We start from the raw sequence: 97343 nt of genomic DNA, 5'->3' as shown, positions 1-97343 counted from the left end.
CGCTTTGGATCAGGCCCATCGTGATCGCGGCGATCCAGATCGCCCACGCGGGCTGGCCGATCGTCGCGCATACGCCGCCGATCGTGAACAGCACGCCTGCCGGCACGCCGCTCGTTACCCAGAAGGCATCTTTCCAAGTCAGGCCACGATGCAGCGTGTGGCCCGTCGAATCATGTGAGATGGTTGCCTCAACATCACTGGTGCGATTCGCACGCAGTCCTGCCTGACTCATCCAATTCCTCCTCTCGATCAGAGTTAGCGCTTCAGCGCTTACTCTGGTCCGATGCAAAGCAGATGACTCCGCACAAGGGCGCTAGTGTAACAATTTACGCACCTTTTTGCAGAATCCGTAAAAGAAAACCGGGATATGCCTGCATGAATTCCTGATTACTTCGGATTCCTGCAAGACATTCCCGGCCTGTTTTTTTATGATTCTCGCGACGCTTCGCCGCGGTCGTTACTGCGCGCCTTCAGTCCACGAATTGACGCGATCCGCATGCGCTGCAATCCATGCATCGGCAGCGGCTTCCGGCTTCGAGCCGTTCTGGATCGCGAGCATCACGCTGTCGATCTCACCCGGCTTCCACTGGAATTTCTTCAGGAACGCGACGACCGGCTTCGCCTTCGTTTCGAGCTGCGGGTTCACGACGCTGTCGACGTGCTCCGCGCCGCCGAACACCTTCTTCGGATCGTCGAGGAAGCGCAGCTTCCACTTCGCGAACATCCAGTGCGGCGCCCAGCCGGTCACGATCACCGGCTTGCTCGCGCCGACGGAGCGCGACAGTTCGGCCGTCATCGCGCTGCCCGAGCTCGGCATCAGCGTGTAGTTCAGGCCGTAGCTCTTGATCGCTTCGTCGGTCTTGCGCATCACGCCCGCGCCCGCGTCGATGCCGACGATCCGGCCGCCGAAGCTGCCTTTCTCGGCGTTCAGATCGTCGATGCTCTTCGCCTTCACGTAGTCGGGCACGATCAGGCCGATCTTCGCGTCGGGAAAGTTCGCGCCAAGATCGACGACCTTCGACTTGTATTCGCCCCAGTAGGAGCCGTGCGTGACCGGCAGCCATGCGGAAAGCGTCGCGTCGAGGTCGCCGCGCGCCACGCCCTGCCACATGATCCCGGCAGCCACCGGCACGAGCTGGACCTGATAGCCGAGCTTCTTCTCGATCACGCGCGCCGCGACATTCGACGTCGCGACACTGTCGTCCCACCCTTCGACGTAACCGATCTTCAGCGTGGGCTTCGTATCGGCGAGCGCCGACGCGCTCAGTGCCACCATCGCCGACAGTGCGCCGGTCCACAACAGTTTTCCGAACAACTTCATGGTCGATCTCCTTGGAATGCGCACCGTGCGCGTTGTCTCTCTAGGTTCTTCAACCACAATTCCGCGGTATCGTTGTTTTCCGACGGATGCTTGTCCGAAGGCGACGCGATGCGTCGCACCCGGACCGGCGATGGCTCGTCTTGACTACTTGTCGATCACGAGGTCCGACAGCGGCTTGCTGCAGCACAGCAGCACCATTCCCTGATCGATCTCGCGCTGGCGGATCCCGCCGTTGTGCTTCATCTCGACCTGGCCCGACACGAGCTTCACCTTGCAGGTGCCGCACATGCCCTGCGTGCACGATGCCGGCAGCCGCACGCCCGACTGGCGCGCCGCATCGAGCACGTGCTGCGCCGAGCCGCACGAAATCTCGCGGTTGCTCTTCGCGAAGCTCACCGTGAATTGCTTCGTCGCGACATCGTCGCCGTCGGCGGCAGGCACGAGTTCGCCGAGCACGTCGTCGCTTGCGGTCTGCGCGAGCGTTTCGAACGAGAAGCTTTCCTCGTGATACTGCTTGCGATCGAAGCCGGCTTCGTCGAGCAGGTCGCGCACGGCTTTCATGTACGGCGCGGGGCCGCACGTGAAGATCTCGCGCTCCATGAAGTCCGGCGCGATCAGCTTCAGCAGCGGCAGCGTCAGGAAGCCCGTGACGCCCGGCCAGTTGGTGCGCGCACCGACGCGCTCGACGACGAACGACGTGCGGAAGTTCGTATGGTTCGAGGCGATCAGATCGAGTTCGCGCGCGAAGATGATGTCGTCCGGCGTGCGTGCGCTGTGCACGAACACGATGTCGCGATCCTCGGCGAGATCATGATGTGCGCGGCTCATCGACATCAGCGGCGTGACGCCCGAGCCGGCCGACAGGAACAGGTACTTGCGTGCCGGATGCCGCGCGCACGTGAATTCGCCGGCCGGGCCGAGCACGCGGATGGATGCGCCCGGCTGCAGGTTGTCGTGCAGCCAGTTCGACACCTTGCCGCCCGGCACGCGCTTGACCGTGATCGAGATCGTGTGCGGCCGCGCCGGCGACGACGAGATCGTGTAGCACCGGTTGATCGTCTCGCCGTCGATGTCGAGCTCGAGCGTGATGAACTGCCCGGGCTCGAACGAGAACGCGCGGCCCTGCGGCGAACGGAAGAAGAAGCTCTTCACGTCGTGGGTTTCCTGCCGCACGTGGCAGCACACCAGCGTTTCCTCGACGTCGCTCGTCCAGCGCTCGGGGAGCGCGCTCCAGAACGCCGGGTGCGTAACCCGGCTGTCCGCCGGCTCGAAATTGGCCGCATCTCGCATCATGTGTGACTCCGCTTGCTGTTCCGCTGACTACTACGCGCCGGTTTTTTCGGCGAGCCGGCCGATGTACCAGGCCGAGAATTTTTCGACGAGACCTTCCGTGTACGGCGAATACGGGCCCGGCTCGTACGCGCTGCTGGTTGCGCCGCGTTGCGAGAATTCGACGAGTGCGCGATCCTGGTCGTTGGTCGCGTTCCACACGGCCGTCAGGTTCTTCACGTCGTAGTCGATGCCTTCCTTCGCATCCTTGTGCACGAGCCACTTGGTGCGCACGAGCGTCTTGCCGGCCGACAGCGGAATCACCGAGAACGTCACGATGTGATCGCTCATGAAGTGGTGCCACGAGTTCGGCTGCGTCCAGAACGACAAGCCGCCGAGATCGGCCTGGTCGAACTTGCCGAGCAGCTTCTTCGATGCGACCTTCGCGTCGAGCGTCTGCGATTCGCCGCTGCGGTCCAGCGGCAGGCGCTGCGTGCGGAAGCCGGTCACGTCGAGCAACTTTTCGATTTCGGCGGACGGCAGGCCCATTTCGGCCCATTCCTTGCCACGGCGCACGCAGGTTTCAGCGAACGCGTCCATGCCTTCGGCGTTCGCGTCGGAGCGCTGGTAGCCGAAGCCGTATTCGTACAGCGAGATCGTCAGCTCCGGATGGTTCGCGACGCAGTGATAGCACTCGCGGTTGTTCTCCATCGTGAGCTTCCAGTTGCCTTCCTCGATGATGTCGATCTGCGCGGCGATCTTCGTGTTCGGCAGATCGTGCGGCAGCAGATACGGCTCCATCTGCGCGCGCAGCTGCGCGAAATCGGCCGGCGGCTCCTCGGCGAGGCAAACGAAGATCAGCCCCGCCAGATTCTGCACGTGCACCGACTTCAGGCTGTGCTTGCAGCGGTCGAACTTCTCGCCCATGTGCTCGGCGAACATCAGCTGGCCCGTCAGGTTGTAGGTCCAGCTGTGGTACGGGCACACGATGTTGCCGACCGAGCCCTTGTCCTCGTTGCACAGGCGCGCGCCGCGGTGGCGGCACACGTTGTGGAACGCGCGGATTTCCATGTCGTCGTCGCGCACGATCAGGATCGAGTCGCTGCCGAGCTCCACGGTCACGTAGTCGCCCGGCTCGGGAATGTCCGGTTCGACCGCGACCTGGATCCAGTGCTGGCGGAAAATCGCCTCCATGTCGAGGGCGAAGATTTCCTCGCTCGTGTAGAACGGCGCCTCGAGGCTGTAACCTTCCTTGCGTCGTTCGATCAGTGCGCGAATGTCTGCCGATACTTTCATCGTTTGCTCCGGATTCCTTGCGTTCCAGTGTGGTTGCCGACAGGCATCAAAATCAGTAGTCGATGAGCTGATGCTCGCGCAAATACGCGAGGATCACTTGTGCTTTTTCGACTGAACTCCCTTCATTTACGACGTTGCCGCCACGGCTTTCGGTCGTCGTCGCCGACAGCATCCGGGCATGCCCGGAGCGCTTCTCGGCCGCGACCAGCTTTACGGGTTTACGCTCGATCGGACCGACCTTCCATGCGGCGGCATCGGCATCCGGGCCGGTCGACGTCAGCGCCGGGCGGATCGTGCCGGCCCGCAGCCGCGCATACGCGTAGCGCGGCGCCACGTTGGCGAGCGGATGCACGGCGACGACGGCAGGCAACGCCGCGTCGACCCGCCGCCGCAACCCTTTCGGCAAGAATTGCCGGACCGCCGCGCGGCCGCCGTCGACCGACACGTCGACAGCCGAGCCGACGAGCGGATAGCCGAGATTGGCGGCGACGCGATACGGCAGCATTCCGGTGTCGTACGCGCCTTCGGCGCGGGTGCCGGTCAGCACCAGGTCGTAGCCTTCGACGCGCGCAGCGAGCGCGTGCGCGGCATCGTCGCCGTCATGGCAGGCCAGCACCTCGACCTGCCGCGCGCCGAGCGCAAGGTATTCAGCAAGCGCTTCATTGGCGGGATCGCCTGCATGGAGCACGTCGAGCTGCGCGCGATGCCGCTCCGCGAGCTGGCGGCCCACCTCGAGCGCGGCCGCATCGTTGCGGCTGTAGCGCGCGGTGCCGCTGACCGGGTGCCGGCCCACGGAGACGAGCACCGCGATGCGTTGCAACTGGCGGGGGGCGTTCATGCTGCGACTCCTTCGGATTCACGGGCGCCGACGGCGGTCGGCGATTGTCCGCGCGACGCGCGGGCGGCCTGCACCTGTTCGATCAGCGCGGCGATCGTCGCCTGCGCATCGCCGACCACCGTCAGGTTCGCGCGCTTCGCGATCGGCGCGCTGCCGTCGAGGTTGACCGCGATCACGTGACGGCAGTCCTTGATCCCCTGCAAGTGCTGCACCGCGCCCGAGATGCCGAACGCGATGTACACGCTGGCCTCGACCGTCTTGCCGGTCGCGCCGACCTGCTTGTCGCGCGTGAAGTGACCGTTGTCGACGGCGACACGGCTCGCGCCGATCGCCGCGCCGAACGCACCGGCAAGCCGCTCGAACGCGGCGATGTCGGACACGCCGTTGCCGGCCGACACGATGAAGTCGGCTTCCTCCAGCGCGACCTGTGCCGCGTCGATTTCCTCGAGACCGAGATCGCGATACGGCTGCGACGCGTCGCCGGCCGGGCGGATGAAGTCGGCGCCCAGACGCTCGCCGGCGCCGACGAACGGCAGCTTCGCTTCGACCGCGTTCTGCGCGAGCAGAATCACGTCGGGCAATCCGCGCGTCGCGAACGCACGGCCGGCCTGCGCATACGCGCCGACGTGCTTCGCGTCGATCTCGACCACGTGGGTCGCGACGCTTGCGCCGGCCGCCGCCGCGTAACGCCGGCCGAGGTCGCCGTCGCCGGTCGCGTTGTCGGGCACGAACACGTGCTTCGGCGCGAGCGCCGCGGCGCATGCCTGCAATGCTTGCAATTCGCTTTCGGGCGCAAAGGCGCGACGGTCGAAATCGGCCAGCTCGATCAGCTTGTCCACGCCGAGCGCCGCGGCGTCATCCTTCAGTTCGCCGAACGCCAGCAGCGCGACTTCCGTCTGCGCGTCGGCGAGCACCGCGGCCGCGGCGATCGCCTGCCGCGCATGGTCGTCGAGCGCGCCGCGTTCGGTGTGCGCCACCACCAGCATCACGTGCTTCGGGTCCTGCACCGCGCGGCGCGGCTTCGCGGCCACGGCGCCATGGCCGTGCGCGGACCATTGCGCGGCGCTCGCGTCGGCGCTGCCTTCCTCGCCGAGCGTGATGCGCTTCAGGCCGGCGGCCGTGATGATGAACGGCCGGCGCGGATCGATTCGTTTGATCGTGTTCATCGATTCACTCCAGCGAGGCGGCAACGAGTTCGGCCACGTCGAGCACGTCGGGGCGCGGGCCCACGACACCTTCGAGCATCGCCGTGCAGTTCGGGCATCCGACCGCAACCACCTCCGCGCCGATGGCGCGCGCGTCGGCGATGCGGATGTCGGGAATACGCTGCTTGCCCGGGATGTCGGTCAGCGGCGCACCGCCGCCACCGCCGCAGCAGCGGCCGCGCATGCCGTTGCGCTCCATCTCGACGACCTGGATGCCGATGCTCTTCAGCAGCTTGCGGGGCGACTCCGTCTCGCCGTTGTAGCGGCCGAGGTAGCACGGGTCGTGATACGTGGTGCGCTTCTCGCGCAGCGCCTCGACGGCCTTCGGCGCGATCTTGCCGCTGTCGGCCAGCTCCGCGAGATAGGTCGTGTGATGCTTGACCGTCACGCGCAGCCCGAGCGCGCGGTATTCGTTGCGCAAGCTGTGCATCACGTGCGGATCGGCCGTCACGATCTGCTTGTACGACAGCGAGCCGAGCGTGCCGATCAGGCGCTTCGCCATCTGCTGGAACGTCGCTTCGTCGCCGAGGCGGCGCGCGACGTCGCCGGTGTCGGTCTCGGTCCCGCCGAGCACCGCGTAGTCGACGCCCGCCTTGTTCAGCACTTTCACGAATGCGCGCAGCGTGCGCTGATAACGCATGTCGAACGCGCCTTCACCCGCGACGAACAGCACATCGACCGGCTTGCCGGGTTGCGCGACGGGTGCGTTCAGGTCGACCGACCAGTCGTAACGTGCGGCCGTGTCGTAGCCGCCCATCGTGCCGGTCTCGCGCAGGTTCGCGAGCACTTCCTGGCCCTTGCCCGGCACCGTGCCGTGCACCAGCGTGCGGTTGCGGCGCATGTCGACGATCGCGTCGACGTGCTCGATCAGCATCGGGCACTCCTGCACGCAGGCACGGCAGGTCGTGCACGACCAGAGCGTTTCTTCCTCGATCAGGCCGGACACGATCGGGCCGTTCGGCTCGCCGCGATGCTGGCCGACCGCGATACCGGGCGTCGGGCTGCCGGCGTATGCGGCATCGGTGCCGCCCGCCATCCCGACGACGAGATCCTGGATCAGTTTCTTCGGATTCAGCGGCTGGCCCGACGCGAACGCGGGGCACGCGGCTTCGCACTTGCCGCACTGCACGCACGCGTCGAAGCTCAGCAGCTGGTTCCAGCGGAACTCGACCGGCTTCGCGACGCCATACTCGTCGTGCTCGATGTCCGGCAGCTTCAGCGCGGTCGGCGGCGTGGCCGTGCCGTTGCCCGTGAACGATTCGCGGGTGGCCGCGAAACGTTCCTGGCGCGGGTGGAATGCGAGGTGCAGCAGGCCGGCGATCGCATGCTTCATCGGGCCGCCTTTCGCGGCGCCGATGGTCATCGTGAAAGCACCGGCGCCGATCAGCAGCGCGCAGAGCACCGCGAACGCGCCCGACATCGCGCCGGCCGGCACGACCATGAACAGCACGAGGCCGAGCGCGAACGAGCCGAGCAGCCACGGCAGCGCATTCCACGGGCCGCGCGACAGGCGGGCGGGCACGTCCTTCGCCGCGCGGCGACGCCAGACGAACACGACGCCGACGAGCATCGCGAGCGCCGCGAGGAAGATCAGCTTGTCGAGCCACGGCGAGTAGATCGCCAGCCCGTAGTTGACGAACACCAGCGCGAGCGCGGCGATCGCGCCGCCGGCGGTCGCGACGTGGGTCTTCGCGATGTACGGATCGCGGGCGACCACGTGGTGCAGGTCGACGAAGTAGCGCTTCGGGATCGCGAACAGGTTCGCGACGCCGAACGAGCCGGGCGCCGTCGCGCGCCCGAGACGCCAGTAGGACGAGCGCTTCGCGACCGCGAACGCGAGCCCCGCCACCGACAGCCACAGCAGTGCGGTAATGAGGAAAGCCGGATTCATCTTTAGAAATCCTTGACGAGACGCAGCGAGTCGTAGATCGCACCGTGGACGTTGTGCATCGAGATGCAGTCGCCGACACGGAACAGCAGGAAGCGGCCGTTGCCCAGCTCTTCCGACAGGCACGGCTGCGGCTCGGCCGCGAACAGCGTGTGCGGATCGATCTGGCCGCGGTTCACCGACTCCGGCTTGAGCTTCCAGTACAGTTCGTCATTCGGCGACGAACCGTTCTCGATCACCACCTGGTCGACCGCGCGTTCCTCCAGTTCCTCGGTGTACTCGTTGCGCAGCACGGCGATCTTCTTGCCGTCTTCTTCGTACACGCGATCGAGCATGGTGTTCGGCGTCTGGATCACGCCGAGCGCATACAGGCGCCGATAGAAGATCGGGAACGTCGTGCCGCCGCAATCGTCGGCCACCTTCACGTCGGGCGTCACCACCTCGACCTTCGAGCCGCGGCTCGCCATGAAGTCGGCCACGCCGGCGCCCGCGTGCGTGCTCACGCCGTCGAACAGCAGCACGTTCTGCTTCGGTTCGACCTTGCCGGTCAGGATGTCCCACGAGCTGACCGCGAGCCCTTCGGCGACGCCCCACGCCGGCACCTGCCACGTGAAGCTCGAACCGCCCGTGGCGAGCACGACGATGTCCGGCTTCTCGGCCATGATCATCTTCTCGTCGGCGGCGACGCCCAGGCGCCGGTCGACGCCCAGGCGCTTCGTTTCCATGTCGAACCAGCGGATGATCCCCGACATCTGCTCGCGCTGCGGCGCTTTCGCGGCGATCATGACCTGGCCGCCCACTTCGGGGTTCTTCTCGAACAGCACCACGTCGTGGCCGCGCAGCTTCGCGACGCGTGCGGCCTCGAGCCCCGCGGGGCCCGCGCCGACCACCACCACCTTGCGCTTCGGGCCGCGCGACTTCTCGATGATGTGCGGCATCGTCGCTTCGCGCGACGTCGCGGCGTTCTGGATGCACAGCACGTCGAGGCCGTTGTACTGGCGGTCGATGCAGTAGTTCGCGCCGACGCACTGCTTGATTTCGTCTTCGCGGCCATCGCGGATCTTGATCACCATGTGCGGATCGGCGATCTGCGCGCGCGTCATGCCGACCAGGTCGATCATGCCGTTCGCGAGCAGGCGCTCGGCCTGGCCCGCATCGCGGATGCTCTGCGCGTGCATCACCGGGATCTTCACGACCGACTTGATGCCGGCCGCGAGGTGCACGAACGGCTCCGGCGGCAGCGCCATCGGCGGCATGCAGTTGGCGATCGTGTTGTGCGTGTCGCCGCCCGAGCCGACCACGCTCAGGTAGTCGATCAGGCCCGTCTCCGACATCGCCTGCGCGATCTCCTTCAGCGCCTCGTGATCGAGGCCGTCCTCGTGGAATTCGTCGCCGCACATCCGCAGGCCGACGCAGAAGTCCTTGCCGACCGCTTCGCGCACGGCCGTCAGCACCTCGATGCCGAAGCGCAGACGGTTCTCGAGGCTGCCGCCCCATTCGTCGGTGCGATGGTTCGAACGCTTGCTCCAGAACTGGTCGATCAGGTGCTGGTGCGCGGCCGAGATTTCGATGCCGTCCATGCCGGCCGCCTTCACGCGCTTCGCGGCCGCCGCGAAGTCGCCGATGATGCGGCGGATTTCCTCGATCTCGATGATCTTCGCGTTACCGCGGTGCACCGGCTCGCGCACGCCCGACGGCGACATCAGATGCGGCCAGTGCTCGCCGTGGAACGACGAGCGGCGGCCCATGTGCGTCGCCTGGATCATGATCTTCGCGCCGTGCTTGTGCATCGTGTCGGCCAGGCGCGTGAGCGGGTCGATGATCTTGTCGTTCGACAGGTTCACCGACTTCCACCAGCCCTGCGGGCTGTCGATCGACACCGGGCTCGAGCCGCCGCAGATCGCGAGGCCGACGCCACCCTTCGCCTTCTCTTCGTAATAGCGGATGTAGCGGTCGCCCGGCAGGCCGCCCGGCTCGGCATACACCTCCGCGTGCGCGGTGCTGACGATCCGGTTGCGCAGCGTCAGCTGGTTCAGCTGCATGGGTTTGAACAGGTGGGGATAACGCATCGCAGGCGACCTCTGGCGTTCGAATGTCTCGTGTTGCGGGTGTTGTCGTATTGCTGTGTGTTGACGTCAGTGCATCAGTGCGCGATCGGCGACACTTCGAAGACGCAGTGGTCGTGATGCTCGGCCGCACACTGCACTTCCTTCGAATGCGCGCGCGGCGCGCCCTTGCCTTCCGGCGTCGTGTCGTTGACCCAGTCCATCGCGCCGGCGAACCAGCCCGCGAACATGTAGCAGAGCTTGCCTTCCTTGCCCGGCTGCTGGAGCACGAACGACGAGTGGCGCAGCTCGATCTTCGCGCGCGCGCTGGCCGGATCGGCTTCGATGATGGAGAACAGGCCCCAGCCGCGTTGCGACAGACGCTTCAGGTAGTGCTCGAACACGGCCATGCCGGTCAGCCCGTGCAGCTTCGCTTCCTTGTCGCACCAGTGGTAAGCGGACTTGTAGCCGGCCTTGTAGAGGATCTCGGCGTATGCCTCGACGCCGAGCGCTTCCTCGACGGCGACGTGGTTGTTCGTGAAGAAGTGGCGCGGCACGTACAGCATCGGCAGCGCGTCGGTAGTCCAGACGCCGGTATCGGGATCGACGTTGATCGGCAGTTGCGGTTGCATCGTGGTGACTCCGTGAGGAAAATTGGCCGCGCGGTTCGGGCGCAGGCGCGACATCGTCCGCGTGCCCGCGCGGCAAGCGCGGGCACGTCCCGATCGTTGTTGTATTGAATCGCGGGTCGCGGCTCGGGCTCGGCGGCGCTTACGCGCCCCACACGTCCTTGAACACGCGCACCCAGTTCTCGCCCATGATCTTGCGGATGCGGGACTCCTTCCAGCCGTGGCGTTCCATCGCCGCGGTCAGGTTCGGGAATTCGCCGATCGTGCGGATGCCGTCCGGGTTGATCACCTTGCCGAAGTTCGTCAGCTGGCGATAGCGGCCCTTGTCGTGCGTCAGCATGTCGAAGAATTCCTTCGCGAAATCCTGCGTGAAGTCCGTGCCGATGCCGACTGCGTCTTCGCCGATCAGGTTCACGACGTAGTCGATCGCCTCGATGTAGTCGTCGATGTTCGCCTCGATGCCGCGCTTCAGGAACGGCGCGAACATCGTCACGCCGACGAAGCCGCCGGCGTCGGCGATTTCCTTCAGCTGTGCATCGCTCTTGTTGCGCGGATGTTCCTTCAGGCCCGACGGCAGGCAGTGCGAGTAGCACACCGGCTTCTTCGAGAATGCAATCGCCTCCGACGACGTATTGCCGCCCACGTGCGACAGGTCGACCATGATGCCGACGCGGTTCATCTCTGTGATCACTTCGCGGCCGAAGTCCGACAGGCCGCCGTCACGCTCGTAGCAGCCCGTGCCGACCAGGTTCTGCGTGTTGTAGCAAAGCTGCACGACGCGCACGCCCATGTCGGCGAACGCCTCGATGTAGCCGAGGTTGTCCTCGAACGCGTGCGCATTCTGGAAGCCGAGGATGATCCCCGTCTTGCCTTCCTTCTTCGCGCGGAAGATGTCGTCCGTCGTGCGCACCAGCGTCAGCAGCTCGCTGTTGTCGCGGATCTTCTTCTTCATCACGCCGATGTTGTCGACGGTCTTGGTGAAGTTCTCCCACACCGACACCGTGCAGTTCGCGGCCGTGATGCCGCCACGGCGCATGTCCTCGAACACCGGCTTCTCGAACTTCGAGATGTTCAGTCCGTCGATGATGATGCTGTCCTGATGCAGCGTGCTCATATCTGCCTCTCGCTCCAGTCTCTGCTTTTGTGGGGTCGTCGATCAGTAAATCGGGAAGCGCTCGCAGAGCGCGAAAATCTCGCGGCGCACGCGCTGTTCGGTCGCGTGGTCGCCTTCCGGGTTCGCGCGCAGCGCGTCGAACACTTCGAGAATCAGGCGGCCGATCTCGCGGAACTCGGGGACGCCGAAGCCGCGCGTCGTCCCGGCCGGCGTGCCGAGGCGGATGCCCGACGTGACGGTCGGCTTCTCGGTGTCGAACGGAATGCCGTTCTTGTTGCAGGTGATGCCCGCGCGCTCCAGCGCCTGCTCGACCGGCGCGCCCTTCAGGCCCTTCGGGCGCAGGTCGACCAGCAGCAGATGGTTGTCGGTGCCGCCGGTGACGAGATCCACGCCGCCCGCCTTCAGCACATCGCCGAGCGCCTGCGCGTTCGCGAGCACATTGTCGATGTAGGTCTTGAAGTCCGCGTGCAGCACTTCGCCGAACGCGACGGCCTTGCCGGCGATCACGTGCATCAGCGGGCCGCCTTGCAGGCCGGGGAACACGGCCGAGTTGATCTTCTTCGCGATCTCTTCGTCGTTGGTCAGCACGAAGCCGCCGCGCGGGCCGCGCAGCGTCTTGTGCGTGGTCGACGTGACGACGTGCGCGTGCTCGACCGGGTTCGCATGGCGGCCGGCGGCGATCACGCCCGCGATGTGCGCCATGTCAACCATCAGCTTCGCGCCGACGCTGTCGGCGATCGCGCGGAAGCGCGCGAAGTCCAGCGCGCGCGGGTACGCCGAGAAGCCTGCGATGATCAGGCTCGGCTTGTGCTCGTGCGCGAGCGCTTCGACCTGGTCGTAATCGATCCGCATCGTGTCGCGGTTCACGCCGTATTGCACGGCGTTGAACCACTTGCCCGACAGCGCCGGCTTCGCGCCGTGCGTCAGATGGCCGCCGGCGTCCAGCGACATCCCGAGCACGGTGTCGCCCGGCTTCGCCAGCGCGAGCATCACCGACCCGTTCGCCTGCGCGCCCGAGTGCGGCTGCACGTTCGCGTAGCCGGCGTTGAAGATCTGCTTCACGCGCTCGATCGCCAGCGCTTCCACTTCATCCGCGAACTCGCAGCCGCCGTAGTAGCGCTTGCCCGGATAGCCTTCCGCATACTTGTTGGTGAGCACCGAGCCCTGTGCCTCCAGCACCGCGCGCGACACGATGTTTTCCGACGCGATCAGCTCGACTTGCGACTGCTGGCGCTCGAGCTCCTTCAGGATGGCGCTGCGCACCGGCGCGTCGCGCTCGGCAAGGGGCTGCGAGAAGAAAGGCTGGGTGTTCGACATAGTGCGTCCGTGACGAAGAATAGAGGGCGTGAAACCGAAGCGCGAGGCCCGCCGTACCTGGGTTTCCACCGCATCCAGTGCAAGGCTGCCGACGGCTCTATTCTTGTCGTTCGGATTTTCGGCGGATTGATGAATTTAGACGCGTTCTTTGCCTTTTCCGCCATGCGCGTCCGTTTTGTACAAGTGATCGATCGTGCTTTTTCGGATGGCCATGCAAACCGGCGTGCGCCGTTCATCGATGGACTGGCACTTCACCGGTGCTTGCGCTGCGCACCCGAAGTGCGCGAATCCCGCTTACGGTGCAGCGCAACATCCCGCCCACGCCCATACAACGTATGGAGCTAGGGTTTAGCCGTATGGCACGCTTGTTGCGCTCGCTCACACAATACGGCAGCCCGATCCGTGCCTCTCGGGCGAAAAGCTATTAGAGATTCAAGGAACGCTCCCCATGTCGCCCGACCGCACAGCGTCGCTGTCCCACTTCGCGTTCATGCCCTTACCGAACTTCACGATGATCGCGTTCACCAATGCGATCGAGGTGCTTCGGATGGCGAACTACCTGAGCGGGCAGCCGCTCTATCGCTGGTCGATCATCAGCCCGGACGGCGGCCCGGTCACGGCGAGCAACGGCCTCACGGTCGACACGGGGCCGGCCGAATGCGTGGGGCAGCCGGATATCGTGTTCGTGTGCGGCGGTGTCGACGTGCAACGCGCAACCACGCCCGCCCATCTGTCGACGCTGCGCCGCTTCGCGCGCATGGGCCTACCGCTCGGCAGCCTGTGCACGGGCACCTATGCGCTCGCGAAGTCGGGGCTGCTCGCCGGCTACGCATGCGCGATCCACTGGGAAAACATGTCGGCGCTGAAGGAAGAGTTTCCCGACACGCGCTTCCTGAAGGAACTGTTCGTGATCGACCGCGACCGCATCACGTGCACGGGCGGCGTTGCGCCGCTCGACATGATGCTGAACCTGATCGCCGCGCGCGTGGGCACCGCGCGCGTCACGCAGATCGCCGAGCAGTTCATCGTCGAACACGTGCGCGACACGAGCGCGCAACAGCGGATGCCGCTCGTCGCGCGGCTCGGCTCGGCGAACAAGTCGCTGTTCGAAGTGATCTCGCTGATGGAGAACAACATCGAGGAGCCGTTGTCGCGCGAGGAGCTCGCACGACTGGCGAACATGTCGCAGCGCCAGTTGCAGCGCCTGTTCCGCGAGCATCTCGGGATGACGCCCACCCACTATTACCTGACGCTGCGGTTGCGCCGCGCGCGCGAGTTGCTGCTGCAGACCGACATGTCGATCATGCACATCACGATGGCGTGCGGCTTCCAGTCAGCCTGCCACTTCAGCAAGAGCTATCGCGATGCGTTCGGCGTCGCCCCGACGCGCGAGCGCCGCAAGCAGGTCGCACCGCTCGCGCAGGGCGCGGCGGCGAGTGCGCCGGCGTTTCCGGCGCATTTGATTCATGCGTGACGCGGGGGTGGCGCGATAAAAAAGGCGGCCTCGAAGGCCGCCTTTTCGTTGGTGCTTACGATCCCCACACCTGCATCTCGTCGAGCGAGTAACCCCACTGCGTCGCCCGCTTCGTGCCCAGCATCCGCACGTAGCGGCCCTGCGCGTTCAGGTTCGGCAGCGTGACGTGACCGTACGACACGCCGTTGTTCGTCGAATAGACCGTCGTCCAGTTCGCGTTGTCGTTGGACGTCTGGATCTGATAGACGAGCGCGCCGGCGTCCCAGTAGAGATCGACGCTGCTGATCTTCTTCACCGCGCCGAGATCGACCGAAATCCATTGCGGATCGACGCCCGCACCTTCCGGCGAATCCCAGCGCGTGCTCGTCGTGTTGCCGTCGAACGCCTTGTCCGCCGTCAACGACGCGTTGTAGCTCGCCGACGCGGTAGCCGGGCGCCCCTGCGACAGCAGCGTCGGCTGCGCGGCGGCCGGGCCGCCGTAGTAGCTCGAGCCGAGCTTCGCCTTGGTGGTGTCGGCGTTCACGCCGAATTGCGACAGGCTCCAGCGCTGGCCGGTCGTCACGTCGCCCACGTAGAGCTGGTAGCCGCCCGCCGTCGTCGACGAGAAGAACACGTAGTTCGTGCCGCTCACCGGCGCCGGGTCCGAGTTGTTGCTCATGCAGTCGCTGATCGGCAGCGCGTTCGGCGTCGATGCCGGGTCTGCGGTCTTCGCATAGATCTGGTCGGCACCGCCCGTGTCCTTCCAGCGCGCGTAGAACACCATGCCGTCGCCGCGCACGATCGGGTAGTACGTCTGCAGCCCCGCCGGATGGTCGAACACCGCCGTCGCACCGGTCGCAATCGTGCGCTTCATCAGGCCCATGTTCGAGCCGCTGCCCGTCGCGTAATAGACGGCACTCGCGTCCGGCGCGAGGAACGGCATCGAGTATTCGGCGCCGGACGGTGCGTTGGTCAGGCTCACGACCGACGTGAACACCGGGCCCGCGCTCGTGTACGACAGCGTGCCCTGCTTCACGTCGCCGTTCTGCTTGAATACGAGCGTCTTGCCGTCGGCGCTGAATTTCGGATCCTCGTTGCGCGTCGCACCCGTGCTGTTCGTCAGGTTGACCGGCGGCGTGCCGGCGCCGAGCTGCAGCATGAACACGTTCCACGCGCCATTGCTGATGCCCATGAACGCAAGCCACTTGCCGTCGGGGCTGAACACGCCGTTCATCGGATCGGTGATGCCCCAGCTGCTTTTGCTCAACTGCGTGAGCGTGCGGGCCGAAAAGTCATACAGGAACAGCTGGCTCGTGCCGTCGCCGTACTTGACGTAGCTGTGATAGACGAGCTTGCCGGTCAGTGCGGCTGGAAACGACGCGTTGGATTGAGTCGGCGGATTGTTGATGCAGGCTGCTTCGGCGCCGCCGCCGTGCAGCAGGTTGAACGCGAGGCCGACCACGAGGCCCGCGACGAGGAACTTCGATTTCACGCTGGTTGATTCCGGGTAAGGTAAGGACGCAGCAGATCCGGTCCCGCACACGGTGCGCGAGCGTCACGGATCCGCCGTGGGGGAGCGTGAACACCGTATCGATCACGCGGCGGGAACAAAGCTTGCGAAGAATGCCGGTTTGCTGGTCTGACGAAAAGGCTCAGAGTCGCTCGAAAACGTGCGTATCAGCGCGTTGCGAACGAATCGATTGGGGGCGGGATTGAACGCGGCGGACGCCGTGCTACTCTTTTTTCAGCGACGGCCGTGATCGGCCGGAGGCCAGGCATGAAGCGATATGCGGTGCTCGCACAGACCATTGCCGATTCGATCCGGCGCGGCGACCTGCCGGCAGGCGCGCGCATCCCGACCGTGCGCTCGGCGTGCCGCGCCTACCGTGTAAGTCCTTCCACCGTGTTTCGCGCGTACTACACGCTCGAAAGCGAGGGCCTGATCGTCGCGCGCGCGCGCTCGGGCTATTTCGTCGCGAACGTCGACGACAAGCGCGTGCGCGCCGGTCACGACACACCGCGCAAACCCGCTGTGTCGCAGACCGCCGACGACGATGCGCTGTTCCGGCTGATCGACTCGCTCAAGCGCGACGACATCGTGCCGCTGGGTTCCGCGTTCGCCAGTTATTCGCTGTTTCCGATGAGCAGCCTGTGGCGATATGCGGCGACGGCGGCCCGCAACATGGATCGCGCGAAACTGCTGGCGGGCCTGCCGCCCGGCAACGAGGCGCTGCGTCGCCAGATTGCGCTGCGGTACCTGAACGCGGGCGCGTCGTTGCCGATGGAAGAAATCGTGATCACGACGGGCGCGGCGGAAGCGCTGACGCTGAGCCTGCAAGCGCTCACGCGCCCGGGCGACATCGTCGCGATCGAACGCCCGGCGTTCCCTGCGGTGCTGCAGGCGGTGCAGCGGCTGCATCTGAAGGCCATCGAGATTCCGGTCGACCCGCGCACCGGCCTCGATCTCGACGCGCTCGCCGAAGCGCTCGACACGCATCCGGTGCGTGCGTGCTGGTTCATGACCTCGTTCCACAACCCGACCGGCGCGACGCTGCCCGACGAACGCAAGCGCGCGCTGATCGAACTGCTCACGTCGCGCGAGGTGCCGTTGATCGAGGACGACGTGTTCGGCGAACTCCATTTCGGCCCGACGCCCACGCGCCCCGCGAAGCTGTATGACGACAACGGGCTCGTGCTCCATTGCGGTTCGTTCTCGAAGTGTCTCGCCCCCGGTTTCCGGGTCGGCTGGGTCGCGGCCGGACGTTACGTGAAGCAGATCAGGCAGGTGAAGAACGCGAGCGCGCCGGCGGCCGACGTGCCGGCGCAGATGGCCGTGTCCAGTTACCTGCGCGACGGTGCGTACGACCGCTTCCTGCGCAGGCTGCGGCGCAATCTGGCCGCCCACCAGGCGCAGATGCTCGCGGCCGTCCGCGCGTACTTCCCGGCCGACACGGAGGTCTATGCGCCGCGCGGCGGATATTTTCTGTGGATCGAATTGCCGCCGCACGTGGATGCGATGCAGTTGTTCGGCGACGCAATGGAGAACGGGGTCAGCCTCGCGCCCGGGCCGATCTTTTCGATGACGGGCGCCTTTCACCGCTATGTCCGGTTGAACTATGGCCGGCCGTGGACCCCTGCCGTCGAGGACGCGATGCAGACCATCGGAACGCTCGCCGGGCGGCAACAGCAGACGAGGTAGCAACGATCATGCAAGTCCTCCCTAACCGGAAAATCCGCCCGCGCGACACGCTGCGCGGCGCGCTGAACCTGCGTGCGGAGCCGCGCGATACCGTCAGCCAGCGCTGCCGGCAGTGCGGTTTCATGGCGTTCCGCGCCAGCGAGCAGTGCCCCGTCTGCGGACTGGGCGGCTGGCCGTTCGCGCCGCTGCGTCAAGCGCACGACGAAGCGCCCGCCACGCAGGCCGCGCCCCCGCACGACGCGCCACCCGTCCCGACGTGGTCGTCGCGTGTCGCGGCCGCGGTGCGAAGCGCGGCGGTCCAGCGGCCGCGCGCGTCGAGCGCGCCGCTGCTCAGCATCCTGACCCTCGTGATGCTGGTCGGCGGCTATGTGACGTATGACCGGACGTGCCGGGCGGATCCGGCCTGTCGCGGACCGGGCGCGCCGCGCACGGTGACGGCCGAGGCCAGCCCGCCCTCGGCCGCCCCGCTCACGATGACGCTGCCGGTCGGGCCCGCGCCCGTCCGGGCATTTCATCCGGCCGAGCGCGCGGCAGTCGACACCGCTCGGCTCGCGGACGCCGATGTCGACACCGCGACCGATCGACCGACCACGGCCGCTCAACGCGGCAATGCCGGCACGCCCCGACACGCGGCAGCACGCCCGACGACGACGCTCGCACGGCACGCACCGCCGGTTCACGAACCGAACAACGCGCGCGGCGGCGGCATTCGCGTCGCCGACTGGAAAGGCGGTGCCGCCGCGACGCGGCGCGGGCACGCGATACGCCGCGTAAGCGTGCATTCGCATCATCGGCACCGAGCCATGGCGAGCGGAGCCCAATTGGCGATGGTCTATCGCGGCCATTGAGCGCGGCACGTCGCGACTGCAGCCACGCGCACAACGAAAAACGGGCGGCACCGTCTCCGGTACCGCCCGCGTCATGCCGGTCGTTCGTGCGTCAGGCGGCCAGCAAGCCGTGCGGATCAATCACGAATTTGCGCGGCGCGCCGCCGTCGAACTTCTTGTAGCCTTCCGGCGCCTGGTCGAGCGAGATCACTTCGACGTTGACGATCTTCGCGATCGGCAGACGGTCGAACAGGATGGCCTGCATCAGGTTGCGGTTGTACTTGAGCACCGGCGTCTGGCCCGTGAAGAACGAGTGCGACTTCGCCCAGCCGAGACCGAATCGGATGCTCAGGCTGCCGTGCTGCGCGGCCTTGTCCTTCGCGCCCGGATCGTCCGTCACGTACAGGCCCGGGATACCGATCGCACCGGCCGGCCGCGTGATTTCCATCAGCGAGTTCAGCACCGTCGCGGGCGCCTCCTCGGCATGGCCCGACGACCCGTGGCCGTGCGCCTCGAAGCCGACGCAGTCGACCGCGCAGTCGATCTCCGGCACGCCGAGGATCTGCGCGATCTGCTCGCCGAGCGACGCGTCCTTCGACAGGTCGACCGTCTCGAAGCCCATCGCACGCGCGTGCGCGAGGCGTTCCGCGTTCATGTCGCCGACGATCGTCACCGCCGCGCCGAGCAGGCGCGCCGACGCCGCCGCCGCCATGCCGACCGGGCCCGCGCCCGCGATGTAGACCGTCGAGCCCGGCTTCACGCCCGCGCTCACCGCGCCGTGATAACCGGTCGGCAGAATGTCGGACAGGCAGGTCAGGTCGCGAATCTTCGCCATCGCCTGGTCGCGGTCCGGGAATTTCAGCAGGTTGAAGTCGGCGTACGGCACGAGCACGTACTCGGCCTGGCCGCCGATCCAGCCGCCCATGTCGACATAGCCGTAGGCACCGCCGGCGCGCGAAGGGTTCACGTTCAGGCACACGCCCGTATGCGTGTCCTTGCACATCGCGCAGCGGCCGCAGGCGACGTTGAACGGCACCGACACGAGATCGCCGATCTTCAGCGTTTCGACGTCCGGGCCCACTTCGACCACTTCGCCCGTGATCTCGTGACCGAGGACGAGGCCGATCGGCGCGGTCGTGCGGCCGCGCACCATGTGCTGGTCGGAGCCGCAGATGTTCGTGCTCACCACTTTCAGGATGACACCGTGGCCGATCGCGCGGCCGGTCGGATCGACCATTTTCGGATAATCGATCTTCTGAACTTCGACCTTGCCCGGCCCAAGATAGACGACACCTCGATTGCTGCTCATCGTATTGTCTCCATGTCTCGTTGGATCGCGCTGCCGCGCGCCGGCGGATGCGGCGCTACGCAACGTGCTGTTCGAGAGTAGTCCCGGAGGTGGGGGCGCCGTTGTCTCAAACGCGACACGCGTTTGAACGGTGCCGACATCGATGGCGCAAATGCGAAAGTCGGGCCGGCGGTGGCGACAGCAGCGCGCAATCGTGGAAGGCGCGGCGCACGTACGCGCGCGACCCGGCCGATCGGTGTGGTAGGCGCGATCGGCCGTTGCGGCCGTTGCGGCCGGTCGGGCGCGCGTTATGCGCCCTGGTTCTCGCGAATGATCGCGGCGGCAGCCGCTTCCGCGTCGCTCGCGACGCCGTCGTGCATGCGCGTGCTGACGGCCGGCGTCGGCGGCTCGCTGTCGAGCGCATGGCCGTCGCGGTTGCGCGTGTCGACCGTCGCACGCATCGACAGCCCGACCCGCAGCGGATGCGCGGCCAGATCGCGGGGATCGATCGCAATCACCACCGGCACCCGTTGCACGACCTTGATCCAGTTGCCGGCCGCGTTCTGCGAAGGCAGCATCGAAAACGCGCTGCCCGTGCCGGCCGAAAAGCCCTGCACGCGGCCGCGATAGGTCACGCGCGAGCCGTAGAGATCCGACACGACCTCGACCGGCTGGCCGACGCGCATGTGACGGATCTGCCCCTCCTTGAAGTTCGCCTCGATCCACAACCGGTTCAGCTGCACGATCGACATCAACGGCACGCCGGGCCCGACCTGCTGGCCGACCTGCACCGAACGCTGGCCGATCGTGCCGTCGACCGGCGCGACGATCGTCGTGCGCTTCAGGTTGCGGTAAGCGAGCTTGAATTGCGCGGCCGCCTGCACGACGGCCGGGTTTTCGTCGATGGGCAGCCTGGTGCCGAGCGCGCGCGCCGCATCGAGCTGCGCCCGTGCGGCCGCGAGGTTCGCCTGCGCGCCGGCGACCGCCGCGCGGGCCCGCGCGAGCTCTTCCGGCGCGACGATCTCGACCGATGCACCCGAGCGCGCGGCAAGCGCGCGCTGCGCGAGCGACAGGTCGGCCTGGCGCGCATTCACGGCCTCCACGTACATCGCGTTCGAGATCTTCGCGTTCGCGACCTGCCGCACGGCCTGCGCGAGTTGCGCCTTTGCCTGCGCGAACGCGACGGACGCCTCGGTATCGTCGAGACGCACCAGCGTCTGCCCGGCGCGCACGGCCTGCGTATCGGCGACCAGCACGTCGGTCACGGCGCCCGGAATCTGCGCGGCGACCTGCACGATGCTGCCCGCGACGTACGCGTCGTCGGTGTCCTCGTAATAGCGGTCGCGCAACAGCCAGAACGCGATCCAGACGAGCGCGGCCAGCAGCACGACCGCGAAGAACAGCGTGAAGCGCTTGCGGCGCGTCGCCCGGCGCGCATCGAGTGCGGGATCGCCCAGTGCGGCCGGCTGCGCCGCGGTATGAAGATTGTCGTGGTGCATCAGTCGCTTTGCGTAACGATCAGGCGGTCATGCTGGAACACGGGAATCGGCGCGGGATTCGCCACCGTGCGAAAGGGAACGGGAACGGAAACGGGAGCGCCGCGCGGCGGCGCGGCGGCGGCCGGCGTGCGTGCCGCGTCGTCGCGGCGTGCGGCCCCTGCATTCGATGCGGCGACGACCTGCGGCATGGTCGCGCCCTGCGCACGCATATCGGCCGACGGCTGCGCGATCGACTGGCTCGTGGTCGCGGCGGTGGTCGGTGCGGTCGCAGGTGCCGCGGCGGGCGCGGCAGCCGCCACGGGTGCGGCGCTCGAAGCGCCGCGCTTCGCCGCCCCGCTGCGCGCCCGATGCACGGCCGGCGCCTGTGCGAGCGTCGTGCCCGCGTCGAACCCGCCGCCCAGCGCGCCGATCAATCCGACACGCAGCGTCCGCTGCCGGCCGAGCAACGCGATCATCTGTACGCGCTCGTCGATCAGCGTGAGATCCGCGACATCGACGTCCTTCTGCATCAGCACGCCGCGCCGATGACGGTCGGCCGCAATCTCGACGATCTTTTGCGCGGCCGCGACCGCGTCCTGCTGCTGCGCGACGAGCGTCTGCGACGTACGCAGCGACGTGACGATCTGCGCGACCTGGCCGAGCGCGTCGTCGACGGTCTTGTTGTACAGACCGATCGCAACGTCGGCCTGCGCGACGTCCGCACCGAGCTTCGCTTTCAGCCGGCCGCGATCGAACACGGGCAGCGAGATCGCCGGGCCGACGGAACCGCCGAGCGCATCGCGCGAGAACAGCGACGCGGGCGTGAGCGCGAACACGCCGCCGAGCGCGACGAGATTCACGTCCGGATAGAACTGCGCGCGTGTCGAATCGGCATTCGCGAACGCGGCTTCGACACGCAGCCGCGCAGCGACGATGTCGGGCCGACGGCCCAGCAGATCAGCCGGCAGCCGCGCGGGCAGCGCGTCGCCGGTCAGCGCGCCGACGCGCGGCCGCTGCAGCGCGAGCCCGCGTTCCGGGCCGCGGCCCGACAGCACGCCGAGCTGCAGTTGCGCGAGCTTGATCTGCTCGTCGTTCAGCGCGATCTGCGCGAGCAGCTTGCTGCGCTTGATCGATGCATCGCTCGCGTCGTACGCGTTGTCGAGCCCGCGCGCGGTACGCTCGCGCAGCACGGTCGTCACGCGCTGGCTGACCTTCAGCTTCTGCTGCAGCAAATCCTGCGTCGCGTATGCCTGGTCGAGCTGGCAGTACACGGTCACGATCGCGACCGCCAGCGCGAGCCGCACCTGCTCCGCCTCGATCCGCGCGGCGTCCCGCAGCGACATCAGGCTCTTCGTGGCCGCGCGGTTCTTGCCCCACAGATCGAGCTGGTAGTTGAGCCCGACGAACACCGACGACGGCGATACGTTCGGATCCCCGAATATCTCCACCGGCACGCGATAGCCGCCGACCGACACATTCGCGACGTCGTCGCCGGGTTTCGGCATCCGCGCGCGGCTGACCGTTGCGCCGGCCGTGCCCGTGAGCCCCGTCAACGAATCGAACTGCTGAAGCTGCGCCTGCGCGATCCGCAGCCGTGCCTGCGCGACCTGCAGGTCGGGATTGTTTTGCGATGCCTCGGCGACCAGCGCGTCGAGCTGCGGATCCCGCAGTTGCCTGACCCAGTCGGGTGCGGGCCACGCGCCGTTCGCGCCAGGGCCGGTCGTTTGCACGAGCGCATCGTCGGCCGGTGCGCGCAACGACAGCGACGGCAGGAAGCCCGTCGGCACGCAGCCGCCCAATGCCATTGCCACGGCCGCCGCGCCGATCAATGCACCGCCCTTCACCCGGCGCGCCAGCGTTGCCGCATTGTCGTTCACACGCCGCATCGCTTCCCTCATCCCTGCTGGACGCGCTGCGCCCGTGCGGCCAGACGCGGCCGTGTGCGCTCGAGCGGACCGAGCCGGCCGAACAGGCCGTCCGCGATGCCGAACAGGATGCCGGCGAGCTTGTCTCGCTTGTCGCGCTCGACGAGCGCGATCTGCACGACCTGCCACACGGTCAGCAGGTTCGGCACGATCGCCACCGGAAAGCGCAGCCCGTACTGCATCCCGAGCTGCACCGCATTGCGCGCGCTGTAGTAGCGCCGTTGCCACGAGTGATTCATCGACGTCATTTCGAAAGGGCCGAACGCGTGACGCTGCTTCGTGCCGATCCGGTGCGGCAGCACCAGCGACGGCACGACGTAGAGCGGCACGTTGCGCGTGAGCGCGCGGAAGCTGTACTCGGTGTCGACGTGATCGATGAACAGCGTCTCGTCGAAGCGGCCGAGCACGTCGAATGCGGCGCGCGACACGACGCAGCCCGACGAGATCAGGAATGCACAGCGCTGCAATCGAGCATCGGGATCGACGCGCAGCCGTCGCAACGCGATTCCGTTGGTCGCCAGCTCGGGCAGGAAGCTGCGCGCGTTCTCGTCGAAGATGCGCGGGCCTGCGAGGAACGCGCGGCCCGCGAGGCCCGAGCACGCGTCGCGCATCGTCGCGAAGTAACCGGCCGGCACCGACGAGTCCTGGTCGAACAGCGCGACCGCGTCGACGCCGTCGCGAAACAGCGTCGCGAGCCCCGCGTTGTACGCGCCCGCGATGCCGCCGCGATTGCCGTGATGCAGCAGCGCGATGCCGTCGCGCGCGCACAGCTCGCGGGCGCGCGCATCGGGCTGCGGCGTGTTGTCGACGACGAGCAGCGCGTCGCACGCGTGCCGCCACGTGGCGAGCGCCGCGAGCTGCGCGTCGGTCGGGTGATACAGGATCACGAGTGCGCCGAGTGTCGTCATGCCGCTCTCCTCAATGTCCGAACGACGCTGCCGCGCCGCGCTTCGGCCGCGTGAGCCACATCATCGCGGCGAGCACGAGACACGTCATGCTTGCCATCCAGAACATGTCGCCCGTCGCCATCATGTACGCCTGCTGCATCACGACCTGGTGCAGCGTCGACAGCTCGCGCACACCGTCCACGCCCATCGCGTTGAGCGTGTGCACGAAGCGCTGCGTGTTCGCCGACGCGTGCGTGACCGATTGCGACACGACGTCGTAGTGATAGGTCGCGCGGTTGTCCCACAGTGTCACGCTCATCGCGGTGCCGAATGCGGCGGACAGCGTGCGCAGGAAGTTCGACAGGCTCGACGCGGCCGCGAGCCGGTCGTCCGGAATGCGCGACAGCGTCGCGGCGGTCAGCGGAATGAAGAAGCACGGCAGCCCGATTCCCTGGATCAGCCCGGGCGCGGCGATCTGCGCGAACGTCATCTTCAGCGTGAAATGCGCGTCCCATGCGAGCACGGCCGCGAACACGAGGAAGCCGAACGTCGCGAGCACACGCGCGTCGAAACGATGCGCGTGCAAACCGACGAGAATCGAGAACACCAGCGCGAGCACGCCGAGCGACGCGGTGGCGAGCCCCGCGTGAAACGCGTTGTAGCCCATCACCGCCTGCATCCATAGCGGAAACACGACGCCCACCACCGAGAAGCTCATCATGCCGAGCGAGATGATCAACACGCAGAACGAGAACGTACGGTCGCGAAACAGGCTCAGGTCGACGACCGGATGCGCTTCGCCCGCCTCCCAGATCAGCAGCGACACGATCGCGAGGGCCGCGACCACCGCGAGCGTGACGATCAGCGGCGAGTCGAACCAGCCCTTGTCGTGCCCGAGATCGAGCATCGCCTGCAGCGAACCGACGCCGATCACGAGCAGCACGATGCCCGGCACGTCGATCGGGCCGGCCGCGCCGCGCTGCGCATCGGGGCGCAGCATCGCGGTGCAGACCGCGAACGAGAACAGCCCGATCGGCAAATTGATCAGGAAGATCCACGGCCACGAGAAGCTGTCGACGATCCAGCCGCCGACCACCGGCCCGAAGATCGGCGCGAGCAGCACCGTCATCGCCCATAGCGCGAGCGCGACGGTACGCTTGTCCGGCGGGAACGTGCGCAACAGGATCGTCTGCGACAGCGGCACCATCGGCCCCGAGCACAGCCCCTGCAGCGCGCGACAGACCACCAGCACGTGCAGGTCGCGCGCGAGGCCGCAGAGCAGCGACGTCAGCGTGAACAGCAGCACCGCGCCGACGAACAACCGCAACTCGCCGACGCGCCGCGCGAGCCAGCCGGTCAGCGGCACGGCGATCGCGGCCGCGACCGAGTACGAGCTGATCACCCACGTGCCCTGGCTGTTCGAGACGCCGAGACTGCCCGAGATCGCTGGGACCGCGACGTTGGTGACGGTCGAGTCGAGCACTTCGATGAAGGTCGCGAGCGACAGCGCGAACGTCAGTAGCGCGAGCCGCGCGCCGCGCACCGGCCGCGCGACGGCTGCCGGTTCGCTCGCGTCGAAGGCGGCGGGCGTGTCCTGAAGCGGCGATGCCGTGCTCATGCGCCCGCCATCGCGACGCCGCGCGGCGTGATTGCGCGTCCGCGACTCGGCGCGAAGCGCTCGATGTAATCGGCGGCCGTCTCGCAGCCGTCCGGTGCCGCGTGGATCAGCGCACGCGTGCGTTCCGCGTGCACGGAGAATTCCGGTTCATCCAGCACGCGCGCGAGCGCCGCACCGAGACGCACGCCGTCGATCGCACCGTCGACGCGCACGCCGGCGCCGCTTGCCGCGACGCGCTGCGCGTTGTCGAACTGATCGTGAGCGAACGGCGTCACGACCTGCGGAATGCCCGCTTCGAACGCGAGTGCCGCCGTGCCGATCCCGCCGTGATGCACGAGCGCGCGGCAACGCGGCAGCAGCGTACGCATCGGCACGAAGCGGCGCACCAGAAGCCGTTCGCCCTCCGAAGCAACATCGTGCGGGCTCAGCAGGATGCCGCGCGCGCCGGTAGCGTGCAGCGCGCCCGCGACCGCGCGCGCATACGCGGCGTGATCGACCAGCGTCGACCCGGCGGTGAAGACCACCGGCGGCTCGCCGGCCGAGAGAAACGCATCGAGCGCACGATCTTCGTCGGCGGTCGCGATGTCGTTGAACAACGGAAAGCCGCTTTGCAGAACGCGCGCCGGCCAGTCGCGCTGTGCCGGGGCGAACCAGTCGGGAAACAGGCACAGCACGCCGTCCGTCGAATGCAGCCAGCGTCCGAGCACGCGCCGCGCGGGTGCGAGCCCGAGGTCGCGACGCACCGCGTCGAGCGCCGGCCCGCACACGCGGTCGAGCACCTGTCGCTCGATCAGCGTCATCAGCGCCGCCTTCACCGGCAGCGGCCAGCGCGCCGGAATCGTCAGGCGCGGATGCGTCGGCGGCACGTACGCGGACAGCAGCGTGGACGGCGACACCTGCACCGATACGTACGGCGTGCCGTGCAATTCCTGCATGAAGCGCGCCGAAAAGGCCCACAACGTGCCGACCAGCACGGTGTCGCGATCGGTCAGCGCGCGCAGCGTGTCGTAGTGCGGACGCAGCACCGGCGCGATCACCTGCCACAGCGTGCGGAACGACGTGCGCGGATTCCACAGCGCCGGGTTCCCCATTGCGGCCTCGTACTCGGCCGCGGTGCCGACCGGCACGAACGTGAAGCCGCAGCGGCGCACGGCGGCCTCGAACGGCGGATGCGTGCAGAACACGACGTCGTGGCCGCGCATCGCGAGCGCACGCGCGACGCCGAGCAGCGGATGCACGTCGCCCGCCGAGCCGATCGCGGTCACGATCACCTTCGCCATCGCGCGCCTCGCGGGAGTCAGTAGAAGCCGGGGATCAGCGCCGCGACTTCGCGGCGGTACTGCGTATACGCCTGCCCGAAATAGCCGGTGAGCCAGCTTTCCTCGACGCGCACCTTGTACGCGAGCGACGCGAACACGAGCGCGACGCCGAGCGCACCGCGCCATTCGCCGCCGATCAACGCGGCGCCGGCCAGCGCGATCAGGCAGCCGGTGTAGATCGGATGGCGCACGAGGCCGTACGGGCCGGTACGAACGAGTTCGTGGTTTTCCTTCAGCGTGACGGACACGCTCCAGTTCGTGCCGAGATGCAGCCGCGCCCACACGGAGAACAGCAGCCCCGCGACGAGCACCGCGAGCCCGCATTGCGCCTGCAGGCCGAAGCGCTGCCAGTCGGGTACGAGTGCCTGCCACGACGGATCGGGCAGGATGATGAGCGCGCCGCCGACGATCAGCGGAATCGACTGCAGCGTGCGCGAGCGCGACGCCTCCTTGCGCACGGTCGTCTTCACGGCCTGCGACGTCGCGATCCAGTAGACGAGCCACGCGGCCCAGGGAACGACGATGGCGATGGTCTGAACGATATTCACGGCTGGCCTGCCTCGTGTGGAAGAGAATTCGAATGTGCCCCGCGCGGATGTGCCCGGCGTGGACGCGCCCGGCGCGCGACGTGGCGGGTCATGACGACAGCGCCGCCATCGGCGCGGACACGCACGCGTGCGCGGCACCGAGCGCGATGCCGGTGGCGACGGGCGGCGTGTCGCAGAAGAAGTCGAGCAGCGTCGCGCGCGTGGATTCGCGCTGCGCGCGGCCTTCGATGTCGAGGAAATGGCCGGCGTCGGGAATCGTCGCGAAGCGCGCGCGCGACACGTGCGCGGCGAGCTGGCGGACGTCGGCCGGCGTCGTGTATTCGTCGCGCTCGCCGTTCACGAACAGCAGCTCGCAACCGATGTTCGAAAACTCGCTCAGGTAGCGCTCCGGCTGCAGTGCCAGGATCTGGTCGACGTGGAACGCGACCTGATCCTGCTCGTCGCGCGGCAGGCGCGTCAGATACCGGTAGTTGTACAGCTTCATGATGCGCGGCAAGTAACGGCCGACCGTATCGTTCAGCAGCTGCGCGGCCTTCAGGTTCTCGCCGGCCGCGATGTGGTCGCGGGCACGCGTCACGTAGTCGACCATCGCGTCGTTCAGGAACGGCGAGAACGAGCAGATCGCCGCGCGCCGCACGCTCGGGCACCCGCGCGCGAGCGCGAACAGCGACGCGACGCCGCCCCACGACACCGATACGAGGAACGCCGGTGCGAAGCGTTCGACCAGATACTGGAGGATCGCGGCCTCGTCGTCCTTGGTCAGGATGAAGCAGCCCGGGTTGTGCTGGCGCGACTGCCCCGCATACGGCAGGTCGAAGCAGATCGTGTTCATCCGCTCGCCGAGATACTGGACGGTCTGCCCGAACGACGCGGTCGTCGCGAGCGCGCCGTTGACGAGCATCGCCGTGTCGAAAGACGGATCGAACACGTTCCGTTCGACGTAGACCTTCAGACCATTCGGTAGCGGGACCACGTGTTTTTCGGTCGGCATCGTCGTTCTCCGGTGGATGCGGCGTCTCGGCGTCGCGGCATGCTGCAGGTGCGCAATGGCGGGCGCCGGCCCTGTCGCGATCATTCGCCGCGCCCATTGCCGACGCACCGCGGGAAAAATCCGCGGCGCCGATTAATTCCTGATGGTGCGGCGCCATACTAATACGGGCAATATTACTTACTCAAGTCATTCCAACGATTCCCTCTACTCCGCCGAGAATTCTTCCAATTCAAATATTTTTGGCCGTTTTTATGGTATGCGGAATCGACTTTCGGTCGCTGGCAATCGTTTGCGAGTCCGTCGCCACACATTCACAAACGCAGCATATTCCTTTTATATTCAATGATTTATCGAGTTTCAATCGATTGCTTGAAACGAATCTCCGAAAATTACCGACAACCGCAAGCGGAACCGGGATTCTCGGAGCACCGGAAATTTCACACAGATCCACATTCTTTCGATGCGTAATAAATCGAATCCGGAATTGCTCGCGACCATTGCACCGCTTTATCGGAGAATGTTTTAAACAAACTTAAAATTATTTAACCTCCTTTCAATTCGTTTTTCCGCACCTGCACAATCGCGATAGCGGACATCGAGCGCGGCCCCGGGCGTCACCTTCATCTCCAGACCCCGTTTTTTTATTGATTGAACGGTCAATAAAAAACCGCTAAGCTGTCGGCTTCCAGGAACGGCCCGTCCGGGCGAAGGGAGTCGCGATGCCGAAAGTCGGAATGCGGGAGATTCGTCGCGCGCAGTTGATCGACGCGACGCTGCGCTCGATCGACGAGGCCGGCCTGCCCGGCACGACGCTCGCATCGGTCGCACAACGCGCGAACATCTCGACGGGCATCGTCAGCCATTACTTCGGCGACAAGGACGGCCTGCTCGAAGCCACCATGCGCCACGTGCTGCGCGATCTGTGGGCGGCCACCACGCGCCGCCGCGTCGCGGCACGCAAGGACCCGCGTTCGCGGCTGCGCGCGATCGTCGCCGCGAACTTCGACGACACGCAGGTCAGCGCACCCGTGATGAAGACCTGGCTCGCGTTCTGGTCGCAGAGCATGCACGACGCGATGCTCAAGCGCCTGCAGCACGTGAACACCCGGCGCCTCCATTCGAACCTGTGCGCGGAATTCGCGAAGGCGCTGCCGCGTGCGAAGGCGCGGGAAGCCGCCAGCGGCCTCGCCGCGCTGATCGACGGCCTGTGGCTGCGCGGCGCCCTCGCCGGCGGCCCGATCGACACCCGGGCTGCCTTGAAGCTCGCCCACGATTACATCGACCTGCTGCTCGCGTCGGACTGACGCGTCACGCAGTCGCCCCTCAAGGAGATCCTCATGTCCGTATACGGTTTGCAGCGCCTCTACATCGGCGGCGGTTACGTCGACGCCACCAGCGGCAAGACTTTCGACACCTTCGATCCCGCCACCGGCGAACTGCTCGCGCAAGTGCAGCAGGCGAGCGCGGCCGACGTCGACCGCGCGGTCGCCTCGGCGCAGCAAGGCCAGCGCGAATGGGCCGCGATGACCGCGATGCAGCGCTCGCGCATCCTGCGCCGCGCGGTCGATCTGCTGCGCGAACGCAACGACGAACTCGCCGCGATCGAGACGCGCGACACCGGCAAGCCGATCGGCGAGACGCTCGCGGTCGACATCGTCACCGGCGCGGACGTCATCGAGTACTACGCGGGCCTCGCGACCGCGATCGAGGGGCTGCAGGTGCCGCTGCGCGCCGAGTCGTTCGTCTATACGCGCCGCGAGCCGCTCGGCGTGTGCGCGGGCATCGGCGCATGGAATTACCCGATCCAGATCGCGTGCTGGAAGACGGCACCCGCGCTCGCGGCCGGCAATGCGATGGTGTTCAAGCCGAGCGAAGTCACGCCGCTCACCGCGCTGAAGCTCGCGGAAATCTATACGGAAGCCGGCGTGCCGGCCGGCGTGTTCAACGTCGTGCAGGGCGACGGTTCGGTCGGCGCGCTGCTGACGGGCCATCCGGACATCGCGAAGGTGTCGTTCACCGGCGGCGTCGAGACCGGCAAGAAGGTGATGTCGCTGGCCGGCGCATCGTCGCTGAAGGAAGTGACGATGGAGCTCGGCGGCAAGTCGCCGCTGATCGTGTTCGACGATGCCGACCTCGACCGCGCCGCCGACATCGCGGTGACCGCCAACTTCTTCAGCTCGGGCCAGGTCTGCACCAACGGCACGCGCGTGTTCGTGCACCGCTCGGTCAAGGACGCGTTCACGCAGAAGGTGCTCGAACGCGTGAAGCGCATTCGCGTCGGCAAGCCGACCGATGCCGACACCAACTTCGGCCCGCTCGTATCGGCCGCGCAGCTCGACAAGGTGCTCGGCTTCATCGAGAGCGGCAAGGCCGAGGGCGCGAAGCTGCTCGCGGGCGGCACGCGCCTGACCGACGGCCACTTCGCCAACGGCCAGTACGTCGCGCCGACCGTGTTCGGCGACTGCCGCGACGACATGAAGATCGTCCGCGAAGAGATTTTCGGGCCGGTGATGAGCATCCTCGATTTCGAATCGGAAGACGAAGTGATCGCCCGCGCGAACGACACGCACTACGGCCTCGCGGCCGGCGTCGTGACCGAGACCCTGTCGCGCGCGCACCGCACGATCCATCGCCTCGAAGCCGGCATCTGCTGGATCAACACGTGGGGCGAATCGCCGGCCGAGATGCCGGTTGGCGGATACAAGCAATCCGGTGTCGGACGCGAGAACGGCATCACGACGCTCGAGCACTACACTCGCATCAAGTCGGTACAGGTCGAGCTCGGCCGCTACAACCCGGTGTTTTGAGAACGACAGGAGATACCCCGTCATGACGACACGCGAATACGACTACATCATCTGCGGCGCCGGTTCCGCGGGCAACGTGCTCGCGACGCGCCTGACGGAAGATCCGAACGTCACGGTGCTGCTGCTCGAAGCGGGCGGCCCCGACTACCGCTTCGACTTCCGTACGCAGATGCCGGCGGCACTCGCCTATCCGTTGCAGGGCCGTCGCTACAACTGGGCCTACGAGACCGATCCCGAGCCGCACATGGACAACCGCCGGATGGAATGCGGCCGCGGCAAGGGCCTCGGCGGCTCGTCGCTGATCAACGGGATGTGCTACATCCGCGGCAACGCGCTCGACTACGACAACTGGGCGACGCACAAGGGCCTCGAGAACTGGACGTATCTCGACTGCCTGCCGTACTTCAAGAAGGCGGAGACGCGCGACGTCGGCCCGAACGACTATCACGGCGGCGACGGCCCCGTATCGGTCACGACCAGCAAGCCGGGCGTGAACCCGCTGTTCGAGGCGATGGTCGACGCGGGCGTGCAGGCCGGCTACCCGCGCACCGACGACCTCAACGGCTACCAGCAGGAAGGCTTCGGCCCGATGGACCGCACCGTCACGCCGAAGGGCCGCCGCGCGAGTACCGCGCGCGGCTACCTCGACCAGGCGAAGGCACGGCCGAACCTCGAGATCGTCACGCACGCGCTCGCCGATCGCATCCTGTTCGACGGCAAGCGCGCATCGGGCGTCACGTATCTGCGCGGCACCGAGCGCGCGACCGCGCATGCGCGCCGCGAAGTGCTCGTGTGCAGCGGCGCGATCGCGTCGCCGCAATTGCTGCAACGCTCGGGCGTCGGCCCCGGCGCGTGGCTCAAGGAACTCGACATTCCGGTCGTGCTCGATCTGCCCGGCGTTGGCCAGAACCTGCAGGATCACCTGGAGATGTATATCCAGTACGAATGCAAGGAGCCGGTGTCGCTGTATCCGGCGCTCAAGTGGTGGAACCAGCCGAAGATCGGCCTCGAATGGATGCTGAACGGCACCGGTCTCGGCGCGAGCAACCACTTCGAGGCGGGCGGCTTCATCCGCACGCGCGACGACGACCTGTGGCCGAACATCCAGTATCACTTCCTGCCCGTCGCGATCAACTACAACGGCTCGAACGCGATCGAGATGCACGGCTTCCAGGCGCACGTCGGCTCGATGCGTTCGCCGAGCCGCGGCCGCGTGAAACTGCGCTCGCGCGACCCGAACGATCATCCGAGCATCCTGTTCAACTACATGGCCGAAGCGCTCGACTGGCGCGAGTTCCGCGATGCGATCCGCGCGACGCGCGAGATCATGCGGCAGCCCGCGCTCGACCGGTATCGCGGCCGCGAGCTGAACCCGGGCGCCGACTGCAAGACCGACAAGGAACTCGACGCGTTCGTGCGCGCCCGCGCGGAAACCGCGTTCCATCCGTCGTGCTCGTGCAAGATGGGCTATGACGACATGGCCGTGGTCGACGAAGAAGGCCGTGTGCACGGGCTGGAAGGCCTGCGTGTGGTCGATGCGTCGATCATGCCGATCATCACGACCGGCAACCTCAACGCACCGACGATCATGATCGCCGAGAAGATCGCCGACAAGATTCGCGGCCGCAAGCCGTTGGCGCGTGTCGACGTGCCCTACTTCGTCGCGAACGGTTCGATGGCGCGCAATGTCGCGAAGGCGGTGCGGCAGCCGGAAACGGCGTAACCGCGCGAGCGCCCTCTCCGGCGCGCAGCGGCAACATGCACGGCTCGTGGCGTTCTCGCCGCGAGCCGTTTTTCATTTCATTCGGCGCGCTCTCCGCCCGTACTGAAGCGCGTGATGGTCGCCCCCCTCGGCCGCACCCGTTTCGTGCGCACGATCGGATTCGATCGCGACGTGAAGCTCATCGCGCCGCGTAGCCGATCGAACGCGACATCCTCCTGCCTCCCGAAGCGGCCGATCGTCGGCCACGCGAGCGTGTCATCGAGCCACGCCTGCCATGCATCGCCATGAAAACGACGCGCGAACGCGCGCACCATGCCCGGCGCGGCGATCACGATGCCAGCCAGCAGGTAGTACGCCCAGAAACTGCCCGCGCCGACGAGCCGGTCGAGCCGGCACACGGCCACCGCCGCAAGCAGGCCGTCCACCGACGCGAGATCGGTGCGGCGTTCGCGAATCGCCCGTGCGACCAGATTGTGCCGACCGCCGTACGCGGCGAAGGAAATCCCGTTGCCGCCCGCAAGCTCCGCGCAGAACACCGCGAGCGCGGCCATCTCGTCGACGCGCGCGGCATCGTCGCGCGGCCCGCAGACGCGCAGCACGATCGCGTCGATGACGGCCCCCGGTCCGGCCGACGGCTCCACGCAGGCAGCCGCGACGGCCGCGCGTCGCTCTCTCAGGTTCTTCGCAGGCGGCGGCCCTTCGTCGCTCGCGAGTCGCGCCCGCGTTTCGTCATCGTCCAATTCGTCGCTGCCGGGCGCGACGCCGCCGGCAATCCGCTCGAGCGCGGCCCAGCCGTCGTTCGGATCGTCGAAGGTCCACGCATCGATGAAGCCGTGCGCCGCATCGAATGCCGCACGCGATCCCGGGCAGCATCGCTCCGCGTGCGCGAGCTGCCGCGCATCCGGAACGTGCGTGCACGCATCGGTCGCGTCGCACGCGCAGCCGCCACCGTCCGTTGCAAGCCACGGCGCGAGCTCGTGCAGGACGGCGATCGCGTCATGCGACAGGGTCGCGCCGGCACGCACTCGAGCCGCGTGCGTCGGTGTGGCGGCCATCGCGCCGGCGTCGGCCGTCGCCACGCGCGCCGCATCGTTCAGGTGGTCGATCAGGTACTGAAGCCACGCGGCCGTGCGCAGCCGGTCGGGCGTCGCAGCGCGGGCATCGCCATACTTCGCTGGGTCGGTGAGCATGGGGGGTCCGGAATGGTTCTGGCAAATCGAAACGATCGTTCCGTGTCCGTCGTCGCAGGCGGCGCGGTGCGTCGCACCGGCCGCTGCATGGCCGCCCGCATCGGATCGCGACGCAGACGGCCGGCCGGTCGTCACGCCGATACGCGCGACGACGCGAATGCATCGCGAAACCGGATCGCACGCCGCGCATCGTTGCACGGCCCTCGTCCCGGCGGGCGTCCGGTTCCGACCATGCAACGCTTACTGCACGTGGAACTTCGGCGACGTGGCAACCGTGCCGCTGACCGTGCAGTCCGGCGTCAACACCGCGTTGTTGAACGTCAGCGACGAATTCGGATCGCTCCACGTCGTCACGACCTTGCTCGGTCCGCAGGTGCCGAGCAGCGAAACGGTCACCTTCGCGTTGTTGATCGACAGTTGCGTCGTGCTGTCGGCCTGGCCCGTCCACGGCGCCGCGCTGGTCGCGCTGCCGCTGATCAGGCCGCACGTCGCGGCGCCGGTGAACGTCGTCGACGTGATGTTGACGATGCCCGTCGAGGAGATCGTGCCGTTGAACGTCGCGTTGCAGGTCGCGTTGATCGACCCCTTGGCCAGGACCGTGAGGCCCGTCGCGGAGAACGGCTCCCCGTTCGGGTTCATGGCCTGCCCGTCGGCGCGCGAAACGGTCACGGCGAAAGCAGGCGCGGCTGACGCCGCGGTGAATGCCACTGCAGCAACAAGCGATACGATTTTGCGAATGCTCATTTGAACTGCCCCCTCTCTCTTCACAAATGGCGGCATGCCGCCAGGAACGCGACGCCCCGGCCGGATCGGCCCGGCCGCTCGGTCGCAGGAAACCGCCGGCGCGCGACGCACGCCGGGCGGCTCAGAACTTGTAGGAAATCCCGACGAACGTGATCAGCGGATCAGCCTTCAGGCGCGTGCGCGTGGTCGCGAGCGTCGAGCCGTCCGCGGCCTTGATCACGAGCGACGAGTAGGTCTTCAGCGGCATGTACGTGAGCGTGGCCGTCAGCCCCCAGTGCTTGTCGATCGCATAGCTCGCGCCGACGTTGTAGACCGGCGTGAACGACGACGACGCCTTGCCCTCCACCGAGGTCGGCCCCGGCTTGCCGGCGCCGGCCGCGAGCACGCTGCCGAGGTTTTCGTTGATGTCCTTCGCGAAGTTGCCGTTCAGTTCGATGTTGCTGAACCAGCTGTAGGCCACGCCGATCCCGACGAACGGGCGAAACTTCGCCGTCGGCGCATTGAAGTAGTACTGCAGAATGATCGTCGGGCTCCATTGCCGCGCGTTCTTCACGGCAGGCTGGTTCGACGGATTGTCCATGTTGACGCTGCCGAGCGAGCCGGCCGGGCCCGGCGGCCGGATCACGCCATGCCCGGTCAACGTGAACTCGGGCGGCACGCCGAGCACCGACGTCACCGCGATATGGTCGGTGAAGAAGTGCGTGAGCGTGAGGCCGACCGTATCGGCGTTGTTGACCGTCAGGCTCGTGCCCGGCGAAGTGAACGACCCGGGCAGCCGCAACGGCCCGTTGATCGGCATGCTCGCGAGATTCGTCGTCAGCCCGTTGGTCGAATCCTGCGGCATGATGTGCAGCCAACCCAGCGTCGCGACGTTGTCGCCCGCCTGCTGGGCCGATGCGAGCGTCGACGCGCCTGCGACGACAACCGCGACAATCAGCTTCTTCATGAAGTCTCCCCCTCATTCTGTCGGCACGCCGCGCAGCCTTGCGCGACGCGACCGTGTCTCCATCCGCGCGCGGTCACTGCACGAACGCGCCGACCGTGAAGTACGGATTGCTCGTATCGGCCATGTCGAGGAAGCCGAACACGCCGCCCGTAAACACGAACTTGCCGGTCGCCGGCCCCGATGCCGCGTCCGCGTGCACGGTCGTCACGACGCCCGGCACCTTCTGCGTGTAGTCGAGATTCAGCGCGCGCGTGAGCACGGCCTGGGACGCGTTGAACGGATCGAGCAACGTCGCCTGCGCACCGACGAGCGCGGTCGCGCGGTAATTGAACGCGCTGTCGACACCCGTGTACTCGCCGTTCTGCGAGCCTTCGGCGATTGCCGACTGCGGGCTCAGGAACGAGATGCCCGATTCGTCGTCGGCGCTCGGCGGGCCCTGCGTGAGGTCAGCGTTCGCGGCACCCGTGCGGATGAAGACGGGCACCAGCTGGTTGCGCAGCTTGCCGACGATCAGGATGCCCTTGCCGGCCTTCGACGGATCGAGCGCGGCGAGCGTCGGCGGAATCTGCGGCTGGTAGTTCAGCGACTGGAACGCCGATGCATCCGGGCGCAGCGTGAACGGCTGGTTCACGGTCGCGCTCGATGCGAGCGGCTGCCCGCCGTTCTTCTTGCCGAAGTTGTCCGTCTCGACGTAGCTGCCGTCCGCGTTGATCGTCACCTGCTGGTCGAGCGCCACCGGCTGGAAGTTCTGCGACGGCACCTGGTGGTAACCGAGCTGGTTGTACGTGCCGGCGATCTTCGACAAATCGGTTTCGAGCGACGAGAAGCTGATGAACGGGTAGTACGGAAACGTCGTCTTCGGAATCCTGCCGACGCCGATCACGCCGTCGAACTGGATCGTCGCGCCGGGAATCGCGCCACCCAGCACACCTTCGCCGAGGAACAGGCGGGCCGGCCGGCTCGGGTCGAGGCTCGCGTTCTGCATCCTGAACGTGCACTGGTTCAGCTTGGCGGTCGGCAGGCCGGTTTCGTCGGCCAGTGTGCCGTCGACGACGTTGGCCGGCGCCGTGTCGCGCGTCGGTTGCACGGTGCCGGTGGCCGTCGGCACCGGCGACGCGAGGTAGGTCATCCGGTACGTCATCTTCGTCGTGTCGAGCTGCACCTTCACGAGCTCGCCCGAGCCTGAGCCGCCGATGAACACCGTGTTGTAGTCGATCGTCTGCGGGCACAGCCGGACCACCGGCGCGGGCGGCGGGTCGCCGTCGCCGCCGCACGCGACCAGTACGGGCGCGAGCGATGCCGCGGCCATCCAATGCTTCACATTCATAGGAATCCTCTTGAATTTAGATTCGCCGGCGGCGACGCGCGCGCCGCCGGTGTTCCATGTTCGCTACGCCGTTACTGGACGAACGCGCCGACCGTGAAGAACGGATTGACCTTGCTGTTGTTGACGACCATCGCGTAGATGTTCCCGGCCGTCACGAGCCAGCCGGTGTCGCCCTTGCCGAAGATCGCCACGTTGCCGTTCGCGCCCTTCGCGTTGAAGTCCTGCGAGGCCGTGACCTTGATCTTGCCGGGCGTTGCCTGCGTGTAGTCCAGCGCGAACTGCGACGTGACCGACGACGTTTGCGGGTCGATGAACGCAGCGGTGGCGCCCTGGAACAGCGTCGACGTATAGTTCGCCGCGATCGTCGACACGGCGGTGCCGTCGTTGCAGCTGCCGGCCTGTGCCAGGAAGAAGGTGCCGTCGAACGTGCCGGGCAGATCCGGATGCGGGATGTTGTTGTTGAAGCTCGGCCCCGCCGTCGCGATCGCGAACGTCGCGGTGCTCGGCGCCACGATACCGCACGCGGACGCGCTCGTTGCGCCGATGAAACCGCCCTTCAACGAATTGGCCGCGACGGCCGTGGTCCGCGACAGCATCGAGATGCCCACCTCGGCGTCGGCAACCGACGCCAGCAGGTTGCTCGGGTCGATATGCGTGTAGCCCACGCGAATCACCACCGGCACCAGCACACCGTTGAGCTTGCCGACGATCATGATGCCCTTCGCCTGGCTCGGCGCGACGATGACGATGGCCGAGCCCTGCCCCGCGAACGGATAGACGAGGCTGCCGCCGGCGCTCGCCACCGGATGGCTCACGAACACGTTGTCGGACGAGCCGTCCGCGTTCTTGCGCAGCGCCCACGGCGTTCCGGTGGTCTGGCACGAGTAGTCGCTGCCGGCCGTGATGGTGCACGAGCCGTCCGCATTGAAGGTCTGGTTCCAGTTGACCACATCGGGCTGCCAGCCGACCGCCCCCGTGCTGCTCTGCGCGCTGCCGCCAACCGGCGACAGATGGATGCCGAGTTCGTTGTAGTTCCCGGCGACCTTCGAGAAATCCGTTTCGGTATCGGTGAAGCCGATGAACGGATAGAAATCGAAAGTGCGCGACGGCACGGTGCCGAGCACGATGCCGGGGAACGGCTCGAGACCGGCGAACGCGATCGTCGCGCCCGGAATCCCGCCGCCGACCACGCCGTTGCCGACGAACAGCATCGGCGGATCCGCGCGATTGATCGTCACCGCATACGCGCCGTCGCTCGTCGCGCCGCTGTCGAGCACGAACGCGCAGCGGTTCTGCTCGGCGGTCGGCAGATTGGTCGGATGATGGAATGCACCGCTGATCGTGAGGCCCGCGCGCGTGTCGTTGACCTGCCCCGCCGACGTCGGCACCGACGATTCGATGAACTGCATCTGGTAGGTGAGCTTCGTCGTGTCGAACTTCACCTTCACGTATTCGCCGCTGCCGGCGCCGCCCGTGTAGGTCGTCGTGTAGTCAAGCGAATCCGGACACAGCTTCGTCACGACGGGCGGCGTCGTTTCCGCGCCGCTCGGCCCGCATGCGCTGCCCGAGCACTGCGGCACGTTGATCGGGCCCGGATCGTCGCCGCCGCCGCAACCGGCAACGAACGGCAGCGCCAGCACGGCGCACGTCAGGATCGCCTTCCACCAATCAGGAATGCAAAACATCAACCCCTCCTTTTGAGGTACGACAGGTCTCGCCCGAACGGGCTGCGTGGCCCGCCGGTTGGTATCGCGCCGCCGCGACGTCGCGCGGCGCATGACGATGCGCGCAATGCGCGCCGCGTTGCCGGCCATGCAAATGCGATCCGGATCGCTGCGGCAGGCAAGCGCTATCCGGCGCCGCCGTCATGCGGCACGGCGCCATCGGGGAAATCGAAATGGAATGTGGTGGGCCGCTACAGCGACATCGCGTTGCGATGACGCAGGCATGCGATGCGCGTCGTGCCCGCATCCGGCGAAAAGCACGGAATCGGCAGTGCGGCAAGGCCCTCGGATAGGCGTCTCATGTATTGGTCTCCGTACGTACGCTTGATTCGTTATCGTGATGCGACGTTTGTCGAGACTATGATCGGACGATCCGCACAAGTAAATGGATGCAGAGTTCCAAACGTGCCGGCCTGCGAGATCCTAGTGCGAGCACGGTTTTTGACACTTTTTCAAACAGCCTTCAATTTATTTGCTCAGACAAATACCCAGGCCGTATAACGCGCGTTTGAAATGTCGGCGGTCGCCCCGCGCGAGCCCCGGCGTGCGGGCCTCCGGCGGCCCGCATGCATGCTGCGGCGCAACCTTACACGTCGATGATTGCGAGTGTGCCGGAGCTACCGGGCAGCACCGCGTGACGTGTGCCGGCGACCGCGAGATACATCTGCCCGGCCTCCACGATCACCGTCTCCCCTTCGACCTCGAGCATCAGCGTGCCCTCGAGCACCAGCAGCCCTTCGTTGTAGTCGTGCACTTCCGCTTCGTACGGCTGCGCGTCCATGCGCAGCACCTTGATCCGTGCCGGCCCGACCTCGCCGACGATCGTGGATTTCCATGCAACGGCCTGCGCGGCCGCGACGGATCTGAAATCGATCAAAGACATGCGCTTCGCTCCGGGAAGTGACAGGAACGCATTATCGCGAGCGCGGCGCCCGCCGTCCCGATACGGCGCAACGCCGCTCGGGCGGCACAGTCGCCGCCCGCCCTTCCGGCACGCGCAAACGCGATCGACGCCCGGTTGCCGGAAAACGGCACGCATTATTCGCCCGATTCGAATAAAGCATCACTTTATTGAATGGCACGCCAAGATTGGCCGCAAATCCGGCACGGGCATCGCACATCCTTTGCATCGAAATGCATTTCCATCTTCCGATTGCTAATATGGCGGTCCTGCGATCCCGCACCACAACGCCGTTCGACATGACGCCCGTTCGCCATGCCGCACCCGACACCCGTCGCTTCGCCGCGGCGGCACCGGGCACGCGCGGCGCGCGGCGTCGGACCGACCGGCCGTGCCATCCGTGAGCATGCAACCGATCCTTTCCGTCTCCGACCTCTCCAAGACTTACGCGTCCGGCTTCCAGGCGCTGAAGCACGTGACCCTCGACATCCGCCCCGGCGAAATCTTCGCGCTGCTCGGGCCGAACGGCGCGGGCAAGACCACGCTGATCGGCTCGATCTGCGGCATCGTCACGCCGACCGAAGGCCGCGTGACCGTGGGCGGGCACGACATCCGCGATCAATACCGCGCGGCCCGCGAAATGATCGGCCTCGTTCCGCAGGAGCTGACGACCGACGCATTCGAAACCGTGTGGGCGACGGTGTCGTTCAGCCGCGGGCTGTTCGGCAAGGCGCCCGATCCGGCCTACATCGAAAAGACGCTGAAGGCGCTGTCGCTGTGGGACAAGCGCGACAACAAGCTGATGACGCTGTCGGGCGGCATGAAGCGCCGCGTGATGATCGCCAAGGCGCTGTCGCACGAACCGCGCATCCTGTTCCTCGACGAGCCCACGGCCGGCGTCGACGTCGAGCTGCGCCGCGACATGTGGAAGCTGGTCGACTCGCTGCGCGAAAGCGGCGTGACGATCCTGCTGACCACGCACTACATCGAGGAAGCCGAGGAAATGGCCGACCGGATCGGCATCATCCTCGGCGGCGAGCTCGTGCTCGTCGAAGAGAAGCGCGAGCTGATGCGCAAGCTCGGCAAGAAGCAGCTGACCGTGCAGCTCGAGCATCCGCTCGCGAGCGTGCCGGACGAACTCGCCGCGTTCGGGCTCGAACGCGCGGACGACGGCGCCGCGCTCGTCTACACGTACGACTCGCAGCGCGACGACGCGAGCATCGCAAAGCTGATCAACGCGCTCGGCGCGGCCGGCATCGGCTTTCGCGACCTGCATACGACGCAGAGCTCGCTCGAGGACATCTTCGTCAGCCTGATCGACAACCGCCGCAACGGCACACAAGGGGCGTAACACACATGGCGAACTGGAATTGGCACGGAATCCGCGCGATCTACCGCGCCGAAATGGCCCGCACTCGCCGCACGCTGATGCAGAGCATCATCGCGCCGGTGATCTCGACGTCGCTGTACTTCGTCGTGTTCGGCTCCGCGATCGGCTCGCGCATCAGCGACGTGAACGGGATCGGCTACGGGTCGTTCATCGTGCCGGGCCTCGTGATGCTGTCGCTGCTGTCGCAGAGCATCTCGAACGCGTCGTTCGGCATCTACTTCCCGCGCTTCACGGGCACGATCTACGAGATATTGTCCGCGCCGGTGTCGTACTGGGAGATCGTGATCGCGTACGTGGGCGCGGCCGCGTCGAAGTCGTTGCTGCTCGGCTTGATCATCCTCGCGACGGCCGGCCTGTTCGTGCCGCTTCACATCCTGCATCCGTTCTGGATGGTGCTGTTCCTCGTGCTGACGTCGATCACGTTCAGCCTGTTCGGCTTCGTGATCGGCATCTGGGCCGACAGCTTCGAGAAGCTGCAGCTCGTGCCGCTCCTGATCATCACGCCGCTCACGTTCCTCGGCGGCAGCTTCTATTCGGTCGACATGCTGCCGCCCGCGTGGCGCATCGTCACGCTGTTCAACCCGATCGTCTACCTGATCAGCGGCTTCCGCTGGTCGTTCTACGGGCTGGCCGACGTGCACGTGGGCATCAGCCTTGCCGCGACCTCGCTGTTCCTCGCGATCCTGCTCGCGGTGGTCGCGTGGATGTTCCGCACCGGCTACAAACTGAAGAACTGACCGGGCGCGCCACGGGGTTGCCCCGGTTCGCGGATCCGGAGCGGCACTGCTAGACTGGATCGGAAGATCGACTGCCGCCGTGTGCCGGCACCGCGATACGCGGTGCGCGGGCCGCGCGGCTCCGCCCCTTCCCTGCGCGAGGATCCCCGATGAGCGCCTCCCGAATCGACGCCGTCCGCGACGGCCTGTTTCGCGCCACGTCCTACGTCGACACGCTGAATCTGAGCTTCAGCCAGTTCTTCGTACGATCGCCGCACGGCGACGTGCTGTGCGTCGAAACGGGCACGCGTTCCAACTTCACGCAACTGAGCGCGGCGCTCGACACCGTCGGCATTGCGCCGTCGATGGTCAGCAACGTGATCGTCCCGCACTTCGAGGCCGACGAAATGGGCGCGCTGCCCGACTTCCTCGCGGCCAACCCGGCGCTGGTCGCGTACGGACATCCGATGTGTACATGGGGGCTTGCCGACGTGTTCGGCGTGCGCGCGATTCCGCTGAAAGACGGCGAGCAGACGACGCTGTCCGGCATCGACGTCGTGCCGATCTTCACCAAGCACGTGCATCAGTGGGACGCGCTCGTCGTGTATCTGCCGGCGTACAAGGCACTGCTGTCGTCGGACATCCTGATGCGTTTCGGCAAGGAGGAGACCGACGACCCGCTGCCGGCGATCCTCGACGCGATCACGCGCTCGGACTACCTGCCGTCGCTTGCACACCTGGCGAGCGCATTGCGCCGCATCCAGACGCTCGATCTCGACATCATCCTGCCGATGCATGGCCCGGCGATCACGCACGACATCGCGCGCGTGATCGCCGGTGTGATTGCGCATTGCGAGGCGGCCGCGGCGTAATGCACGCGCAGCCGCGTGTGATCGCCGTGCACGGCAGGCCGTCGCCGGTCAGGCGCCGGTCACGACGAATTCGGCGGCCGCCTTGCTCTGGATCGCGGCCATCACCGCAAGTTCGCGCTTGCTGCGCGGCTCGCCGGATATGACGCCCGTCGCATGCTTCGCCTTCGCGCCGAGCGGGAAGAACACGAACGACGCGCCGGCCGGCGCATCCGGCTCGGCACGCAGGCGCTTGTTCAGAATCTTCAGGTACTTTTTCTTCGAGACTTCCTTCGTTGCCATGGCGCCCTCCACGTGAACGTAATGCTGACCAGCATACCAGTTTTGACCGGCGGCTCCGGCGCGCTGCAGCATGAGCGGCCTGCACGCGAATCCGCCGGCCGGCGCACGCGGTCATCAGATTTTTTTTCGCTCGATGTCGATTCGCGCGCGCGCCATGCGTCGTAGTGTCGTAACCGATCGTTTTGCCGTCCGCATGGCCGGCCGGTTGAGGACTCCCCTTTCACGTACAAGGAGTAGCGACAATGCGCGTCATGGTAATCGTCAAGGCCACGGCCTTTTCCGAATCGGGCACGATGCCCGACACCGAACTGCTGGCCGCGATGGGCCAGTACAACGAGGCACTCGTGAAGGCCGGCGTGATGCTGGCCGGCGAAGGGCTCCACCCGAGTTCGCGCGGCAAGCGCGTGCACTTCTCCGGCAAGGACCGGACCGTCATCGACGGCCCGTTTGCCGAAACCAAGGAACTGATCGCCGGCTACTGGCTGTGGCAAGTGAATTCGATGGAAGAAGCCGTCGAATGGGTCAAGCGCTGCCCGAATCCGATGCCCACCGAATCGGACATCGAGATCCGCCAGGTCTTCTCGCCTGAGGACTTCGGCGACGCATTCACGCCGGAACTGCAGGAACAGGAGGCACGGCTGCGCGCGGAGATCGGGAGCCAGCACGGGGCGTAGGTCGGGCAGCGGCGCGGGGCGATACGGGCGAGCCCGGCGGATTCGCCGAACGGTTAGATCGATCGGGTTTGACGGCACCTCGCCGAGTAACGTATCGTTTTGATACGTTACTCGGCGAGGTCTTGTTATCATGCATTCCCGTTTCGATCGCTTTCGCGCGACGCCCCTCGGCGCGCAGCTCGAGGCGCTGATCGCGCAGCCCGAGCGCTATCTCGAATTCGCGGCGCTGTCGCGCGTCGGCGTCGCGGCGATCGGCGCGGTCCAGCATGAGATCGCGCACAAATTCCCCGAAATCGAAGGCGATACGACGGCCCGGCAGTTCTGCGGCGCCATGGTTGCCGACGTGATGCGTCGCCACGGGCACGACGTCGTGCAGGCGCGCGGCCGGATTGGCGGCACGCTGTTCAGCTACGGTGCGGTGTTCAGCCCGTTTCCGCTGGTGCTGCCGTTCGCCGACGTCGTCGCCGCGCTGGCTGCGATGCCCGACCGGCTCGCCACGTATGCCGCGCACGTTCCTGGCCCGCTCATCACGCGCCGCCCCGCCGGCACGGGTTTTTCGTTCGTCGAACATGCGTGCCACCTGCGCGACCTCGATGCGGTATTCGCCGCACGCATCGAAATCGTGCGCACGCACGAACTGCCCGTGATCGAGTCTGTCGACGGCACTATGCTCGCCGCGCAACGCAATTACCTCGCCCAGGCGCTCGACGACGCGCTCGCCGCGTTCCGCACCGGCCGTGCCGCGCTATGCGCGTCGGCGGCCGCACTGGAACCGTCCGAACGCCAACGCTGCGGGCTGCGCGACGGCGTCCGCCGGATGTCGCTCGAAGAACTCGTGCGCGAATTGCTCGATCACGATCGCACGCACGTGCTCGAGCTCGACGAACTGCTGGCCGAACTCGAATTGCCGCCACTTCCGCTATCGGATGCCCAATGAACCGGCCCACTCAACCTGTCGTCTTCGTCCACGGCTTCATCGGCACCTTCGACGTGCCCGAATGGCCCGGCCCGCATCTCGCCCCCGACCTGCTCGGCTACGGCATGCATCGCGACACGCCGTCCGATACGATCGCGCTCGCCGCGCAAGTCGAGCATGTGCGGCAAGCAATCGACACGCACTTCGGCGTACAACCGGTCGATATCGTCGGTCACTCGGTCGGCGGCGCGATCGCGATGCTGTTCGCCCACGCGCATCCGGCGCGCGTGCGCCGGATCGTCAACGTCGAAGGCAATTTCACGCTCGACGATGCGTTCTGGTCGGCGTCGGTTGGCCGCATGTCGGCCGCGCAAGCCGACGCGATGCTCGATGGCCTGCGCCGTGATCCGTCAGGCTGGCTGAGGCGCTCGATCGATGATCCGTCGCCACGCCAACTCGACGACGCGCGCCGCTGGCTCGCGCATCAGCCCGCATCGACCTTGCGCGCGACCGGACGCGCGGTCGTCGCGACGACGGGCAAACCCGATTATCTGCAGGCGCTGGCCGAAGTATTCGAGCGCCATCCGGTGTGGCTTGTCGCAGGCGAACGCTCGCGTGCGGGCTGGCACGTGCCGGACTGGGCGCTCGTACGCTGTGCCGGCTTCGAAACGATCGCCGGCTGCGGGCACCTGATGCCGGCCGAGCGGCCTGACGTGTTTCGACAAACGCTCGCACGCTGCCTCGCCTGATACGAACGCCCCCCGCCACCTGACAACCCGTAGGTTTCGCCGAAATTTGTCTGAAAGGCACGGTTGCTAGAGTCGCCTCACAGGGTTTTCCCGATGCGAGGCTCCATGAATCTGGTACGCGCGTTCTGGCTACTGCTGCTGCTCGCCGCCGCGGGCCCGGCCCTCGCTTTTCAGACGCGGGTCGTCGCGATCCCGAGTGCCGCGATGAACCAGACGCTGAAGGCGACCGTCGTACTGCCCGACGACTACACACGCCCGCGCCACGGCCCGGAACGCAGCGTCGAGCGCTTTCCGGTCGTCTACCTGCTGCACGGCTCCGGCGGCGACCACACCGACTGGACCGCGAACACGCACATCGCCGCATTGGCCGATCGCTACCGCGTCATCCTCGTGATGCCCGACGGCGGGCACGAAAGCTGGTACATCGACAGTCCGTTCGACTCGGGCAGCCGTTACGAAACCTTCGTCGGCGACGAAGTCGTGTCGTATGTCGACATGCACTTCCGATCGATCGCGACCAAGGGCGCGCGCGCCATCACCGGGCTCAGCATGGGCGGCTTCGGCGCGCTGCGCATCGCGCTCGACCGGCCCGACACGTTCGGCGCGGTGGGCAGCATCAGCGGCGCGGTCGATCCGCGCTGCTGCGAGGACGAACCGGGCATCGATCACGTATTCGGCGATCCCGGCCGCCATCCGTCGTTCTGGAATCGCAATGCGATCGTCGAAAGCGCGCGCGCGTTCGTCCGCGCACATCTGGACCTGACGATCGACTGCGGCCGCGACGACTCGTTCGTCGGCTCGAACCGCACGCTGCATCAACGGCTGGTCGCGCTCGGCGTGCCGCACGACTATGCGGAGCGTCCGGGCGGACATACTTGGGACTACTGGGCACACGCGATCCGCTACCAGATGCAGTTCTTCGCGACGTCGTTCCAGCACGGCGGCTACGCTTAGCAGCGGGTTGACATGAAGATGGCGGTGGTCGGCGCGCTCGCGCATTTCGCGGCGCGCGAGCACCTCACGACGCTGCAGTCTCTCGTCGCGCACGACTGCATCAACCTGCGCATGCCGACGAACCAAAACGAAAAACCGTAGCGGCGCAAGCACAAGCGGACGCCGCGAATTGCGTTCAATTGCCGTGCGTCGCGTCGGCGCTCACCATGCGATCGAAGCATTCCTGCGCACGCGCCAGCTCGTCGAGCGCGCGATCGAGGCGCGACATTGCACGTGCATACCCGGCCGACGAGATGTCGTCGTCGCTTTCGCCGCGCACGGCGCGAAACGCCTGCTCGACGTTGCGCGTCGCTTCGACGAAGCGTTGCGCCGCTTGAGCTTCCCGCGAACAGATGTGGGTCGACATCGACACTTCTCCCTCAGGATTGCAGTGTGAAGCAAGCCGACGCCCAGCATGCGTGGTGCGCATGTCGGCGGCGTGAACGACGGCGGGCAGCCCGCGTCGACGCACGTCCACCGCGCGGCGCGCTTCGTGGCGATTGTCGCGCGACGCTCGCCGATCCGCCATGGCGAGATTGCAACAAATTCTTGCGCGCACTGAGTCGGCGGCCACTCGCACGCGTGCCGCTACACGCGCATTCAGCTTTCCCGTTTCGCAACACGCGCCGCACATGAGCGGCGCGAACGTCACGCGCGCCCGATGCGCGAATGCGCGAGACCGCCGAACGCGGCCGCTTCGCCGGGCGACAGATCGAACAGGTCGCCGGTGAGCTCGCGCGGATGCTCGGCCGCCGGCCGGCTGCGCAGTCGCGCGACATGCGTGGGCGCGACGTACGCGGCCGCCGTTTCGATCGGCGGCACATCGAACAAGTCGCGCGTGACGCCGCGCACGGCATCCGTCGGCGAACGGCCGCGCAAGCGCGCGACCAGCTCGACGAAGCGATCCAGATCACCGGCGCGCGTCGCCTTGTTGACCTCGGCGAGATCGCGCGCCTTCAGCACGCACGGCTGCGCGAGCCGCACGAAATACGGCGCTTCGAGTTCGACCGACAACGCGAGCGGATAGCTCTTGCCGGTTTGTTCCTTCGCGCGCCCGACGCAATCGACCACGGCCGCGCCCTGCGCGACGCCGAGCGGCTTGCCCGTGCTCACGCTGCGCAGATGATCGGGAAACACGCGCAGTTGCGTGCCGACCGTCAGTGCGGTGGACGATGCGCAGACGAGTGCGTAGTGCTGTTCGCGACGCCGGCCCGACGGCAGCGTCGAGCGGCTCGCGATGAACGTGTGCGGCGGCAGCGGCCGCACCTGGCCGCTGGCATCGATCCATGCATTCCACAGCAGTGCATCCTCGCGCCGGCGCTCGCCCGGCCGCGTGCGCGACGCGACCGGCGAAAACAGCGCGAGCAACGAGCCCGTGCGATGCGCGGCGACTTGCGCGCTATTGCCGAGCGGCTGGTTGATCCCCCACAGAAAACGCCCGCCCCCGAGCCGGCGCTCCCATTCCTTGCGGAGCACGACGGTCGGCAGTTCCTCGCCGGACTCGGTACCGATCTTTGTCCAGCAGAACGTGGGAGGGAGGTGTTTCAGTGTCATCAACTTTCTCGGGATACAGCCTCGCCGGTGACAGCAAGCCCATTCAACAACCGTAACTGTATAGGTATAATGCATCGCATGGAAGCCCCGGACCACGATTTTCCTGTTCAAGACCTGTTACGCCGCTTGATGGCGGATACGCGCTCGTCCAGCGAAATTGCGCGGCTTTCCGGCGTGAGTCAGCCAACCGTGTCGCGTCTTCGGCTGTCGAACGGACATCGGTTGCGACGCAGCGCGCCATTCAACAAGCTATGCAGTTTCTATGGCGTCGATACCGGCCCGGCCCGCCGCCGGTACAACGACCTGCTTCGCGACGCGATCGTCGATGCCTGGGACGGCTCCGACGAGCACGGGCGCGCACTGCTGGTCGTGATTCAGGGGCTGAAGGATCTGCAGGCGAAGGCCGACGACGGGTGACCCTCACAGGCGTTCATGAATGGCAGGAAGGCTGAACTGAAAGCATCCAGCGAGCGGGCGATGGCGAGGAAGATTCGTCATCGCCCGTTTTGCATCAGGCGGCGCGGCACGATGCGGCGGCCGGCGCGTCGCTGAACGCAGGCGTCGCAAGCACGCCGCACGCCCGGCACCGGCGGCGTTTCAAATATTTTTTACCCATGGTTAAAAAAGTTTGACACGCCGTTTTCACTGAGATAACTTTTGCGCAAGCCTCCGGAAAGCAAACGCGAGCCGGCAAGCCATCACGACGCGCGGCGCGGCCGAAACCGCCGATCCGTTTCATTCCGTCGCCGCACGCGCGTCGCGTCGTGTTTTCCCGCAGCGCAACACCGCAGCTCGCAACATCCCCGCCTCATCGAATGATGTCGTTCCGTCTCACCTGGAGGGGCACGCGATATGCGGACATTTAATTCGTAGTCCTGCATTACATGTGGTACGAAGCCGCTGCCTTCCGATCCGAGCATGCAGCCCGGCGTTGTGTCGATGGCGCGGTTTCCCTTTCGTTGCATGCAGTAATCGGCCCGGCCCGCAGGGGGCGTATCGCGGAACGGTCGTATCCACACAATCAAAAGAATGAGGTCGGCAATGCAATTTCATTTCAGAGGATCGCGCCGCGCATGGCTACCCGCGCTGGTCGCGGCCGCGACGCTCGCCGCGTGCGGCGGCGATGACGGCGGCAGCGTGGCGGGCGTGTCCGCACTCGCGCAAGCGCAAGGGCAAGGGCAAAACCAGGATCAGCAGGGTGACGATGCGCAACGGCGCGTGTCGCCGTCCGGTGTCCCGTATGCGAATCCGGCCAGCGGCGGGCGCTACAAGCCGGTGATCGCCAACGGTCAGGTACAGCCGTCGCTATCCGGCGGCACGATCGAGGAAAACGCGTGGGTCGACACGCCGGTCGACTCCGACGGCGACGGCACGCGCGACCGCATTCACGTGCGCATCGTACGTCCGTCGGAAACCGCCAACGGCGCGCGCACGCCCGTCATCGTGCTCGCAAGCCCGTACTACGCAGGGCTCGCCGACAGCCCGAACCACGACGTCGACGTCGAACTCGACGGCACGCCACATCCGGCCGCCACTGCGGCCGCGGCAGCCAATGGCGCCTCCGCGCGCATCATGGCCGCGGCGCCGCAGACGCGCATGTTGCAGCAGCTCGAGGCAGCCGCGGCCGGCCGTTCGTGGATCGAGGGCTACTTCATTCCGCGCGGCTTCACGATCGTCTATGCGGATTCGCTCGGCACCGCCGGTTCCGACGGCTGCCCGACGATCCTCACCCGCGACGAATCCGTCGCGATGGCGTCGGTGATCCGCTGGCTCGGCCGGGATGCGACCGCGAAGGATGCGAGCGGCAAGCCGGTCGTCGCGAACTGGTCGACGGGCCACGTCGGCATGTACGGCGTGTCGTACGACGGCACGCTGCCGAAGATGGTCGCGAGTTTGCGCACGCGCGGGCTCGACGCGATCGTGCCGATCGCCGGACTGTCGAACATGTACGGCTACTACCGCTCGGGCGGGCTCGTTCGCGCGCCGGAGGGCTATCAGGGCGAGGACGTCGACGTCTATATCAAGGCACTCCTGACGAACGCGCATCCGGAGCGCTGCACGCATCTGATCGACGAGGCGTTGCAACAGGAAGATCGCAAGACGGGTGACTATTCGCCGTTCTGGGCCGCGCGCGACATTCCGACCGCACACGCGGTCGCGCCGGCACTCGTCGCGCAGGGGCTGACCGACGACAACGTGCGCGTCGACCAGTCGACCTCGTGGTATCTGGCGATGCGGCGCCAGGGCGTGCCGACGCAACTGTGGCTGCATCGCCTGAAGCACACCGACCCGACGCGCGTGCCGGCAATGGCCGATGCGTGGACCGCCGAAGTGAACCGCTGGTTCACGCGCTATCTGATCGGCGTCGACAACGGCGTCGAACGCGATCCGCGCGCGGTGGTCGAGCAGGCCGATGGCACGCTGCTGAAGGAAGCCGACTGGGCCGCGCGGCACGCCACGCCGGTCGCGTACTTCGCGGGCGGCGACGGCACGGGCACCGGCACGCTGTTGCGGGTGCCGAGCGGCGGCCCGCTTGCGCGCTTCACCGACGATGCGTCGATCCCCGCGCTCACGCTGGCGAACGCCGCGACCGGCGAGCATCGCAGCCGCTTCGAGACAGCGCCGTTCGCGGCCGCGACGCGCCTGTCCGGCACCGCGACCGCGCGCGTGCGGCTGACCTTCACCGGTGTCGCGAACGTGACGGCACTACTGGTCGACCGCGCACCGGACGGCTCGGCGACGATCGTCACGCGGGCATGGACCGACCCGCGCAATCGCGTGTCGGACTGGTTCTCGCAGCCCGTGCTGCCGGGGATGCCGTACGACCTGAAGCTGACGTTCATGCCGCGCGACTACAAGCTCGAAGCCGGTCACAAGCTCGGCCTCGTCGTGTTGTCGAGCGACAACGAGGCGACGCTGCGGCCGACACCCGGCACGGGCCTCGCGCTCGATCCGGCAGTCACGTCCGTGACGGTGCCGCTGGTTTCGTCCTGAGCCGGCGCGGTCGATCGGCACGACTGACCAACATGCACATGCGATCGCTGCCGATTGCATGTGCATGACGCCGAGTGCCGGCTCACGTTCGTACCGACGCGCCTTTCATTCCTTTCGCACGCGGCGCCGCACCGTTCATACCGGCGTCAGCACCGGCTCCCCCGCGAAATGCCGCGCGGCGTTGTCCAGAAACTGCTGGACCGAACGATCGAACGCCTCCGGCGACCAGCCGCCCATGTGCGGCGTCAGCACGACATTGTCGAGTGCCGTGAGCGCGCGCGGCGGCTCGGGCTCGCCTTCGTACACGTCGAGCCCGGCGCCCGCGATGCGACGTTCGGACAGCGCCTCCGCCAAAGCAGCGGTATCGACAACGCTGCCGCGCGACACGTTCACGAGAAACCCGCCGGGGCCGAGCGCGTCGAGCACCGCGCGATCGATCAGGTGACGCGTGCCGGCGCCGCCCGGCGTCGCGACGATCAGGAAATCGGCCCATTGCGCGAGCGCATCGACCCGGTCGAAATAGCGATACGGCACGTCCTTCGCGGAACGATTGTGATAACCGATCTCGATGTCGAAGCCGGCCGCGCGCCGCGCGCATTTCTCGCCGATCTTGCCGAGCCCGACGATGCCGAGCTTCTTGCCCGACACGTTCGGCGGCATCTGCAACGCGTCGCGCCACACGCCGGCGCGGGCGCTCGCATCGAGTTGCACGACGTTGCGCACCGCCGCCAGCAGCAGCGCGAATGCATGATCGGCAACGCAATCGTCGTTGGTGCCCGCGCCCGTCACCACGGTGATGCCGCGCGCCTTCGCATGCGCGACGTCGATGTGTTCGTAGCCGGCGCCCAGCGCGCTGACGAACGTGAGCTGCGGCATCCGATCGATTTCGGCGGCCGTGAGGCCCGTGCTGCCGTTGGTCAACACCGCGCGGATCGTGCCGCCGTGTTCGGCGATCGCGCGCTCGCGCTCCTCGGCGGTCGCTGCATGATGGACGTCGTATGATGCGGCGATCTGGCGGTGCGCGTCGCCACGCAGCGCGATAAGGACCAGCAGCTCGGGTTTCATGTCAGCAAATGTCCGCAGGCGGGAATGCGTTCCAGTGTAACAACGACACGCGACGCGCGCAGGATGCCCACACGCGCGCTGTGGGCGGGCCGCCGCACATGGTTTGCCAAAGCCGACTCAGTCAAGTAACTTTCGGCGTACGTCCCGTACTGGAGATTGGCCCCGATGAAGCTCGCCCTGCCCGCCCGAATCCTGGGCCTCGCGTTCGCCGCCGCTGTCGTCGCCCCCGGCGCGCATGCCGACACGCCCGTCGTGGTGTCGTCGAAGATCGATACCGAAGGCAACCTGCTCGGCAACGTCATCGCACAGGTGCTGAAGGCCCATGGCATCCCCGTCACCGAAAAGATCGCGCTCGGCACGACGCCGATCGTGCGCAAGGCGCTCACGAGCGGCGAGATCGACATCTACCCCGAATACACGGGCAACGCGGCGTTCTTCTTCAACAAGGCCGACGATCCGCTGTGGAAGAACGCGAGCCAGGGCTACGAGACCGCGAAGAAGCTCGACTACGCGGCGAACCATCTCGTGTGGCTCGCACCGGCGCCCGCGAACAACACGTGGGGCGTCGCCGTGCTCGCGCCGGTCGCGCAAGCGCAGCACCTGAAGACGTTCTCCGATTTCGGCAAGTGGATCGCGGGCGGCGGCAAGCTGAAGCTCGCGGCGTCGGCCGAATTCGTGAACAGCGCGTCCGCGCTGCCGTCGTTCGAGAAGGCCTACGGCTTCAAGCTGAAACCCGATCAGCTCGTCGTGCTGTCGGGCGGCGACACGGCCGCGACGATCAAGGCCGCCGCGAACCAGACCGACGGCGTGAACGCGGCGATGGTGTACGGCACCGACGGCGGCATCGCATCGAGCGGCCTCGTCGTACTCGACGACGACAAGCACGTGCAACCCGTCTACGCGCCGACACCGGTCATTCGCGAGGCCGTGCTCAAGGCGCATCCGCAAATCGCCGAGTACCTGAATCCGGTGTTCGCGAGCCTCGACCTGAAGACGCTGCAGATACTGAACGCGCGCATCCAGATCAACGGCGAACCAGCCGCCGGCGTGGCAAAGAGCTTTCTGAAATCGAAAGGCTTCGTCAAGTGACGGATCGCGCGGTGCCGTCCGCTCGGCGCGTCACGCTCGACAAGGTCGGCATCCTGATCGGTGTCCTGACGATCGTCGCGGTATTCGGCATGCCGTTCATGGTGCTCCGGCCGAACCGCATCGCGGCCGGCACGGGGCTGTCGACATTCGCCGCGCTGCCCGCCGTGCAGGGGGGCGCGCTCGCGGCGTTGTGGGTCGTCGGCGCGTTGTGGGCGATGACAGCGAGCCGCCCCGCGTGGCGACTCGCGGCCGGCTGCACGTGGCTCGCGACGCTCGCCTATGCGGTCGGCGCCGCGGCCGCGCACGTCGTCGCGCCCGACGACGCGCTCGCACGCGTGTCGCCGGCGGCAGGCGTCTGGCTGCTGTTGTTCGCGTGGGCCGTGCTGGTCGCCGACGCACTCGCGCGGCTCGCCTTCGGCCCGTGGCGGCGCCTCGTCGCGCTCGTCGTCGCGATCGCGGCGATATCGGTGCCGCTCGCGAGCGGTTGGTGGGACGGCCTGTCGGTGATGCGCGAATACGCGGTGCGCAGCGACGACTTCTGGCGCGAGGCGATCCGGCACATCGCGCTCGCGGGCGGCTCGGTCGCGGCCGCGCTCGTCGCGGGCCTGCCGCTCGGCATCGCATGCGCGAGAATCGCACCGGTGCGCACCATCGTGATGCCGGTGCTCAATATCGTGCAGACGATCCCGAGCATCGCGATGTACGGGCTGATGATGGCGCCGCTCGGCCTGCTTGCCGCACACGTGCCGCTCGCGGCGGCGCTCGGCATCCGCGGGATCGGCGTCGCGCCGGCCGTGCTCGCGCTGTTTCTCTACTCGCTGCTGCCCATCGCGTCGAGCGTCGCGGTCGGGCTCGAGCAGGTGCCGTCGCACGTGACCGAAGCGGCGCGCGCGATGGGCATGACGCGCGTACAACGGCTGCTGCGCGTCGATCTCGTGCTCGCCTTGCCGGTGATCCTGAGCGGCGTGCGCATCGTGCTCGTGCAGAACATCGGGCTGACCGCGGTTGCCGCGCTGATCGGCGGAGGCGGCTTCGGCACCTTCATCTTCCAGGGAATCGGGCAATCGGCCGCCGATCTCGTGCTGCTCGGCGCGATTCCGACGATCGCGCTCGCGCTGACGGCCGCCGTCGTATTCGAAGCCGCGACCACGCTCGCGAAGGGACGTACCGCATGATCGAGATCGAACGCATCGGCAAACGCTTCGGCGACATCGTGGCCGTCGACGACGTATCGCTGACGATGAAGCAAGGCACGATCACCGCGCTCGTCGGCGCGTCGGGCAGCGGCAAGTCGACGCTGCTGCGCATGATCAACCGGCTGATCGCGCCGAGCGCCGGCACGATCCGCATCGACGGCGTCGACACCGCGAGCGTGCCGCCCGAGCAGCTGCGGCGGCGCATCGGCTACGTGATCCAGGGGCACGGCCTGTTTCCGCACTGGAGCGTCGCGCGCAACATCGCAACCGTGCCGCGTCTGCTCGGCTGGCCGGCCGAGCGCATCGACGCGCGCGTGCGCGAATTGCTCGACCTGTTTCATCTCGCACCGGCCGAATTCGCGGACAAGCTGCCGCACGAACTGTCGGGCGGCCAGCAGCAGCGCGTCGGCGTCGCGCGCGCGCTCGCGGCCGAGCCCGCGATGCTGCTGATGGACGAGCCGTTCGGCGCGCTCGATCCGATCATCCGCAACAAGGCGCAGGACGATCTTTACGCGCTGCAGCGCCGGCTCGGCATCACGGTCGTGATCGTCACGCACGATATCGAGGAAGCGCTGAAGCTCGGCGACACGATCGCGGTGATGGACGGCGGGCGGCTGCTACAGGTCGCGTCGCCGGCCGAGATTCTCGGCAAGCCGGCCGCGGGTGTCGTCGAGCAGCTCGTCGCCGGCGTCGACCGGCCGCTGCGCCTGCTCGCGCTGACGCCGATCGACGCGGTGGCCGAGCCCGGTCACGCCGACGGCGAGCCGATCGCCGCGACGCGCACGCTGCGCGATGCGGTGTCCGAGCTGCTGTGGCGCGGTGTCGATGCGCTGCCGGTCGACGATGGTGGTGGCAACGGCGGCGGCGAAGGACACGACAGACGACGCATTACGCTCGACGCGATCCGCGCGCATGCGAGGAAGCCCGCATGACGACGCCGGATGCAACGCGCGGTACGCGACCGTCGCGTTCGCCCCTTCCCCGCAGCCTTCCCGCGTTCGCGGCGCGTGCGGCCGCGCTCGCACTTCTGCTCGTGCTGCTGCTGCGCCCCGCGTGGCTGCAGGGCATGTTCGCGCCGTTCGCCGACAATGGCGCGCCCGTCATCTACGATCGCGCGAGCCTGCTCGAGCTCACGCTCGCGCATCTCGGCACCGTCGCGTTGTCGAGCCTGATCGGCACGGTGGTCGCGGTCGCGGCCGGCATCGCGGTCACGCGGCCGTCCGGCGCGGACTTCCTGCCGGTCGCGCGCAGCGTCGTCGACATCGGCCAGACCTTCCCGCCCGTCGCGGTGCTCGCGCTCGCGGTTCCGGCCGTCGGTTTCGGATTGAAACCCGTGCTGATCGCACTCGTTCTATACGGGCTCCTGCCGATTTTCGAGAGCACGATCGCGGGGCTCGAAGACGTGCCGCGCGATGTCGTCGAAGCCGCGCGCGGAATGGGCATGAGCGGCTGGCAGCAACTGGTGTCGGTCGAGCTGCCGCTCGCGTTTCCGGTGATCGTGAACGGCATCCGCCTCGCGGTCGTCATCAATCTCGGCACCGCGACGATCGGGTCGACGGTCGCCGCGCGCGGGCTGGGCGACGTGATCATCGCCGGCCTGCAGACGTCGAATACGGCATTCGTGTTGCAGGGCGGCGTGATCGTCGGGCTGCTCGCGGTGCTCGTCAGCGATGCGATCGGTGCACTTGCACGGGTCGCGAGCGCGAGGCGGGCATAGCCTGCATCGGCGGCTCGCCAGGGCCTGTTCCCGCTAATAACGGGCCCTGGCCCACGTATGAAATAGGGGACGAGGGGAGAAATCCGGGCGCGCTGATCGGGACTCCGATATGTGTCCGCGCAACCACCCCGCCCGTGTGACGCCCGCGCCGACACAAGCCTACATCGCGCTTTCACTCGAGCCCGCGCTCGCACACATGCGGCGATTGGCCGATATACTATGCGCCTCCCATTTCCCCGCACTCCACCATGCGACCACGGTTTCTCTGGCTGATCGTGCTTTCGCTCGGCATCGCGCACCAGGCTTCGGCGCAACAGGCGCCCGCATTGCCTGCCTCCGCGCCCGAAGCGGCCGCCTCCGCGCCGGCCGAGGCGTCCGGGCCGTTCGCGAACGATCAGCCAAACGAAGCAAACCGCCGCATCACGTCCTACCTGACGAAGAAATTCGGTGTCGCGAAGGAGCGCGCCGCGAAGCTCGCCGACATCGTGAACATGACTGCGACGAAATATTCGCTGCCTCCGGCACTCGTTTACGCCATCATTTCGATCGAATCGCGCTTCCAGGAAAAAGCGCGCGGCCAGCATGGCGCGACCGGGCTGATGCAGGTCGTGCCCTCCGCACACCGTGGCATGCTGCGCAACGTGAAGGACCTGACCGAGCCGAATGCGAACGTCGAAGCCGGCTCCAGGATCCTGTCCGGCTATGTGCGCGCAGCCGGCGGCAACGTGCAGGCCGGGCTGAAAAGCTATGGCGGATCGAACGCGTATGCGGCGAAGGTGATGCAGCGCGTCGACACGTTCCGCTTCGTGCTCGAACCCGAGGACGACGCGAAGGGCGTGAAAGGCGCGAACGCCGCGAACGATACGAACGCGCGCATGATCCCCGTCAGCGATCTGTCGGCCGCCGCGCCCGCCGCGAGCCGCAACGCCAGGTAAGCGCCATATAGAGAAACGGCGCGTCATGTGACACGCCGCTCCGGAACGACACGGGTCGCTCAACCCGTCACAGCTGGCCCGCCGCCCCCGTCCACCGCAGGTAATCCCCGCGCGTCCAGTCGAGCGACACGCCGACGCGCTTCGTCCCCGGCCGAATCTTCGGCTTGTACATCGACAGCGTCAGCGACTCCAGCGCGGGCCATTCGCGGAACGACATCACCGCGAGATCGGCGACGAGCGTTTCGAGCAGCCGCGTATGCGGCTTGTGCGACAGGAACGACGCGACACGCGCGCAGTAGCCGTCGTAGTCGATCCACTCGCCCTGCTCGCTCGGCTCGCAGCGATACCCGAGCCGCGCGTCGATCACGATCGGCTGCGGCGCCTCGTGCTCGTGCGCGTGGATGCCGATCCGCGCGGGCACCTTCAGTTCGTCGACGAACACGCTCCAGCCGCGCCCGCGCAGGCGCGGCGCGTCGATCGCCACGAACGGTTCGTCGAACGGCTTCATGATGCGAGCGGCGCCGCGGCGTCGAGCATGATGCGCACGAAATAGTCTGCGAAACTGCGACGCACGACGATCTCGAACGTGTCGTCGCCGGTCGGGAGCAGCGTGATCGGCGACTTGAAGTAGTGCGACTGTGCGCACTGGCCCGGCTTGAGCACGCGCGGATGCAGATCGAGCGGGCAGCCGCGCGCGATCACGTCGCGCACCCGTTCGCCGCTGACCTCGACGACCGTGTAGCCGCTGCCGACGTCGACGGCCGCCGCGTACGAACCCTGCACGGCCTCCGCGAGTTGCGCCTCGAGCACGCCCGCCTGCACGGGCCCGTTCGAGCGCACGAGCCACTCGTCGGGACCGAGCCACAGCACGTCGTACTCGGCACCGCGCGCGACCGTGTTCGGTTCCGACGGCGGCCGGCAGCCGACCACGCGCTCGAACGCGCTGACGAATGCCGGGTCGCTCAGCTCGCCGCGCACGTTCACGAGATCGAGGAACGCCCGTTCGCGCAGCATGAACTTCTTCGACGCGCGCGCCTGATGCGGCTTCAGCACATCGGCCGCGCCGACGAACGGCGATTCAAGCGTCACGCCCGCGCCGGCCACTTGCGACTGGTTTCTCGTTTCATTCCACATGCTGGCGCACCCCTTCGGTATCGTAGAAAACCGGGCTCGAGATCTTCGCGGTGACGCGCTTGCCGTTGGCCAGCGGAATCACGACGCTCTCGCCCATCTTGTTCAGGCCGCCCTTCACCACCGCCAGCGCAATCGAGCGCTTCAGGATCGGGCTGTAATAACTCGACGTCACGTGGCCGATCATCGGCGTCGGATCGACCGCCGACACCTGCGTGTCCTTCGCGATGATCTGCGCGCCTTCCGGCAGTACGAACTGTTCGTCCTCGGTCAGCAGGCCGACGAACTGCTTGCGGCCTTCCTTCGCGGTATCCGAGCGCGACAGCGAACGCTTGCCGAGGAAGTCCTTCGACTTCGCGACTAGCCCGCCCATCCCGAGGTCATACGGCGTGATCGAGCCGTCGGTATCCTGGCCGACGATGATGTAGCCCTTCTCCGCGCGCAGCACGTGCATCGTTTCCGTGCCGTACGGCGTGATGTCGAATTCGGCGCCGGCCGCCATCAACGCTTCCCACACCGCGCGGCCCGCATTGGCCGGCACGTTCACTTCATAGGCGAGTTCGCCGGAGAAGCTGATCCGCATCACACGCGCCTTCACGCCCGCGACGGTGCCGTTGCGGTAGCTCATGAACGGGAACGCCTCGTTGCCGAAGTCGATGTCCTGGCATACCTTCTGCACGACCTTGCGGCTCTTCGGGCCGACCACCGCGAACGTCGCCCAGTGATCGGTGACGGATGCGAGCCGCACCTTCATGTCGGGCCATTCGGTCTGCAGCCAGCGCTCGAGCCACGTGAGCACGCGCGCCGCGCCGCCGGTGGTCGTCGTCATCATGAAATGCTGGTCGGCGAGGCGCACCGTCACGCCGTCGTCGAACACCATGCCGTTTTCGTCGAGCATCAGCCCGTAGCGGCACTTGCCGACCTCGAGCTTGTTCCACGGGTTCGTGTACATCCAGTTCAGCAGCTTCACCGCATCGGGACCCTGGATGTCGATCTTGCCGAGCGTCGACGCGTCGAGAATGCCGACGCTGTTGCGCACCGCGAGGCATTCGCGCTTCACGGCCGCATGCAGATCTTCGCCGTTCTTCGGGAAATACCACGGCCGCTTCCAGTTGCCGACGTCCTCGAACATCGCACCGTGCTCGACGTGCCATTCGTGCACGCAAGTCTTGCGGATCGGGTCGAGGAAGTCGCCCGTCTCGCGGCCCGCGAACGTACCGAACGACACGGGCGTGTAGTTCGGGCGGAACGTCGTCGTGCCCGTTTCCGGAATCGTCTTGCCGAGCGCCTGCGCGAGGATCGCCATCCCGTTGATGTTGCCGAGCTTGCCCTGATCGGTGCCGAAGCCCATCGCGGTGTAGCGCTTCACGTGCTCGACCGACTCGAAGCCTTCGCGCGCGGCCAGCAGGATGTCGGCTGCCGCCACATCGTTCTGGAAGTCGACGAACTGCTTCGGCCCGCGTGCGGCGGCCTCGCGGCTGCCGACGAGCCACAACGGCTGCAGCGCGCCTTCGACGGTTTCCGCGACCTGCGGCGCGACGGGGCGTTGCGCGGCGGTGAAGCCCGCAGCCTTCGCCGCTTCGGCGCCTGCGTCGAGCGCGAGCCGCAGCGCGCGGGCGAGACCGAACTCGCCGGCGGCCGCCCCGACGCTCGCCTCGGCCTGCACGGGCTTGCCCGGCAGGAAGCAGGCCTTCTCGTCGTTCCAGCACGCCTTGCCGCCCGACTGCGCGAACAGGTGCAGCACCGGGCTGAAACCGCCCGACATCGCGACGAGATCGCACGGCAGCGACTGCAGCTTGCCGCCGGTCTGGCCGTTCGAGTAGGACGCGACGTCGACCGACGATACGCGCCACTTGCCCGAAGCAGCCGTCACGACGGCGCCGCTCATCACCGTCACGCCCTGCCGCTTCGCGGCGGCGGGCAATGCGCCGTTCGACGACGCACGCGAATCGACGACCGTCACCTTCGCGCCGCACGCCTTCAGGTCGAGCGCGGTCTGGTACGCACGGTCGTTGTTCGTGAACACGACTGCGTTGCGGCCCGGCAGCACGCCGTAGCGATGAATGTAGGTGGACACCGCGCCGGCCAGCATCACGCCCGGCAGGTCGTTGTTGCCGAACACGATCGGACGCTCGTGCGCGCCGGTCGCGAGGATCACGCGCTTTGCGCGAATCTTCCACAGCAGTTCGCGCGTGCCCTTGCGCATCGACACCGGCTGGTGATCGGTCAGACGCTGCGTGACCGTCACGAGGTTGTGGTCCTGATAACCGAACGCGGTGCTGCGCGACAGGATCGTCACGTCGGGCAGCTTGCGCAATTCGGCCTCGATCTTCTCGACCCACTGCAGCGCCGGCTTCGCGTCGATCTCCGCGCGGCACGACAGCAGGCTGCCGCCGAGTTCGCGCTGATCGTCGACGAGGATCACGCGTGCGCCGGCCGTCGCGGCCGCATGCGCGGCGGCGAGGCCCGACGGGCCACCGCCGACCACGAGCACGTCGCAGTGCGCGTAGCATTTGTCGTAGCGATCGGCGTCGAGCACTTCGGGCGCCTTGCCGAGGCCGGCGGCCTCGCGGATCTTCTCTTCGTACTTCGGCCACATGTTGCGCGGCCACATGAAGGTCTTGTAGTAGAACCCGGCCGGCATGAAGCGCGAGAACTTCTGGTTGATCGCGTACTTGTCGTTCTCGAGCGACGGCTCGGCGTTCACGCTCGTCGCGACCAGGCCCTGGTACAGCTCGATCTCGGTCGCGCGCGCGTTCGGCACCGTGTACGGGCCGGTCTCGAGCTGCACGACGGCATTCGGTTCCGCGACGTCCGCCGTCACGATCCCGCGCGGACGGTGGTACTTGAAGCTGCGCGCGACGAAGTGCACGCCGTTCGCGAGCAGCGCGGACGCGAGCGTGTCGCCCTGGAAGCCCTGATACGTGCGGCCGTTGAACGTGAACGTCAGCGGAATCGCGCGATTGATGCGGCCACCGGTGCCGAGGCGGTCTTTCTGGCTCATTTGCTCGTGCCCTCTTCGTGTGCGTTGCCGGCAGCCGCGCCACTGGTGGCAGCCCCGCCGAACTTTTCGTAGCCCTTGATATCGTAGGTCACCGTGTCGCGCGTGACCTTGAACCAGCGGCGGCAGCCCTGCGTATGCAGCCACTGCTCGCGGTGGATACCGCGCTTGTTCTCGCGCATGAACACGTATTCGCCCCATTCGCGGTCGGTCATGTTCTCGTTCGCAACCGGGCGCACGATGTCGGCTTCACCGCCGCACGTGAACTCGGATTCGGCGCGCGGCCCGCACCACGGACATTCGATCAGCAACATGTTTCTTTCTCCTGGTTCAGTGCGGGGATCAGTGCGCAACGGCGGCAGCGCCGTGCTCGTCGATCAGGTGGCCCGTGTAGAAGCGGTCCAGCGCGAACGGCGCGTTCAGCGGATGCGGTTCGTCGCGGGCGATCGTGTGTGCGAACACCCAGCCGGAGCCCGGCGTCGCCTTGAAGCCGCCGGTACCCCAGCCGCAGTTGAAGTAGAGGCCCTTCACGTCGGTCTTCGTGATGATCGGGCATGCGTCCGGCGACACGTCGACGATGCCGCCCCACTGGCGGTTCATCCGCACGCGCGAGAACACCGGGAACATCTCGATGATCGCCTGCAGCGTGCTTTCGATGATGTGGAAGCTGCCGCGCTGGCCGAAGCCGGTGTATTGGTCGATACCCGCGCCGATCACGAGGTCGCCCTTGTCGGACTGGCTGATGTACGCGTGCACCGCGTTGGACATGATCACCGAGTTCACGACCGGCTTGATCGGTTCCGACACGAGCGCCTGCAGCGGGTGGCTCTCGATCGGCAGACGGATGCCGGCCATGTCGGCGAGCGTCGTCGTGTTGCCGGCGGCCACCACCGCGACCTTCTTCGCCTTGATGAAGCCCTTCACCGTATCGACGCCGACCACCGCGCCGCCGTCGCGGCGAATGCCCGTGACCTGGCAGTTCTGGATGATGTCGACGCCCGCGCGGTCGGCGCCGCGCGCGAAGCCCCAGGCCACCGCGTCGTGACGCGCGACACCCGCGCGGCGCTGGATCGATGCGCCGAGCACCGGGTAGCGGCTGTTCAGGTTGATCGTCGGCTCGATTTCCTTGATTTGGGCGGGCGTCAGGAATTCCGCATCGACGCCGTTCAGGCGGTTCGCGTTCACGCGACGCTCGGTGTCACGCACGTCCTGCAGCGTGTGCGCGAGGTTCATCACGCCGCGCTGGCTGAACATCACGTTGTAGTTGAGATCCTGCGACAGCCCTTCCCACAGCTTCATCGCCTTCTCGTACAGCGCGGCCGATTCGTCCCACAGGTAGTTCGAGCGCACGATCGTCGTGTTGCGCGCGGTGTTGCCGCCGCCGATCCAGCCCTTCTCGAGGATCGCGACGTTCGTGATCCCGTGCTCCTTCGCGAGGTAGTAGGCGGTCGCGAGGCCGTGGCCGCCGCCGCCGACGATCACGACGTCGTATTCCTTCTTCGGTTCCGGGCTCCTCCACTGCTTTTCCCAGTTCTCGTGATACGAGAGGCCGTTGCGGAACAGGCTGAATATCGAGTAGCGGCTCATGTTAGTGATCCTTCGTTAGCATTCGATGACGTTCACGGCGAGACCGCCGCGCGACGTTTCCTTGTATTTCGTCTTCATGTCGGCACCCGTCTCGCGCATCGTCTTGATCACCGAATCGAGCGATACGTAGTGCTGGCCGTTACCCTTGAGCGCCATCCGCGAAGCGTTCAGCGCCTTGATCGCGCCCATCGCGTTGCGTTCGATGCACGGAATCTGCACGAGCCCGCCGACCGGATCGCAGGTCATGCCGAGGTTGTGCTCCATGCCGATCTCGGCCGCGTTCTCGACCTGGTCGGGCGTGCCGCCCATCACCGCGGCGAGCGCGGCTGCGGCCATCGAGCACGCGACGCCCACTTCTCCCTGGCACCCGACTTCCGCACCGGAGATCGACGCCGTTTCCTTGTAGATGATCCCGATCGCCGCGGCCGTCAGCAGGAATTCGACGATGCCGGCTTCGTTCGAGCCCGGCACGAACTTCACGTAGTAGTGCAGTACGGCGGGGATCACGCCGGCCGCGCCGTTCGTGGGCGCGGTGACGACCCGGCCGCCCGCCGCGTTCTCCTCGTTGACGGCCATCGCATACAGGTTGACCCAGTCGAGCATCGACAGCGGGTCGCGCAGCGATTCCTCCGAACGCGCACGCAGGCGCCCGTTCAGCTCGGCCGCGCGGCGCTTCACGCGCATCGGGCCCGGCAGGTCGCCCTCGACCTTGCAGCCGCGCTCGACGCATGCGGCCATCGTGCGCCAGATCGTGAGCAGTCCGGCGCGCACCTCGTCTTCGGAACGCAGCGCGCATTCGTTGCGCAGCATGACTTCGGCGATCGACAGCCCGTGTTCGCGACACTGGCGCATCAGGTCGTCCCCGGTACGGAACGGATACGGCACGTCGGCCGCCGCGCGCACGCCGTTCACGCGATCGCCGTCGCGGTTCACGACGAAGCCGCCGCCGATCGAGTAATACTCCTTCTCGACGAGCAACTGGCCGTGCTCGTCGAACGCCTGGAAGCGCATTCCGTTCGGATGCACGATGCTCGTGCCGCTCATCAGCTTGCGATAGAAGCCGATGTTCTCCTTCTCGTCGAAGCGAATCGTCTGCTTGCCGAGCAGCGCCAGCGACTTCTCCGCGCGGATCGTCGCAAGCCGGGGCTCGATGAGGTCGGGGTCGATCGTGTCGGGCAAATGGCCCTCGAGGCCGAGCAGCACCGCCTTGTCGGTGCCGTGGCCCTTGCCCGTTGCACCGAGCGAGCCGTATAGTTCGACCCGCACGCGGCGCACGAAGCCGAGCAGGTTCGCGTCCTCGATGTGCGACGCGAAGCGGCACGCGGCGATCATCGGGCCGACCGTGTGCGAGCTGGACGGGCCGATGCCGATCTTGAACAGGTCGAACGCGCTGACGTTCATCTGGCTTCCTCTGGGTGGGCGTACGTGAAATGTCGTTGGCGTCAGTACATCAAAGCGTAAAATTGGCCGATAGAACAAAAACGGCATCGGCGTGGGATACCGGCGCCAAGCGCCGCGCAAGACGATCGGAAAGTGCGTTTTGACGATGATCGGCGACGAAAAACCACAAGTCGGCCGCCAGCCGTGGCAGCAGAGTGAGTGAACCGAGTGAGACCCGCCTTCCCGGCGTGACGAGATTGACCGCGATGACACCCGACGTACCCGCTTCCCCCCTCGCCGAACCCGCGCCGCGGCGCATCCGTTTCGGCATCGTGCTGCTGCCGAACTTCACGCTCACGGCCTTCTCGGGTTTCGTCGACATGCTGCGGCTGTCGGCCGACGACGGCGACTACAGCAAGCCGGTGCGCTGCGCATGGAGCGTGATCGGCGACACGCTGGCGCCGGTGCGCGCAAGTTGCGGGATCCAGATCACGCCGTGGGAAACCTTCGAGAGCGCCGAGCCGTTCGACTACGTGGTCGTGGTCGGCGGGCTGCTGCATTCGGGGCCGCAAGCCGGCCCTGAAACGCTCGACTTCATCCGCCGCGCGGCGACGGGCGGCGCGACGGTCGTCGGGATCTGCACGGGCGTGTTCACGCTGATGCGAGCCAACGTGCTCGACGGTTACCGCACTTGCGTAAGCTGGTTCCATTACTGGGATTTCATCGAGCGCTTCCCGAACGCCGATCCCGACATGCTGATCGCCGATCGCCTGTTCGTGATCGACCGGCGCCGGATCACCTGCTCGGGCGGGCGCGCATCGATCGACGTCGCCGCCGCGATCCTGCTGCGCCATTTCGATCACGCGACCGTGCAGAAGGCACTGCGCATCCTGCTCGTCGACGAAATGCAGAAGGGCAACGCGCCGCAGCCGCACCCGCCCGGCCTCGAGCCGGCCACGCACCCGAAGGTCAAGCGCGCGATTCTCCTGATGGAACAGCATGTCGGCCGCGCACTGCCGCTCGAGGAGCTCGCGTGCAAGCTCGACATGTCGACGCGCCAGCTCGAGCGGCTGTTCAAGGCGGAAACGGGCAAGAGTCCGCAGGCGTTCGCCAAGCAGGTGCGATTGCGCACGGCCGCATGGCTGTTGACCAGCTCCGACCGCACCGTCGCCGATATCGCGTCGAGTTGCGGATTCGCCGATGCATCGCACCTCGGTCGCGAGTTCCGCAAGCAGTTCGGCGTGCCACCGGCGACCTATCGCGAGCGCGGCGGGGACGGCGCGGAAGCCGGCGCGCCGGCGGCCGCCGACCTCGATCCCGTCGAAGACATCGCCGACTGACGATCGCGCGCAGCCGTCGCCGCGCGCCCTTTTTCCTTCTCCTTCCGCGCGCCACCCTCGCTCGAATCGCCGCATTTTCGCGCCATTTGGAACCGGTTCCAATCAAATTGACCGACGTTGCGGCTCATTAACCGAGGGTTATCCCGGATGCTGACGCATCTTCAAATTTGTATGATGACCACATCACCTTACAAACCAGAGCGCCATGTTCGAGAAGATTCCCGCCCGTGCGATGAGCGACCACGTCGCGCAGCAACTGCTGAAGCAGATCGAAGTCGGCAGTTTCTCGGCCACCGGCAAGCTGCCGACCGAAGCCGTGCTCGCGCAGGAATTCGGCGTGAGCCGCACCGTGATCCGCGAGGCGATCTCGCGGCTGAAGAACGAAGGCGTGGTCGAGCCGCGCCAGGGTAGCGGCGTGTACGTGAATCAGCACGGCGCGATCCGGCCGTTGCGCATCGATTACGCGGAAGCCGTCGAGGCGAGCTCGCTGCCGCACCTGCTTGCGGTACGGCGCGCGATCGAGGCCGAGGTCGCGGCCGAAGCCGCGCTGCGCCACACGGCCGACGACATGGCCGACATCGACGATGCATTGCGCAAGATCGACGACGCGGTGGCCGAAGGGCGCGACGGCGTCGCGGAAGACGTCGCGTTCCACCGCACGATCGCGGCCGTCACCGGCAACCCGTATTTCCTGAAGACGCTGCAGTTCCTGAACCAGTACCTCGAGGCCGGCGTGAAGGTCACGCGGCGCAACGAAGCGACGCGCGAGGATTTCTCGCGGCAGGTGCGCGAGGAACACGCGGCGATCGCCGACGCGATTCGCGCGCGCGACCCGATGGCCGCGCGCAATGCGGCGCGCACGCACATGTACAACGCGGCCCGCCGTCTCGCGGAAGCCGGCATCTGCTGACGAACGATTGCTGACGCGGCGGCCCGGTCCGAACCCGTGCCGTCGTTGCCCCGAACCTTTCCCGAATCGATCAAGGTTGACCATGTCACGAAATGTTGGAGTCATCGGCCTCGGCGCGATGGGCCTCGGCGTCGCCCGCTCGCTGCTGCGCGCGGGGTTCCGCGTGCACGCATGCGACGTGCGCGACACCGTGCTGCAGGCGTTCGCGGCCGAAGGCGGCGTGGCCTGCGCGAGCCCGGCCGAGCTGGGCGCGCAGTGCGACGTCGTCGTCACGCTCGTCGTCAATGCCGCGCAGACCGAAGCGGTGCTGTTCGGCGAGCACGGTGCGGTTGCGGCGATGAAGCCGGGCGGCGTCGTGATCGCCAGCGCGACCGTCGCGCCCGACTTCGCGGTCGCGCTCGGCGCGCGCATCGAGGCCGCGGGCCTGCAGATGCTCGACGCGCCGGTATCGGGCGGCGCCGCGCGCGCGGCCTCCGGCGAGATGACGATGATGACGTCGGGGCCCGCCGCCGCGTATGCGGGCTGCGACGACGTGCTCGACGCGATCGCCGGCAAGGTGTACCGCCTCGGCGACGCTCACGGCATCGGCTCGAAGGTGAAGATCATCAACCAGCTGCTGGCCGGCGTGCATATCGCGGCCGCTGCGGAGGCGATGGCGCTGGGCCTGCGCGAAGGCGTCGATGCCGATGCGCTCTACGACGTGATCACGCACAGCGCCGGCAACTCGTGGATGTTCGAGAACCGCGTGCCGCACATCCTGAACGGCGACTACACGCCACTGTCGGCCGTCGACATCTTCGTGAAGGATCTCGGCCTCGTGCTCGATACCGCGCGCCGCAGCAAGTTTCCGCTGCCGCTGTCGGCCACCGCGCACCAGATGTTCATGAGCGCGTCGAGCGCCGGACACGGCGGCGAGGACGATTCCGCCGTGATCAAGACTTTCCCCGGCATCACGCTGCCGCCCGCCCGCTGATTCGAACGACGTTTCCGCCATGACCGCTTCCGCTTCCCGTCCCCAGCTCGGCTGCATCGCCGACGATTTCACCGGCGCGACCGACCTCGCGAACATGCTCGTCAAGAGCGGCATGCGCACCGTGCAGACGATCGGCGTGCCCGCAGTCGACACGACCATCGACGCCGACGCGATCGTCGTCGCGCTGAAGTCGCGCACGATTCCCGCCGCCGACGCCGTCGCGCAATCGCTCGCCGCGTACGAATGGCTGCGCGCGCAGGGCTGCCGCCAGTTCTTCTTCAAGTACTGCTCGACGTTCGACTCGACCGACGCGGGCAACATCGGGCCCGTCGCCGATGCACTGCTCGACGCGGCCGGAGGCGGCTTCACGATCGCGTGCCCGGCATTCCCGGAGAATGGGCGCACGATCTTCCGCGGCCACCTGTTCGTCGGCGACGCGCTGCTGAACGAATCGGGCATGGAAAACCACCCGCTCACGCCGATGAAGGACGCGAATCTCGTGCGCGTGCTGCAGCGGCAAACGAAATCGCAAGTCGGCCTGATCCGCTACGACACCATCGCACTGGGCGCAGCCGCCGTGCGTGCGCGCATCGAGCAGCTGCGCGCGGAAGGCGCACGCTTCGCGATCGCCGACGCGCTGTCGGATCGCGACCTCTACGTGCTCGGCGAAGCGTGCGCGGGCCTGCCGCTCGTCACGGGCGGCTCGGGCGTCGCGCTCGGCCTGCCCGCGAATTTCCGCCGCGCGGATCAACTGCCCGAGCGCGACAACGCGGCATCCCTGCCGCGCATCGACGGGTTGTCGGCGGTGCTCGCCGGCAGCGCGTCGAAGGCGACCAACGCCCAGGTTGCCGCGTGGCGCGACAGCCGGCCGAGCTTCCGGATCGATCCGCTCGCGGCGTCGCGCGGCGAACCCGTCGTCGACGCGGCACTGGCATTCGCACGCTCGCACCTGCCGCAACCCGTGCTGATCTATGCGACCGCGACGCCCGACGAAGTGAAGGCCGTCCAGCAGGCACTCGGCGTCGAAGCGGCCGGCCATCTCGTCGAGCGCACGCTCGCGGCGATCGCCAGGGGCCTGCACGACCTCGGCGTGCGCAAGTTCGTCGTCGCGGGCGGCGAAACGTCGGGTGCGGTGGTGCAGGCGCTCGACGTGAAGTCGCTGCAGATCGGCGCGCAGATCGATCCCGGCGTGCCGGCGACGGCCACCATCGACGCGCAGCCGCTCGGCCTCGCGCTGAAATCCGGCAACTTCGGCACGGTGGACTTTTTCGACAAGGCGCTGCGCGCGCTCGACGGAGCCGCACGATGAGCCGCGAAGCGAAACTGCGCGAAGAGATCTGCGTCGTCGGCGCGAGCCTGTATGCGCGCGGCCACGCAGTCGGCAGCGCCGGCAACATCAGCGCGCGCATGGATGACGGCTGGCTGATCACGCCGACCGACGCCTGCCTCGGCCGCCTCGACCCGAACGACATCGCGAAGGTCGGCCTCGACGGCCAGCCCGTATCGGGCGGCAAGCCGTCGAAGACGCTCGCGCTGCATCGTGGCATCTACGCGCGCAACGCGCACGCACACGGCATCGTCCATACGCATTCGACGCATCTGGTCGCGCTGACGCTCGCGGGCGTATGGCGCGACACCGACGTGCTGCCGCCGATCACGCCGTACTACGTGATGAAGGTCGGCCACATCCCGCTGATCCGCTATCGCCGCCCCGGCGACCCGGCCGTCGCGGCCGAAGTCGCGGCACTCGCCGACCAGGTGCGCGGCGTGCTGCTCGACCGCCTTGGGCCGGTGATGTGGGGGCAGTCGGTGTCGCACGCATCTTATGCGCTCGAGGAGCTCGAGGAAACGGCGCGACTGTGGCTGATGACGAACCCGAAGCCCCAGCCGCTGTCCGACGCGGCGCTCGACGAGCTGCGCCAGACGTTCGGCGCACGCTGGTAACGCGACGCGTCGCGCCCGTATCGCGCAGGACTGCCAACCGGTTTCCATGCCCGCCGTGTGCGCGGGCTTTTACATCAGCACACACGACACGATCCGGCGGCGTGCGCGCCGCCGGCACATGACATCCCAGGAGACGACGATGACTGCTCTCGACGCGGCCGCAGGCCGCTCGCCCACCGCGCCCGCCCAATCGGCCGAACTCGACCGCACCTACAGGAAAGTGTTCTGGCGCATCGTGCCGTTCCTGATGCTCTGCTACGTGGTCGCGTATCTCGACCGCGTGAACGTCGGCTTCGCGAAGCTGCAGATGTCGCAGGACCTCGCGTTCAGCGAAACCGTGTTCGGCCTCGGTGCCGGCATCTTCTTCCTCGGCTACTTCCTGTTCGAGCTGCCGAGCAACATGCTGATGCACCGCATCGGCGCGCGCATCTGGATCGCGCGGATCATGATCACGTGGGGCCTGCTGTCCGCGCTGTTCGCGTTCGTGAAGACGCCGACGCAGTTCTACGTCCTGCGCTTCCTGCTCGGTCTTGCGGAAGCCGGCTTCTATCCGGGCGTGATCCTGTACCTCACGTACTGGTTCCCGTCGCATCGCCGCGCGAAGATCATCGCGGTGTTCATGTCGGCGATTCCGGTGTCGGGCATTTTCGGCAATCCGCTGTCGGGCTGGATCATGGAGCGCTTTCACGGCGGCTCGGGCTTTCACGGCTGGCAATGGATGTTCATGATCGAGGCCGTGCCGGCCGTGCTCGTCGGCATCGCGACGATCCTGTATCTCGACAACGGCATCCGCAGCGCGAAGTGGCTCGAGGAGCGCGAGAAGCAGATGCTCGAGGACGAGATCGCCGCGCAGCCCCAGGAACAGCAGAAGCACGGCCATTCGCTGAAGGCCGTGTTCTCCGACCCGCGCATGTGGTGGATGTCGCTGATCTACTTCGCGTTCGTCACCGGCCAGTACGGCCTCACGTTCTGGATGCCGACGCTCGTCAAGTCGACCGGCATCACCGATACGTTGCAGATCGGCCTGCTGTCGGCCATCCCGTTCGTCGTCGCGATCGTCGTGATGAACCTGTTCGGCCATAGCGCGGACAAGCGCCGCGAACGCCGCTGGCACCTGATCGTGCCGGCGCTGATGGGCGCGGTCGGGTTTGCGGTTGCCGCGTCGTACTCGCACAATACGGCGGTATCGATCGTGTTCCTGTCGCTGGCGGCAGGCGGCGTGCTGACCTGCGCACCGCTGTTCTGGTCGCTGCCGACCGCGTTCCTCGCCGGCTCCGCCGCGGCCGCCGGGATCGCGATCATCAACTCGGTCGGCAACCTCGCCGGTTTCGCGAGCCCGTACGTGATCGGCTACCTGAAGGACCTCACGCACAGCACGTCGTCCGGCATGTACGTGCTGGCCGGCATGCTCGTGATCGGCGCGATCGCCGTGTGGCTCACGCCCGCGAAACTCGTGAACCGCTGATCCGGTATTCGACGCGGGGCGCCGCGCGCCCTGCCCCATTCATTCACAGGACCCGCTGCCATGCCCCGCTTCGCCGCCAACCTCTCGATGATGTACACCGAGCACGCGTTCCTCGAACGCTTCGCCGCTGCCTCGTACGACGGCTTCAAGGCCGTCGAGTACCTGTTCCCGTACGACTTCGCCGCGGAGGACATCCGCGCGCGCCTCGACGCGCACGGCCTCGTGCAGGCGCTGTTCAACGCGCCGCCGGGCGACTGGGCCGCCGGCGAACGCGGGCTCGCGTCGCTGCCGGGCCGCGAGGACGAGTTCCGGCGCGGCATCGACCGGGCGCTCGACTATGCGCGCGTGCTCGGCAACAAGAAGCTGCACGTGATGGCCGGGATGGTCGCGCCGGGCGCCGACCGCGCGCGCCATCGCGATACCTACGTGGCGAACCTGCGGCACGCTGCGCAGGCGGCCGCCGCGCACGGCATCACGATCCTGATCGAGCCGATCAACCAGCGCGACATGCCCGGCTATTTCCTCAGCCGCCAGGACGATGCGCATGACATCCGCGCGGAAGTCGGCGCGCCGAACCTGAAGGTGCAGTTCGACTGCTACCACTGCCAGATCGTCGAAGGCGACCTCGCGATGAAGCTCAAGCGCGATTTCGCGGGCATCGGCCACATTCAGATCGCCGGCGTGCCCGAGCGTCACGAGCCGGACATCGGCGAACTCAACTACCCGTATCTGTTCGAGCTGATCGACGCGCTCGGCTACGACGGCTGGATCGGCTGCGAATATCGCCCGAAGGCCGGCACGTCCGAAGGCCTCGGCTGGCTCAAGCCATATCTGTAATCCAGGCATTCCGAAGAGGGCTCACAACATGAAGGTACTGATCACCGGCGGCGCCGGCTTTCTCGGCCAGCGTCTCGCGCGCAAGCTGCTCGAGCGCGGCGAGTTGACCGGCCCCGACGGCCGGACCGACAAGATCGACGAACTGGTGCTGCTCGACGTCGTCAAGGGCAGCGATTTCGGCGACGCGCGCGTGACGCCGATCGTCGGGGACATCGCCGATCGCACCGTGCTCGAAAGCGCGATCGACACGCAGACGGGCGCGATCTTCCACCTCGCGGCGATCGTCAGCGGGCAGGCTGAAGCCGATTTCGATCTCGGCATGCGGATCAACCTCGACGCATCGCGCACGCTGCTCGAAGTGTGTCGCGCGCGCGGCCATCGTCCGCGCGTCGTATTCACGAGCTCGGTGGCCGTCTACGGCGGCGTGTTGCCCGACGTCGTGCAGGACGACACCGCGCTGAACCCGCAATCGTCGTACGGCGCGCAGAAGGCGATCGCCGAACTGCTGCTGTGCGACTACGCACGGCGCGGCTTCGTCGACGGCCGCGTGCTGCGGCTGCCGACCATCAGCGTGCGGCCGGGCCGCCCGAACGCGGCCGCGTCGTCGTTCGCGAGCGGCATCATCCGCGAACCGCTGAACGGCGAGGAGAGCGTATGCCCGGTGCCGGGTTCGACGCGGCTGTGGCTGCTGTCGCCGCGCGGCGCGATCGACGCGCTCGTCGCGGGTTGCGAGATCGACGGCGCGAAGCTCGGCAACAAGCGCGTGATCAACTTGCCGGGCCTGTCGGTATCGGTCGACGAAATGATCGCGGCGCTGCGCGAAGTCGCGGGCGACGACGTCGTGAAGCTGATCCGCCATGCGCCGGACGAACGCGTCGAGAAGATCGTCGGCAGCTGGCCGGGCCGCTGGGACACGACGCGCGCCGAAGCGCTCGGCCTGAAGGGCGACACGTCGTTCGCGGACGTGATCCGCAGCTACATCGCCGACGAGCGGCGTTGACGGCCGCGCCGCCGGGCGCGGCAAGCGGCCGCGCGAGCGAGCGGCTGCCCGCTCGGCTGGCCGACGACGTCGGGCCGCATCAGCGCGGCCCGGCGGACTCGCCGACGCGCATCGATGCGCGCCTCGCGTCGTACGGCATGCGCGCCGCGCCGGCCGCATGCTGCCACGCGAGCAAACCCGGCAGATAGAACAGCAGGTCGCGCACGCGTCGCGCGCCGGCAAGCGCCAGACAGGTCGGTGCGTCGAACCCGAGCAGCCCGCCGATCAGCACGAACCCGCCCTCCTGCACGCCCAGACCGCCCGGCATCAGGAACGCGATGCTGCTCAGCAGCTGGATCAGCGCCTCGATCGCGAGCGCCTGCGCGAACGTCGGATCGGCGCCGAGGAAATGCAGCGCGAGCCAGATCTCCAGCGCATAGCCGACGAATTGCAGCGTCTGCCACACGGTCAGATAGCGGACGACGATACCCGTCTTTCTCCAGATCATCCGGATCGACTGATCGGTGCGCGCCGATTCGCCGACCAGCGCCACCACCTTGCCGCTCGTGACGCGGTTGGCCACACGCATCGCGCGCTCGAACGGCCGCGCGTGCTGCACCAGCGCAAACAGCAGCAGCACCGGCACGAGCGCCGCCATCCCGATCGCGAGACGCGCCGCCGCCTGCGCGGCGCCGGACGACACGTGTTCGAGCACGTAGCCGATCGCGACGAGCGCGAACACCAGCTGGCTGATCAGCGTCAGCTGCATGTCGGCGACGAGGCTCGCCACGGCCGTCGCCGGGCGCACGCCGGCCTGCCGCAGCAGACTGAACGACACGATCTCGCCGCCGATCCGCGCGACCGGCAACAGCCCGTTGATCGATTCGCGGATCCACACGAGCTTGAGCATCGTCGCGAACGATGGCCGGCGCGGGCCGCGAATCAGCATCCGCCAGTCCCACGCATTCGCGAGCATCGGCAGGATATGGGCCAGCGCGGCGGCCAGCAATCCGGCGCCGGCCGTCCGGAGCCGGTGCAGGATCTCCAGCGGATGCTCGCGCCAGATCAGCCATACCGCGAGCAACAGCCCGGCCAGCGCCGCCGCGCGCCCCGCATGCCGCAGCCGCGCGTCGCGACGCGCACGCTGCCGGTCCGGGCCTTCAACATCGGAATGCGTGTCGTCCATCATGATTTCCCCGCTGGCGACAGCAAGCCCTCGCGGTCGACGCGAAAGCGCGTGCCGCGCCAGACGACATGCGACGAGAAGAAGCTCGACACGAATACCACGAACTGCAGGAGATCGACGAACGGCAGCCAAAGCGCGCCGCGCAGACCCGCGCCGGTCGCACGGCTCGTCTTCAACATCAGTAACGCCCGCGCGACGAGCGCCGCGAACGCCAGCCACCATGCGGCCGGCGTGCCGCCGGAAAACAGCGCGGCCAGCAACGCCAGCGGCAACGGATGCATCAGCACCGACCCGGCGTGACCGAGCCGGTCCGCCGCGCGTATCGTGCAGCTCCAGCGCAATTCGTGCGCGTACAGCGCGGCGAACGTCTCTTCGACACAGGCATGCCCGACGACGAACGGCGGAACGACCACCTGCGCGCCGACCTGCCGCACCGCTTCGCCGAGTGCGTGATCCTCGGCCAGGTGATGCGCGAAGCGCGCGAGCCCGCCGATGCGTTCGAGCGTCGAGCGCGCGATTGCAATCGTCTGTCCAAAGCACGGACGGGCGCGCCCGATGAAAAGCCCGGTAACGACACCGGGCAGGAAATGGTAATTCGTCATCGCGACGGCGACGCCGGGCCAGAAACCCGGCGACGCAACGCCGCGATACACGCTCGTCACGATGCCGACTTCCGGCTGCTGTAGCGCGCTCACGACGGCGCGCAGATAATCGCGCTCGACCAGCACGTCGCTGTCGGCGAGGCACAGCACCGAATGCTCCGCGTGTTCGAGCATGTTGACGAGATTCGCGATCTTGCGGTTCGGCCCGTACAAGCGCGCATCGGCGACGACCTTGATGTTCGCGTCCGGATAGCGCGTGCGCAGCGTCTCGACGGCCGCGAGCGCCGCGTCGCCCGCATCGTGCACGCCGAACAGATGCTGTACCGGCCCCGGATAATCCTGGACGAAGAAGCTTTCAAGATGCTGAGCGAGATTCCATTCGTCGCCGTGCAGCGGTTTCGCGACGGTGACGCCCGGATAGTCGCGCGGCTCGGCCCGGGCGCGAGAAAAGAATCGGCCGACCAGCACGCTGGCCGTGACGGTGTACGCAATGGCGAACAACGCGCATAGCCCGCATGCGATCGACATTGCGCTGGCCAGCGCGTACAGCACGTGCAGCAAAACCATGCTTCTCCCCAGTGTTGGCCCGGTGACGGCGACGCCCGGGTGAGCACGCGCGAACGCGCGCTCACCCGTACACGCCGCCATATCGATTCCCGTTGAGCCGGATATGCAGGACGATCGACCGACAGTACGCGCAATCAGATGACACGACTATCGTGCGATGATCGATTCCGGACACGCGGACATCGTCGCAAACGTCCGCGCCACCTGAGTGCCGCGTCGGCCACCTTACGGACCGACAGGAATGTCATCGTCGTGAAAAACGCTGCGGGTACGCGCAGCGCAATCAACGAAACCCGCACGAAACGCCGAATGAACGTGCCGGCGGAATCCGCTCGGGCCGATCGTGCGCAGGGTGCAGCGGACGAAAGCGGCGTGCGATCGCGCGCTTAACGTTTTGTTAAGGATTCGGCCGTAAAATCCGCCGCAATATACGGTCCTCATCCGCTTGCCTGGAGCTTTCATGTCTACAACGGCCCGATACGACGCAGTCGCCCGCCTTCTTCACTGGCTGATCGTGGCGCTCGTCGTCGCGCAATATGTGATCGGCTGGACGATGCCCGACGTGCATCGCGATACGCAGCCGGTCGGCCTGATCGCCGCGCATCTGATCGTGGGCACCGCGTTGCTTGCCGCGATGGTTTGCCGCGTGCTCTGGCGCGTGACGCATCGGCCGCCCGCCGACGAACTGTCGCCTGCGATGCGTGCGGTATCCGGCGCAACGCACTTCGGGCTCTACGCATTGCTGATCGTGGTGCCGCTGCTCGGCTGGATCAATGCATCATCGCGTGCATGGGCCGTCACGCTGTTCGGCATCGTCCCGCTGCCGGCGCTGTCGGCAGCCGGTTCGGGTTTCGGGCACGCGATGGGCGATGTGCACGGCATCCTCGCGTGGGTGCTGTTCGCGGGCATCTGCCTTCACGTCGCAGCCGCGCTCGCGCATCGTTTCGTGCTGCGCGACACGGTCCTGCAACGGATGATGCCCTGGTAATCTCGACGCCAGCCTGCTCGCGCGCCATCGCGGGCAGAGATGCGCTAATGGCGGAGCGCACTCCCGGCTGCATCGCGGCTCATCCGCCAAGCTAGCTGCGCGCCCGTCCAAATCGGGCAACGAGTTGATCGCGGCGCCGCGCAAAGCGGCGCGCGATCGACGGCCTCGCCGTCCGTGCCGATCGACCGGGCCGCGTGCGGCGAACGGCATGTGTATTGCCGTACCGCGAACACATCGGCCTGAAGAGACACACGTACACGTCGGCACCTAGTCGTCGGCCTGCGCGGGCATGACGGACGCCGACGCAGGCGCGGCGGGCAAAGCCGCCATCCGCGCCCGATCCTGCTCGGCGAGCTTCGCCATCGCGGCCTGAATGTCCACCGGATATTCGCCGTCGTCTCCCTTCGAAGGATCGTATCCCGCCGCTTCCAGACGAATCAGCTCGTCGCGGACCTGTGCACGCGTGAGCGGTGCATTCGATTGCGCGAATGCGGACTGACCGGCGATCACGCCAATCATCAGTAGTGCGATGCAAGTTTTCATCATCAACTCCTTCAATGTTGCGTGCCGGTCCACCTTCGTGGATGTCGGCCCGCCGTGGCGGCCCGCTACTTCAGCTGCCGAAATACGGTGTGCAGAAACTTTCCGGACCCACGCATGCGGCCGCGCGCGGACGCGACGGCAGCTCCGTTGGCCGCCCCGCACCGGAAGCCGCGGCCGGATCGCTGCCGACCGCGGTTTCGGCCTGACGCCGAGGCATCCGCTCGGCCTGCTGCCGGAACAGCGGGCTCACCTCCGGATACGACGCATCGGTCACGAAGCGCAGCCCGTTGTTTTCGGCGTCGATCAGTTGCTGCCTGACCTGCCCGCGCGTCAATGCCTGTGCCGACGCAGGCGTCGCGACACTCGCGACGGACATCGCCGCCACCATGGCGGCCACCAGCCAATGCGTATTCATGTTTCACTCCTTCGGAAGTCAACGAAACGACGTGCTACACCCGTATGACGACACGAGGCATACGTTTATTCCCGGAATGACCGACCGTTTGCGCCCGACGTTCATCGAACTGTCATTCTTTCGTCAGCCGGCGTAACCTGACGTAACGCAGGCCCCACCGCGCGTGGGGCAGACTGACGACACCTTGTGGATCGCACCTCGATCATGTCCGTCGCTTACGACTATGCAGCCGGCCTGCTTCGCACGCTGTACGACCGCCATATCGACAGCGGCGCCGTGCTCGACGCGGCCGCGTTTCCCGACGCCGAACGATTCGTCCGCGCGTGGCCGGCCATTCGCGCGGAAGCGCTGGCCGTCGCGCGCCACCTGCCGCGCATCCCGCGCTTCCACGAGATCATGCGCGAGCAGCACGACATCTCGGCCAACGATGCGCGCGACTGGCGGATGTTCATCATGCAGGCTTACGGCCAGCCGTTCCCGCGCAACCTGTCGCGTTGCCCGACCGTCGAATCGATCGTCGCGGCGTCACCGGACGTGTTATCCGCGTCGCTGTCGTTCCTTGCGCCCGGCAAGCACATCCCGCCGCATCGCGGGCCGTTTCGCGGCATCCTGCGCGGCTATCTGGTGCTGTCGATGCCGAAGCGCGCCGACGGCACGCCGGCTGCGGTGCTGAAGGTCGACGGTCGCGAATACCGGCTCGACGAAGGCTGTTTCCTGCTGTGGGACGACACGTTCGTGCATGAGGTGTGGAACGATAGCGACGAAGTGCGGATCGTGCTGCTGCTCGATATCCGGCGGCGCGGCATGCCGCGCTTGCTGACGTGGCTGTCGAATGCGGTGATCGGCGTGGTGCGACTCGGCATCCGGATGCGGGGGCGGTCGATTCCGGTCTAGCCGATCGCTCGGCGCCCGCCCGTCGCGATCAGTCCTCGCGCGCGAGACGCGTCAGCACTTCCGCAAGCGCCTGAATCGCGGGTTGCGCGGCACGCTGCGCCGGGTAGACGAGGTAGTAGCCCAGACCGTTGCGCACGACCTCCGGAAACGGCGTGACGAGCGCGCCGGTGGCCAGCCGATCCGCCGCCATGCGCGGATCGCCGATCGCGACGCCGTGCCCGTGAGCCGCGGCCGTCAACGTCAGTTCGAGCGTATCGAATACGAGCCCGGTGCGCGGGTCGATCCGCGTTGCGCCGACGGCGTCGAGCCAGCATCGCCATTCGTCGCGATTGCGCGCGGGATGCAGCAGCGTCGCATGCGCGAGATCGGCGATCGACTTCAACGACGCGGCTGCCTCGCGCGTGCACATCGGCGTGAGGCACTCGTCGAACAGCGGCACCGCCATCATTCCCGCCCAGCTTCCGGTACCGCGCACGACGATGGCGTCGACGTCGGCATCGGTGAAATCCGGCGTGTCGTCCGCCGACGTGTGAATGCGCAATTCGGTTCGCGACAATGCATGATTGACCGCCGGGAGCCGCGGCAGCAGCCACCGAATCGCGAACGTGGAAGGCAGGCGCAACGTCAGGGCCGACGCGGAATGCGCATGGGCGTGCGCATGTTGCGCCAGTTGCGCGAGCACGTCGATGGCCACCGTCAGCAACGCGCCGCCCTCCGCGGTCAACGTCAATCCGGAAGGATGACGAACGAACAGCGCACATCGGTAGTGCGCTTCCAGTTGCTGCACCTGGCGGCTCACCGCGCCCTGCGTCCGGCACAGATGCTCGGCCGCCCGGTTGAAGCTGCCCAGTTCGGCGGCGGCGACGAACGCCTGGAACGCCGTCAGCGGCGGCAGCGGGCGCGTCAGATCCGCCAGCGGATATGCGCGGGCGGCATACCCGGGTTGCGGATTATTCGTTTGCTCGGTCATCGCGGGATCGCTATCGTGGTTGAACCGGTTCGCGACGGCTGTCGCGCACGGTTCGTCAACAATCAGCGGAGAAATACCATGGCATCGTCGTCCGACGCACTATACACGCGGCAGGTCGATACCTACCTCAAAGCGCTCGAAAGCGGCAACGTCGCCGAGATCTGCGCGCTGTTCGCGCCGGATGCGCAAATATATTCGCCGTTTCTCGGCTGGATGGCGCCGCACCCCTTTTTCGAAAAAGTCGTGGCGGCATCCGGACAAAGCCGGATCACGCCGATCGACATCTGCGTCAGCACGACGGGCGCACGTCGGGCCACCGGCTATTTCGTCTACGACTGGGGACTGAAGGACGGCTCCGAGGTGCGGTTCGAGTGCGTCGACGTATTCGAATTCGACGACGACGCGCGCATCGAGCGCATGATCATCGTCTACGACACGCACCCTGTGCGAAGCACGGTCGGCGACAAATACGCATAGCCGGATCATTGCGCGACGCAGCAACCTCGTCGTGCCGCCGGCCGTACGACAAATGTCGCGGCCGGCCCGATCGATCGCCTACACTACAGACCGTCCCTCCCGCGCGGCTCCTGCCAGTCACTGCCATGGCACACCTCTTCTTCGCGGCGTCGATCCAGCGCCATATCGACACGCCCGAGCGTGACATCGACGCACGAACGCTCGGCGAAGCGCTTGAAACCGTCTTCGGCGAGCAGCCGCGGCTGCGCGGCTATATCGTCGACGACCAGGGCGCGCTGAGAAAACATCTGTCGGTGTTCATCGACGGCCATCCGGTACGCGACCGGCAACACCTGTCCGATGCACTCGGCGATGCCAGCCGCGTCTATGTCGTGCAGGCGCTGTCCGGCGGATAAAGGGACGCATCTCCATCGAAGCAAGCGCCGGTCGGACCTACTGGAGACACCCGACATGAACGATCGACTGCTCGTCGCGACCCGCAAGGGCCTGTTCGTGCTGCACGCCGACGGCAACGGCGGCTGGTCGCTCGGCGAGCCCCATTTCGCGGGCGAACCCGTCAGCATGGCGCTGGCCGACCCGCGCGACGGCACGCTGTATGCGGCGCTCAATCTCGGCCATTTCGGCGTCAAGCTGCATCGCCGGCGCGCCGATGCCGCCGCATGGGAAGAATGTGCGGTGCCCGTCTATCCGCCGCAGCCCGCCGACGAATCCCGCGCCAACGCCGGCACCCATGCAGGCGCCGGCGATTCGGATAACGAAGCGCCGGCCCCGCCGCGCGCACCGTGGACGCTTCAGCAGATCTGGTCGCTCGAAGCCGGCGGCGCCGACGAGCCGCGCGTATTGTGGGCCGGCACGATACCGGGCGGACTGTTCCGCTCCGACGACGGCGGCGATTCCTGGGTGCTCAATCGCGCGCTGTGGGATCGCCCGGAGCGCGCCGAGTGGTTCGGCGGCGGCTACGATGCGGCCGGCATCCACTCGGTGATGGTCGATCCGCGCGACAGTCGGCATGTGACGATCGGGATTTCGTGCGGCGGCGTCTGGCAGACCTTCGATGGCGGCGCGACCTGGCGCGTCAGCGCCGACGGCATGGAAGCCGATTACATGCCGCCCGAGCGGCGCGGCGAACCCAACGTGCAGGACCCGCATCGTGTCGTCCAGTGCGCGGCGGCCCCCGATGTGCTGTGGACCCAGCATCACTGCGCGATCTTCCGCTCGACCGACGGCGCCGCGCACTGGCAGCGGATCGAAGCGCAGCCGTCGAGCTTCGGCTTCGCGGTCGCCGTGCACCCGGCGGATCCCGACACCGCGTGGTTCGTGCCGGCGGTGAAGGACGCTTGCCGGATTCCCGTGAACGGCCGGTTCGTCGTCACGCGCACGCGCGACGGCGGCCGCAGCTTCGAGAGCCTGTCGAACGGGCTGCCGCCCGCGCCGGCCTACGACCTCGTGTATCGGCACGGGCTCGCGGTGGACGGCACGGGCACGCGTCTCGCAATGGCGTCGACGACGGGCGGGTTATGGACGTCAGGCGACGGCGGCGACAGCTGGCGGCAGGTGTCCGCGCATTTGCCGCCGGTGTATTGCGTGCGCTTCGGGTAACGGATGACCGGAAGGCCTGACGGCGCAATGCAAGCGCCGGACCGCTGCATCACGCCTGCGACGCGATCCGCGCGACCGCCACGCGTGTGCGCGCGATTTCCGCTTCGAGCCAGTCGAGAAACTGCCTGACTTGCGGCTCCCGTTCCCGGCCGGGTTTGCACAGCGCGACGAAGCGTGCGCCGGCGAGCCGCACCGACGGCTCGATCGGCATCAGCGCGCCGCGCTCGACGTGCTCGGCAACGAGCACGGAACTGAGCAGCCCGACGCCCTGCCCGTGCAACACGGCCTGGAGCGCGTAGTGCTCGTCGTCGTAATGCCGGAACACCGCACGTTCGAGCCACACGTCGCGGCCCGCCGCGCGACACCACGACGCCCAGTCGATCGACTCCGGCAGCGGCGTATTCCACACGGTCTCGATCAAATCGAGGCGCTCGCCCGTTCGGTGCGCATCGAACCCGGTGGCCGCATACGCGCCGAAATACTCGTCGATCAATGCAATCTCGTGCAGCGCCGGGAACGTGCGCGACGTCGCGCGAATCGCAAGATCGATTCGCGCGTCGCGGTCGAGATCGGCGAGCGCGTTGCCGGTTTCGACCTTGATGTTCAAGTGCGGATCGACCTGCCGAAACCGGCCGAGACGCGGGATCAGCCACATCGCGGCGAATGCGGGCGTGGTGGTCAGCACGAGCGTGCGCGTGTGAGCCGCGTCGGGCCGCACCGCATCGAGCCCGCGACTGAGCGCGAGCAACGCATCGTGGCTCGTGCGAAACAGCCGTTCGCCGTCTTCCGTGAGCCGCACGCCGCCCGCGCCACGTTCGAACAGCAGCACGCCGAGCCGGCTTTCGAGCGACTTGATCTGATGCGAGACGGCCGCCGGCGTCACGGACAACTCGTCCGCCGCGGCCTTGAACGAGCCGAGCCGCGCCGACGACTCGAATACACGCAATGCGGTCAGGGGAATTTTCGAGAACACGGGGCCTCGCGGGCCGGGTCCGGCCAGGTTGAATTCGATTCAATCCGGGTGAGATTAGGTGAATTGAAGCGGCCGCGCAACGCACGTAGCCTTGCGGGACATCGTGGCACCGGCGCCGCGCAAGCAGCCGTCGGGTCACCGTCGAACCGGAGAAACAATGTGCAAGGCCTTCCGCGCAGAATCACGCAGGCGGTGCTTTACGAAGCGATCGCCGTTTCCTGCATCTCGCCCGCGATCGCGTCGGTCTTCAGGCAGAGCCTCGTCTATTCGGGCGCGCTGTCCGTGACGATGTCCGCGATCGCGCTGCTGTGGAACATGATCTTCAACGCGTTGTTCGAGCGCTGGGAAGCGTCGCGCCGGCAGCCGGCACGCACGCTCGCACGGCGCATCCTGCATGCGACCGGATTCGAGGGCGGGCTCATCTTCATCCTCGTGCCGGTGGTGTCGTGGTGGCTCGACATCTCGTGGCTCGATGCGTTCGTCGTCGACATCGGGCTGTTTGCGTTCTTCTTCTGCTACGCGTTCGTGTTCCAGTGGGCATTCGATCGCGTGTTCGACGTACCGGCGGCAACGAAGGAATCGTGACGTTCGTTCGCGGCCCGGCAATTCGTCGATCGCCTCCAGGCCCGAAAACAACGCGGCCCGCCCGCGCGATACGGGAGGGCCGCGTTTCGGCACGCGCACCGCGCTCGGGGAGCGCGAGGCTCGTCCGGTCGTCGCTCAATGCACGCCGAGATACGCCTTCACCGCCGGCAGGCCCGGCTTGCCGTCGATCGTCGTCACACCGGCCAGCCACTTGTCGAGCGCCTGCGGGTTCGCCTTCAGCCACGCGGCGGCCGCCTTGTTCGGGTCTTCCTTGTTCATGATCGGCACCATCACGTGGTTCTCGATCGTCGTCGTGAACTGCAGGTTCGACACGAACTTCGCGACGTTCGGGCAACGCTGCGCGTAGTCGGGCGGCGTGGCAGTCAGCACCTTCGCTTCGCCGTAGTTCGGGCCGAACACGTCGTCGCCGCCGCTCAGGTAGTCGATCTTCATCTGCACGTTCATCGGATGCGGTTCCCAGCCGAGGAACACGATCCACTGCTTTTCGCGGATCGCGCGATTCACCTCGACCAGCATCCCGGCCTCGCTCGACTCGACCATCTTGAACTTGCCGAGCCCGAACTGGTTGCCGTCGATCATCTTCTTGATCAGCAGATTGCCGTCGTTGCCCGGTTCGATCCCGTAGATCTTGCCGTTGAGCTTGTCCGCGAACTTCTGGATGTCGGCGAACGACTTCAGGCCGCCCTGATACACGTAGTCGGGCACCGCGAGCGTGTATTTCGCGCCGGTCAGGTTCGGGGTGCTGAGCACCTTGATCGTGCCGGCCTTCGTGAACGGCTGGATGATCGGATCCATCGTCGGCGACCAGTAGCCGAGGAACACGTCGATCTGCTTGCTCTTGATCCCCGCGAACGTGATCGGCACCGATGCGATCGTCTTGGTCGGCGCGTAGCCGAGGCCCTGAAGCATCGTCGATGCGAGACCGGTGGTGGCCGCGATGTCGGACCAGCCGACGTCCGCGAAGCGCACGTTCTTGCACACGGGCGGGTCGGCCGCGTAAACCGCCGACATCGGCGCTGCAATCCCGATCCCGCATGCCGCTGCGATCAATAGGCGCTTCATCTGTCTTCTCCTCAAAGTGACGTCGTTTTTCATGGGTGCGGGATCGAGTATTGAAACCGCGCGCCGCGATCCCGGCGGCGTCGCGGACCGAATGGTTCGCGCGGGCCGCGTCAGCGCCCCGGCAATCGGCGCTCGTAGCTCGGCGCGTGACCGAATTGCGCGCGGTACGCCTTGCTGAAGTGACACGGCGAATGGAATCCGCACGTCGTCGTCACGCGCGCGATCGATGCGTCGGTGGTGCGCAGCAGGTCGCGCGCGCGCTTCAGGCGCAGCGTCAGGTAATAGTGCGTGGGCGACACGTTCAGGTACACCTTGAACATCCGCTGCAGGTGCCGTTGCGACAGGCGCACGAGCCGCGCGAGTTCCTCGAGCGACAACGGCTCCTCGATGTTCGCTTCCATCAGCCGCACGACCTCGATCAGCTCCGCGCGCGAGAAACCGACGCGCGCATCGACGGGAATCGGCTGCGTATCGGTCGAGCTGCGGATGCGCTCGAGAATGAACTGCTCGGACACCTGCGCGGCAAGTTGCTGGCCAAAGCGCATGCCGACGAGGTTCAGCATCAGGTCGAGCGGCGCGGTGCCGCCGGTGCAGGTGAGCCGGTCGCGATCGACGACGAACAGCTCGTCGGCGAACCCGACCTGCGGAAATTCCGCATGCAGCGCGGACAGGTTCTCCCAATGCACGGTGCAGCGATAACCGTCGAGCAGGCCGCTCGACATCAGCGCATACGCGCCGGTGCAGATGCCGCCCAGCGGCAGCCCGCGTTCGGCGAGCGCGGCGAGCGTGTCGCGCGCGCCGTCGTCGACCACGTCGCGGATGCGGATGCCGCCGCACACGATCATCACGTCGGGCAGGTTCGCGTAGTCGAGCGCCTGCGTCGGCCGCACCGCGATGCCGTTGCTGGCATGCACGGGCGCCCCGTCGAGCGAATAGATCGACCACTTGTAGTGGTCGGAGCGACCAACGTAGTTCGCCATCCGAAGCACTTCGACCGCGCTCGAGAACGCGATCATCGAGAAATTCGGCAGCGTCAGGAAGCCGAAATGGGCAAGGGACGAAACCGGTGAAACGCAAGCGGCGGGCACGGCGGCAGCGGCGGCGGACGTCACATCGGGCTCCTGGCGAATTGAGCAGGTTGCACGCGGCCAGCCCCGTGGCAGGCGCCACGGAAGCCGGGATCGAATCGGGGGATGCGACCGGCAAGCGAGCCGGCCGCCGGTTGCTTACGCTTGCGCGGGCGTGGCCTTCGCGCGGAACAGCTGCTTCAGGCCCGAGAACAGCGGTGCCTTCACGGTGCCCGGCGCACGGCCGAAGCTTTCGGTGATGCGGTCGAGAATGATCGCGAGCAACACGACCGACAGGCCGCTTTCGAAACCGAGGCCGATGTCGAGGCGCTGGATACTCGCGAGCACGTCGTTGCCGAGGCCGCCCGCGCCGACCATCGACGCAATGATCACCATCGACAGCGCCATCATGATCGTCTGGTTCACGCCCTGCATGATCGACGGCAGCGCGTTCGGGAACTGCACCTTGTACAGCAGCTGCCACGGCGTGCAACCGAATGCCTGGCCGGCTTCGACGATCTCGCGGTTCACGTGACGAATGCCGAGGCTCGTCAGGCGCACGGCCGGCGGCATCGCGAAGATCACCGTCGACAGGATCCCCGGCACGCGGCCGAGACCGAACAGCATCGCGGCCGGAATCAGGTAGACGAACGCGGGCATCGTCTGCATCAGGTCGAGAATCGGACGCACGATCGCGGCGACCCACTTGCTCTTCGCCGCCCAGATGCCGAGCGGGATGCCCAGCACCAGGCTGATGATCGTCGACGACAGCGTGAGGCCGAGCGTGATGACCGTCTGGTCCCAGAAGCCCGTCGCGAAGATCAGCAGCAGCGACGCGGTGGTGAACAAGGCGAAGCGCCAGCCCACCCGCCACAAGCCGACACCGATGAAGATCGCCATCATCAGCCACATCGGGATCGCCTGCAGGCTGTGCTCGACGAATGCGGCGAGGCCCTCGATCGCGCGGCCGATCGTATCGAACGTCGCCGCGTCATGGTCGAGCAGGTAGTGAACGGACTGGTCGACCCAGCTTCCGAGCGGAATCATTTCAGACATGGGAGCCTCGCGAACGCGTGATGGCCTTCAGGATAAGTGCGCGGTCGACCGAGCCGCAGTAGCAGCCGTCGTCGTCGACGACGGGCAGTGCATTCGGGCTCGCGACGACACGCGCGACGACATGTTCGAGCGACGCATCGCGCCGGATGCTTTCGATCGGCCGCACGGACGGTGTGTCCTGACCGATCGCGTCGCGCGTGACGAAGCCGCGGATCTTGCGCGCGGCGTCGAGCACAAACGCGTATTCGGCACTGCCGTTCAGCGTCGCCGCGACGTTCGCGGCATCGCACTTCGACAGGGTCGGCACGGCGCCCGTCTGCATCAGGTCGCCGGCCGTCAGGTAGCGGCTCGTGTCGATGCCGTCGAAGAACGCGCGCACGTAGTCGTCCGCCGGGTTCGCGATGATGTCCTGCGGCGTGCCGACCTGCACGAGCCGCCCGCCCTCCATGATCGCGATGCGGTTGCCGATGCGCAGCGCCTCTTCCAGATCGTGCGACACGAACATGATCGTGCGGCGCTGTTCCTTCTGCAGTTGCAGCAGCACGTCCTGCATTTCGCGGCGCTTGAGCGGATCGAGTGCGGAGAACGCCTCGTCCATGATCATCAGCGACGGGTTCACGGCCAGCGCGCGGGCGAGGCCGACGCGCTGCTGCATGCCGCCCGACAGCTCGGACGGCAGCTTGTGCGAGAACGGTGCGAGGCCGACCTGCTCGAGCACCTCCATCGCACGGCGTTCGCGTTCCTTCTTGCCGACGCCCGCGACCTCGAGGCCGAACGCGGCATTCGATACCACGGTGCGATGCGGCATCAGCGCGAACGACTGGAACACCATGCTCATGTCCTTGCGGCGCAGCGCGGTCAGCGCGGAGCGGCGTGCCGACGCGACGTCGAGCCCGTCGATCAGCACCTTGCCGGCGCTCGGATCGACCAGCCGGTTCACGAGGCGGATCAGCGTGGATTTGCCGGAGCCGGACAGGCCCATCAGCACGAATATTTCGCCTTCCTGCACGTCGAACGATACGTTGTGCACGCCGACGACCTGACCGGTACGCTTGAGCACGTCGTCTTTCGTCGCGCCGGCTGCGAGCATGTCGAGCGCCTGCTGCGGGTTGCTTCCAAATACCTTGCACAGACCTTCGACCACGACCTTGGGGGCATCCATCGAAACCTTCTCCTCGTGTAGCGGGGACTCACGCGTGTCATAGCGTGCCTACATAGTTGCCAGAAAAAACCCCGACCTGCCGACGAATTACGACAAACGCTTGCGCAAATACGACACACCCGGCGGCCTTGCCACGCGGGCCTCGGCGCCCGGCGGCACGCGATTGTGGCGATGCAATACGCGCACGGCCAATAACGACGGGCGTCTCGGGCGTGGCTTGTGCGCAGCAGCGCGACGCGGAGACTGCACCGTTTTGCTCCCGGCCGCGCAGGCCGCACGTCGCTTTGCGACAATTCCACGTCCGATCGGAAGGCGCCGCCCGCCCCCCTCGTGCAAAAGGAATGGTCGTACGAAACCGCGGATCGCGAACTGGCGACAGCCACGTTTCGCGGCACGCCCGCAACCCCGAAAATCCCCCATGGCCATTGTGATACATTGCCGGCAATCACACCGATTACGATGTCGCGTGCGCCTTGCGCGCGGCACCGCGCCGACGGTGTGCGCATGCCGGTTCGCCTGCCGGCCATACTGAAACAGCCTCGATCGACCTCTGCGACGATCGAAGGACGATAACGAAATGAGAGAGGGAGCAAGGCGATGAATTGGGCCTTTGCCGCAATCGGTTTCATCGTGGGCGGTATCGCCGCATTATTCGGGGACTTCTCCGCCGCCAACGGCACGCTGCTCGGCGCGGCAATCGGGTTCGGCATCGGTCACGCGCTGCAGCAGCGCAAGCGCAAGAGCGGCGACACGATACCCGACGCATTCGCGATGTACGCCACTCCCGAAGCAACGCAACCCGCTCACGTGCCGCTCGCCGAGCGCGTCGCGCGCCTCGAGGCGACGGTCGACACGCTCACGCGCGAGCTCGATGTGCTGCGCGGGCAGCTCGCGGGGGCGAAGGCCGGCGCCACCGCAACCGGCAGCGCCGCGCACGTGCCACCGGCGACGCCTGCCACCGTCACGCCTGCACCGGCCACAATGCCGCCGCCACCGTCCACGCAGCCGGCCGCCGCGCGCGCCGGCGTGCCGCCGTCGACGTCCGCCCCGGCTCCGGCTCCGGCTCCCGCGCCAGCCGTCGCCACGCGGGCGAGCGATGCGAGCGCCGCCGCGCCGACGAATCGGCCCGCGACGACTGCGCCATCTGCCCCGCCCGCCCCGCAGAAATCGTACAAACCCGACATCGTCGAACGCGCGTTCCGTGCCGCGCGCGACTGGCTGCTCGGCGGCAATACGGTCGTGCGCGTGGGCATCATCGTGCTGTTCTTCGGCGTCGCGTTCCTGCTCAAGTACGCGGCCGACAACGACATGCTGCCGATCGAATTCCGCCTCGCCGGCACGGCACTTGCCGCGGCCGCGCTGCTCGCGATCGGCTGGCGCGTGCGGGCGCGCCGCGCGGCATACGGCCTCGTGCTGCAGGGCGGTGGCATCGGCATCCTGTACCTGACGGTCTTTGCCGCGACGAAGCTCTACGCGCTGTTGCCGATCGGCGCGGCGTTCCCGCTGATGGTCGCGGTGTGCGCGCTGAGCGCGTTCCTCGCGGTGAAGCAGAACGCGCTGCCGCTTGCCTTCATGGGCAGCGCGGGCGGCTTTCTCGCGCCGGTGCTGCTGTCGACGGGCCACGGCAGCCACGTCGCGCTGTTCAGCTACTACGCGTTGCTGAACGCGGGCATCTTCGCGATCGCCTGGTTCAAGGCATGGCGTCCGCTGAACCTGCTCGGCTTCGTGTTCACGTTCACGATCGGCTCGGCGTGGGGCGTGACGGCATACCGCCCCGCGCTGTTCGCGACCACCGAGCCGTTCCTGATCCTGTTCTTCCTGATGTACGTCGGCATCGCGCTGCTGTATGCGGTGAAGCGCGAACTGGCGCTGCGCCACTACGTCGACGGCACGCTCGTATTCGGCACCCCGATCGTCGCGACGGCGCTGCAGGCCGCGCTCGTGAAAGGCACGCCGTTCGGGCTCGCGTGGAGCGCGGTCGCGCTGTCGGCGTTCTACGTCGCGGTCGCCGCATGGCTCGCGCGGCGCCGCGATCGGCTTGCGCTGCTGTTCGAGGCGATGCTTGCGCTGGCGGTGATCTTCGCGACGCTCGCGGTGCCGCTCGCATTTTCGGGCCCGACGACGAGCGCCGCATGGGCGATCGAAGGCGCGGCGATCGTGTGGGTCGGCGTGCGCGAGAAACGCCTTGCGCCGTTCGGCTTCGGCCTGCTGATGCAGATCGCCGCGGCCGGCGCATTCTTCACGAGCCTGCTCGGGCCGACCGACACGAACGCACTGCCGGTGCTCAACAGCCCGTATATCGCGATGCTGCTGATCGCGCTCGCCGGGCTGTTCACGGGATGGTGGCTGCACGGGCGCGACGAAGCGCGCGCGTGGCATGCATGGATGCCGGACGTCGGCGCGGCCGCCGCGGCCTGGGGGCTGCTGTGGTGGCTGAGCGGCGGGCTGCACGAGATCCTCGTCCATGCGAGCCGCCACGTCGATCTGCATGCCGACCGCTTCGTCGTCGACACGACCGCGCTGTTCGCAGCCGGCACGGCGTGGCTTGCACACGTCGCTCGCCGCAAGCTCGCCTGGCCGATCGCCGAATGGCCCGCCATCGCGCTGACGCCGGTGCTCGCGCTGCTCGCCTTGCGTGCGTTCGATGTGCATGAGGCACCGCTGTCGGGCATGGGCGCGTTCGCGTGGCCGATCGCCGTCATCGCGTGTTATGCGCTGCTGCTGCGCCAGTCGCGCGGCGCGTCGTCGGCGGCGGCCACGGCGGCGGCGCCGGTCGCGGGCGCGGCCGGCGCGACGCGCACGTCTCCGATGGCGGCCATCCCCGCCACGGTGATCGCGCCGCTGCACACGCTGATGTTCTGGACGTTGTGCGGGCTGTTCTCGCTTGAGGGCTTCTGGCGCCTGCACGCGTTCGTGCCCGAAGGCGCGTGGAGCTGGAGCGCGTGGGCCTACGGTTTCGGCACGCTGCTTCTGCTGGTTTCGGGCCCCGGCTCGCGGCTGCGCTGGCCCGTCGCCGCGTTCCCGCGTGCGTATCAGGTGTGGGGCGCCGCGCCGCTCGCCGCGCTGCTGTGGCTCTGGAGCATCGCCAGCGTAACGAGCGACGGCGATGCGTCGCCGCTGTTCTGGCTGCCGCTGCTCAACCCGCTCGACGTCGCGCAACTGCTGATCTTCGTCGCATTCGCCACGTGGCTGCGCCGCCTGAAAACGCTCGGTGTCGGCTGGCATCCGCTCGCGGCCGATCTGGCGGCCCTCGCGACCGTTTTCCTGTGGTTCAACGCGCTGCTGCTTCGCACGCTGCATCACCGTTTCCACGTCGCCTACGATATCGACGCCGTGCTGTCGTCGTTCGGCATCCAGCAGGTGTTCATGGTCGGCTGGAGCCTGTTCGCGTTCGCCGGCATGTGGCTGACGCGCCGCGACGGCATCGCGCGCGTGTGCGCGCTCGCATCGTTGCCGCTGATCGTCGTGATGTGGATCTGGACCTTCCACGCGAACTTCACGCAAGACGGCGGCAGCTGGGCGCGCGTGCCGCTGCTCAATCCGCTCGACCTCGTGCTCGTGGTGATCTATGCGCTCGCGGCGTCGTGGTTCGTGCGCGCGCGCAGGCTCGGCTGGTCATTGGACAACTACCGCGTCGAGCTGCTCGGCGCGGCCGGCGCGACGGCCTTCCTGTGGCTGAACGCGATCCTGCTGCGCACGCTGCATCACTGGACCGGCGTGCCGTACGCATTCGATGCGATGGCGGAATCGACGCTCGTGCAGGCGTCGGTTTCCGTCTACTGGACACTCTGCGCGCTCGCGACGATGATCTGGGCCACGCGCCGCAGGCTGCGTCCGATGTGGTTCGTCGGCGCCGCGCTGCTCGCGCTCACGGTTATCAAGCTGTTCCTGTTCGACTTGTCGCACGTCACCGGCATCGAACGCATCGTGTCGTTCATCGGCATCGGCATCCTGCTGCTGTTGATCGGCTATTTTTCGCCGCTGCCGCCGAAGGCCGCGGCCCAACGGGACGACCAACAACCATGAAACGACTCGCAGCCCTGCTCGGCCTGAGCCTGCTGACGTCGTTCGCGGCGGCCGACGGCGCGCCCGGTGCCGAACGCGTTGCCGAGCGTTTCTCGCTCGAGCTCGACGGCAGCGCCGCGTATTACCAGCTCACCGTGCCGCAGGCCGTCTATGCGGCCAGCCGGCGTGGCGATCTCGGCGACGTACGCATCTTCAACGGCGCCGGCGAGCCCGTGCCGTACTCGCTCGATGCGCCCGCGGCGGCGGCCGTGCCGCCGTCGCGCACGCCGGTGCACTGGTTCCCGCTGCCGCCCGCACGCGCCGACGACGGGCACGCGCCGCTCGGCGTGTCGGTTGCGCCGGACGGCTCGCTGCGCGCGGCCATCACCGCGCCGGCTCGCGCGAAGCATGCGGCCGACCTCGTCGACCTGTCGCATGCGGACGGCGAAGTCGACGCACTGCTCGTGCACGTGAGCGACGACAGCTACCAGGGGCGCGTCGCCGTCGAAGCCAGCGACGACTTGCGCAACTGGCGCTCGCTCGGCAGCACGCAACTGCTGAAGGTCGGGCGCGGCGGCGACATGCTGGTGCAGGATCGCATCGCGCTCGAAGGCACGGGGCCGCGCTACCTGCGGCTCGACTGGCTCGACGGCGCGCCTTCGATCGCATCGATCGAAACCGAAACGCGGCCGCACGATGCACGCACGGCGGACAGCGCGGCGGTGCCGCGTCAATGGCGCGAAGCCGCGCACGTGCGGGCCGGCAGCGCACCGGGCGAGTATCTGTTCGACACCGACGGCGCATATCCGGTCGACCGCGTGCGCATCGACCTTCCACAACCGAATACGGTTGCGCGCGCAACGCTGCAGAGCCGCCCCGACGCACAAACGCCGTGGCGCGACGTCGCCGGCGCGGTCCTGTTCCGGTTGCAGGGCAAGGGCGGCGAACAGCGCAACCCGCCGCTGGCGTTCGCGCCGAATCCGGATCGCGCGTGGCGCATCGTCGTCGACATGCGCAACGGCGGACTCGGCGGCGGCCAGCCGTCCGTCACGGTCGGCTGGCATCCGGCCGCCCTGACCTTCGTCGCGCGCGGCACGCCGCCGTTCACGCTCGGCGTCGGCAATGCGTCGCTGCCGTCGTCGGCCGTGGGCCGCGATGCGCTGCTGGTCGGGATGGCGCCGGAAGTGCGGCCCGCGCGCGTCGGCGCGGCACTGCCGGTCTCGGCGGCCCCGGCGGAGGCGGCCACCGATCACGATGCGATCCGCCGTTACGTGCTCTGGGGTGCGCTGGTCGTTGCGGTCGGTGTGCTCGGCACGATCGCATGGCGCCTCGCGCGTGGCGGCAGCAACACGCATACACGCGAGGATTGAGGCCAAACAGGCCGTAACCGCACGCGGCGAGGCATCGCGAGAGAAAACGTCGTGGAAATCGCGCGAAATCGCAGCGGAGCGATCGCGCGGCGGCGTGCATGCTCATGCATCCAACGCCTCCGGACACGTGCGTGAACACACCGATCGTCGCGCCCGCGAGCAGTTCGTGGATGCGCGGCGGGAACGGGTGCAATTCGGCACGCGCGAACGCTTGCCCCCACATCGCTCCCCTTTTTCCGGCGCCGGACGAAAAAAAGCCCCGCCTGCATCCGCGCGGCGGGGCCAACCCATGTCAGTAGAGACATCATGGAGGAGACGAGCCCATCTTATCGAGTACGGCACGCCGTCCCAACCAAGCATTTCTGCTATCCATCTGCGCTGCCGCGCGTACACTCGCCTCGTGGAGACGGCATATCGATAGAACGAAAAGTCGTTTTCAGAGTGACGGCGGGGTCGTTACCATCTGGTTTTAAGCCTGTGCTTAGCCGGGCAAGCCATCCCAAGGAGCGCCCTTTGACTGCATTCGATCAACACCGCCGTCCGTTCGTGGTCGGCATCGGCGGGACCACCCGCGCCGCGTCGTCGACCGAGCGCGCGCTGTCGTTCGCGCTGCGCGGCGCGCAGGCCGCCGGCGCGCGCACGCGACTGTTCGACGGCCCGTTCCTGCATACGCTGCCGCACTACGCCCCCGAACACAAAACGCTGACCGACGCGCAGCGAGAGCTGATCGACACCGTTCGCGAAGCCGACGCGATCATCATCGCGACGCCCGGCTATCACGGCGGCGTGTCCGGCCTCGTGAAGAACGCGCTCGACACGCTCGAGGAACTGCGCGCCGACGAGCGCCCGTACCTCGACGGCCGCGCGGTCGGCCTGATCGTCACCGCCTACGGCTGGCAGGCCGCCGGCACCGTGCTGACGTCGCTGCGGTCGATCGTCCACGCGCTGCGAGGCTGGCCGACCCCGTTCGGCGCCACGGTAAACACGCTCGAAACGCGCTTCGACAGCGCGGACAGCTGCTCGGATCCGAAGGTCGTCGCACAGCTCGAGACCGTCGGCTCGCAGGCAGCCGAATTCGCGCTCGCATTCGCGTCGCATCGTGCGGCCACGCATGCCGCATCGGTCGACGCGCTCGCCCCCGTGCTGAAGATCGCCAACCAGTAATCCCCGCCTTTCCGCGCCCGCGCCCGGCCGACGATGATCGCCGCGCGCGGGCGCGCGTGCCCGACCGCCCGGCGCAATCCCTCCGTCCGCCCTTGCTTCATGCGTGCACTGAATGCCGATAATGATCCGGCCCGCCAGGTGATTTGCATTGGCCGAAAGATTGGTTCACGCGGACCGCGGGTTTTCGTACGCTGAAAACCCGAACCTTCCATGCGCACGCCATGAACCGCACGATCCGCTACAAGGGCTACGAAGTCGCCCCCGCTGCCGCCCGGCTGCCAAACGGGCTGTTCGCCGCGAACCTGACGATCGAGAAGGCGAGCGGCGGTCCGTCGCCGCGCGCCGTGTCGTTCGACGCGATTGATTTCTTCTTCGAAGAGGAGCACGCGCTCGCTTACGCGTCGCGCTGGGGACGCCTCTGGGTCGACACGCAGGCTTGAGCGCAGCCACGGCAGCACGGGGCCGCTCGAAAATACGCGATTACGTAAGCTATGCAAGAATCTTTCGTCTCGTAATCGCACAACAACAGCCATGTCCGACACGCTGCTGGAAGATCACGCAGCGGCAGATCACGCCATGCGCAACTGGACCTTCGAGTATCAGGGTCCGGTCAGGATCGGTTCCGATGCGCACAGGCAGATGTTCTGCCGCATGCTGCTCGATACGCACAACCCGTACAAACCGGCCGTCATCGACTGGCCGCCGCTCAAGCCCGACGAGTTGAAGCGGCTCACGTCGCTGCCGATCTGGGATATCGCCGTGCAGACGGAAGGCCGCGCGTCGATCCGCGTCGCCACTTTCGCCGCGACCGTCGGCGACCCGCTGTTGCGCCAGGCGCTCGAGATGGACGGCGCCGAGGAGGCGCGGCACAAGGTCGTGCTGTCGAAACTGGTGCAGGCATACGGCATCGAGCTTGCCCCCGAACCCGCCTATCCGGTACCGGACGACCCGGAATGGTCGTGGATGGTGACCGGCTTCAGCGAGTGCATCGACAGCTTCTTCGCGTTCGGCCTGTTCCGCTCCGCGCAGCGCTCCGGTTACTTCCCGCCCGAACTCGTCGACACCTTCGAGCCCGTGATCCAGGAGGAAGGCCGGCACATCCTGTTCTTCGTGAACTGGTATGCGTGGTACTGGCGGAGCTTGCCCTGGTGGCGCCGGCCGAGGTTCTTCGCACGGGTCGCGGCGGTGTGGGCGTTCTTGATCTGGGAGCGCATCGGCATCGCGCGCGGGATCGATGCGGACGGCGTCGCGCACGACGCGAACTTTCCGGCGACGAGCACCGCAGACATCGGCGATGCGCTCAATCCGCGCGAACTGATCGAACTGTGCATCAGCGAGAACGACCGGCGGATGGCCGGGTACGACAAACGCCTGCTGCGCCCGATGTTCGTGCCGCGCATGGCGCGCCTCGCGCTGCGATTCCTGAAGAAGTAAGGCTCCGGCGGCAGGTTGCAGGCAGCGCCTTGTCATGGGCGATGTGCTGCGTCGCCCGGCCCGGTTGCACAACCGCGACGTGCGGCCCCGGCCGCCATCCGCGCAACGGCATACGCTTTCCGGCACGACCGAGCGTCCTTGCGGCTTGCATCGCGCTCGCGTCCGGGGATTCGCGCGCGACGTGACGCCGTCCAACGCGACCCCTCCGGTCCGTCGACAGTTCTCATCCTGCGCCCCTGCGCGCCGTCTTTCCCGTCGCGGAATGTCCACCCTGGCCAGCACGCTCGAGCCACCGTGGCTCAAATCTGACGTTTCCTGCTCGTTGCGCCTGTTTTCCATCAGTTGGCGCGTCTCCAACCGTCGTCGTGGACGAGCGGAACCAGTGCAACGACTGCCTGGCCGGCGCGGATGATACGGCACGTCGTCCAATTGGCTCCCTGAGGCCATCACGTGAAATACGTCAATAAGACGGATTCCGGCCAGGAATCCCAATGGCAGAGTCAATGCACCTGTTGCACTTTTTTACAACATCGTGAAGCCGGCCGTCGGCGAAGGCCCGTCCCAAGGGCGAGTGCGGCCCGCCGGATGCGCAAGCCAGCACAGCCTCCCACTCTTTTCTTCATGTTTTTTGATTTTAGATAAAAACGATTAAATATATTCCTCAAATCATCACGGATATCAAATTAATAGATAAATCACGCTATCCGACACATCCCGACGACCGACCCATTCAACATTACAATATCGAAAGGACAACGTTTGCCGCAAACGTTTGCTGTTTCATTTGTCTTACTTTTCCGGCATTCCAATGTGCGACACATCACACAAAAATCCTCCACATGGTTGATTTGACTAGACTTTTCCATCACCCACCTCGCCCACGAGCATCCTTCATTCAACGTTCAACGCATTTTCAACTTTCTTACGACACAACACATCAAAACACGATCCATTAACCATCTTTTAACTTTCAAATCGCTCAATTTTTCACTGTTTGTCAATCTCAAAATAGCGCCTCCAATAAACTCCGCCCATCAATTTTGAGATTCGCGCGAGCGCACGGCAAATTCATCTAACGAAAGAGACCGGTGTGTGCGTGCTTATTTGGAGGTAGCTGGACATGAACCGCACATACCGCTCGATCTGGAACGAAGCTCTTGGCGCCTGGGTCGCGGCATCCGAACACGATTCGGCACGGGGCAAGCCGAACAAGTCAGCCGTCGTGAAGGCCGTCGCAACCGTCGCGCTCGTCGCGGGTGCGGCAGTCGGCAACGTCGCGCATGCGCAGTATTCCGCGGGCGGCGGCACGTCGACGGGCGCCCAGGCGATTGCCATCGGCGGTAATGGGGGCAGTCAGACAACGGCCAGCGGCGCGACCTCGATCGCGATCGGTGCGAACGCGACGGCGTCCGGCAGCTATTCACAAGCATTCGGTCAGGCCACGACCGCGACCGGCTCGAGCGCGATCGGCATCGGCTCCGGCGCAAAGGCGCTCAACACCGGCGCGACCGCGGTCGGCAACGACTCGACCGCTTCGGGTTCGAGCTCGATCGCGATCGGCGGCGGTAACAGCACGGGCACAGGCGGAGCGGTGGCAGCAGGCACCAATTCGATCGCACTGGGCCGGTTCTCGAACGTCAACTCGGCAACGACGTCGGGCATCGCAATCGGTTCGAATGCGACAGTCACGTCGGTCGGTACCAACGGCACCGCGCTCGGTTCGGCTGCCACGGCAGCCGGCTCGGGCGCGACCGCCATCGGCAACGGCGCGACGGCGACGGGCACCAACGCGATCGCGCTCGGCGGCACGGCCAACTACACGTCCAGCGTCGCGATTGGCGCAGGCAGCGTGACCGGCGCGGCAGCGCCGACGGGAACGGGTTATCTGACGGGCAGCGCCGCGCCGACGTCTGAAGTGTCGGTCGGCAGCTCGACGGCGCTGCGTCGCATCACGAACGTCGCCGACGGCTCGGCACCGCAGGATGCGGTCACCGTGGCCCAGCTCAGCACCGGGATGAGCACGACGACCAGCGCGATCAGCAGCTTGTCGACGTCGGCGTCGACGGGGCTGTCGTCGGCCAATAGCTCGATCTCGTCGCTCTCGACTTCGACTTCGACGGGGATCAACTCGCTGTCGACGGGTCTCAGCTCGACCAACAGTTCGGTCGCTTCGCTGTCGACCTCGACGTCGACCGGCCTCTCGTCGGCCAACAGCTCGATCTCGTCGCTGTCCACGTCGACCTCGACGGGGATCAATTCGTTGTCCACGGGCCTCAGCTCGACGAACAGCTCGGTTGCCTCGCTGTCGACTTCCTCGTCGACCGGCCTGTCGTCGGCTAACAGCTCGATCTCGTCGCTGTCCACGTCGACCTCGACGGGGATCAAGTCGTTGTCCACGGGCCTGAGCTCGACCAACAGCTCGGTGGCTTCGCTGTCGACTTCGACGTCGACTGGGCTGTCGTCGGCTAACAGCTCGATCTCGTCGCTGTCCACCTCGACTTCGACGGGGATCAATTCGTTGTCCACGGGCCTGAGCTCGACCGATAGTTCGGTTGCTTCGCTGTCGACTTCCACGTCGACGGGCCTGAGCTCGACCAATAGTTCGGTCGCTTCGCTGTCGACTTCGACGTCGACGGGCCTCGCGTCGGCTAACAGCTCGATCGCGTCGCTCTCCACGTCGACTTCGACCGGCATCAACTC

85 protein-coding genes and 3 pseudogenes are annotated in these 97343 nt (G+C 67.0%); 41 read left to right on the top strand and 47 right to left on the bottom strand.

The annotated features are described in order from the left end of the window. The 11 genes and pseudogenes from HW466_RS26125 to HW466_RS26075 form a co-directional block, all read right to left on the bottom strand. Window positions 1–232, bottom strand: a pseudogene (locus HW466_RS26125) (amino acid permease); the annotation flags it as partial. Window positions 233–457: 225 nt separating this feature from the next. After that, window positions 458–1321 (bottom strand): glycine betaine ABC transporter substrate-binding protein, encoded by an 864-nt coding sequence (locus HW466_RS26120; RefSeq protein WP_059504199.1) that lies wholly within the window; start codon window positions 1319–1321, stop codon window positions 458–460. A gap of 144 nt (window positions 1322–1465) precedes the next feature. Further along, on the bottom strand, window positions 1466–2614 hold the full coding sequence (locus tag HW466_RS26115; RefSeq protein WP_151006088.1) for an FAD-binding oxidoreductase: 1149 nt from the start codon (window positions 2612–2614) through the stop codon (window positions 1466–1468). A gap of 30 nt (window positions 2615–2644) precedes the next feature. Continuing rightward, window positions 2645–3886, bottom strand: coding sequence for an aromatic ring-hydroxylating oxygenase subunit alpha (locus HW466_RS26110; protein WP_060347946.1), 1242 nt, complete (start codon window positions 3884–3886; stop codon window positions 2645–2647). Window positions 3887–3938: 52 nt separating this feature from the next. Continuing rightward, window positions 3939–4724 carry an electron transfer flavoprotein subunit beta/FixA family protein gene (locus tag HW466_RS26105; protein ID WP_059544335.1) on the bottom strand — a complete coding sequence of 262 codons (786 nt, stop codon included), beginning with the start codon at window positions 4722–4724 and terminating at the stop codon, window positions 3939–3941. Continuing rightward, complete coding sequence (locus HW466_RS26100) at window positions 4721–5890, bottom strand: electron transfer flavoprotein subunit alpha/FixB family protein (RefSeq protein WP_059504207.1); 1170 nt, start codon at window positions 5888–5890, stop codon at window positions 4721–4723. Before HW466_RS26100 ends, HW466_RS26105 begins: the two co-directional genes overlap by 4 nt. A gap of 4 nt (window positions 5891–5894) precedes the next feature. Beyond that, window positions 5895–7820: a (Fe-S)-binding protein gene (locus tag HW466_RS26095; RefSeq protein ID WP_059544339.1), complete on the bottom strand. Its 1926-nt coding sequence runs from the start codon at window positions 7818–7820 to the stop codon at window positions 5895–5897. Between the two features lie 2 nt (window positions 7821–7822). Further along, window positions 7823–9886: an NADH:flavin oxidoreductase gene (locus HW466_RS26090; RefSeq protein WP_059544341.1), complete on the bottom strand. Its 2064-nt coding sequence runs from the start codon at window positions 9884–9886 to the stop codon at window positions 7823–7825. Between the two features lie 74 nt (window positions 9887–9960). Beyond that, window positions 9961–10494 (bottom strand): DUF5943 domain-containing protein, encoded by a 534-nt coding sequence (locus tag HW466_RS26085; RefSeq protein WP_059451758.1) that lies wholly within the window; start codon window positions 10492–10494, stop codon window positions 9961–9963. Between the two features lie 139 nt (window positions 10495–10633). Beyond that, window positions 10634–11605, bottom strand: coding sequence for a dipeptidase (locus HW466_RS26080; RefSeq protein WP_059451759.1), 972 nt, complete (start codon window positions 11603–11605; stop codon window positions 10634–10636). Between the two features lie 42 nt (window positions 11606–11647). Beyond that, window positions 11648–12922, bottom strand: a complete 1275-nt coding sequence (locus tag HW466_RS26075; RefSeq protein ID WP_059504212.1) for a serine hydroxymethyltransferase — start codon at window positions 12920–12922, stop codon at window positions 11648–11650. Between the two features lie 448 nt (window positions 12923–13370). On the opposite strand from HW466_RS26075, the gene HW466_RS26070 reads away from it, so the two are divergent. Beyond that, a complete protein-coding gene (locus tag HW466_RS26070; protein WP_059451761.1) occupies window positions 13371–14396 on the top strand; it encodes a GlxA family transcriptional regulator in 1026 nt (341 codons plus the stop codon). 55 nt (window positions 14397–14451) lie between these two features. Here the strand turns inward: HW466_RS26070 and HW466_RS26065 are convergent, their stop codons facing one another. Beyond that, entirely contained in the window at window positions 14452–15867 is a 1416-nt protein-coding gene (locus HW466_RS26065) for a discoidin domain-containing protein (RefSeq protein ID WP_151004845.1), read from the bottom strand. Between the two features lie 285 nt (window positions 15868–16152). Between HW466_RS26065 and HW466_RS26060 the strand changes: the two genes are divergently transcribed. Both HW466_RS26060 and HW466_RS26055 read left to right on the top strand, forming a co-directional pair. Further along, complete coding sequence (locus HW466_RS26060) at window positions 16153–17574, top strand: aminotransferase-like domain-containing protein (protein ID WP_060347951.1); 1422 nt, start codon at window positions 16153–16155, stop codon at window positions 17572–17574. A gap of 8 nt (window positions 17575–17582) precedes the next feature. Then, the gene (locus HW466_RS26055; RefSeq protein ID WP_174906067.1) at window positions 17583–18422 is read left to right on the top strand and encodes an ATP-dependent serine protease; all 840 of its coding nucleotides are present in this window, start codon (window positions 17583–17585) and stop codon (window positions 18420–18422) included. A gap of 91 nt (window positions 18423–18513) precedes the next feature. On the opposite strand, the gene fdhA is transcribed toward HW466_RS26055, so the two are convergent. The 8 genes from fdhA to HW466_RS26015 form a co-directional block, all read right to left on the bottom strand. Then, window positions 18514–19710: a formaldehyde dehydrogenase, glutathione-independent gene (fdhA, locus tag HW466_RS26050; protein WP_059451765.1), complete on the bottom strand. Its 1197-nt coding sequence runs from the start codon at window positions 19708–19710 to the stop codon at window positions 18514–18516. A 287-nt stretch (window positions 19711–19997) separates the two neighbouring features. After that, entirely contained in the window at window positions 19998–21188 is a 1191-nt protein-coding gene (locus tag HW466_RS26045) for an HlyD/EmrA/EmrK family protein (protein WP_174906068.1), read from the bottom strand. Next, complete coding sequence (locus tag HW466_RS26040) at window positions 21188–22972, bottom strand: efflux transporter outer membrane subunit (protein ID WP_420908225.1); 1785 nt, start codon at window positions 22970–22972, stop codon at window positions 21188–21190. Before HW466_RS26040 ends, HW466_RS26045 begins: the two co-directional genes overlap by 1 nt. 89 nt (window positions 22973–23061) lie before the next feature. Continuing rightward, window positions 23062–24000, bottom strand: a complete 939-nt coding sequence (locus tag HW466_RS26035; protein ID WP_174905951.1) for a glycosyltransferase family 2 protein — start codon at window positions 23998–24000, stop codon at window positions 23062–23064. A gap of 10 nt (window positions 24001–24010) precedes the next feature. Further along, the gene (locus HW466_RS26030) at window positions 24011–25597 is read right to left on the bottom strand and encodes a DHA2 family efflux MFS transporter permease subunit (protein WP_059504228.1); all 1587 of its coding nucleotides are present in this window, start codon (window positions 25595–25597) and stop codon (window positions 24011–24013) included. Beyond that, window positions 25594–26877, bottom strand: a complete 1284-nt coding sequence (locus HW466_RS26025; RefSeq protein ID WP_174905952.1) for a glycosyltransferase — start codon at window positions 26875–26877, stop codon at window positions 25594–25596. The genes HW466_RS26030 and HW466_RS26025 overlap by 4 nt, the downstream gene beginning before the upstream one ends. Before the next feature lie 17 nt (window positions 26878–26894). Further along, entirely contained in the window at window positions 26895–27464 is a 570-nt protein-coding gene (locus HW466_RS26020) for a methyltransferase family protein (RefSeq protein WP_059451771.1), read from the bottom strand. 88 nt (window positions 27465–27552) lie between these two features. Then, window positions 27553–28455: an alpha/beta fold hydrolase gene (locus HW466_RS26015; RefSeq protein ID WP_059544478.1), complete on the bottom strand. Its 903-nt coding sequence runs from the start codon at window positions 28453–28455 to the stop codon at window positions 27553–27555. A gap of 719 nt (window positions 28456–29174) precedes the next feature. Here HW466_RS26015 and betI point away from each other — a divergent pair. The 3 genes from betI to betA are packed head-to-tail and all read left to right on the top strand — an operon-like array spanning window position 29175 to window position 32985. After that, window positions 29175–29759 carry a transcriptional regulator BetI gene (gene betI / locus HW466_RS26010; RefSeq protein WP_059466864.1) on the top strand — a complete coding sequence of 195 codons (585 nt, stop codon included), beginning with the start codon at window positions 29175–29177 and terminating at the stop codon, window positions 29757–29759. 33 nt (window positions 29760–29792) lie between these two features. After that, on the top strand, window positions 29793–31262 hold the full coding sequence (gene betB / locus HW466_RS26005) for a betaine-aldehyde dehydrogenase (protein ID WP_151003931.1): 1470 nt from the start codon (window positions 29793–29795) through the stop codon (window positions 31260–31262). Window positions 31263–31284: 22 nt separating this feature from the next. Next, on the top strand, window positions 31285–32985 hold the full coding sequence (gene betA / locus HW466_RS26000; protein ID WP_059504234.1) for a choline dehydrogenase: 1701 nt from the start codon (window positions 31285–31287) through the stop codon (window positions 32983–32985). A gap of 77 nt (window positions 32986–33062) precedes the next feature. Here betA and HW466_RS25995 read toward each other — a convergent pair whose 3' ends face one another. The 6 genes from HW466_RS25995 to HW466_RS25970 all read right to left on the bottom strand — a co-directional run bounded on the left by HW466_RS25995 (window position 33063) and on the right by HW466_RS25970 (window position 39799). Beyond that, on the bottom strand, window positions 33063–34175 hold the full coding sequence (locus tag HW466_RS25995) for a hypothetical protein (RefSeq protein ID WP_151003933.1): 1113 nt from the start codon (window positions 34173–34175) through the stop codon (window positions 33063–33065). A 240-nt stretch (window positions 34176–34415) separates the two neighbouring features. Further along, entirely contained in the window at window positions 34416–34919 is a 504-nt protein-coding gene (locus tag HW466_RS25990) for a hypothetical protein (RefSeq protein ID WP_059504238.1), read from the bottom strand. 121 nt (window positions 34920–35040) lie between these two features. Then, complete coding sequence (locus tag HW466_RS25985) at window positions 35041–35865, bottom strand: OmpW/AlkL family protein (RefSeq protein ID WP_151003935.1); 825 nt, start codon at window positions 35863–35865, stop codon at window positions 35041–35043. A 73-nt stretch (window positions 35866–35938) separates the two neighbouring features. Continuing rightward, window positions 35939–37192, bottom strand: a complete 1254-nt coding sequence (locus HW466_RS25980; RefSeq protein WP_151003937.1) for a DUF2957 domain-containing protein — start codon at window positions 37190–37192, stop codon at window positions 35939–35941. A gap of 71 nt (window positions 37193–37263) precedes the next feature. Next, the gene (locus tag HW466_RS25975) at window positions 37264–38877 is read right to left on the bottom strand and encodes a DUF2957 domain-containing protein (protein WP_151003939.1); all 1614 of its coding nucleotides are present in this window, start codon (window positions 38875–38877) and stop codon (window positions 37264–37266) included. Between the two features lie 625 nt (window positions 38878–39502). Further along, entirely contained in the window at window positions 39503–39799 is a 297-nt protein-coding gene (locus HW466_RS25970) for a cupin domain-containing protein (protein WP_151003941.1), read from the bottom strand. A gap of 424 nt (window positions 39800–40223) precedes the next feature. Here HW466_RS25970 and HW466_RS25965 point away from each other — a divergent pair, with 424 nt between their 5' ends. The 3 genes from HW466_RS25965 to HW466_RS25955 all read left to right on the top strand — a co-directional run bounded on the left by HW466_RS25965 (window position 40224) and on the right by HW466_RS25955 (window position 42795). Beyond that, complete coding sequence (locus HW466_RS25965) at window positions 40224–41168, top strand: ABC transporter ATP-binding protein (RefSeq protein WP_059504245.1); 945 nt, start codon at window positions 40224–40226, stop codon at window positions 41166–41168. Window positions 41169–41173: 5 nt separating this feature from the next. Beyond that, on the top strand, window positions 41174–41944 hold the full coding sequence (locus HW466_RS25960; RefSeq protein ID WP_059452173.1) for an ABC transporter permease: 771 nt from the start codon (window positions 41174–41176) through the stop codon (window positions 41942–41944). A gap of 149 nt (window positions 41945–42093) precedes the next feature. Further along, window positions 42094–42795 carry an oxygen-binding di-iron domain-containing protein gene (locus HW466_RS25955; protein ID WP_151003943.1) on the top strand — a complete coding sequence of 234 codons (702 nt, stop codon included), beginning with the start codon at window positions 42094–42096 and terminating at the stop codon, window positions 42793–42795. 48 nt (window positions 42796–42843) lie between these two features. Here the strand turns inward: HW466_RS25955 and HW466_RS25950 are convergent, their stop codons facing one another. After that, window positions 42844–43074, bottom strand: coding sequence for a hypothetical protein (locus tag HW466_RS25950; RefSeq protein ID WP_059452171.1), 231 nt, complete (start codon window positions 43072–43074; stop codon window positions 42844–42846). A 242-nt stretch (window positions 43075–43316) separates the two neighbouring features. Here HW466_RS25950 and HW466_RS25945 point away from each other — a divergent pair, with 242 nt between their 5' ends. The 5 genes from HW466_RS25945 (at window position 43317) to HW466_RS32145 (ending at window position 46508) form a co-directional block, all read left to right on the top strand. Continuing rightward, window positions 43317–43748: a YciI family protein gene (locus HW466_RS25945; protein ID WP_151003945.1), complete on the top strand. Its 432-nt coding sequence runs from the start codon at window positions 43317–43319 to the stop codon at window positions 43746–43748. A gap of 130 nt (window positions 43749–43878) precedes the next feature. After that, window positions 43879–44685, top strand: coding sequence for a DinB family protein (locus tag HW466_RS25940; protein WP_151003947.1), 807 nt, complete (start codon window positions 43879–43881; stop codon window positions 44683–44685). Next, window positions 44682–45413 (top strand): alpha/beta fold hydrolase, encoded by a 732-nt coding sequence (locus HW466_RS25935; protein ID WP_151003949.1) that lies wholly within the window; start codon window positions 44682–44684, stop codon window positions 45411–45413. Before HW466_RS25940 ends, HW466_RS25935 begins: the two co-directional genes overlap by 4 nt. Before the next feature lie 105 nt (window positions 45414–45518). Then, the gene (locus HW466_RS25930) at window positions 45519–46367 is read left to right on the top strand and encodes an alpha/beta hydrolase (RefSeq protein WP_174905953.1); all 849 of its coding nucleotides are present in this window, start codon (window positions 45519–45521) and stop codon (window positions 46365–46367) included. Window positions 46368–46379: 12 nt separating this feature from the next. Beyond that, window positions 46380–46508 carry a hypothetical protein gene (locus tag HW466_RS32145; protein WP_269112643.1) on the top strand — a complete coding sequence of 43 codons (129 nt, stop codon included), beginning with the start codon at window positions 46380–46382 and terminating at the stop codon, window positions 46506–46508. A 34-nt stretch (window positions 46509–46542) separates the two neighbouring features. Here HW466_RS32145 and HW466_RS25925 read toward each other — a convergent pair whose 3' ends face one another. Together HW466_RS25925 and HW466_RS25920 are read right to left on the bottom strand one after the other, a co-directional pair. Beyond that, complete coding sequence (locus HW466_RS25925) at window positions 46543–46773, bottom strand: hypothetical protein (RefSeq protein ID WP_059504261.1); 231 nt, start codon at window positions 46771–46773, stop codon at window positions 46543–46545. Window positions 46774–47054: 281 nt separating this feature from the next. Continuing rightward, on the bottom strand, window positions 47055–47960 hold the full coding sequence (locus tag HW466_RS25920; protein ID WP_059504263.1) for a hypothetical protein: 906 nt from the start codon (window positions 47958–47960) through the stop codon (window positions 47055–47057). A 78-nt stretch (window positions 47961–48038) separates the two neighbouring features. Between HW466_RS25920 and HW466_RS25915 the strand changes: the two genes are divergently transcribed. Next, window positions 48039–48377: a helix-turn-helix domain-containing protein gene (locus HW466_RS25915; protein ID WP_044844401.1), complete on the top strand. Its 339-nt coding sequence runs from the start codon at window positions 48039–48041 to the stop codon at window positions 48375–48377. Window positions 48378–49001: 624 nt separating this feature from the next. Then, on the top strand, window positions 49002–50954 hold the full coding sequence (locus HW466_RS25910; protein ID WP_174905954.1) for a Xaa-Pro dipeptidyl-peptidase: 1953 nt from the start codon (window positions 49002–49004) through the stop codon (window positions 50952–50954). Between the two features lie 135 nt (window positions 50955–51089). On the opposite strand, the gene HW466_RS25905 is transcribed toward HW466_RS25910, so the two are convergent. Next, on the bottom strand, window positions 51090–52019 hold the full coding sequence (locus HW466_RS25905; protein ID WP_151006653.1) for a 2-hydroxyacid dehydrogenase: 930 nt from the start codon (window positions 52017–52019) through the stop codon (window positions 51090–51092). 165 nt (window positions 52020–52184) lie between these two features. Here HW466_RS25905 and osmF point away from each other — a divergent pair, with 165 nt between their 5' ends. The 5 genes from osmF to HW466_RS25880 all read left to right on the top strand — a co-directional run bounded on the left by osmF (window position 52185) and on the right by HW466_RS25880 (window position 56956). After that, window positions 52185–53108 carry a glycine betaine ABC transporter substrate-binding protein OsmF gene (gene osmF, locus HW466_RS25900; protein ID WP_151006654.1) on the top strand — a complete coding sequence of 308 codons (924 nt, stop codon included), beginning with the start codon at window positions 52185–52187 and terminating at the stop codon, window positions 53106–53108. After that, the gene (locus HW466_RS25895; protein WP_174905955.1) at window positions 53105–54283 is read left to right on the top strand and encodes an ABC transporter permease; all 1179 of its coding nucleotides are present in this window, start codon (window positions 53105–53107) and stop codon (window positions 54281–54283) included. The genes osmF and HW466_RS25895 overlap by 4 nt, the downstream gene beginning before the upstream one ends. Then, the gene (locus HW466_RS25890; protein WP_059799938.1) at window positions 54280–55236 is read left to right on the top strand and encodes an ABC transporter ATP-binding protein; all 957 of its coding nucleotides are present in this window, start codon (window positions 54280–54282) and stop codon (window positions 55234–55236) included. Before HW466_RS25895 ends, HW466_RS25890 begins: the two co-directional genes overlap by 4 nt. Next, window positions 55233–56021: an ABC transporter permease gene (locus HW466_RS25885; RefSeq protein ID WP_151004929.1), complete on the top strand. Its 789-nt coding sequence runs from the start codon at window positions 55233–55235 to the stop codon at window positions 56019–56021. Before HW466_RS25890 ends, HW466_RS25885 begins: the two co-directional genes overlap by 4 nt. 248 nt (window positions 56022–56269) lie before the next feature. Next, the gene (locus HW466_RS25880; RefSeq protein WP_060329926.1) at window positions 56270–56956 is read left to right on the top strand and encodes a lytic transglycosylase domain-containing protein; all 687 of its coding nucleotides are present in this window, start codon (window positions 56270–56272) and stop codon (window positions 56954–56956) included. Between the two features lie 67 nt (window positions 56957–57023). Here the strand turns inward: HW466_RS25880 and HW466_RS25875 are convergent, their stop codons facing one another. The 6 genes from HW466_RS25875 to HW466_RS25850 are packed head-to-tail and all read right to left on the bottom strand — an operon-like array spanning window position 57024 to window position 64076. Beyond that, a complete protein-coding gene (locus tag HW466_RS25875; RefSeq protein WP_059452158.1) occupies window positions 57024–57464 on the bottom strand; it encodes a dihydroneopterin aldolase in 441 nt (146 codons plus the stop codon). After that, on the bottom strand, window positions 57461–58090 hold the full coding sequence (locus tag HW466_RS25870; RefSeq protein WP_059504279.1) for a sarcosine oxidase subunit gamma: 630 nt from the start codon (window positions 58088–58090) through the stop codon (window positions 57461–57463). The genes HW466_RS25875 and HW466_RS25870 overlap by 4 nt, the downstream gene beginning before the upstream one ends. Continuing rightward, window positions 58080–61091, bottom strand: a complete 3012-nt coding sequence (locus tag HW466_RS25865; protein ID WP_059773010.1) for a sarcosine oxidase subunit alpha family protein — start codon at window positions 61089–61091, stop codon at window positions 58080–58082. Before HW466_RS25865 ends, HW466_RS25870 begins: the two co-directional genes overlap by 11 nt. Next, window positions 61088–61402 (bottom strand): sarcosine oxidase subunit delta, encoded by a 315-nt coding sequence (locus HW466_RS25860; RefSeq protein ID WP_059452155.1) that lies wholly within the window; start codon window positions 61400–61402, stop codon window positions 61088–61090. The genes HW466_RS25865 and HW466_RS25860 overlap by 4 nt, the downstream gene beginning before the upstream one ends. 28 nt (window positions 61403–61430) lie before the next feature. Beyond that, window positions 61431–62675, bottom strand: a complete 1245-nt coding sequence (locus tag HW466_RS25855) for a sarcosine oxidase subunit beta family protein (RefSeq protein WP_059452154.1) — start codon at window positions 62673–62675, stop codon at window positions 61431–61433. 15 nt (window positions 62676–62690) lie between these two features. After that, window positions 62691–64076 (bottom strand): L-serine ammonia-lyase, encoded by a 1386-nt coding sequence (locus tag HW466_RS25850; RefSeq protein WP_059504285.1) that lies wholly within the window; start codon window positions 64074–64076, stop codon window positions 62691–62693. 245 nt (window positions 64077–64321) lie between these two features. Between HW466_RS25850 and HW466_RS25845 the strand changes: the two genes are divergently transcribed. From HW466_RS25845 to denD, 8 genes are all read left to right on the top strand, one after another. Beyond that, on the top strand, window positions 64322–65395 hold the full coding sequence (locus HW466_RS25845) for a GlxA family transcriptional regulator (RefSeq protein ID WP_151004931.1): 1074 nt from the start codon (window positions 64322–64324) through the stop codon (window positions 65393–65395). A 205-nt stretch (window positions 65396–65600) separates the two neighbouring features. Further along, entirely contained in the window at window positions 65601–66305 is a 705-nt protein-coding gene (locus tag HW466_RS25840) for a FadR/GntR family transcriptional regulator (RefSeq protein ID WP_059504289.1), read from the top strand. 82 nt (window positions 66306–66387) lie between these two features. Continuing rightward, a complete protein-coding gene (gene ltnD / locus HW466_RS25835) occupies window positions 66388–67278 on the top strand; it encodes an L-threonate dehydrogenase (protein WP_059452151.1) in 891 nt (296 codons plus the stop codon). 19 nt (window positions 67279–67297) lie between these two features. Further along, window positions 67298–68587, top strand: coding sequence for a 3-oxo-tetronate kinase (gene otnK, locus HW466_RS25830; protein WP_151006076.1), 1290 nt, complete (start codon window positions 67298–67300; stop codon window positions 68585–68587). Continuing rightward, on the top strand, window positions 68584–69222 hold the full coding sequence (gene otnC, locus HW466_RS25825) for a 3-oxo-tetronate 4-phosphate decarboxylase (protein WP_151006075.1): 639 nt from the start codon (window positions 68584–68586) through the stop codon (window positions 69220–69222). Before otnK ends, otnC begins: the two co-directional genes overlap by 4 nt. A 139-nt stretch (window positions 69223–69361) precedes the next feature. Next, window positions 69362–70687 carry an MFS transporter gene (locus HW466_RS25820; protein ID WP_059544481.1) on the top strand — a complete coding sequence of 442 codons (1326 nt, stop codon included), beginning with the start codon at window positions 69362–69364 and terminating at the stop codon, window positions 70685–70687. A gap of 60 nt (window positions 70688–70747) precedes the next feature. Then, window positions 70748–71524: a 2-oxo-tetronate isomerase gene (gene otnI, locus HW466_RS25815; RefSeq protein ID WP_059504295.1), complete on the top strand. Its 777-nt coding sequence runs from the start codon at window positions 70748–70750 to the stop codon at window positions 71522–71524. A gap of 28 nt (window positions 71525–71552) precedes the next feature. Next, entirely contained in the window at window positions 71553–72524 is a 972-nt protein-coding gene (gene denD / locus HW466_RS25810) for a D-erythronate dehydrogenase (protein ID WP_060117800.1), read from the top strand. 79 nt (window positions 72525–72603) lie between these two features. On the opposite strand, the gene HW466_RS25805 is transcribed toward denD, so the two are convergent. Both HW466_RS25805 and hpnI read right to left on the bottom strand, forming a co-directional pair. Then, window positions 72604–73692: a lysylphosphatidylglycerol synthase domain-containing protein gene (locus tag HW466_RS25805; protein WP_151004531.1), complete on the bottom strand. Its 1089-nt coding sequence runs from the start codon at window positions 73690–73692 to the stop codon at window positions 72604–72606. Continuing rightward, on the bottom strand, window positions 73689–74858 hold the full coding sequence (gene hpnI / locus HW466_RS25800) for a bacteriohopanetetrol glucosamine biosynthesis glycosyltransferase HpnI (protein WP_151004529.1): 1170 nt from the start codon (window positions 74856–74858) through the stop codon (window positions 73689–73691). Before hpnI ends, HW466_RS25805 begins: the two co-directional genes overlap by 4 nt. 460 nt (window positions 74859–75318) lie before the next feature. Between hpnI and HW466_RS25795 the strand changes: the two genes are divergently transcribed. Next, a complete protein-coding gene (locus HW466_RS25795) occupies window positions 75319–75846 on the top strand; it encodes a cytochrome b (protein WP_059504304.1) in 528 nt (175 codons plus the stop codon). 267 nt (window positions 75847–76113) lie between these two features. Here HW466_RS25795 and HW466_RS25790 read toward each other — a convergent pair whose 3' ends face one another. Both HW466_RS25790 and HW466_RS25785 read right to left on the bottom strand, forming a co-directional pair. Continuing rightward, window positions 76114–76389 carry a DUF4148 domain-containing protein gene (locus HW466_RS25790; protein WP_151004527.1) on the bottom strand — a complete coding sequence of 92 codons (276 nt, stop codon included), beginning with the start codon at window positions 76387–76389 and terminating at the stop codon, window positions 76114–76116. Between the two features lie 70 nt (window positions 76390–76459). Beyond that, window positions 76460–76804, bottom strand: coding sequence for a DUF4148 domain-containing protein (locus tag HW466_RS25785; protein ID WP_151004525.1), 345 nt, complete (start codon window positions 76802–76804; stop codon window positions 76460–76462). Window positions 76805–77008: 204 nt separating this feature from the next. Between HW466_RS25785 and HW466_RS25780 the strand changes: the two genes are divergently transcribed. Next, window positions 77009–77698: an aspartyl/asparaginyl beta-hydroxylase domain-containing protein gene (locus tag HW466_RS25780; RefSeq protein WP_059504309.1), complete on the top strand. Its 690-nt coding sequence runs from the start codon at window positions 77009–77011 to the stop codon at window positions 77696–77698. Between the two features lie 28 nt (window positions 77699–77726). On the opposite strand, the gene HW466_RS25775 is transcribed toward HW466_RS25780, so the two are convergent. Beyond that, window positions 77727–78668 (bottom strand): LysR substrate-binding domain-containing protein, encoded by a 942-nt coding sequence (locus HW466_RS25775; protein ID WP_060023749.1) that lies wholly within the window; start codon window positions 78666–78668, stop codon window positions 77727–77729. 78 nt (window positions 78669–78746) lie between these two features. Between HW466_RS25775 and HW466_RS25770 the strand changes: the two genes are divergently transcribed. The 3 genes from HW466_RS25770 to HW466_RS25760 all read left to right on the top strand — a co-directional run bounded on the left by HW466_RS25770 (window position 78747) and on the right by HW466_RS25760 (window position 80744). Then, window positions 78747–79145, top strand: coding sequence for a nuclear transport factor 2 family protein (locus HW466_RS25770; protein ID WP_059790821.1), 399 nt, complete (start codon window positions 78747–78749; stop codon window positions 79143–79145). 125 nt (window positions 79146–79270) lie between these two features. Continuing rightward, window positions 79271–79540 carry a MoaD/ThiS family protein gene (locus tag HW466_RS25765; protein WP_059504316.1) on the top strand — a complete coding sequence of 90 codons (270 nt, stop codon included), beginning with the start codon at window positions 79271–79273 and terminating at the stop codon, window positions 79538–79540. Between the two features lie 55 nt (window positions 79541–79595). Then, the gene (locus tag HW466_RS25760) at window positions 79596–80744 is read left to right on the top strand and encodes a WD40/YVTN/BNR-like repeat-containing protein (protein ID WP_151004523.1); all 1149 of its coding nucleotides are present in this window, start codon (window positions 79596–79598) and stop codon (window positions 80742–80744) included. 49 nt (window positions 80745–80793) lie between these two features. Here the strand turns inward: HW466_RS25760 and HW466_RS25755 are convergent, their stop codons facing one another. Then, complete coding sequence (locus HW466_RS25755; protein WP_060127850.1) at window positions 80794–81717, bottom strand: LysR substrate-binding domain-containing protein; 924 nt, start codon at window positions 81715–81717, stop codon at window positions 80794–80796. Between the two features lie 159 nt (window positions 81718–81876). Between HW466_RS25755 and HW466_RS25750 the strand changes: the two genes are divergently transcribed. Further along, the gene (locus HW466_RS25750; RefSeq protein WP_151004521.1) at window positions 81877–82302 is read left to right on the top strand and encodes a PACE efflux transporter; all 426 of its coding nucleotides are present in this window, start codon (window positions 81877–81879) and stop codon (window positions 82300–82302) included. 135 nt (window positions 82303–82437) lie between these two features. Here the strand turns inward: HW466_RS25750 and HW466_RS25745 are convergent, their stop codons facing one another. The 4 genes and pseudogenes from HW466_RS25745 to HW466_RS25730 all read right to left on the bottom strand — a co-directional run. Then, window positions 82438–83385: a choline ABC transporter substrate-binding protein gene (locus HW466_RS25745; protein ID WP_059943579.1), complete on the bottom strand. Its 948-nt coding sequence runs from the start codon at window positions 83383–83385 to the stop codon at window positions 82438–82440. 110 nt (window positions 83386–83495) lie between these two features. Continuing rightward, complete coding sequence (locus HW466_RS25740) at window positions 83496–84497, bottom strand: GlxA family transcriptional regulator (RefSeq protein WP_059452135.1); 1002 nt, start codon at window positions 84495–84497, stop codon at window positions 83496–83498. 114 nt (window positions 84498–84611) lie between these two features. Next, complete coding sequence (choW, locus tag HW466_RS25735; protein ID WP_059452134.1) at window positions 84612–85508, bottom strand: choline ABC transporter permease subunit; 897 nt, start codon at window positions 85506–85508, stop codon at window positions 84612–84614. Then, a pseudogene (locus HW466_RS25730) lies at window positions 85501–86792 on the bottom strand (quaternary amine ABC transporter ATP-binding protein); the annotation flags it as partial. The pseudogene HW466_RS25730 and the gene choW, both read right to left, overlap by 8 nt. A gap of 475 nt (window positions 86793–87267) precedes the next feature. Here HW466_RS25730 and HW466_RS25725 point away from each other — a divergent pair. The 6 genes and pseudogenes from HW466_RS25725 to HW466_RS32415 all read left to right on the top strand — a co-directional run. Beyond that, on the top strand, window positions 87268–90696 hold the full coding sequence (locus tag HW466_RS25725; RefSeq protein ID WP_176316111.1) for a DUF2339 domain-containing protein: 3429 nt from the start codon (window positions 87268–87270) through the stop codon (window positions 90694–90696). After that, entirely contained in the window at window positions 90693–92045 is a 1353-nt protein-coding gene (locus tag HW466_RS25720) for a DUF3999 domain-containing protein (protein WP_174905883.1), read from the top strand. The genes HW466_RS25725 and HW466_RS25720 overlap by 4 nt, the downstream gene beginning before the upstream one ends. 513 nt (window positions 92046–92558) lie before the next feature. Further along, entirely contained in the window at window positions 92559–93209 is a 651-nt protein-coding gene (locus HW466_RS25715) for an NADPH-dependent FMN reductase (protein ID WP_059466925.1), read from the top strand. Window positions 93210–93430: 221 nt separating this feature from the next. Continuing rightward, entirely contained in the window at window positions 93431–93649 is a 219-nt protein-coding gene (locus HW466_RS25710; RefSeq protein ID WP_006749916.1) for a hypothetical protein, read from the top strand. 91 nt (window positions 93650–93740) lie between these two features. Continuing rightward, window positions 93741–94643 carry a hypothetical protein gene (locus HW466_RS25705; protein ID WP_060347979.1) on the top strand — a complete coding sequence of 301 codons (903 nt, stop codon included), beginning with the start codon at window positions 93741–93743 and terminating at the stop codon, window positions 94641–94643. Window positions 94644–95763: 1120 nt separating this feature from the next. Further along, window positions 95764–96417: pseudogene (locus tag HW466_RS32415) on the top strand (ESPR-type extended signal peptide-containing protein); the annotation flags it as partial. Between the two features lie 107 nt (window positions 96418–96524). On the opposite strand, the gene HW466_RS32410 reads toward HW466_RS32415, so the two are convergent. Continuing rightward, the coding region (locus tag HW466_RS32410) for a hypothetical protein (protein WP_481968800.1) at window positions 96525–97343 on the bottom strand (819 nt) is incomplete at its 5' end.

It is taken from the genome of Burkholderia territorii (genome assembly GCF_902833055.1).
In the GTDB taxonomy this organism is placed as follows: domain Bacteria; phylum Pseudomonadota; class Gammaproteobacteria; order Burkholderiales; family Burkholderiaceae; genus Burkholderia; species Burkholderia territorii.
This window is presented reverse-complemented; position numbering and strand designations above follow the sequence as displayed.

What these genes read in the sequence shown, in the direction of transcription:
- HW466_RS25930 (WP_174905953.1), top strand. Translation starts at nt 45,519, where the DNA reads ATGAATCTGGTACGCGCGTTCTGGCTACTGCTGCTGCTCGCCGCCGCG.
- HW466_RS25705 (WP_060347979.1), top strand. Translation starts at nt 93,741, where the DNA reads ATGTCCGACACGCTGCTGGAAGATCACGCAGCGGCAGATCACGCCATG.
- HW466_RS25765 (WP_059504316.1), top strand. Translation starts at nt 79,271, where the DNA reads ATGGCACACCTCTTCTTCGCGGCGTCGATCCAGCGCCATATCGACACG.
- HW466_RS25885 (WP_151004929.1), top strand. Translation starts at nt 55,233, where the DNA reads ATGACGACGCCGGATGCAACGCGCGGTACGCGACCGTCGCGTTCGCCC.
- HW466_RS25855 (WP_059452154.1), bottom strand. Translation starts at nt 62,675, where the DNA reads ATGAGCCGCTACTCGATATTCAGCCTGTTCCGCAACGGCCTCTCGTAT.
- HW466_RS25905 (WP_151006653.1), bottom strand. Translation starts at nt 52,019, where the DNA reads ATGAAACCCGAGCTGCTGGTCCTTATCGCGCTGCGTGGCGACGCGCAC.
- HW466_RS25710 (WP_006749916.1), top strand. Translation starts at nt 93,431, where the DNA reads ATGAACCGCACGATCCGCTACAAGGGCTACGAAGTCGCCCCCGCTGCC.
- HW466_RS25870 (WP_059504279.1), bottom strand. Translation starts at nt 58,090, where the DNA reads ATGTGGAATGAAACGAGAAACCAGTCGCAAGTGGCCGGCGCGGGCGTG.
- HW466_RS25955 (WP_151003943.1), top strand. Translation starts at nt 42,094, where the DNA reads ATGAGCGCCTCCCGAATCGACGCCGTCCGCGACGGCCTGTTTCGCGCC.
- HW466_RS25745 (WP_059943579.1), bottom strand. Translation starts at nt 83,385, where the DNA reads ATGAAGCGCCTATTGATCGCAGCGGCATGCGGGATCGGGATTGCAGCG.
- HW466_RS26025 (WP_174905952.1), bottom strand. Translation starts at nt 26,877, where the DNA reads ATGGCGAAGGTGATCGTGACCGCGATCGGCTCGGCGGGCGACGTGCAT.
- HW466_RS25950 (WP_059452171.1), bottom strand. Translation starts at nt 43,074, where the DNA reads ATGGCAACGAAGGAAGTCTCGAAGAAAAAGTACCTGAAGATTCTGAAC.
- HW466_RS26045 (WP_174906068.1), bottom strand. Translation starts at nt 21,188, where the DNA reads ATGCACCACGACAATCTTCATACCGCGGCGCAGCCGGCCGCACTGGGC.
- otnK (WP_151006076.1), top strand. Translation starts at nt 67,298, where the DNA reads ATGACCGCTTCCGCTTCCCGTCCCCAGCTCGGCTGCATCGCCGACGAT.
- HW466_RS25775 (WP_060023749.1), bottom strand. Translation starts at nt 78,668, where the DNA reads ATGACCGAGCAAACGAATAATCCGCAACCCGGGTATGCCGCCCGCGCA.
- HW466_RS25805 (WP_151004531.1), bottom strand. Translation starts at nt 73,692, where the DNA reads ATGATGGACGACACGCATTCCGATGTTGAAGGCCCGGACCGGCAGCGT.
- HW466_RS25995 (WP_151003933.1), bottom strand. Translation starts at nt 34,175, where the DNA reads ATGCTCACCGACCCAGCGAAGTATGGCGATGCCCGCGCTGCGACGCCC.
- HW466_RS26030 (WP_059504228.1), bottom strand. Translation starts at nt 25,597, where the DNA reads ATGAGCACGGCATCGCCGCTTCAGGACACGCCCGCCGCCTTCGACGCG.
- HW466_RS25820 (WP_059544481.1), top strand. Translation starts at nt 69,362, where the DNA reads ATGACTGCTCTCGACGCGGCCGCAGGCCGCTCGCCCACCGCGCCCGCC.
- ltnD (WP_059452151.1), top strand. Translation starts at nt 66,388, where the DNA reads ATGTCACGAAATGTTGGAGTCATCGGCCTCGGCGCGATGGGCCTCGGC.
- HW466_RS26060 (WP_060347951.1), top strand. Translation starts at nt 16,153, where the DNA reads ATGAAGCGATATGCGGTGCTCGCACAGACCATTGCCGATTCGATCCGG.
- HW466_RS25985 (WP_151003935.1), bottom strand. Translation starts at nt 35,865, where the DNA reads ATGAAGAAGCTGATTGTCGCGGTTGTCGTCGCAGGCGCGTCGACGCTC.
- HW466_RS25790 (WP_151004527.1), bottom strand. Translation starts at nt 76,389, where the DNA reads ATGAAAACTTGCATCGCACTACTGATGATTGGCGTGATCGCCGGTCAG.
- HW466_RS25865 (WP_059773010.1), bottom strand. Translation starts at nt 61,091, where the DNA reads ATGAGCCAGAAAGACCGCCTCGGCACCGGTGGCCGCATCAATCGCGCG.
- HW466_RS25845 (WP_151004931.1), top strand. Translation starts at nt 64,322, where the DNA reads ATGACACCCGACGTACCCGCTTCCCCCCTCGCCGAACCCGCGCCGCGG.
- HW466_RS25840 (WP_059504289.1), top strand. Translation starts at nt 65,601, where the DNA reads ATGTTCGAGAAGATTCCCGCCCGTGCGATGAGCGACCACGTCGCGCAG.
- HW466_RS25890 (WP_059799938.1), top strand. Translation starts at nt 54,280, where the DNA reads ATGATCGAGATCGAACGCATCGGCAAACGCTTCGGCGACATCGTGGCC.
- HW466_RS26015 (WP_059544478.1), bottom strand. Translation starts at nt 28,455, where the DNA reads ATGCCGACCGAAAAACACGTGGTCCCGCTACCGAATGGTCTGAAGGTC.
- HW466_RS26085 (WP_059451758.1), bottom strand. Translation starts at nt 10,494, where the DNA reads ATGCAACCGCAACTGCCGATCAACGTCGATCCCGATACCGGCGTCTGG.
- HW466_RS25965 (WP_059504245.1), top strand. Translation starts at nt 40,224, where the DNA reads ATGCAACCGATCCTTTCCGTCTCCGACCTCTCCAAGACTTACGCGTCC.
- HW466_RS25780 (WP_059504309.1), top strand. Translation starts at nt 77,009, where the DNA reads ATGTCCGTCGCTTACGACTATGCAGCCGGCCTGCTTCGCACGCTGTAC.
- HW466_RS26080 (WP_059451759.1), bottom strand. Translation starts at nt 11,605, where the DNA reads ATGAGCACGCTGCATCAGGACAGCATCATCATCGACGGACTGAACATC.
- HW466_RS26105 (WP_059544335.1), bottom strand. Translation starts at nt 4,724, where the DNA reads ATGAACGCCCCCCGCCAGTTGCAACGCATCGCGGTGCTCGTCTCCGTG.
- HW466_RS26120 (WP_059504199.1), bottom strand. Translation starts at nt 1,321, where the DNA reads ATGAAGTTGTTCGGAAAACTGTTGTGGACCGGCGCACTGTCGGCGATG.
- HW466_RS25975 (WP_151003939.1), bottom strand. Translation starts at nt 38,877, where the DNA reads ATGTTTTGCATTCCTGATTGGTGGAAGGCGATCCTGACGTGCGCCGTG.
- HW466_RS25770 (WP_059790821.1), top strand. Translation starts at nt 78,747, where the DNA reads ATGGCATCGTCGTCCGACGCACTATACACGCGGCAGGTCGATACCTAC.
- choW (WP_059452134.1), bottom strand. Translation starts at nt 85,508, where the DNA reads ATGTCTGAAATGATTCCGCTCGGAAGCTGGGTCGACCAGTCCGTTCAC.
- HW466_RS25990 (WP_059504238.1), bottom strand. Translation starts at nt 34,919, where the DNA reads ATGAGCATTCGCAAAATCGTATCGCTTGTTGCTGCAGTGGCATTCACC.
- HW466_RS25760 (WP_151004523.1), top strand. Translation starts at nt 79,596, where the DNA reads ATGAACGATCGACTGCTCGTCGCGACCCGCAAGGGCCTGTTCGTGCTG.
- HW466_RS32145 (WP_269112643.1), top strand. Translation starts at nt 46,380, where the DNA reads ATGAAGATGGCGGTGGTCGGCGCGCTCGCGCATTTCGCGGCGCGCGAG.
- HW466_RS25910 (WP_174905954.1), top strand. Translation starts at nt 49,002, where the DNA reads ATGCAATTTCATTTCAGAGGATCGCGCCGCGCATGGCTACCCGCGCTG.
- HW466_RS26115 (WP_151006088.1), bottom strand. Translation starts at nt 2,614, where the DNA reads ATGATGCGAGATGCGGCCAATTTCGAGCCGGCGGACAGCCGGGTTACG.
- denD (WP_060117800.1), top strand. Translation starts at nt 71,553, where the DNA reads ATGAAGGTACTGATCACCGGCGGCGCCGGCTTTCTCGGCCAGCGTCTC.
- HW466_RS25980 (WP_151003937.1), bottom strand. Translation starts at nt 37,192, where the DNA reads ATGAATGTGAAGCATTGGATGGCCGCGGCATCGCTCGCGCCCGTACTG.
- betA (WP_059504234.1), top strand. Translation starts at nt 31,285, where the DNA reads ATGACGACACGCGAATACGACTACATCATCTGCGGCGCCGGTTCCGCG.
- HW466_RS25875 (WP_059452158.1), bottom strand. Translation starts at nt 57,464, where the DNA reads ATGAAGCCGTTCGACGAACCGTTCGTGGCGATCGACGCGCCGCGCCTG.
- HW466_RS25785 (WP_151004525.1), bottom strand. Translation starts at nt 76,804, where the DNA reads ATGAATACGCATTGGCTGGTGGCCGCCATGGTGGCGGCGATGTCCGTC.
- HW466_RS26035 (WP_174905951.1), bottom strand. Translation starts at nt 24,000, where the DNA reads ATGACGACACTCGGCGCACTCGTGATCCTGTATCACCCGACCGACGCG.
- HW466_RS26075 (WP_059504212.1), bottom strand. Translation starts at nt 12,922, where the DNA reads ATGTCGAACACCCAGCCTTTCTTCTCGCAGCCCCTTGCCGAGCGCGAC.
- HW466_RS25915 (WP_044844401.1), top strand. Translation starts at nt 48,039, where the DNA reads ATGGAAGCCCCGGACCACGATTTTCCTGTTCAAGACCTGTTACGCCGC.
- HW466_RS26090 (WP_059544341.1), bottom strand. Translation starts at nt 9,886, where the DNA reads ATGCGTTATCCCCACCTGTTCAAACCCATGCAGCTGAACCAGCTGACG.
- HW466_RS26100 (WP_059504207.1), bottom strand. Translation starts at nt 5,890, where the DNA reads ATGAACACGATCAAACGAATCGATCCGCGCCGGCCGTTCATCATCACG.
- HW466_RS25940 (WP_151003947.1), top strand. Translation starts at nt 43,879, where the DNA reads ATGCATTCCCGTTTCGATCGCTTTCGCGCGACGCCCCTCGGCGCGCAG.
- HW466_RS25725 (WP_176316111.1), top strand. Translation starts at nt 87,268, where the DNA reads ATGAATTGGGCCTTTGCCGCAATCGGTTTCATCGTGGGCGGTATCGCC.
- HW466_RS25945 (WP_151003945.1), top strand. Translation starts at nt 43,317, where the DNA reads ATGCGCGTCATGGTAATCGTCAAGGCCACGGCCTTTTCCGAATCGGGC.
- HW466_RS25935 (WP_151003949.1), top strand. Translation starts at nt 44,682, where the DNA reads ATGAACCGGCCCACTCAACCTGTCGTCTTCGTCCACGGCTTCATCGGC.
- HW466_RS26095 (WP_059544339.1), bottom strand. Translation starts at nt 7,820, where the DNA reads ATGAATCCGGCTTTCCTCATTACCGCACTGCTGTGGCTGTCGGTGGCG.
- HW466_RS25860 (WP_059452155.1), bottom strand. Translation starts at nt 61,402, where the DNA reads ATGTTGCTGATCGAATGTCCGTGGTGCGGGCCGCGCGCCGAATCCGAG.
- HW466_RS25795 (WP_059504304.1), top strand. Translation starts at nt 75,319, where the DNA reads ATGTCTACAACGGCCCGATACGACGCAGTCGCCCGCCTTCTTCACTGG.
- HW466_RS26055 (WP_174906067.1), top strand. Translation starts at nt 17,583, where the DNA reads ATGCAAGTCCTCCCTAACCGGAAAATCCGCCCGCGCGACACGCTGCGC.
- otnI (WP_059504295.1), top strand. Translation starts at nt 70,748, where the DNA reads ATGCCCCGCTTCGCCGCCAACCTCTCGATGATGTACACCGAGCACGCG.
- fdhA (WP_059451765.1), bottom strand. Translation starts at nt 19,710, where the DNA reads ATGAGCAGCAATCGAGGTGTCGTCTATCTTGGGCCGGGCAAGGTCGAA.
- HW466_RS25920 (WP_059504263.1), bottom strand. Translation starts at nt 47,960, where the DNA reads ATGACACTGAAACACCTCCCTCCCACGTTCTGCTGGACAAAGATCGGT.
- HW466_RS25970 (WP_151003941.1), bottom strand. Translation starts at nt 39,799, where the DNA reads ATGTCTTTGATCGATTTCAGATCCGTCGCGGCCGCGCAGGCCGTTGCA.
- HW466_RS25960 (WP_059452173.1), top strand. Translation starts at nt 41,174, where the DNA reads ATGGCGAACTGGAATTGGCACGGAATCCGCGCGATCTACCGCGCCGAA.
- betB (WP_151003931.1), top strand. Translation starts at nt 29,793, where the DNA reads ATGTCCGTATACGGTTTGCAGCGCCTCTACATCGGCGGCGGTTACGTC.
- betI (WP_059466864.1), top strand. Translation starts at nt 29,175, where the DNA reads ATGCCGAAAGTCGGAATGCGGGAGATTCGTCGCGCGCAGTTGATCGAC.
- otnC (WP_151006075.1), top strand. Translation starts at nt 68,584, where the DNA reads ATGAGCCGCGAAGCGAAACTGCGCGAAGAGATCTGCGTCGTCGGCGCG.
- HW466_RS26110 (WP_060347946.1), bottom strand. Translation starts at nt 3,886, where the DNA reads ATGAAAGTATCGGCAGACATTCGCGCACTGATCGAACGACGCAAGGAA.
- HW466_RS26070 (WP_059451761.1), top strand. Translation starts at nt 13,371, where the DNA reads ATGTCGCCCGACCGCACAGCGTCGCTGTCCCACTTCGCGTTCATGCCC.
- hpnI (WP_151004529.1), bottom strand. Translation starts at nt 74,858, where the DNA reads ATGGTTTTGCTGCACGTGCTGTACGCGCTGGCCAGCGCAATGTCGATC.
- HW466_RS26040 (WP_420908225.1), bottom strand. Translation starts at nt 22,972, where the DNA reads ATGGCATTGGGCGGCTGCGTGCCGACGGGCTTCCTGCCGTCGCTGTCG.
- HW466_RS25720 (WP_174905883.1), top strand. Translation starts at nt 90,693, where the DNA reads ATGAAACGACTCGCAGCCCTGCTCGGCCTGAGCCTGCTGACGTCGTTC.
- osmF (WP_151006654.1), top strand. Translation starts at nt 52,185, where the DNA reads ATGAAGCTCGCCCTGCCCGCCCGAATCCTGGGCCTCGCGTTCGCCGCC.
- HW466_RS25880 (WP_060329926.1), top strand. Translation starts at nt 56,270, where the DNA reads ATGCGACCACGGTTTCTCTGGCTGATCGTGCTTTCGCTCGGCATCGCG.
- HW466_RS25925 (WP_059504261.1), bottom strand. Translation starts at nt 46,773, where the DNA reads ATGTCGACCCACATCTGTTCGCGGGAAGCTCAAGCGGCGCAACGCTTC.
- HW466_RS25850 (WP_059504285.1), bottom strand. Translation starts at nt 64,076, where the DNA reads ATGAACGTCAGCGCGTTCGACCTGTTCAAGATCGGCATCGGCCCGTCC.